Genomic DNA, 115,343 nt, shown 5'->3' with positions numbered 1-115,343 from the left:
TATTTACATTTGATGGCGTAGATGGATCAGGCAAGACGACAATGATTGAAATGCTTGCAGAAAAGCTCCGCAAGGAAGGCAAACAGGTTCTATTGACCATGCAGCCAACACCGGAAATGCGCCAGCTTCATATTTTTAAAACCTATATTTATGAGCCCGAAAAACGTCATCTTGTAGATTACAACGCCTTGCAGATGTATATGCTCGCAGACCGGATGCAGCATTACAAAGAAATTATCGAACCAGCTTTACGGAAGGGGATCTACGTGATCAGTGATCGTTACATTTATACGATGCTTGCCACAATGATAGCCCGCGGGCATTCCCCGGAGCCATGGCTTATTGAGCTGTTACCAACTATCCGCCGGCCGCATGCTGCATTTCTTATGGATGTCGATTTGGAAACAAGCATTGAACGAATACAACAACGCACAAGCTTTGAAGATTCCTTTGTGGAGCGGGAACATCTGATGAACAGTTTGAACAGTTACCGAACTGTGGGTGAACATTTTGGAATGCATATCATTTCATCTTCCGTTCTGGGCATTGACGCTGCATTTACCGAAATCGCATCAATTGCTGAAAGGAATGAATGACACATTCCGGGAGGTTATTTTCATATGAATATATTGATTCTTGGTGCCACCGGCCGGGTGGGGAGCCACTTGGTTACTCATGCTCTTCAGGATGGTCATCATGTGACAGTGTTAGTCCGCACGCCGGAGAAGGTTCAGCCTCTTCATGACAACCTGACGATCATCGAAGGTAATGTTCTTAGTCAAGATGATGTGGCCCGGGCAGTGCAGGGAAATGATGTAGTGATTAGTGCATTGAACACGGATGGGACAACCACCCTATCTGACAGTATGCCTTTTATCATCGGAGCCATGTATAAGGAAGGGATAGAACGCATTATAACCGTAGGAACTGCGGGCATTCTCCAGAGCGAGCTTGCGCCAGAGCTCCTGCGTTACCAATCCAGCGAATCTAAACGCAGATCTACCCGTGCGGCAGAAGAACATGAACGAGCCTACAGCTTGCTGGAGCGATCGGCTCTGAAATGGACTATTGTGTGCCCAACCGCTCTGGTGAGCGGAGAACGCTTAGGTACTTATCGTGTAAGACAAGATATTTTGCCTGCAGGTGGTACTGAAATTTCTGTAGCGGATACAGCGGAATTCACTTATAGTCAAATTGCTGCTGGCGATTTTATAAATACTCGTGTGGGTATAGCTTACTGATAAGGAGAGGAATGGGTGGACAGCGCTAAAATTACTCTCGATTCAGCTTCTCCGTTAGCCGTATATGCTGCTAGTACTGCACCCGTTACCGGTGGTTGTGCAGTTACTCTCGTCCAGCGCCTCCAGCATCCGCATGACTGCTGTGGGAATAAGACGCTGGCTTGTTAGAGGTGAATTCATCGCCAGACATGAAAAAAAGACGCCCGGCAAGGCGCCTTGACCACTCTATTAAATTTGTGGGGTCAGGTATGTTTCAATGAGGTGAATAGAGGGTATTATAGATAGGAATTTAAATCCGGCAAATCTCATTCGGACATAGTTCACAATGGCAGATTTCCTGCAGCATCGGCAGATCCTTGATGACAATCATGCCGTTCTCATACTCGACAGCATCCTTCTTGCGCAGATCGCTCAGCATCCGGTTGACACTCTCACGGGTAGCGCCAATCATGTTGGACAGGTCGGTGTGCGTAATCTTTTTGTTGATGAGAATGCTGTCGCCGGTCTTCTCGCCATACGTGTTGCCGAGACGGATCAGCGTGGAGCAGAGTGCGCCCGGTTTGCCGTACATCATCAGATCGCGGAATTTCGTCTGGGTGAGACGGTGATGAATTCCCATCCACTTCATGAAGTCGATGGCGAAGTCGCAGTGCTGGCAGATGAGAATCTCCAGATCCTTCTGCTCGATCACGCCAACTTCACTCTCTTCAATAACTTCGGCGGTGAAGCTGTGCTTCGAGCTGAAGAACGGGTCAGCCTGACCTACCATGTCGCCGGCCTGATACATATAGAGAATCAGTTCCTTGCCTTCATCTGTAGATTTGGTTAATTTCACACGTCCACGCTTGATATAAAACAGTTTATCCGAGAAATCGCCTTCCCAGAACAGGTGTGATCCTTCAGGGACGACACGTTCCTTCATGGTGACCAGCAGGCGGTTAAAATTCTGCTCGGAGAAACAGTTTGTATTGCCGCGGGCTTCGATAACATTATAATGTTCCTTTATCATAATCGATATCCCCTTTATTCCCTCAGTTTTTCAGTAAATTTTAAATTAATTATACCTTGAAATTCCTCTTTATGGGTAAGTATTTTCCCCTAAAAGTGTCGAATTTTTAACATTGTGATAATTTTCACTTCATTTCTGTGAGAAAGGTTATGTTTTTGGGCCCATGATAGGCTTCATTACATGATTCACAGGATATTATATCAGTTGTCACCTGATCTGGATAGATGCAGAGGGGGGCGGCTTTTTTGGCGTTTGCCGTCCGCATTCCGTATGATCCGTACAAATGCACATAACTCGCTTACAGGCGGACCTTGGTCCGGGAAGGGCTTAGCGATACTCTGGAACTATAGTGTCTGTTGTTACCGCTGATGGCGGCGGTGCGGACCAAGCATCACTTAGCGAAGGAGAGTTCCAACTATGGCAAAAGTAGCAGATCCCTATCTGAAGGTTGATCCCTGGGCAATTATTGAGGAAGGCTTTGATGCGGAACGCAACCGGACTTCGGAATCGATTTTTTCACTGGGCAATGAGTATATGGGGGTGCGGGGGTACGCGGACGAGGGGTACAGCGGCGATTCCTTGCCGGGCAGCTATTTCAACGGGCTGAATGAGCAGATGGAGGTTGGCAATCATTATAAGGGCATTATCCGGTCGCTGCGCTACATGGTGAATAGCGTGGACTGGCTGCATACCAGGATCTCGGTGGACGGTGAAACCCTGGATCTGGCGCATTCCCGCATAGAGGCGTATACGCGCAGACTGGATTTCCGGACGGGAACCTATACGCGGGAATTCATCTGGAAGCTGGCGGACGGGAAAAAGCTGAAGCTACGCTTCACACGCCTGGTCAGTATGACGATGTCCCATCTGGGGCTGCAGCAGATTAGCTTCACGCCGCTTAATTTCAACGGTACGGTCGATATTTGCACGGGGCTCGATTTCGGCATGGTTCATGAAGAACATGGCCAGAGCATGTGGAAAGAGCAGCAGCGCGGCGGCGAAGGGGCGGTTACAGCCATTATGGCGGCTACACTGACTACTGGAAATCAGCTGTTCTCGGGGTTTGTGTTGAAGAGCTCCCAGGCTATACAGACCGGGTTAGTAGAAGGAGACCGCTATGTCGGGCGGCAATTCGCGCTAAAGTTGACTCAGGGAGAGCCGGCGTCCTTCACGAAGCTTGTGGTCAATGTGACGGGTAGCGGGGCTGCACGTACATCAGACCATCTCTGGAGCGAAGGCATGGCGCTGGCAGCGGCAGCTGACCGCCTGAAGGTGCAGGAGGTGTTCGCAGACCAGGCCTCTTACTGGAGCGGCATCTGGGCAACCAGCGATATCCGGATTGAGGGCGACCCGGACAATCAGCAGGGCATCCGTTTTTGTATTTTCCAACTGTATCAGACCTATCACGGGGACCATCCCGGGTACAACATCGGTGCCAAAGGATTAACCGGCGAAGCGTACCGGGGGCTGGCCTTCTGGGATACCGAGTCCTACTGCCTGCCGTTCTATCTGTTCAATAACCCGAAGGCAGCCCGCAGTCTGCTGGAATTCCGTTATAAAACGCTGCCTCAAGCGCTTCAGCGCGCGAAGGATGTGGATTGTACAGGCGCATTCTATCCCATTGCGACGATTGACGGGACGGAGAGCTGTGACCTGTGGCAGCATTCCAATCTGCAGCTTCATGTCGGGACGGCGGTCGCCTACGGCATCTGGCATTATGTGAAGAACACCGGAGACCATGAATTCCTCTACAGCAAAGGGGCAGAGATGCTGATTCAGATCAGCCGTTTCTACGCAACCCGCGGCCAGTGGGGGCAGCGCACCGGGGAATACGGATATTTTGGCGTGATGGGGCCGGACGAATTCCAGCTCATGGTTAACAATAATTGTTACATCAATCTGATGGCTCAGAAGCTGTTTGAATATACGCTCGAAACTGTAGCGAGCATGAAGCTGGAGACACCGGACGAATATGCGGCGGTAATAGCGGCAACGGCGCTCCGGGAGGAGGAGCTGGCGGACTGGGACCACAAGCGTGCCCATATGAAAATCCCGTTTGATCCCGCCAGCGGCATTTACGAGGAGCATGACGGTTTCTTCGACATGCCTCATCTGGATATTCATTCGATTCCGGTGACCGAATTCCCGCTCTATGCCAACTGGTCGTATGACCGCCTGTACCGCTACGATATGATCAAGCAGCCGGATGTGCTGATGTTCATGTTCCTGTATAATGGGCAGTTCTCCCGCGAGGCCAAGCTGGCGAATTATGAATATTATGAACCGAGATGCATTCACGAGTCCTCGCTCTCGCCGTCCATTCACTCCATTCTGGCCAGTGAGCTTGGCAAGACGGAGGAAGCGTACAGGTTCTTCGAGTTCGCTACGCGCCTGGATCTGGACAATTACAACCGCAATACCAGAGAAGGCCTGCATACGACATCAATCGCTGCAGCGTGGATGAACATCGTCTACGGCTTTGGCGGGATGCGCTCGGATGGAGATTGCCTGTCCTTCCGGCCGGTGCTGCCGCAGCAGTGGACCGCTTACAGCTTCCAGGTGATGTGCAAGGGCGTGCTGCTTAGTATTACGGTTAATGCAACTTCGGTTTGCTTCAGAGCGGTCAATGGCGGAAGCGCAGAGGTGCTGATCTATGATCAGCGGGTGACCGTAGATGAGGCAGGGATCGACCTTCCGCTCGCTGAAGGGATGGCTGTGTAATGGGCTGGACGGTAAGCGAGGACAGCTTCGAGCGCGGGCGGATTACGGCGAACGGCAACAAATATATGACCGGCAACGGCTATCTGGGCTTCCGGGGAGTGCTTGAGGAATTCGGGAAGGAGCAGCTTGCAGCGGTTACGCTGGCCGGGGTATATGACAGGTCGGGCAGCCAATGGCGTGAGCCGGTGAACGCCCCGAACGGATTGTACACGATAGTCAGCGCCAACGGCTGCAAGCTAAGTGTACTAGAGACCGAACCGCTGGCTCATACACAGAGCCTGGATCTCCGCTTAGCGATCCACCGGCGGGAGACTACGTTTGGCCTCCCGGGAGGCGGGAGGGTGACCCTGACCGCAGAGCGGTTCGCCAGCCTGGATCAGCTCCATCTGCTGGCCGCCAGTTGGACCCTGCACTGCACCGCCGATTGCCGGATAGAGCTTACGACGGGAATCGATGGGGCGGTGTGGGATATCAACGGCCCCCATCTGCTGGAGCAGCAGAGCCGATCGGCTGGCGGTACGCTGTTGTCAACAGGGGTTACCGGGGAACTGGGGCTGCCGGTGGCGGTAGCGGAGCTTACCGTGTTCGGCTTGGCAGAACACGGTAAGCTGGCTGACTCTGTTATCGAGCAGAGTAGGGGAACGGCGCTGCGACATTTTTCTATAGACGCCAAGGCGGGTGAGACCTATACATGGTGGAAATATGCAGCCGTGTACACAGGTCTGGATGCAGAAGGCGATTCTGCGGAAGGCGGCCCTGATGAGCAGGCGGTGCGGGCCGTCCAGACGGCTGCTGCTACAGGGTATGCCGGACTGCTGGAGGCTCACCGGCAGAAGTGGGAGGAGCGATGGTCGCGCAGCGATTGTGTCATTGAAGGGGATGAAAAGGCGCAGCTCGCGCTGCGCTACAGTATTTATCAGCTGTTGATCATTGCGCCTACGCTTTCGGAGAGGGTATCCATTCCGGCGCGCGGGCTGTCCGGCCAGGTCTATAAAGGCGCAGTATTCTGGGATACGGAAATGTTCATGCTGCCCTTTTTCCTGCACAGCGATCCCGGCACTGCCCGTAATCTGATGATGTACCGCATCCACACGCTGGACGGTGCGCGGCGGAAGGCGGCGGAGTATGGATATTTGGGCGCTTTTTATGCCTGGGAGAGCCAGGATTCGGGGGATGATGCTTGCACCCTGTTCAATGTGAATGATGTGTTCACCGGACGGCCGCTGCGGACCTATTTCCGCGATAAACAGATTCACATCAGTGCAGATGTTGTGCACGGTCTCTGGCAGTACATCCTGTTCACGGGAGATGACAGTATCCTGGCGGACGGCGGGGCGGAGGTGATCTGGGAATGTGCGCGTTTCTTCTATTCTTATGCTTACTATAATCCTGTGAAGCGGCGTTATGAGCTGCTGGATGTTACCGGACCGGATGAATATCATGAGCGGGTGAATAATAACGCATTTACGAGCGCCATGGTTCAGGAGACGCTGAAGATTGCCTTGCAGACCGCAGAGAGGCTGCAGGACAAATATCCAGCCGTATATACCGCACTTGCGGAATCCTTCGCCGGCGGGCCGTTCCTGGAGGAGTTCACAGACATGCTGGCGCAGCTCTATGTTCCGCAGCCGGACCCGGAGACGCTGGTGATTGAACAATTCGACCGGTATCTCAAGCTGGAGGATGTGCCTCTTGCTGAGCTGAAGGAGCGGGTCATTCATCCGAATGAGTACTGGGGCGGAGGCAACGGGCTGGCAACAACCACAAGAATCCTGAAGCAGGCTGATGTGGTGCTGATGCTGCACCTGTTCCGGGACAGCTTCAGCAGGGAAGTGAAGCAGGCGAACTGGGAATTCTATGAGCCGCGAACCGAGCATGGCTCCAGCCTCAGCGCGTGTATCTACGCGCTGGCGGCAGCGGATATCGGCTTGCCGGACTGGGGATATCCGTATTTCATGCGTACCGCTACAATAGATCTTACCGGTGAGTCGAAGCAGTATGTCGGCGATCTCTACATTGGCGGTACGCATCCGGCGGCGAACGGCGGTGCGTGGATGGCGGCAGTACTTGGCTATGCCGGCCTGCACTTTGACGGAGAGACCGTGCTGATTCGCCCGGCTCTGCCGCTGGGCTGGAATGCTGTCGAGCTGCCGGTGGTCCTGCGCGGAGGCAGCTTCCGGCTGCGGATCGGCCGCGAAGAGATCACGGTTACGGCAGCGCCGGGCAACAGCGAAGCGGTAAGCTTCGCCGGATTCGGCGGTGAGGCGGTACCGTGTCCGCCCGGTGCAATCCTGGAGTTAGCGTCTGAGTCCAATCAGAGAGGAGCATGACAGTGATACTGGAGCATATGAAGGGCGCTATCTTCGATCTGGATGGCGTAATTGTAGACACGGCGAAGTATCACTTTCTGGCCTGGCGCTCGCTCGCCGGGGAGCTGGGCTTCCCGTTCACGGAGGCGGACAATGAGCGGCTGAAGGGCGTCAGCCGGATGCGGTCGCTGGATATTCTGCTTGAGACCGGAGGACTGAGCTTCGGCGAAGCAGAGAAGCTGGCGATGGCGGAGAAGAAAAACCGCCTCTATGTAGAATACATCTCGCAGTTGGATGAATCGGAGCTGCTGCCCGGGGTCAGTGCTTATCTGACCTGGCTTAGGACGCGAGGTGTAGCTATTGCCCTCGGCTCTGCCAGCAAGAATGCAGGCTTCATTCTGGATAAGCTGAATATTGCGGGGCTGTTCGATACGGTGGTGGATGGCAACAAGGTATTGCGGGCGAAGCCGGACCCTGAGGTGTTCCTTACGGCCTGCCGGGAGCTGGGGCTCGGGCCGCAGGATTGCGTGGTGTTCGAGGATGCAGAAGCCGGAGTAGCCGCCGGGAAGGCAGCCGGCATGTACGTGGTCGGGATCGGCCGGCCGGAGCTGCTGAAGGCGGCGGACCTTGTCGTATCCGGATTGCACGAACTGTAAGAGCTTGATAGAATGGCGCTAGAGGGTTCAGCTGTTGGCCTCTATAATCTATTCTATTATAGAAGGAAAGCTTGAGGGATGATGATGGAAACGTTGTTGCTATGGCCTGAAGGGGCGCCTGGAGCGCTGGGAACCAGCGAAGAGGATCAGCCTGCGATTACACCGTATTTAGTAGAAGGCAAGGGGAATGCCGCTGTGCTGGTCTGTCCGGGAGGCGGTTATGCTATGCGAGCCGACCATGAAGGGGGACCGGTGGCGCAGTGGCTGAATACACTGGGGATCTCCGCATTTGTACTGCGCTACCGTGTGGCGCCTTATCAATACCCGAGTGCACTGCAGGATGCGCAGCGGGCGCTGCGTACGATCCGCTTCCGTGCGGATGAATTCGGCATTGACCCGGACCGCCTCGGCATCTTAGGCTTCTCGGCGGGTGGACATCTCGCATCTACCGCCGGGACATCTTATGATCTGGGCAATCCGGATCACCTGGAGCCGCTGGAGCGGTTGTCCAGCCGTCCTGACCGCCTGATTCTCTGCTATCCGGTCATCTCGATGACCGAAGGAGTCACGCATCAGGGCTCGAAGGAGAATCTGCTGGGAGCCGTTCCTGATGCAGCATTATCGCTTAAGCTCAGCAGTGAGTTCCAGGTCACTCCGGACACGCCGCCGACGTTCCTCTGGCATACCTCTGACGATGATTACGTCCCGGTGGAGAACAGCCTGCTGTTCGCCGCAGGGCTTAGCCGTCATAAGGTTCCATTCGATCTGCATATCTATGCGCACGGCGTACACGGTCTGGGCTTAGCCTCTGAAGAGCCGCACACCAAGACTTGGACGGAGGCTTGTGCTTCCTGGCTGCAGTTGAACGGGTATACCCGGGCGTGAACTCCTGCTTCAATGTCCGCGTCCAAGGAGACAGTGGTACGAGAGCCCCCAGGAAAGGCAGGTACATATTATGGAGCTTAGATTTCCACAAGTGAATACAGCGGAAGAAACCGCAGTGGTTGCCCGATTAGCTGCAGAAATATGGCACGAATATTATGCCTCTATTATTAGCATCGCGCAGATTGATTACATGATTGAAAAGTTCCAATCGGTTCCCGCGATAACGGATCAGATCCATCATCAGGGCTACGAATATTACTTGATCCATAATGGAGAAGGCTCCACAGCCGGATATATGTCGGCAAGAGAAGAGGAAGAGAAGCTTTTTTTGAGCAAGTTTTATATCGGCAAGGAGCACAGGGGGCGCAGCTACGCCAGCCAAGCGTTGGCCTTCCTGGAGAAGCTGTGTCAGGACCGTAATCTGACTCATATCTGGCTGACAGTCAATCGTGATAACGAATCCAGTATTGCTGTATATAAGAAAAAAGGCTTCCGTATACTACGGGAACAAATTGCGGATATCGGCAATGGATTCGTGATGGATGATTTAGTTATGGAGAAAGAAATTCCGGCTCTTAGAGGGATTTACAGCTAGCTAGTAGCATAAGCCGTCCGGCTCAATGTGCTCAGGATGAAACACTATATAACCAGTCCAACGCAGGATATTCGTGTGCGGGCTGGTTTTTACTTTGCTGAAAAACTCGATACAAATGAACATCATTTCCATTGAAATAAACCTGTGTAAGCGCTTGTAGGTTTGTTAAAATATAAGAACTTATATGTTGCACACGGAACTGGAGGTGAATCCAGATGTTGTCCACGCTTGTGAAACCCATTGTCAGGCTCAGCGTCAAGCAGCAGCTGATTCTGCTGTTCCTGATCATGATTACGCCTATACTGATCCTGAACAGCTACGGTAACTATAAGGCGGAGGAGATTCTCAAGCGCCATGTGACCAATGCCTACGTGGAGCTGAACAAGCAGAACTTCGCAATTATTAACAGAGACATCGATACGGTGAACAAAATCACAACCGCCGTCATCCAGAATCCGGTCCTCCAGCAGCTCAATATGCGCGGGGATGACACGGTGATGGAGCGCGTAAAGCGTTACGAGACGATCGAGAAGCTGCTCGGCAGCTATTCGCAGGGAGCGGAACGGGGCGACGGCATCTACTACTCGCTGTATGTGTATGATCCGCAGAATTATTACTTTTTCGCCCCCAATTTTCCGCAGGTGAAGAAGGCGGGGGTGTATTTTTTCTCCAAGGAGGAGCGGCCGTTCTGGTTCGATCAAGTGGTGCAGCAGCGGGGCCGCGGCTACCTGATGTTCATGGAGAAGCTGAGTCCGCAGGCAGAGAATCTGAAGACACTGACGTATGTCCGTGCGGTCAATAATATTTACCGGGGGGAAGAGACGATCGGTGTGCTGGTGGTGACCAAGATGGAAGCAAAGATCGGCGAATCGCTGCGGTCCATCTCCCTGCCGGACGGCGAGATCTATCTGACCGACATGGAGAACCGCGTGCTGGCCTCCACCACGAATACAACCGGGGAAGTAATCGTGCTGCCGGAAGGTTCAGAGGCAGGAGAGCCGGAGGGGACTGAGGATATCATTACGAATGATTTTATCTATGTCATTAACAACAATCATGCCTTCGAGCAAAAGCTGGTATACAAGGTCCCGGTGAAGTCCCTGCTTCAGCAGCAGAATGAAATGAAACGCGTCATTCAATACATAACGGTGGCATACGCGCTGTTCGGGCTGATCATCATCACGTATTTCTGGCGTTCGCTGATGACGCCTTTGCAGAAGCTGGCGTTCTTCGTCCGCAAGTATGAGCCCGGCAACCGGGTGCCCGAGACCCCGAGGCGGGGGAGCAATGATGAGGTCAGTGTGCTGATTGCCTCCACCTATGATATGGCCCGCAGGCTCAACAGCCTGATTATGTACAAATACCAGATGGAGCTGAAGCAGAAGGAATCCCAATTGCAGCTGCTCTATCAGCAGATCAACCCGCATCTGTTGTACAACACTCTTGAGAGCATCTATTGGAAAAGCTCGCTGGAAGGCAACGTGGAATCTGCGGAAATGATCAAGGAATTATCCAAGCTGATGAAGATCAGCTTAAGCCGGGGCCGCGAGCTGATCACGCTCGAAGAGGAGCTGGAGCATGCCAGTGCCTACATCAAGCTCCAGCAGCACCGCTATGATTATGTATTTGCCGTCAGCTGGAACATCGCCCCCGAAACCCGCAGCAACCTGATCCCCAAGATCACCTTGCAGCCCCTGATTGAGAACGCCATTATTCACGGGGTCAAAAATATGGGGGAGGACGGTGAAATCATCATTAGCTCCGTTCTGGAGGAGGGCAGAATCGTAATTACCATTGAGGACAACGGGTATAAACCGGTCGATTATAACGCTATTGCACAGGTGCTTCATGATGACGGCAAGAACCCGGCCAGCGGCTATGGTATCCGCAATATTCATCAGCGGGTGCAGCTCCATTTCGGACCGGATTACGGCATCAGCTACGGGCAGCGCGGGGGCGGGGGTACGGCAGTCCGTGTGCTCCTTCCCAGATCGGAGTCAGTAGAGGAACTACAGAGCAGAGGAGAGGATGACAGTGTTCAATATACTGGTGGTTGATGATGAGCCGCTCATCTGTAAAGGACTAAGCAGCCTGCTGGCTGCTTCCGGACTGGATATTGACCATATCTACACGGCCGGCAGCGGGCAAGAGGCGCTGGATTGCATCCGCATGGAGGAGATCGATCTGCTTGTGACCGATATTCAAATGGGGGCAATGAGCGGAATTGAGCTGATGCAGCATGCCAAAATGGCGAAGCCCTGGGTGCAGACGATCATTATCTCGGCGCATGAGACCTTCCAGTATGCCCAGATGGCTGTCCGGCTGGGAGCCAGAGATTATCTGATCAAGCCGCTGAACAGTGAGCAGTTTCTGGATTCGGTGCGCAGCGTCGTGCTCAAAATGGATAAACCGTCGCCGGAGTTGTCCGCCTATATGGACGGTAATGCAGACCGTTTCCGGTTGGAGGAGCCGCTTCCTGAGTACAGCGAGCTGCTGAATAATCTGCTGTCGGACACGGCGGGTGTGCTCGGCACGGAGACGAAGTTGCGCAAGCTGGATGAGCTTAGATTGCAGGGGCCGTATTTTGCGGTGATCCGGATCAGACTGCTGCTGGAGGAGGCGCGGCGTGAGCAGAGCTATACCGACCGGGATTATAAGTTGCTCCGTTATGCTGCCTTGAATATCGCCAAGGAGCTGCTCGACCAGGAGTGGAATTCTACTGCATTCTATTCGCCGGACGGAGAGATTACCGTGTTGATTCAGTGGGATGAGCATAGCTATGAGGAGCCGGCAACCGGCCAGCTTAACCGGCTGGAGGTGCTGGGACGGAGTCTGCATTACAATATCCACCGTTATCTGCAGCTGCGCGCGGTGATCGGCATCAGCCAGATCCTGAAAGGGCTTAGTTTCATGGATGTCTTGAACCGGCAGGCCGCGAAGGCGATTCTCTGGAACAGGGAGCATACCGACCATTATGTGTTCTATTACGGAGACTTCAGCTGGAACAACTACGCGGCCGATCCTTCGCCTGAGGAGCTGCATACGCACAACAATCAAATTGTACAGAAGGCGAAGGAATACATTGATGCGAATTATGCCCAGAAGGGACTGACCATTCATGAGGTTGCCAGGAAGAACCATGTCAGCCCCAACTACCTGAGTTATCTGTTCAAAAAGAATACAGGCTACAACCTGTGGGAATATGTGATTAAGCTGCGGATGGAGGAGAGCCGGGAGATGATTCTGCATACCGATCTGCGCCGGTACGAGATTGCCGAGCGGGTGGGGTATGAGTCGCCGGAGCATTTCAGCAAAATTTTCAAAAAATACTACGGGTTTAGCCCCAGTGAACTGAAGAAGTAAGAACGCTTACGATTGCCATAGATATAGACATGTTAAGCCGCTTCCGCATTTCCTACAATGAAGTCAGGCGGCACTTGCTGACAAGTGCTGAAAGACAAGAGGAATGAGGGAGTCCGAATGAACCAGTCTGCTGTATTGCATGACCATTTGCAGGCGGAGCCGGAGCGCAAGCCGTTCAGGCAGAACCGCTGGAAAAAGAATATGTGGGGCCTGCTGTTCCTGGTCCCCGCGCTGATCATCTTCGTTCTGTTTATGTGGGTACCTATTTTCAAAGGGTTCCTGTACAGCTTTTACACGGTCGATTTCGTCAAAGGCAACACCTTCGTAGGTCTGGACAATTACGCCAGGGCGCTGACCGACCCGGATGTGCTGATTGCGGTGCAGAACACGCTGTACTATATGCTGCTCTGCCTGGTGATCGGGTTCTGGGTTCCGATTGCTTTTGCCATCGCGATCTCTGAGCTGCGGCGGTTCGGCGGATTCGTGCGCGTTGCCGCTTATCTGCCCTATGTCATGCCTGCTGTCGTCCTGTACGGGCTGTGGCGCTGGCTGTATGATCCCGTCGGGCCGATCAATGCCTTGCTTGGCAGTGCCGGAGTGGAGCAGATCGCCTTCCTGACGGATACCCGCTGGTCGATGGTCTCGCTGGTCCTCATGGAGACGTGGCAGCAGTTCGGCTCAGGGATGCTGATCTATCTCGCTGCGGTGCTCAGCATTCCCCGGGACTGGTATGAAGCTGCTGAGATCGACGGGGCGGGGGTCTGGGCGCGTATCCGCCACATCACTCTGCCGTCCTTGCGCAATCTGATTCTGCTGATGCTGATCCTGCAGATCATTGCCACCTCCCAGGGCTATCAGTCCCAGCTGGCTTTGCTGGACGGAGGGCCGAACAATGCTACGCTGACGTATGCGCTGCTTATTGTGAAGTATGCTTTTACCAGACTGGATTATGGTACGGCGACTGCGCTGGGCATGCTGATGTTTGTAGTTCTGGGCGGGTTAGGCATTGTCCAGTTCAAGCTGAACAAGGAGGACAACTAGGATGAAGAGCGCAGACAGAGGGATTCTCTCGGAGCATGACCTGAAGAAGACGGGCAACCGTGTGGTATACGGAATTATGGTGCTGTTCATTCTGCTGATGATCTTCAGCATGTTGTACCCTATCCTCATGACGATGTTCAACGGATTGAAATCGAACGTAGAGGTCAATTCCTTCCCGCCGCATTTCTTCCCGCAGGAATGGCATTTCAGTAATCTGAAGGACGCGCTCGGATATATCAATCTGGCGATGTTCCTGCGGAACACACTGTATATTTTCCTGGGCAATATGGCTGTTACCCTGATTGTGCTTGGGCTGGCCGCCTTCAGCATCTCCCGGATGAACGTGCCTTACCGCAGGGTCTTCTATTTCTTCTTCCTGATGACGCTGTTCATTCCGGCTACGAGCTACATGATTCCGAACTTTGTCAATCTGAAGGAGCTGGGCCTACTGAATCAGTATGCGGCCTTCTGGCTGCCGGCAGGTGCGAACACCTTCTTCTTCCTGCTGCTCAAAAATTTCTTCGACGGGATTCATCCCGAGATTCTGGAAGCGGCGCGGATTGACGGGGCCTCGGAGCCGAGAAGCTTCTTCAGTATTGCCGTTCCGCTGTCGGTGCCGATTTTTGCCACACTGGCGATCTTCATCTTTTCTACCGCCTGGAACGACTGGTTCTGGCCATCGTTGGTTATGCACAGTGAGGATAAGTATACGCTTGCTACCGCCATCTATAAGTACGTTATTAATGTAAAAGCGCTGAATACGAACATCAAATTCGCCATTCTATTCCTGGTCTCGCTGCCGCCGATTCTGGTGTTTCTCGTGTTCCAGCGGTTCATTATGCGCGGGGTGTCGCTGTCGGCGGTCAAGGGCTAGACAGGAAGGCTAAGGTCCGGCAGAGATCGTAAACCTGCACATGAAGGGAATATAAATACACCTCGTTTGTAAACGGTTTCTCTTTTAAGATGAATTTGTAAGCTCATTATGATATGGAAAAGGGGAGTTACCATGCGTAAAGTTTCCAGCGTATTCGCCTGTCTCCTGGTCACGGGAACGTTATTGTCTGCCTGCGGCGGCAATAATAACGGGAACAAGCCGGCGGAAAGTGGAGGGGAGGCATCGCCTGCGGCTAGTCAGGCGGCCGAAGAGTCAGCGGCTCCGTCAGCAGCACCGGCTGACGATATCACCCAGAGAAAAGTGACGATCAAAATTCACTATCCTACGCCCGACTTGACGGAGGTGAGAGCGCAGGAGGATGACAAGATCAAACGGTTCCAGGAGGTCTATCCGAACGTTGAGATTCTCAAGGATGACTGGCAGTATAGTGTGAGCGAGATCGGGGTGAAGATGGCTGCGAACGAAGCGCCGACCTTCTTCAATACGTATGCCACGGAAGCGAAATTCCTGGTCGAGAAGGGCTGGGTGGCCGACATCACCGATCTGTGGAACAACTATGAGTTCAAGGACCAGATCAATCCGGTGCTGCAGAACCAGTTCATTATCGACGGCAAGGTGTATGGGGTGACGCAGAAGGGGTATGTCACCACCACGATGATCAACAAAAAGATGCTGGATGACAAAGGCGTAACTGTTCCGCCGATGGACTGGACCTGGGAGGATATGCTGAACACAGCTAAGGGTGTGGCCGATCCCAAGAAGGGCATCTCCGGAATCGCCCCGATGGGCAAGGGCAACGAAGCCGGCTGGAACTGGACTAACTTCCTGTTCGAAGCGGGCGGGGAGATTCAGAAGATTGAGGGGGGCAAGGTAGTTGCTACCTTCAATTCCGAAGCAGGGATCAAAGCGCTGGACTTCTATAAGAAGCTGAGATGGGAAGCCAAAGCGGTTCCCCAGGACTGGGCGCTCGGCTGGGGCGATGCGGTAGGTGCCTTCCAGCAGGGCCGCACCGCAATGGTGATGGCCGGCTCCGACGGCGTTATCGAACAGGCGCTCAATCAGGGAGGCTTCAAGCCGGAGGATGTGCTGACTTATCCGATGCCTGCGGCGGAGAAGGGCGGCAAGCATACGGGCGTGCTCGGCGGCGACTATCTGGTCATTAACCCGAATGCCAGTAAGGATGAGCAGGAGATGGCCTTCCGTTATATTACCTTCGACTACTTCTCAGATAAAGGGCTGGAGGCGCTCGATGCGATTATCAGCCAGCGCAAAACGGACGGCAAATACTACATCCCGCCGCTTCTCGATTACTATGCGGCTGACTCCGAATTCGGCAAGAAGACCAAAGCGGTCTATGACAAGTACGACATCGTCTATCAGTACAGCCCGGATATTATGGCGCTGCTGGACGGCAAGCCTGAAGCGCAGTACAACACTCAGGATTACTATGCGACGATGTCCAACGTAATCCAGGAGCTGTTCGCCAAGGAAGGAACAGATTCCAAGGCCCAGCTGGATGCTGCTGCCGCAACTGTACAGGAGAAATTCTTCAATTCGATTAAGGTAGAGTAGAAGTGACGCAGATAAGGTGAGTGGGCGCCCCTCCCGTATGGGAGGAGCAGCAGTAAGCGGGGGGAGCGCAGTGATGCGTTCTCCCCGTTTGCGCTTGTTGCGGCTGGTCCGGCACTCCTTGACTTCAGCGCTGATCCTTTGGCATGATCAAGAGAGGTAACAACTGACAACTGACAACTGACAACTGACAACTGACAACTGACAACTGACTAGGAGGTATCCTCTTCATGCTGGATCTTACGCTTGCGCACGACAAGACATTCTGGGCCCGATACGAATGGCGGCTCCAGGACGATTTTGCCTATCCGGAGCTGGAGGAAGAGCCGGTCCGGCTGCCGGTGACGGATGAGGTAAGCCTGGTGCTGGATACAGGTGATGACTTCGCCTACATCTCACTGATGCTGGAGGACGAAGACGGGGAGCAGATCGAAATCGCCTGGGACGACGAGGCGCATTTTCACCCGTTTGTCCTGCGAATGGACGAGTGGGAGCGGCTGACAAAGCGGACTGCTGCGCGGGCAGGCGTGCCGGAGTGGATTCCAGCCCTGCTGCTTCAGCGCTTCGTAGGCTATGAATCCTCCGCAGAGCTGGAAGCAATTGTCCGGCGGGGGATGGAGATGCGCCAGCTGTCGGGGCTCTATTCCGCAGACGAGCTGGGCGCATGGCCTGCACATCCGCTGCTCGCCAATCCATCTCTGTGGGACAGGCTGGACCGCCGCTGGCACGAGCGGCCGAATTACGGTTGGGTCTGCGAAGGGGAGGACGCTTATTCGCTGCGCAGTGCGGACAATCCCGACTTTCCCTTCAGCGCCTGGAACCGGATGCTCAGTGCTCTGGATGATGGCGGTGGCGGGGAGCGGTAATATTGAAGCGGCTCAGGTACATTAGTGCACCTGAGCCGGGGGCATTAGCTCTGTTTAGTGAAATCAAGTGTATAAATACGCCTCAATTAGCACAATTGGCTGCGTTCGCTGAAATCAAGTGTATAAATGCACTATATTTAGCTCGTCTGGTGACATTTGCTGAAATCAAGTGTATTAATACCCTTCATTCGGTTCATCCGCCTACATCCACTGAAATCAAGTGCATTAGTGCACCTCTTACAGCTCCCTCAGCACCGCCCCTCCACTTTCCGCAACCGGAACACTTCCGGCAGAACCATTGGGGGAGAAGGGACGGCCTCCCGGCCAGAGCATGCCGAACTCCCCCAGCCTCACCATGCCAGATACCCCCGGCCGAGCATGGCTGTTCAGACATACGTTCTCCCCGCCCAGCAAGCCCAACCTAACCCCTATTCCTCCCAGTAAAAGAGAATTCAGGCTCTGTCGTGCTGTAACCGGACGATATCCGTTCGCAGATTAGACAAAATTCACTTAAATATTACATAGTATATGGAATATGTGGAGGCAAATGATCGAATGAAAGCGCTTTGAAAAAGAATCAAAAAAAACTTTATACTTTGTGAAAGATTTCACTATACAAGGTGGAGCGGATGTGTTAAGATAAGTGTGTAGAGAAAAACAACCTAAAAATTGACAGGAGGACGAGGGAGATGGCAGTTAAAAACGAAGTCGCCGCCCAAGTGAAACAGACCACCGCTGAAGAATATATTCAGACTTTGGTGGATAAAGCAAAGAAAGCCCACGAAGCGTTCATGGGCCTGGATCAAGAGCAGACTGACGCAATCGTTCATGCAATGGCACTTGCCGGACTCGACAAGCACATGTACCTGGCTAAGCTGGCTGTTGAAGAAACAGGCCGCGGTGTCTACGAAGACAAAATTACGAAGAATATCTTCTCCACTGAATATATCTGGCACGGAATTAAGTACGACAAGACAGTAGGCGTTATTGAGGATAACGCGTACGACAGCTTCCAGAAGATTGCCGAACCGGTCGGCATCATCATGGGTATTACACCGGTAACCAACCCAACATCCACCACGATGTTCAAGGCATTGATTTCCGCAAAGACACGTAACCCTATTATATTCGGTTTCCACCCTTCAGCGCAAGAGTGCAGTGCGGCAGCCGCCAAAATTCTGCATGATGCAGGCGTAAAAGCCGGCGCTCCTGAGAACTTCATCCAATGGATCGAGCTTCCGACCATGGACAAAACAAACGCACTGATGAACAATCCGGACGTTGCACTGATCCTGGCAACAGGCGGTTCGGCAATGGTTAAAGCAGCTTACAGCTGCGGCAAGCCGGCACTCGGCGTAGGTCCTGGTAACGTGCCTGCCTTCATTGAGAAGAGTGCAGACATTGATCAGGCCGTAACCGACATTATCCTGTCGAAATCCTTCGACCATGGTATGATCTGTGCTTCGGAGCAGGCGGTTATTATTGAAGAAGCTATCTTCGACCAAGTGAAGAAGAAGATGATTGCGAACGGCTGCTACTTCGTGAACAAAGAAGAAGCTGCCAAGCTGACAAACGGCGCAATGAACGTTGAGAAATGTGCGGTTAACCCGGCCATCGTCGGCCAGTCGGCAATGAAGATTGCGGAAATGTGCGGCATTCAGGTTCCTGCCGGAACGAAGATTCTGGTGGCTGAGCTTGAAGGCGTAGGTACCAAGTATCCGCTGTCCGCTGAGAAGCTGAGCCCGGTTCTGGCCTGCTACAAGGTGAAGAACGCTGACCAGGGAATCGAACGCGCAGCTCAGGTTGTTGAATTCGGCGGCATGGGCCACAGCTCGGCGATCCACTCGAATAACGAAGAAGTGATTATGAAGTTCTCGAATCGTCTGCAGACCGGACGTATCCTCGTCAACTCGCCTTCCACACACGGCGCAATCGGCGATATTTACAACACGAATATCCCTTCACTGACACTGGGCTGCGGATCTTACGGACGCAACTCTGTATCGCAGAACGTAACAGCAATTAATCTGATCAACGTGAAAAGGGTGAACCGTCGTACCGTGAATATGCAATGGTTTAAAGTACCTGACAAGATCTACTTCGAGAAGGGCGCCACTCAGTATCTGGCCAAAATGCCTGACATTACACGCGTAGCAATTATCACTGACCCGATGATGGTGAAGCTGGGTTATGTTGAAAGAGTGGAGCATTATCTGCGCCAACGCCAGACTCCGGTAGCGATCGAAGTGTTCTCGGAAGTTGAACCGGACCCGTCGACTACTACTGTAGAAAAAGGTACTGCCATGATGAACAGATTCCAGCCGGACTGCATCATCGCACTCGGCGGCGGTTCACCAATGGATGCTGCCAAGGGAATGTGGCTATTCTATGAACACCCGGATGCAGACTTTAACGGTCTGAAGCAGAAGTTCATGGATATCCGCAAACGCGTATACAAATTCCCTAAGCTCGGCAACAAAGCGAAATTCGTAGCGATTCCTACAACTTCAGGTACAGGTTCGGAAGTGACCTCGTTCGCGGTTATTACAGATAAGACCACTGCGAATAATACCAAGTACCCGCTGGCTGACTATGAGCTGACTCCAGACGTGGCGATCATTGATCCTGAGTTCGTATACAGCTTGCCAAAAACTGCAGTAGCCGATACAGGTATGGACGTACTGACTCATGCAATTGAAGCTTACGTATCGGTAATGGCCAGCGATTATACCGATGGTCTGGCGATCAAAGCCATTCAGCTGGTCTTCCAGTGGCTGGAAAAATCTGCACTGACCGGCGACAAGCTTGCCCGCGAGAAAATGCACAACGCATCGACGCTTGCCGGTATGGCCTTCGCCAATGCATTCCTGGGTATTAACCACAGCTTGGCGCACAAATGGGGCGGACAGTACCACACAGCGCATGGCCGTACCAATGCAATCCTGATGCCGCATGTCATCCGCTACAATGCCAAGAAGCCTACGAAGTTCGCTTCGTTCCCTAAATACTCGCACTTTGTGGCTGACGAGCGGTATGCTGAAATCGCACGTATTCTGGGATTGCCTGCACGGACAACTGAAGAGGGCGTTACCAGCCTGATCAATGCCATCCGTGATATGAACAAGAAGCTCGGCATCGAAGAATCGTTCTCGGCCCTTGGCTTCGATCCTAAGGACTTCGAATCCCGCGTAGATTACCTGGCTGACCGTGCATTTGAAGACCAATGCACAACAGCTAACCCGAAAATGCCGCTGGTATCTGAGCTTGCTGATGTATACCGCAATGCATTCTACGGAAAGTTTGACAACTAATTAACGGTTGGCTGGCAAAGAATAAGGTTAAAGGTTAATATGGGACTGGCTGGAAGTGACAAATATCACCGGAAGAGTGATATTTGTCACAGTCCTTTTTCAGAAAATAAACTAAAATGTTTATATAAACAACGATCCCCGTTATAAAGCTGCGATTGTGAATTTTATAACAACTAATAGCCAAGGGATCACGAGACACGGGATCAACCTTCAAGCCCGCGATCTCTACAAATATACTTAAATATAAATGGAGGGATTTAGCATGTCGGTGATTGAAAAAGAAGTACAGGAACTGAAGTCAGGTTGGAGAAGTTTTGTGAAAGGTTCTTGGTCCAAGAAAGTTGACGTTAATAACTTTATCGCTAAGAACATCAAGCCTTATGAAGGAAACGAAGATTTCCTCGTTGGTCCTACTAATAATACAACTGAACTGTGGAAGATTATCTCCCAGCTGAGCAAGGAAGAAAGAGAAAGAGGCGGCGTGTGGGATGTATCCCTCGACACAGTCTCCACAATCACTTCCCACGCTCCTGGCTACATTGACAAGGACAAAGAACAGATTGTCGGCGTTCAGACTGATGCTCCGTTCAAACGTTCCATTCAACCATTCGGCGGCATTAAGATGATGATCGATGCCACTAAGGCATACGGCTTCGAGCTTCCGCAGAATATCGTTGACATGTTCACGAATATCCGCAAAACGCATAACCAAGGCGTATTTGATGCATATACACCAGATATGAGAGCAGTGCGTAAATCCGGCGTAATTACAGGCCTTCCTGATGCTTACGGACGCGGACGTATTATCGGCGACTACCGCCGTATTGCTCTGTACGGTATTGATTTCCTGATCAAAGACAAGAAACACCAACTGGCTGAGCTTGAAGTGGATTCCATGACGGAAGATGTGATCCGCCTTCGTGAAGAATTGTCCGAGCAGATCCGCGCTCTGGGCGAACTGAAGCAGATGGCTGCAGCTCACGGAATGGATATTTCCAAGCCGGCTGTGAACTTCAAAGAAGCTACACAATGGGTATACTTCGGTTATCTGGCAGCAGTTAAAGAGCAGAACGGTGCGGCAATGTCCCTTGGACGCGTATCCTCCTTCCTTGATATTTATGTACAACGCGACTTCGAAGAAGGTACTCTTACTGAAGAACAAGCTCAGGAAATCGTTGACCATTTCGTAATGAAGCTGCGTATCGTGAAATTCCTGCGTACGCCTGACTATAATGATCTGTTCTCCGGTGACCCTACCTGGGTTACTGAATCCATCGGCGGTATGGCTGAGGATGGAACTACACGCGTAACGAAGAACAGCTTCCGCTTCCTGCACACCCTGTACAACCTGGGTCCTGCACCAGAACCGAACCTGACTGTACTGTGGTCCGAGAAGCTGCCTGAGAACTTCAAGAAATTCTGTGCCAAGGTATCCATTGAGACAAGTGCTATCCAATATGAGAACGATGACGTAATGCGTCCATACTGGGGTGATGATTATGCAATTGCCTGCTGCGTATCGCCAATGCGTATCGGTAAGCAAATGCAGTTCTTCGGAGCCCGCGCCAACCTGGCCAAAGCTCTGCTGTATGCAATCAACGGCGGTAAAGATGAGAAATCCGGTGTTCAGGTAGGTCCTGAGTATCCTGCGATTACTTCCGAATACCTGGATTATGATGAAGTGATGAAACGCTTCAAACCGATGATGGAATGGCTCGCTAAGACTTATGTCAACACGCTGAACATCATTCACTATATGCATGACAAATATTCTTACGAACGTATTGAAATGGCGCTGCATGACCGCGACATTCTGCGTACAATGGCTTGCGGTATCGCTGGTCTGTCTGTTGCCGCTGACTCCCTGAGCGCAATCAAATACGCGAAGGTTAAACCAATCCGCAACGAAGAAGGCATTGCCATCGACTTCGAAACTGAGGGTGAATTCCCTTGCTACGGTAACAACGACGACGCTGTTGACAGTATCGCAGTTGAGCTGGTTGAGACCTTCATGTCGATGATCCGCAAGAATAAGACTTACCGTGATGCAGTACCGACTCAATCCGTACTGACTATTACTTCCAACGTGGTATATGGTAAGAAGACCGGTACTACTCCTGACGGACGTAAGAAGGGTGAACCGTTCGCTCCTGGTGCGAACCCAATGCACGGACGCGACAAGAAGGGCGCTCTGGCATCCCTGAACTCTGTTGCCAAGCTGCCTTATTCCGACGCTCAAGACGGTATCTCCAATACCTTCTCTATCGTGCCTAAGGCACTGGGTAAGGATGAAGAATCCCGTAAGTCTAATCTGGTATTCATGATGGACGGATATTTCCACAATAACGCTCAGCACTTGAACGTTAACGTATTTAACCGTGAGCAGCTGCTTGACGCAATGGATCACCCTGAGAACTACCCGCAATTGACCATCCGCGTATCCGGCTATGCCGTTAACTTCATCAAGCTGACCCGTGAACAACAGATGGACGTTATCAACCGTACGTTCCACAGTTCCATGTAAGCTGTGTTCCTGCTCTTGAAGAATTGAGATAAACCCAAGTGCTGCCGCCCTTGAAAGAGGGCGGTACACTCTTGTTCAAAATTGATTAAAATTTTAAGTTTTTTTGAAAGGATGACCTCTCATGCTTAAAGGACATGTCCACTCTTTGGAAACGTTTGGAACGGTGGATGGCCCTGGTATCCGCTTCGTGCTGTTTATGCAGGGCTGCCTGCTGAAGTGCCAGTATTGCCATAACCCGGATACATGGGAACTCAATGAAGGCAAGGAGATGACCGTCGAAGATGTTCTGGCGGAAATCGAACCTTACCTGAATTACTATAAAACCTCCGGCGGCGGACTTACCGTGTCCGGCGGAGAACCTACGCTGCAGGCCCATTTCGTGAAGCAGCTGTTCACTGAAGTGAAGAAACGCTGGAATCTGCATACGACCCTGGATACAAACGGCTACAATGACGGCTCCAAAATCAGCGATCTGCTGGATGTGACCGATCTGGTGCTGCTGGATCTGAAGCATATTGATGATGAAGCGCACATCAAGCTGACCGGCAAATCCAATGACCGTACGCTCAAGCTGGCCCGCTGGTTATCCGATCATAACCGTAAGATGTGGGTCCGCCACGTGTATGTTCCCGGCATTCATAATAAGGAAGAGGATCTGCGGAATCTGGGACGGTTCATCGGAACGCTGAACGGGGTCGAGAAGTTTGAAATCCTTCCTTATCATGTTATGGGGATCTACAAGTGGAAAGAGCTTGGTCGGGCCTATGAGCTTGAAGGGGTGGAGACTCCTTCGGACGAAGAAGTACAGCGGGCCTACCGGTTGATTGAAGAAGGCCGCCTGCAGACAGCTCTGGTATAACCTCATACACCTTCATGAACGCAAGCGGAGCTTCTGTAAGAGAAGTTTCGCTTTTTTGTTATGTTATGAAACCTTACAGAATCCGCTTACAATAGAGGATTTTATCCCTATTGTAGATAAATCTTAACCTTACGATTACAAATGTGATTTCCTATAATTAAGCTTGTAAGGGAAACCACTATATAGGGAGGGTCACCCGTAATGAGAAAAAGCTTAACACTGCTGTTGTCCCTGATGTTCGTAAGCTCGGCGCTGTTGGCTGGCTGTGGAGACAGCAAAAATAATGCGCCTAACAAGGAAGCCGAACCAGCTGCCACGAATGAAGCGGCTGCTACCAATGCGGCGGCTACAGAGCAGCCGGCAAACACGGAACCCTTTGAAATGACGATCCGCCACACACAGGTCGGAGCGGATAAACAGAAGCGTCTGGCTATTCTGGAGGATGTGGTTGGCAAGGTGCAAGGGGATGTGCCAGGGCTTACCTTCAAGCTGGATGGAGTGGACTCCGATGTGAACCGCAAAGAGAAGCTGCGCGGGGAAATGGCCGCCGGCAATCCGCCGGAGATCTTCGACCTGTTCGGCAGCCCGGACTCGAAGATTTATGCGAAGGAAGGCAAGCTGCTTGATCTGACCCCGATTCTCGATGAATTAGGCATCAAGGATAAATTCACCAACCTGGATCCGTTCACCTATGAGGGGAAGATCTATGGTCTGCCGATTGGCGGCTCTGGGGAAGGCTTCTTCTATAATAAAGAATACTATAACAGCAAGGGCTGGAAGGCTCCGGCGACCTTCGCCGAGCTGGAGCAGCAGCTTGCTGACATCAAGGCGGACGGCAAGGTGCCGATGGCCGGCGCTTCCAAGGCAGGCTGGGTACCTCTGATGCTGGCCAACCATCTCTGGTCCCGTTATGCCGGACCGGATGTGACTGCGAAGTTCGCTACAGGTGAAGCGAAGTGGAACGATCCGAATGTCGTCAAGGGCTTCGCGAAGTACAAAGAATGGGTAGATAAAGGTTATTTCAAGAAAGGCGAACTCGGATTCGAGTATGCGGAATATACAACCCAGTTCACCAGCGGTGAAGCGATTCTGATGTATGACGGCACCTGGAAATCGTCCGTATTCAAGGCGGGGCAATCCGGCGAAGGTCTGATTGGCAAGGTCGGCTTCTTCAATATTCCGCCGGTTGAGGGCGGAGTAGGCGACCAGACAGCACTGATGCGTGATGTGAATAACGGATATGGCTTCTCGGCTGCAGCAGGTGAAGATGAGCGCAAGCTGGCAGCGGTCAAATCCTTCATCAAGAATATGTTCAATGAGGATATGCAGCTGCGCGGACTGGTGGAAGACGGCGTCCTGCCGGCAATGAAGATCGATCAGGATGTACTGAATAAGAACATCACGGATGATCTGATGAGCGAGATAGTTGCCGTGCTGAACAGCTCCAAATCATCATTCCCGGCGTTCGACTCTCTGGTGCAGGCAGATGTTACCACCGAAATCAGTAATATTCAGATTCAGAGCCTGATCGGCGGACAGACAACTCCTGAGAAGATGGGCGATGCACTCCAGAAAATTCAGGATGAGGCGAACGCAGCCGTAGAATAAGAGAGCGTAACTAGATGTACCCTGGTGCTTGCTCCAGGGTGCATTTTTAAAAATATAAGCATTTATCCCCACTTGGTGGGGCAGAGTGATGTCTTAGCAACCTGGAGGTAGTCATGAATAAGGCCTTAAGAAATCCCCTGGTGTTCTTTCTCTTCGTTATACCGGCCCTGGTGCTGTTCATTATGTTCTTCATCTATCCCATCTTCAGTTCTATCTACTATAGCTTCACCAACTGGAACGGTGTGTCCGAAACGGTGAAATACACCGGGCTGAGCAATTACGAGAAGGCGCTGGGTGATGAACGCTTCTGGATTTCCGTCAAAAATAACGGGTGGTTCATTCTGTTCTCCGTATGTGTCCAAGTACCGCTGATCGTCCTCTTCTCCTTGCTGATCGCCAATGTGAAGAAGCTGAAGGGACTGTATAAGACGGCAGTGTTCATGCCTTCTATTATGTCTACCGCTGTCATCGGTATTCTCTGGGGCTTCATCTACGAGCCGAACATCGGGTTGTTCAACCGGATACTGGGTCTTGCCGGCATTGAGCCGCTCTACTGGCTGTCGGATGAACGGTTCGCGATGCTGTCGATTCTGATCACGAACGCCTGGCAATGGACCGGATTCTACATTGTCATGGTGCTGGCGGCTATTCTGTCAATTCCCGGAGAGCTGGATGAAGCTGCAGCCATTGACGGGGCTACAGGGTTCCAGCGCGCCACACGCATCACACTTCCGCTGATTGTTCCAATCATTTCAGTCGTAATCATGCTCTCCATCGCAGGAGCGATGAAGACGGCCGATATCGTCATTGTCATGACCAAGGGCGGTCCGGCTGGGTCAACCGAGGTGATGGCCACCTACATGATTAAATATGCGATTACCAACTTCAAGTATGGGTACGGCAATACCATTGCAGTGCTGATCTTCCTGTTCACGCTGGTGGTAACAGCCCTCTATCAGCTGCTCTTCGCCCGTCGTACGGAAAGGATTGAATACTGATGCCGCGCGCTCTGAAGAAAAGTCTGCCGCATATTGCTCTGCTGGGCTATCTCGTAATTGTGCTGTTCCCGTTCCTCTTTGTTCTGTTCTCCTCAGTGAAGAAGGATAATAATGCGATTGCGCTGAATCCGTTCGGGATTCCTAAGAGCCTGGAGTTTTCGAACTACGTGGAAGCCTGGGTGAATGCGAAGATCAGCACTTACTTTTTTAACAGCTTATATATCTCGGTCTTGGCTTCTGTGGTGTCGATTCTGCTGGCCTCGATGTTTGCCTTTGCGGTCACACGGATGCGGCATGGCAGATGGAACAAGATACTGTTCTCATTGGTGCTTATAGGTATGTTGATTCCAAACAACGCGCTGATGCTGCCGATCTATACGATCGTCCGCAAACTGCACATCCTGAATACCCACTGGGCGCTGATTATTCCTTACATCGCGAATGCCATCCCATTCACGATTATTATTCTGGCTGCATTTATGCGGTCACTCCCTGGTGAAATTGAAGAAGCTGCGGTCATGGATGGCTTGAAGGCTCCGGGTATCTTTGCTAAGATTATTGTACCTTTGACAGTTCCTGCCATGGTGACGGTGTTCATTGTTAATTTCCTGGGAAATTGGAACGAGTTCCTGCTGGCCAACTATTTCCTCTCCAATGACGAGCTGCGAACACTCCCGGTAGGGATGGTCCAGTTCCGTGACCAGTATCAGATGAATTATGCACAGATGTCAGCTGGAATTGTCTATAGTGTAGTTCCGGTCATCGTGATCTATGCTATTCTGCAGGAGAAGATTATTGAAGGCGTAACTGCAGGCAGTGTGAAAGGCTAACCTTATTCATGTCAGGAGCATGGGCTGATGAATCTGCGCTACAAATTATTTACAGCATTCTTAGGCCTCATTATTATCCCTTTGTTCATTCTTGGCATGATTATGTTCTTCGTGACTTACAACTCGATTGAGAAGAAATACAGCGAGCAGTCCGAATATTCGCTGAAGGCAATCAGCTACAGCATCTCTAATGTGTTCAAGGACATGAACAATGTGACCGACAACGGTATTGCCACCTCGGTGTTCCATATGGCGCTCAGCGCTGATGATCCCTCGAAGCAGGATCTGACCGACGCTGAGCAGCTCAGTCTGAACGCCAGCCAGCGCAATTTCCGCAGCCTGCTCTATAATCATCCGTCGATCAGCTACGCTTTTTTGTACAATTTCAACGGTAAAGGCAGCTCGGAGATCGTATCGGTCTTCACCAAAGAGAATTTCCGGACGCTGCCTTATGAGAAGTTCAAGGGCAGTAAGCTGTATGAAGAGGTAATGAAGCTGAACGGGGTGCCGAAATGGCTGGCTCCGCATGAGTACCCCGAGCTGACCGGGACGGAGGCGGTATTTACTCAGATCCGGCTGGTCAAGGAGCTTAGCTTTTTTCAGAATATCGGCATTCTGGTCGTGCAAATTAAGAATTGGGAGTTCGAATCCATCTTCCGTAACCTGAAGATCGGCGACAGCAACCAGAAGGTATCCTTCATGCTGGTTAATGATGACGGGATGATTCTGCTGGACCCTGACCGCAAGCTGGACGGACAGGATTTCCGCAGCTTCACGACGAAGGAGATTACCTTCAAGCCCGGCTTCCAGAGCTTCCGGACCCTGTTCGACGGCGAGAAAAGCATTCTGTCGGTCTATCATCTCAAGGATTATCCCTGGAGCCTGGTCTCCGTGACCTCTTGGGACACGTTGTCACATGAAGTGACGGTGTTCGCCCGCTGGTTTGTTGTAGTGATGTTCCTCTGTCTGCTTGGCGCCGTCACCTTCAATCTGTTCTTCATGAACCGGATTACTGGCGGCATTGCGGTCATTGTACGCTTCATGCGCCGGGTGGAGGACGGGGACCTGAGTACCCGCGCCGAGGAGAAGGGCAATGACGAGATGACGCTGCTGGCCCGGGGCTTCAACGATCTGATGGACAAAATCAACACGTTGTTCAACAGGGTCCATGTTGAGCAGCGGCGTAAGAATCAGGCCGAAATGCGGGTGCTTCAAGCCCAGATCAAGCCGCATTTCCTGTTTAACACCCTGGAATCGATCAATGTGCTGGCCGTGCAGAATGAAGGGCGCAAGGTCAGTGAGATGGTCTACCGGCTGGCGAGCATTCTGCGGATCAGCATTCAGGACAGGGATGAGATTACGCTGGAGGAAGAGATTAAGCATCTGCGCAATTATCTGGACATCCAGAAGTTCCGGTTCGAGGATCTGTTCGATTATGAGCTGGACGTTCCTGACGAGCTGCTGGGCTGCGGGATTCTGAAGCTCACGCTCCAGCCCCTGGTCGAGAACAGCATTCAGCACGGCTTCGAGGGAATCGGGTACAAGGGGCTTGTCCGGGTTCGGGTCTGGGAGAATCGGGGTAATCTGATCCTGCGGATTGAGGATAACGGAATCGGCATGACTCCGGCACAACTCTCCTTGTTCCAGTACATGGTGAACGATCCGGCCGGGCAGAAGCCTGCAGCAGAGCCGGGGCAAGGCATTCATCTGGAGCGGCGGGGGCTGGGAGTACGCAGTGTGGCGGACCGCATCCGGATTGAATATGGCGACCGCTATGGTATCTTTATCTGTGCCAGTCCAGGCGAAGGAACGATTATCCAGTGCATCATCCCTAAATACGGGCAGGGGGAAGATCATTATGCTAAAGGTATTATTAGTTGACGATGAGGCGCCGATTCTGAATAATCTGAGCCGGATTCTGCCCTGGGAGGACATGGGCATGGAGATCGCAGGGATGGCCCGCAGCGGGATGGAGGCCCTGGGCCTGGCCGAGCAGCAGCCGCCGGATCTGGTGCTCTGCGATATCAGAATGCCGGTCATGGACGGTCTGACGTTCATCGGCAAGCTGCGGGAGATGGGGCTTACGAGCGAGGTGCTGCTGCTCAGCGGTTACCAGGAGTTCGATTATGCGCGGGAAGCGATCCGGCTGGGCGTGAAGGAGTATATCTGCAAGCCGATTCATTACGGAGAGCTTGGCGACAAGGTGCGGGAGATCGGTGCACGTATCCGCAGCAGACAATACAAGGATAAACTATATAACAGCATTCCTTTGTTTCAGGAGGTGCCTCCGGCCGAGGATTCCGCCAAAAAAACACCGGAGCAGCTCATGCACCAGGCCGCACAATACATTACGGAGCGGCTTCACTCGGATCTGGGAATCGATGAGGTTGCGAATCAAATCGGCATCAGCAGCAGTTATTTCTGCCTGCTGTTCAAGAACCGCTTTGCGATGACCTTTGTGGAGTATGTCACCCAGCAGCGGATTGAGGCAGCCAAGTTCATGCTGGCGAGCAGCGATAAGAGCATCACTGCTATCAGCTCCGGCGTAGGGTATCAGGAACGGCGCTACTTCACCAAGGTGTTCCAGAAGCAGACAGGAATGACCCCGAAGGAATACCGCAGCAAGCATAAGACGGCGGAAGCCCGTTAACCGCTCTAACCAAACGATTGTCCCTGGCGGGGCGGTCGTTTTTTGATAGAAGCCAAGCCCAGCTTAATGGGGGTATTTTGCTGCCGTCCGGGCCGGACTTGTCTGCCGGAGACTGACCGGGAATGTAAGGTGGAGATATTTACCGATTTTCTTTTACACAAAATGAAACTTTTCGGGGTTCCTTGCGTCTAATACTATGTTTTGTAAAATGAACGTGGCAAAAGATTCTGCCCTTCTTAAGAGGGCAATTCACGTTTTTGCGGGGAATATAAGGTGGAGAGAAAGCAATGAAGAGACTGCCTTATACACTACAAATGGGAGCAGAAGGAGTCGTACAATGAATTTGAAAAGAACGTTCTTGGTGGCAGTATTGGCGGTAGCGCAATCCGTAGCAGCGGTTCCGGCCTTCGCAGCACCAGTCAGCACGCAGACCACAACCACAGAGAGTGTTGCTTCAGCGGTGAATTCCGCAGCAACCGAGCTTCAGCCTGAATCCACAAATCCGTTGCCTCCACTGGTTACAGAGACGCCTGCGGGAACAGTGACACCAACACCAACGCCGGTACAGGGGACTACGGCAGAAACCCCAACCCCGGTTCCGGGAGCTACGCCGGTTCCAGGCGATCCTAACGCACCTGTAGACGGCACTATGCCAACAGCCCCTGTAGACGGTGCTGTACCAACCGAAGATCCGGCGATGACTCCATTCGCGCAGCCAACACCAACTCCAGGCATAGCTGCTCCAGAAGATGGGGCAGGCAAGCTGATTCTGATGATGAACAGCAACAAGATGTTCCGCAACGGTGTACCGTATACGGCGAATCAGCCGATGGCGGTCAAGAACGGGGTCTCTTATGTATCCATCCGTGCGATGGTGGAGATGGTGGGAGTAGCTTTCACGTATGATTACAAAACCAAAGAGGTTATTGTAACGAAAGGCACCAGCATTATGCGCTTCAAGACTGACAGCAAGATCTATACCGTCAATGGCACCAAGTTCACCATGAAGGGACCTGCTTACCAGTTCAAAGGTACCTTCATGATCCCGTTGACTTCCATAACCTATGCACTCAATATTCCTTACACGGTAGACAATGTGCAGAAACGGGTGATCCTGTCGCTGAACACGAAGCCGACGGCTTCCTTCACGGTGCAGCCGAAGGAAATCTACGCCGGAGAAACGATCGTAACTTATGTGACCTCCAGCTCTTCGCCGAACGGTACGCCGATTGTTGAAGAACGGTGGAGCGAGAACAAACAGGACATATATGAGCAGCCTGGCTTCTATACCGTTACCTATTCGGTACGCGATGCCAACAATATGTGGAGTGATCCATACCCGGTGACCATTCAGGTGGTGCAGCCGAACCAGCCGCCAGTAGCCCAATTCACGACCGATAAGGACGAGTACAAAATGGGTGAGCCGGTTATCCTGACAGATACCAGCTATGACCCGGAGAATGAAGAGCTTACTACGACCTGGAACAACCGGGCGCTGGCTTACTTCAATCCGGGACCTGTAAACATCCAGCTGACGGTGACCGATAAGCATGGTCTTAGCAGCACGGCTGAGAAGACGATTAATATTACCAGCGAGCAATTGTATACACAGGATGAAGTGACCAAGCTGTTCACCCCTCCAGGCGAAATTATCAGCATGGACGGCGGAATGATTCCGGGGCTTCCGAATTTGCCGTATAATCTGTCCTCCGAGAATTACTTGCTGATCCGCAGCAACAGCCCTGAGACCGTGAATACGGAAGGTGTTCTGTACCGTGAGAACTCTGTAGGCAATACACGCTTCCTGGTTCACCATATGAACAATATGGCTACCAGACAGAAGCTTTACGTGATCGCTACGAACAATAACCTGTATCCGACAACCATTACTACCCAGTATCTGGGGGTTGCCGGTCCAGTGACATCACCAGAATACACGGGGAAGATTTCGGTTGAGAAATATTACAATTCTATGATTACCGGTCTCGCCCAATCGCAGGTTACCCTGCAGCCGGGGCAGAGCATGCCTATTCTGACGGACCTAAGTAAGATTGCCATGAAGCCCCAAGACGTAATGTCGCTGAGTGCGGATCTGTTCAGTGACCTGCCGGTCCAGTATAACGTAGTCATGGTTGAGCAGAGCAAAGATCCGGTGGCTGAGCTGCCATATCTGCCGATTCTTGAACGTGATGGCGTGCATAACCGGGGAACCTATCCCGATTCCACCCGCATCATGAATGTAACGGATCTGGTTGGTGCCACCCAGAGCAAGCTGATTCTCGGCGACAACAAAAATGACTTGAACCTGGACGGCATTGATCCGATGAACGGAACAACCGCCTCGAACTCCGGGAACTTCGGTGTATTGTACAAAATCGTGCTGGAACGCGTAGCAGCGAACACACTGATTACCTTCAACCCGCGCGGCGGCGGTTACCTGGGGTCAGTGCTGGTGAACGGTACAATTGTAAATCTGCCGAACAAGGGTCAGTTAAACAAGTCGGATATGAATGCGGTTGTCTACCGGACCGGGGAATTTGAAGGCCGTGTGGAAATGGTCTTCACCGTCGCTTCCGGCAGTAACCTGCCTGTGAACTTCGTCTTCTCGCCGCTTCCGGCTAAGAAATAAATACGGAATCCGAAGTCTAGAGCGGCAGCCTTCCTTAGGGAATGGCTGCCGCTTTGCTGTCCCTGTGATTCCCGCCGGATGCTGAGCAGCAGGCTTTATTGACGGAGGCTGTGTTTTTGGGGCATTATAAAGAGAGTGCAACACAAACGACCTATATTATAGGAGATGAGCGAATGCTATCGACAGATCAAATATTGGAAGCGATGTCGGGGCAGGGGCTGCGAATCACCGATCAGCGCAAGACACTTGCCCGCTTATTCGGCGAGAATACGGGATATTTGTCGGCGAAGGATGTATATGAGCACATGGGCCGCAAGTACAGCGGACTCAGCTTCGATACAGTCTACCGCAATCTGCGGGTGATGGAGGAGCTGGGCGTACTGGAGCAGGTTGTATTTGAAGAGGGGGTCAAATTCAAGGCGAGCTGCAGCCAGGACCATCATCACCATCATATGATCTGTCTGCAGTGTATGAAGACATACCCCATTCATTTCTGCCCGATGAATCTAACGGATCCCCCGGACCAGTTCCGGGTCGTCAAGCATAAATTCGAGGTGTTCGGTTATTGTAAGGATTGTGAGCAGGGAAGAGAAGAAGAGTCTGCCGCGCTCTCCCATGCCAAAGAGGGCCGCTGAGATGGCGAATCTGCGAAGAACGGTACAGGCACCGATCCGGGTCTACCGCAAGTTCATTTCGCCCTTGAAGCCGGCGACCTGCCGCTTCTATCCGACTTGCTCCGCTTATGCGCTGGAGGCGATTGAAGTGCACGGGCCGCTTAAGGGGTCCTGGCTGGCGGCCAGGCGGATTGCCCGCTGTCATCCCTTCCACCCGGGTGGACTTGATCCCGTGCCGCCGGCCAAAGGGCACTCTTCCGGGGACAAGCCGGTGCAGACGACTTGACACGGGGCGCGCTGATGGGTATATTTTGAATAATAAGCAATATTCCGAGGAACGGATAAGTAAATGTGGACAACCATAACAGAGAGCCGGGGCTGCTGGAAGCCGGTATGGGATGCCAGATTGAAGATGGTCCGGGAGGAACTGTGTTCGAGCGACAGGCCCATTAAGCGGCTGCCTGCGTAAGGACACGGCGTATTCCAGCGTTAATGGACAGTTCGCTAGGAACTGACGAAGCCTGTGCTCTGTGAGGAGCCGGGGAATGTTGGGTGGTATCGCGTGAGGTTACTCTCGCCCCATAATCGGGGCGGGAGTTTTTTGCGTAAACAGATCGTTATAACGAAGGGATGATGAAGTAATGAGCGAGCACAAAACCTTTTACTTAACAACACCAATCTATTATCCGAGTGACAAGCTGCATATCGGCCATGCGTATTCAACGGTTGCCGGAGATGCGATGGCCCGCTACAAGCGGCTGCGCGGCTATGAGGTGCGCTATCTGACAGGAACAGATGAGCATGGGCAGAAGATTGAGGAGAAGGCTGCCAAGGCAGGTAAGACCCCGCAGGAGTTCGTAGACGGGATTGTTGTAGGCATCAAGGAGCTGTGGAAGAAGCTGGACATCTCCAATGATGATTTCATCCGCACGACGGAGGAGCGGCATAAGAAGGTGGTTGCGGATATTTTTGACCGGCTGCTGAAGCAGGGGGATATCTACAAAGGGGAATATGAAGGCTGGTATTGTATCTCTGATGAGACCTTCTACACGGAAACTCAGCTTGTCGATATTGAACGTGACGCGGACGGTAAGATTATTGGCGGAAAAAGCCCTGACAGCGGCCATCCGGTCGAGCTGGTCAAGGAGGAAAGCTATTTCTTCCGCATGAGCAAGTATGCTGACCGTCTCTTGAAATTCTACGAAGAGAACCCTGAGTTCATCCTGCCGGAGTCGCGCAAGAATGAGATGATCAACAACTTCATTAAGCCCGGTCTGGAGGATCTGGCGGTGTCCCGTACGACTTTTGACTGGGGCGTCAAGGTAAAAGGCGATGATAAGCATGTCGTGTATGTATGGATCGATGCGCTCACTAACTACATTACGGCGCTCGGATACGGCTCCGAGGACCGCAGCCTGTATGACAAGTTCTGGCCGGCTGATGTACATATCGTGGGCAAGGAGATTGTCCGCTTCCACACGATCTACTGGCCGATCATTCTGATGGCGCTGGGTGAGCCGCTGCCAAAGAAGGTATTCGCTCACGGCTGGCTGCTGATGAAGGACGGCAAAATGTCCAAATCCAAAGGCAACGTCGTCGATCCGGTGACCCTGATTGCCCGCTACGGCCTGGATGCCCTGCGTTATTACCTGCTGCGCGAGGTTCCCTTCGGTTCTGACGGCACCTTCACACCGGAGAGCTTCGTCGACCGGATCAACTATGATCTGGCCAATGACCTGGGCAATCTGCTGAACCGGACCGGCGCGATGGTCGAGAAGTATTTTGGCGGCGAGCTTCCGGCCTATGCCGGGCAGGTTACTGCTTTTGACGGCGAGCTTGAAGCGGCAGTGCAGAGCACCTACGCCAAGGTGGAAGAGGCGATGGAGAAGATGGAATTCTCCGTAGCCCTGACCGCGATCGGCGCGCTGATCAGCCGGACGAACAAATACATCGACGAGACCCAGCCTTGGGTGCTCGCCAAGGACGAGAGCCGCAGCGGGGAGTTAGCCTCGGTGATGCGGCATCTGGTGGAAGGGCTGCGTACCGCGTCCATCCTGCTGCAGCCGTTCCTGACCGGCGCTCCCGCGAAGATCTGGGCGCAGCTTGGCATTGCGCCGGGCGAGCTGACCACCTGGGAGAGCGGCAGAACGTTCGGCCTGATTCCAGCGGGCACGCGCCTGGTGAAGGGCGACCCGATCTTCCCGCGCCTGGACGTGGCGCAGGAGGTAGCGTACATCGCCGAAGCGATGGGAGCCGGGAAGCCAGCCGCTGCTGAGGCGGAGCCTGCAGCGGCGCCTGCTCCGGCGGCGGCTGCCGAGCCGGAGGAAGAAGAGCATAAGGCAGAAATCGGCATCGACGATTTCGCCAAGGCGGAGCTGCGCGTAGCCCAGGTCATCGCCTGCGAGCCGGTGAAGAAGGCGGATAAGCTGCTGAAGCTCCAGCTTGATCTTGGGTATGAGCAGCGCCAGGTCGTCTCCGGCATCGCGAAGTTCTACACACCGGAGGAGCTGGTGGGACGCAAGGTGATCTGCATTGTGAACCTGAAGCCGGTGAAGCTGCGCGGTGAGCTGTCCCAGGGTATGATCCTGGCGGCCTCCAAGGGTGAGCAGCTTACGATTGCAACGGTGCCGGACAGTATGCCGAACGGAGCTATTGTGAAGTAGGGCTTTTGCACACATAGAGAATAAGCTTAGTGAAGCTCATAGTATCCCCGCAAGCCTGAGGCTGCGGGGATGCTTGCGCTATGCGGCAGCCTGCGGATAGCAGATCAATAGTTGACTTATCGTAACGATTACTATTATAATGCTCATAGTAAATTTTACGATTTAAGGGGTCGATAGAGAGATGTTTTCTATAAGGATAGTTAGACGGTTGCTGCCAGCCGCTGCGTTGATGCTGGTTCTGGTGCTGGCCGCATGTGGTCCGAAGAGCAGCGGGAGTATTGTAGAAGGTAAAGTGAATGTGATCACTACCTTTTATCCTATATATGAATTCGCCAGTGAGATCGGCGGCGAAGATGCCAATGTGATCAACCTGCTTCCCGTTGGCGTAGAGCCGCATGACTGGACGCCGCGCAGCCAGGATATTATCAATACTTCCAAGGCGCAGCTGTTCCTCTATAACGGCGCTGGACTTGAAGGCTGGGTGCCGAATTTCCTCAAAAGCCTGGACAGTGACAGCAAAGCCCAAGCGGTGGAGGTCAGCCATGGGGTGAATCTCATCACAAGCGATGAGGAGGACGGTCATGATCACGGTCATGAAGGTGAAGGGGAGGAAGCCGGGCATGGCGACAGCCTGCACACCGACCCGCATACCTGGGTAAGCCCGAAGTCAGCGCTGGTGATGGCCAAGAATATTAAGGATAGCCTGCAGTCCGTTGACCCTGAGCATACTGCCGGTTACGAGGAGCGTTACCAGAAGCTGGCCGACCGACTGACTGCGCTGGATCATAAATTCACCGAGGAATTGGGCAAGCTGCCTAATAAGGAGATTGTGGTATCCCATCAGGCCTTCGCGTATCTGGCGCGTGACTATGGCCTGTCGCAGCATGCGATTATGGGTCTGTCGCCGGATGCCGAGCCGCGTGGGCAGGATCTGGTGAAGCTGGCGGCGCTGGTGAAGGAGGAGGGTATCCGTTATATTTTCTTCGAGGAGCTGGTGTCCGATAAGCTGGCGAAGACGCTGGCCAGTGAGACAGGCGTGTCCACGATGGTGCTGAATCCCGTAGAAGGGCTGACAGAGGCCCAGCAGAAGAACGGCGATAACTACTTCACGCTGATGGAGAAAAATTTGCAAAATCTCATTCTGGCCTTACAATAAAAAGGAAAGTATAAGTGAAAGGCGGTACTTCACATGCAACCGGTATCCCTGGACTGCCATCAGCATATGATCGAAATACAGGATTTGTCCTTCGCTTACGGCGAGCAGAAGGTCATCTCCAATCTGAATTACACGGTAAAAGAACGCGATTTCCTCGGCATCCTCGGCTCCAACGGTGCGGGCAAGACGACGCTGCTGAAGATGATTGTTGGCCTGCTGCCTGCCACCAGCGGTGAGATCCGGCTGTTCGGCCAGCCGGTGCGGAGGTTCAAGGACTGGGAGCGGATCGGCTACGTGCCGCAGAAGAATGCGTTCAACCCGTTGTTCCCGGCCACCGTGCGCGAGGTAGTCTTGTCAGGCCTATACAACAACAAGAACCTGATCCGGCGGGTATCGAAGGCCCAGCACCGGCAGTGTGAGGATGCGCTGGAAGTGATGCGGATTCAGGATATCGCCGAGAAAAGAGTCGGCCAGCTGTCCGGCGGCCAGCAGCAGCGGGTGTTCCTGGCCCGCGCCCTGATCAACCATCCCGATCTGCTGATTCTGGATGAGCCTACCGTCGGCATCGACGCCGAGACCCAGGCCGGCTTCTTCGAGCTCATCATGCATATGCACGCCCATCATCACATGACCTTCCTGATGGTCTCGCATGATATCGACATGATGAAGAACTACCTCGGCAGCGAGCCCGTTCAGAAGAACGGTAAAATCAACTTCTACTGCCGCCACTCGCACGAGGCGCAGAACTGCGAAGTCGAAAACCTGCAACACTCGTTGTCCTGATAGGCGGCATCGATTGCATTTTATACATCAGATTGCCCGCGTCGCTGCCTCATTCCCAGTTGTGTTGCAGTTTGTACATTAGATTTTTTCAAATTGGTCCTTTTCCAGCCCATCTGCCAATATCAATTGTACAAAATACAGCAGAATTCTGTTTGAGGGCCAAAATGAAGATTCTGTTGTACATTCTGCAATCGGGGGAAAAGGTGCTTTCCGGACGGATCCTGTGGGTTGTCAATTGATTGTCCATTGTGCAACATAGGACAATCTTTGAAGCTTTGATCTTAGTCTGTTGATCTTAATCTTGTGACGTAAGTAGATCCCGTCCCCTGTTAAGCGTATCCCGCAGGGAGGCAAAGCGATCCTTCCACCAACAGTCCCTAAGCACCGCTAATCTGTCCTCCTACGCCAATTGCACTTGGCAGGTGTCCAGAGGGTGCAACCCTTTGGGGCCCTCCCTTCGGGAAGGGAGGGTTTGGGAGGGATCGATAAAGGGCTTGATAAAGCTTTTGCAGTAAAAGGTTTATATTTGAAAGTAGGAGAGAACACCTTGGAAATCCTCTTTAGTGACTTTTTCCAGCGGGCGCTGGCCGGCGGGCTGATGATTGGCATTACGGCGCCGCTGATCGGCGTTTTTCTCGTGCTGCGGCGCCTGTCGATGATCGGCGATACGCTCGCGCATGTAACCATCGCCGGGGTAGCGCTGGGCTTCCTGACCGGCCTGTATCCGCTGGGAGCGGGACTGATCTTCGCCGTGGTCGCCTCATTTGCGATAGAGAAGCTGCGCAAGGCGTATAAGACCTATGCCGAGCTGTCCATTGCCATCATCATGTCGGGCGGTGTGGCGCTGGCCTCGCTGTTCTTCACCCTGGGTAAAGGGTATAATGCAGATGTAATGAGCTATCTGTTCGGGAGCATCTACACCCTGAATAATACCGATCTAATCGTTGTTGGTATTGTAACGATTGCTGTGGTAGTGGTCGTTAGCCTGTTCTTCAAGGAGTTCTTCCTGCTCAGCTTCGAGGAGGATGCGGCCAGTGTCAGCGGCCTTCCGGTCAAGCTGCTGAACATGCTGATCACTGTGCTGACGGCGCTGGTCATCAGTACGGCAATCAAGATTGTGGGTTCACTGCTGGTTTCCGCATTGCTGACGATTCCGGTAGCTGTCAGCCTGCTGCTGTCGCGCAGCTTCAAATCTTCGGTTATACTGTCAGTAATCATTGCTGAGATTGCTGTCGTCGCCGGGCTTGTGATTGCCGGGGTCTGGAACCTGGCACCGGGTGCGACGATAGTTCTGCTGCTGATCGCCCTCCTGACCTTAACGCTGATCGGCAAAAAGGGGCTGCCCACCTGAATCAGGGCCAGCCCAAGTCTACTACATAACCGGACCATCCCCGAGTATGGAAGGAGAGAAGCGCCCCGTGTCCAACCTGAATGCAGGAATCGCTTTTGCCGCCGGAGTGGCTTCGTTCATTTCACCGTGCTGTCTGCCGCTGTATCCTTCCTATCTGTCTTATATCACCGGATTATCGGTGCAGGAGCTGAAGAGCGGCAGCAACAGCAAAGAGGTCCGTCTCCGGACCCTCTCGCATACGCTGGCGTTCATTCTGGGCTTCTCGGCCGTCTTCTACACCTTAGGCTTCGGAGCCGGACTGTTCGGCGAATTCTTCAACGGCCAGCGTGACCTGATCCGCCAATTGTCGGCAATTCTGATTATTGTGATGGGCTTATTCCTGCTGGGACTGTTTCAGCCGCAGTTTCTGTTACGGGAACGCAAGCTGAATATGAAATGGAAGCCGGCGGGATATCTCGGCTCCTTCATTTTCGGCATCGGGTTCTCGGCAGGCTGGTCACCTTGCATCGGCCCGATTCTGACCGCCATTATTGCACTGTCCGCCAGTGATCCGGGAACGTGGTTCACGATGATTACGGCGTATAGTATCGGCTTTGCGCTGCCGTTCTTCGGACTGGCCTTTTTCCTCTCCGGTGCCAGGAAGATTCTGAAATACTCCAATCTGCTGATGAAGCTGGGCGGCGGATTAATGGTATTTATGGGCATCCTGCTGTTCACGGACCAGATGTTCCGCATTACGGTTTGGCTGCAGGGGATCACGCCGCAATGGCTGATTTTCTGAAGCTTAAGTGAAGTAATCGATCGCCGCCTCGGGAAAATGCTCAAAGATCCGCTCTGTGATGAACTCGCGCAGGGCGGTTTGCTGTTCATCCGGGTATACATATTTGTTCTGGCCCCATTTGCCCCATTTCTTCTTGCGCTTCTCCATATCCATCTCCAGCTTCGACTTCGGATAACGCTTCTCGATGACAGTTTTGGCCGTCTTGGTGAAGCGGTGCTGGATCATTTCAAAGGTCAGACCCTTGCCGATACCTGCCGGCAGTGCATCCGCAAGCTTCGCCAGCAGTTCGGCATAGCCGTCCTCCCAGCCGTCATGCCAGATGATCGGGGCAATGATGAAGCCCAGCGGATAGCCGGCCCGGGCGATCTGTCCGGCGGCCTCGATCCGTTCCTCGAAGCGTGCGGTGGCCGGCTCGAAATTCTTGATCACATAATCGGCGTTCACACTGAAGCGGATGCGGGTGTGCCCGTTATGCTTCAAATGGAGCAGAGGCTCTACATGCTGATACTTGGTCACGAAGCGCAGCCGCCCGAGCGGCTCCTCCGCCATGAATTCAATCAGCTCGGCCAGGGAGCCGGTGATGTGCTCCAGACCCAAGGGATCTGAGGTACAGGCGGCTTCAAAGGTGGTGATTTCCGGGGAACGCTCCGTGATATATTTTTTGGCGGCATCTATAATATCCCCTGTATTCACATAGACGCGGATGTACGGCTTGGCTCCGAGCGTGGTCTGCAGGTAGCAATAATGACAGTGGCCCATGCAGCCGGTCGCAATTGGAATCGCATAATCTGCTGAAGGCTTCGACTGGTCGAAAGTGAGCGTTTTGCGCAAGCCGACAACGAGGGTCCGTTTGGCAATCTTGTATTGCTCCAGCTCCGATTCTCCGGGCAGATTCGTGATCCGGTTATGCGAGGTGGTCATGCGGTAAGGGATGTTGCGGGATTTGACCCATTCCATGATCCGCTCGCCTTTGGGATAATTCAGGGCATCCGGCTCGAAATAAACCAGCTCCGGGATGAACAATCCGGTCGGCTTGCGCGGTCTGGCCGCAGGAGGGCGTTCAGGCGTTAGTAAGGACATCTTGTCACACTCCTTAGGGATGAGGATGTCCTTATTGTGCCGATTCTCAGGCGGATGGAATCCTGGTAATCATCGCTAAGCAGGGGAGCGGCTGGCCGGCAGGACTTGCCAAGGGGCGGCAGAAACATGTATCATGGTTAGAGCAAGGCACGGTCCCAACGTTACGTTCATTATAGAAAAGAGGTAAGCCAGAATGCCAACACCCAGCATGGAGGATTATTTGGAGCGCATATACAAGCTCATCGACGAGAAGGGGTATGCGCGGGTCTCGGATATTGCCGAGGGGCTGGAGGTCCATCCCTCATCTGTGACCAAGATGATCCAAAAACTGGATAAGGACGAATATCTCATCTATGAGAAATATCGTGGGCTTGTCCTAACAAGCAAAGGCAAAAAAGTGGGGAAACGTCTTGTCGACCGCCATCAGCTGCTGGAGGAATTCCTCGGAATTATCGGGGTACAGCAAGAGCATATTTATAAGGATGTTGAAGGCATAGAGCACCACTTGAGCTGGGATTCCATCACCCGGATCGAAACGCTGGTAGAGTATTTCCGCCGGGATGAAGCGCGTGTACAGACCTTATACGATATTCACCATGAGCTGGCCAGCGATTCGTAAATGTGGCTTTTTTTGTTTGATTAGCGCAACCTTTCCAGTTTATTTACGTCAAAACGGATATGTTCCTTTTTAGGCATGAGGAAGATTTCCGTTTACAAAAGAGCGGCCTTCTCCCTGAACAGAGGATGAGAGGGCCGTTTTGTATATAAATATCACTATATATAATCTGGGAGGAATTATGAATTACCGTAAATGGATTATGGCATTACTAGTAGTTATACTATGTCTTCCGGTGTGGACGCCGAAGGTCAAGGCAGCCTCCGTGCAGATTACCATTGAACTGGATGGAGAGAGCCTGCGCCCGGATGTGCCGCCTTACATAACGCGGACGAATGTTACGATGGTTCCGGCGGGAGTGATCAGCCAGGGGCTTGGCGCCGGCGTGAAATGGGATCAGGCCAGCAAGACCGCTACCATCAGCAAAGGAAATGATGTACTGAAGCTGACCAGCGGACGCACTAGCGCAATCGTGAACGGGGCTTCTGTACCCCTGGATACCTCCGTACAGATTACACAAGGCCGGGTGATGGTGCCGCTGCGCTTCGTGAGTGAGCAGCTTGGGCTGCAGGTGGTGTGGGATCAGGCCGCGAAGCATATCTCGTTGTATTCCAACATTGAGATTGGAGGGCCGTCAACGCCTTCGACACCTTCGGTTCCTACTCCGGCCCCGGTACCTACACCTTCAGTGCCGATTCCGACGGTGCCGTCTCCGACTGTACCGACCCTTCCCGGTGTCAAGAACAGCAAGGCTATGAAGGGTGCCTGGGTGTCCACTGTGTACAATCTGGACTGGCCCTCCACCTCTTCTGCGGGCAATGCCGACAAGCAGCGCAAAGAGTTTGACACACTGCTCGACAAGCTGAAGGCTGCCGGATTCAACAGTGTGTTCGTGCAGGTAAGGCCTTCGGCAGATGCGCTCTATGCGTCGCAGCTCGTTCCCTGGTCCAAGGTGCTGACCGGTACACAGGGGAAGGAGCCCGGCTATGATCCGCTGGCGTATATGGTCAGCAGCGCCCATAGCCGCGGGATGCAGCTGCATGCCTGGTTCAATCCGTTCCGGGCCACTACAGATGCTACAGATGCCACAATGAGTGGTCTTGCCGCGAACCATGTTGCCAAGCTGCATCCGGAATGGATCGTCAAGGCGGAGAACAAGCTTTTCATCAATCCGGGGATTCCGGAGGCACGCCAGCATATTATTGATACAGTGATGGAAGTGGTCAGAGGATATGATATCGACGGCGTACATCTGGATGACTATTTCTATCCGTCCAATGTTACTTTTGCCGATGATGCTGCCTTCAAGGCCTATAATGCCCAAGGGATACTATCCAAGGGAGATTGGCGTCGGGATAATATCAACCAGTTCATCCAGCAGCTCGGGCAGGAGATTCATGCCGCCAAGCCGTCCGTCTCCTATGGTGTGAGTCCGTTCGGGGTATGGCGGAACAAGAAGATGGACAGTACCGGCTCCGATACTACTGCAGGCGTCTCCGCATACGATGATATGTATGCCGATGTTCGGACATGGATTCAGAAGGGCTGGATCGACTATGTCGCTCCCCAGGTCTACTGGAGCTTGTCCTTCAATGCAGCGCGGTACGATAAGCTGGTGGACTGGTGGGTGAAGGAGGTTGCCGGAACCAGCGTCAAGCTGTATATCGGTCTGGCCTCCTACAAAGTCGGAGACACCAAGCAGACGGCGGAATGGCAGAGCGGAGAGCAGATTATCAACCAGCTCAAATATAATGAGAAATATAATGAGGTAGCGGGCTCCATCCTGTTCAGGGCCAATGATATCGTCGTCCGCAACCCTTATGGATTAGCCAGCTTGCTCAGCTTTTATTTCAATTCCTGAATGTCATGAATACTCCCCCGTACACATAGATAACAATAACGCTATGGAACGGGGGTTTGCTATGTATGGAGATTAACGCGGTATTTGAAGGCGGAGGGGTCAAAGGCATTGCCCTAGCCGGAGCGGTGGAGGCTACCGAGCGGGCCGGCAGGGTCTTCGGAAGGGTAGCAGGCACCTCCTCAGGCTCGATTATCGCCTCGCTGCTGGCAGCGGGCTACAGCGGGGAGGCCCTGAGCCGGATCATCCGTCAGACCCCGTTCACCGCCTTCCTGAAGCGCAGCGCACTGTTTAATACAGCTTACATCGGCCCGGCTCTGCGTGTGCTGCTCAAGAAAGGGCTGTATTCGGGCGAAGCGCTGGAAGCCTGGATCCGGGGCCTGTTGCGTGAAAGGGGCGTGGTGACGTTCCGCGATCTGCCTAAGGGCAAGCTAAGGGTCATCGCATCGGACATTTCCAGCGGGCGGATTGTGGTCCTGCCGGATGATCTGCCGTTATACGGGATAGAGCCGGACAGCTTTGAAGTGGCCAGGGCGGTGCGCATGAGCTGCAGCATCCCTTACTTCTTTGATCCGGTGATCCTGCGGGTGGCGGGAGAGGCGGCGCGCGGCAAGCCTTTTGCCGGCCAATGGGTCTATATGGTGGATGGCGGGGTGCTGAGCAATTTCCCGCTCTGGCTGTTCGATGAGCAGCCGGGGGGCTTCAAGTCGCCAGAACGCAGGACACCTACCGTCGGCTACCAGCTCATCGGCAAGACAGCGCCCCAGCCGCACACGATCACCGGCCCGTTCAGTATGCTGGAGGCGCTCATTGAGACCATGCTCTCCGCTCATGACGAACGGTATATCGAGACGGATAAGTTCGCCCGGACCGTGAAAATTCCAACCCTGGGCATCTCTACTACCCAGTTCCGCATTACCAAGGAACAGACCGATGCTTTGTATGAAGCGGGCCTGGCCGCCGGGGAAGACTTCTTCACCCATTGGCGTCCCGGGACGCCTGCAAATCTGTGGAAGCCGTCTGAGCCAACAGTCACTATTGACACCAAACGTTAGAACGGCCAACAAGCAGAAACGGCTTTGCAGTCCTTATTTAGGACGGTATCGTGCAACATACAAATTCATATATTTTCAAAAAGGCATCCCCAACGTGACTGACGCCACATGGAGATGCCTTTTGCTGTGTTCAGTGATATTTGGGAAGCTGCTCGTCGTTCTTGCCCTTGCTGCCTTCGATGACCTGGAAGGGATAGCTCTTACGCTTGCCGGGTGAGGCGCTGGTCTTGCGGATTCCGGCAACCTTGGCCATTGTCTTGGCGGAAGGCTTCACTTTGGTGCGCGGCCGTCCGGGACCGCCCCCCATTCTTCCGGGACCAACCTTGTAGGCGTAATAGATCAGCGCCACCAGAATCAGCGGGATGATCAGGAAGGAGAAGGCCATCAGGCCCCGTGCCATCACATCCACCACCAGCCCCCATAAAGCCAGCAGGGTCGTAATCCAAAAAATCAAAGCATGTCTGATCATGGGCCACTCATCCTTTCGCAGGATCCAATATGCCGCCTGACACACTTGCCTCCGAATATCCTCTGGCTTCGATTGCGGCATCCAGCTCCCGCATCCGGTTGAATGAAGCGATAGATACCTCTACCATATCGTCCTTGGGCTCCTTGGTGGTCAGTAGCTGCAGCCACAGTCCCGGGTACCCGAGATACTTCAGGCCGGGAATATCTCTGACGGCGTTAGTGCCCTTCAGAACCTCGAACGAGATTCCGATCACTACCGGCAGCAGAACGATCCGCTGCAGCACCCGTTCCATCAGGTTATCCCAAGGAACGACAGAGTAGATAATGACTCCGAGGATAATGGTCAGCATCATGAAGCTGCTTCCGCAGCGGTAATGCAGACGGCTGTACTTCTGAACATTCTCTACGGTCAGCTCTTCACCGGCTTCAAATGCGCTGATAACCTTATGCTCTGCCCCGTGATACTGGAAGAGGCGCTTGATCACCGGGGTCTGTGATATCCCCCAGAGATAGATCAGCAGGAGAATCAGCTTGATGCCGCCTTCCACCAGGTTGTGCAGAATGTAGTTGTCAAATACGTTCTTGAATAAAAAATCTTCAACGAATACCGGAACCAGCGTAAAAATCAGCTTGCCGAACAGGAAGGAGATAATCCCCATGACGGCTACGCCGAAAATCATGCCAAGACTCCAGCCCTCGTCCTTCTTCTTATCCTTGCCCTCTGCCTGCTGCTTCGCCAGCTCTTCCGGCTCCGTCTCGTCCTCAGCGTAGGATTCAGCCGAGTAATTCAGGTGCTTCGAGCCTTTGGCGCTGGAATCTATAATACTGACAATGCCGCGAAGCAGCGGAATCTTGCGCAGCTTAACGACCCAGCGCTTATCGCTCTTCGGCACCTCCAAAAATGTGATTTCCTGATTCTTCCGTCTTACGGCTGTTACATTAATATGCTTGCCGCCGAACATGACGCCTTCAATGACGGCTTGGCCGCCGTAGCTGGGAGTTTCCTGGGACAACCAATTCACCTTCCCGTAATTTGATATGATTTATATAATACATTGTAACTAATTTTAAACTACATTACTAGTTGGATTGCCTTTTGTTGTACATACTAGCTATTGAGAGAGGAACCGGATTAACCCATCTGGAAAGTGAGGCAGTGCTATGCCATCTAGAACCAAGCAAATGTCCGTCCATACGAATCCGTTTTATTTTTCTGTCGAGCTGGGCTTTTTCGCCGGTCTGATCTGGGGCGGGGCCCGTTGGCTGATGTACGTCCTGCATTTCACCAAGGTGATTCCGGGCTTCCTGGCGGAGCCCTTCTTCAAGCATGATTTCCTGATGACACCAGCCGGGCATCTGCTCGGTTACTTATTCTTCATTGCGTTCTCCGTATTGGCCGCGCTGCTCTATGTGTTCATTCTCCGCAAGCTGCGCGGACCCTGGCCCGGAATGATCTACGGCGTGCTCTGGTGGTCTGCCCTGTTCCTGGCCGGGTCCCGCCTGTTCCTGCAGCAGCCCCCGTTCAAGCTGCCCTGGGACTCGGTGATCAGTGAATTCTGCCTGTTCCTTCTGTGGGGGGTATTCATCGGATATACCGCAGCTATCGAGTATACGGATGAGCGGAAGCGGGAACAGCAGACCAAGCTGGCCTGAGCCTTCGGAAAAAACTTCTCAGGCGGTATGCCGCTATGTTAAAATACAATGTGGCTATTTCGAGAGGAGAATGAAAATGGGCAACAAGCGCGTCTCCAGGCTGCGCAAGGTTCTGCAGGACCTGGGACTGGATGCGATGTTAATTACCAGCGGTTATAACCGCCGTTATCTGAGTGGCTTCACCGGCTCCTCCGGGGTTGTGCTGGTTACCGGTGATGACAGCTATCTGCTGACTGACTTCAGGTATATGACACAGGCCTCGGAACAGGTTCATGGCCTGAAGGTCGTGCAGCATGACACGAAATTCATCGATACTGTACGCGGTCTGCTGCCGCAGGGCGGACAAGTCCGGGTCGGCTTCGAGCAGGATGATGTAAGCTTCAGCGCTTACACCGCCTATGCGGAGGCGCTTCAGCCTGCGGCTCTGGTGCCATTGTCCAAGACGGTGGAGAATCTGCGCATGTTCAAGGATGAGGAAGAGCTGGCGGTGATGCAACGGGCAGCCGATCTGGCTGACGCCACGTTCAGTCATATCCTGAAGGTGATCAAGCCGGGCATGACTGAACGTGATGTTGATCTGGAGATGGAATTCTACATGCGGACACACGGGGCAACCTCATCATCGTTCGATACGATTGTAGCCTCCGGCGAACGCTCAGCTATGCCGCATGGGGTGGCGAGCAGCAAGGTGATCGGGAACAACGAATTCGTTACGTTTGATTTCGGCGCACTGCTGGACGGCTACTGCTCCGATCTGACCCGTACGATTGCGATTGGAGCACCAGATCCCAAGCTGAAGGAGATCTACGATGTGGTGCTGGAAGCGCAGCTGCACGCTCTGTCCCATATTAAACCCGGCATGACCGGACGCGAATGTGATGCGCTGGCCCGCGATATCATCACCCGCTACGGCTACGGGGAGTACTTCGGCCACAGCACCGGCCACGGGCTGGGCATGGAGGTTCATGAATGGCCGCGCCTGTCCAAGCTGGCGGATGAAGTGCTGCAGCCGGGCATGGTCGTTACCGTAGAGCCGGGGATTTATCTCTCAGGCCTTGGCGGGGTCCGGATTGAAGATGATATTGTCATTACCGAAAGCGGCATCCGGCTGCTGACACATTCATCGAAGGATTATACGGTACTGTAAGATTATTTTATCAAGTTCATTTATCGATTCCAGGAGGGATTATTGTGATTTCAGTTAATGATTTCAAGACAGGCTTGACCGTAGAAGTAGATGGGGATATCTTCACCGTCCTCGATTTCCAGCACGTGAAGCCGGGTAAGGGCGCTGCGTTTGTCCGCTCCAAGCTGAAGAACCTGCGTAACGGCAATACCGTTGAGCGCACCTTCCGCGCCGGTGAAACCATCGGCCGTGCGATCATCGAGAACCGTGGCGTACAGTACCTCTATGCCAGCGGCTCGGACCATGTGTTCATGGATAACGAAACGTATGACCAGTTCGAATTGTCGGCCAAGCAGCTCGAATGGGAGCTTAACTTCCTTAGAGAGAACATGACCGTGAACATTGTCAGCTACCAGGGCGAAATTCTCGGGATCAATCTGCCTACCAGCGTTGAGCTGAAGGTGACTGAGACCGAGCCTGGCGTGAAAGGCAACACTGCGCAAGGTGCAACCAAGTCTGCAACCCTGGAGACCGGCCACACAGTACAGGTTCCGCTGTTCATTAATGAAGGCGACATGCTCCTGATCGACACCCGCGAAGGAAAGTACATTTCCCGCGCTTAAGTGCCTTTTGGGTGCCAAATGTAACTTCAGGGCCTCCCCGCTTGATGCGGCGGGGGTCTTTTTGTTGCGGAGGGCTGGGCGGAGAGGCGGGGGGAAGAAGGGAACAAGGGAAGAAGGGGACTAGGGAACAAGGGGAAAGGGAGACAAGGGGGATAATGGACAAATCCCTCTGATTTAGCGGGAAGTTGGCTGGACGGTGGGCTCAAAGGGATAAATCCCTCAGATAATGCTGAAAGTGGACAGAAAGCATGAATCAAAGGGATAAATCCCTCAGATTAGCAAGAAGCGGGCGGTAGTTTAAACATCAAGTGGATAAATCCCTCAGACGGCCGTCTCAGGTGGGCGGAATGTGGAATGAATGAGAGTAATGAGGTGCACTAGTGCACCTGAAGTTAGCCTGAGCAGGCCGTGACACGTTCGGATTTAAGCCCGTTTTGATAAAATTGGGCGGTTTATTTTGTGAAACCATTAACGCATGGGATGATTTTCGTATTATACTGTGTTAAAGCGTTAATCAAAATTTGAGCTACTACTTAGAGCGAAATAGGGAGTGAATGGAACTTTGTCACTTTATGTCATGAAATTCGGGGGCAGCTCCGTTGGCGACATTGAACGCATGAAGCGTGTCGCGGGGCGTATCGCGGCCAAGCAGGATGAGGGGCACCGCTGTGTGGTGGTGGTGTCAGCGATGGGCGATACTACAGATGACCTGATTGATCAGGCGAATGAGCTGAACGCACAGCCTCCGGCACGCGAGATGGATATGCTGATGACTACGGGAGAACAGATCTCGGTAGCCCTGCTGTCCATCGCATTGAACGGTATTGGCCGTAATGCCGTATCCTATACCGGCTGGCAGGCCGGGTTCCGTACGGATGAGACCCACGGCCGCGCTCGGATCAGCGAGATTGTGCCGCGCCGTGTCCTGGAGTCGCTGGAGCGCGAACAGATTGTGATTGTTGCCGGATTCCAGGGGATGACACTGGACGGCGAGATTACCACGCTGGGACGCGGAGGCTCGGATACAACGGCGGTTGCGCTGGCTGCGGCCATCAAGGCGGATGTCTGCGAGATCTACACCGATGTAGACGGAATCTACTCTACGGATCCGCGGATTGTGAAGACCGCCCGCAAGCTGAAGGACATCTCGTATGACGAGATGCTGGAGCTGGCGAACCTCGGGGCAGCGGTGCTGCATCCGCGTGCGGTGGAATATGCGAAGCGATATCAAGTGAAGCTGGTCGTCAGATCAAGCTTTAATCATAATGAAGGTACTGTTGTGAAGGAGGAAGCAAGCATGGAGCAGGGTGTAGTAGTTAGCGGAATTGCCTATGATAAGAATGTGGCCCGGATTAGTATACTGGGTGTTCCCGATGTGCCGGGGGTTCTCGCCCAGGTCTTCGGCAAGCTGGCGCAAGAAGGCGTGGATGTCGATATTATCGTTCAGAGCGGCGTGCAGAATGAGACGGCGGACTTCTCGTTCACAGTCGGGCTCGGGGACCGGCAGAAGGCTACACAGGTGATTGAAGGACTGCGCAGCGAGCTGCCGTACCGCGAAGTGACCTCCGAGGATAACCTGGTCAAGGTGTCGATTGTCGGCGCAGGTATGGTCAGCCATCCGGGGGTAGCAGCGCAGATGTTCGAGGTCATCTCGAATCAGGGCGTAAGCATCAAGATGGTCAGCACCTCCGAGATCAAGGTGTCCTGTGTCATTGAAGCCGGCAATCTCCAGCAGATTATTCAGGCGCTGCACACGGCGTACAACCTGGATACGGAAGAGCAGGCCTTCGTGGGGGGTCCTCAGGACCGCCGTTAAGCCATAGATTATAGATTTCCCCATTTAAAATAACAAAACAGGGACGTCTCATCAGCAACTTGCTGAGGGACGTCCCTGTTTCATGTCTGGCGGCTCCCCGCATCAGCTGTCATCCGGTCAGCTCAGACGCCGGAACCGGCCCATAATCTCAACGGTCTCCAGCACGTTCACGAATGACTTCGGATCGGTCTCCAGAATGGTCTTGCGCAGATCGGCCAGCTCGTAGCGGGTGGTGACCGTCATCAGCATTGTGTTGCCTTCATGGCTGTACCCGCCTTCCGCATTGACAACGGTGACCCCATGGGGCAGACAGGTCAGCCGGGCCAGCATCTTCTCCCGCTCCTTCGTGACGATGAAGCAGGTCAGCTTCACGTGGCGGATGTGGATCATGTCCACGACCCGGCTTTTGACGAAGATACAGAGCATGGCGTAGAGGGCGGAATCCCAGCTTTTGAAGAAGCCCAGACTTAAAATGACAATCCCGTCAAGGACGAACAGCACGGTTCCTATCGGAATATCCCGCTTCCGCGTAATGATGGAGCCAAGAATATCGAATCCGCCCGAGGAGCCGCCCGCCCGCAGCGAGAAGCCCACTCCGCCCGCAATGATGACCCCGCCGAAGATGCTCGCCAGAATCGGGTCCTTGGTCAGCTTCACCACAGGAATGACGGTCAGGAACCAGGTGGTGGAGAGGACGGATAACATGCTGTAGCAGATATATTTTTTGCCTACCGCGATGAAGCCCCAGATCAGGATAGGCAGATTAATAGCAAAATAATACAGAGAAATATATTTGGGATGTGTTAAGTAGCCGATGATGGAAGCCGTTCCCGCCACACCGCCGCTAAGCAGCTGATGCGGAATCAGGAACAGGCGCAGCCCTGCCGCTACGAGAAAAGCCGAAAAGATAATAATAGCAACCTCCTTCATCTGTCTGGCTACCGATCCTGACACAAGCGGTACTACGAAATTCCGAACCTGCATGACTGTGATCCCCTCTTTGTCCGATGTCTTTAGAAGTCTTCTCTCCGGTTGCCTTCTGGGAGGTATAGTTTCTCCCGCAATCCGCTCTTCTATTTCCCGATATTTCTTCATTTTCAAGCGTAAAAATAATTTTATCATACCGATGATATTTTTTTATAGAGTGACGCACTATGATATCTTTCACATCCTCTGAAATCTCCGCACATCTCTTTGGTATCTCCTTGTCTAAAGTAGTCTTCTGCCGCATATCCATGGATTACAGCTTGTTTCATTGACGAGGCGTTCCATTGGTTTCTATTCCATAGCATGGATAAGGGAGTTGAGAGGTTTGGACAAGTATGTGAGCTGGATGGCCGTGCTAAGGTTCTTCTCCGGCAGTGTGGAGATTGCGGCGGCACTGATTATGCTGAGGCTGAATCAGGTGGATAAGGCACTCGCCGTGAATTCAGGACTGGCGCTGGTCGGGCCGACGATCCTCATCCTGACCACGGCTGTAGGCCTGACAGGGATGGCAGAGCAGCTGTCCTGGGGCAAGCTGGGCTGGATCGGCTGCGGTGTGGCGTTTCTCTTAATCGGGATTCTGAAGAAATGATAGATGATAGGCATAATGTGCAGGTACAAGCATAAGTATGGAATAAAGCAATGCAGTTGAGGACAGCTTGGGGGTACTTGTATGGCGAAGGATTGGCTTCAGTTGTTTCCCGAAAGAATCAGGGTGCTGCTCGGCGGCCTCCCCGCTGCGCTCCTGGACAAGTTGGAGGAGGTCCGTGTCCGTGAAGGGCGTCCGCTGGAGATTAACTATTCCGGAAAATATCATTTTGTCGGGGCCGGCGGCAGCCTGACCCAGTTTCCCGGTGAAGCCTACAAGCCGGACCGGGAGGATGCGCACAGGCTGCTGGATCTCATCAGCAACCACTCGCTATATACGATGGAGGAGGAGCTGCGCAAGGGCTTCATCACGATCCCCGGCGGCCACCGGATAGGCCTCTGCGGCCGCACGGTATTAAGCGGAGGCGGCGTGGAGCATCTGCGCGATATTACCGGCTTCAATGTGCGGATTGCCCGTGAGGTCCAAGGTGTCGCCGATCGTGTGCTGCCATATCTGCTGGACCGCGGGCGGCAGCGGATTATGCATACGCTGGTCCTGTCGCCGCCGCAGCATGGCAAGACAACACTGTTGCGTGACCTGGCCCGGCAGATCTCGGCCGGGGCCCGCACCCGAGAGGGCGTCCGGCCGGGGCTGAAGGTCGGCATCGTCGATGAACGCTCCGAGATTGCCGGCAGCCGCCGGGGCATCCCCGCCTTCGATGTGGGGCCGCGGACCGATGTACTGGACGGCTGCCCCAAGGCGGAAGGCATGATGATGATGATCCGCTCGCTCTCCCCTGAGGTGCTGGTGGCTGACGAGATCGGTCGCACCGAGGATGCGGAAGCGGTGACTGAGGCGCTTCATGCGGGTATCTCGGTCATCGCCTCCGCGCACGGCAAGGAGGTGTCCGAGCTGGCCCGGAGGCCGGGGCTGGGCGGCCTGCTGGAGCAGCAGATGTTCGAGCGGTATGTCATTCTGCACCGCGCGGAGAGCGGCATGTCCTTCCGCATTCTGGATGCGCAGAAGCGGGCGATGCTGCTGGTCTCGCCGGACATGCAGGCGGGAGCAGGCGGTGGCGGACATGCTTAAGCTGCTGGGAGCGGTACTCATTATCCTGGCCGGCACGCTGGCCGGCTTCAAGCGCGCAGCCCAGTATGCTGACCGCCCGAGACATCTGAGGGCCCTTATTGCTGCACTGCAGCGGCTGGAGACCGAAATTCTGTACGGCTATACCCCGCTGCCGGAGGCGCTGCACCGCATCGGAGCACAGACGAAGGAGCCGCTGAGAGCCTTCTTCCTCACGGCGGCGGAGGAGATGAGCCCGCCGCATAACCGCAGTGCTGAAGAGGCGGTGCGGCGTGCCATGGAGACGCATTTCAGCAGCGCCTCGCTGAAAGGCACGGAGCAGGAGATCATGCGGCAGCTCAGCTGCACGCTTGGGACGAGTGACCGGCCGAATCAGAGCACGCATATTGCACTGGCGTTGCAGCAATTGAAGCAGGAGGAGACAGCGGCCAGAGAAGATCAGGGCAAATATGAGAAGGTGAGCAAAAGCCTGGGTCTGCTGCTTGGAGCATTGATCGTCATTTTGATCTTTTAGCGAGGTGCCAGGAATGAATATTGAAGTCAACGCGATCTTTCAGATTGCCGGCATCGGCATCATTATCGCCATGATCCACACGGTGCTTAAGCAGATGGGCAAAGAGGATATCGCCCACTGGGTAACGATAGTCGGCTTTATCATCGTGCTGTTCATGGTCATCCGGATGCTGGACGGACTGCTTCAGGAAATTAAAACGATCTTTCTTTTTCAATAGGCTGACGTTATGGAGATCATTCAAATTGTAGGCATCGGCATCTTGGCAACCGTCCTCATCCTCGTGCTGAAGGAACAAAAGCCGGTGTTCGCCTTCCTGCTGACTACGGCGGCCGGCATCCTGATCTTCCTGTTCCTGATCGGCAAGATCGGTATGATTCTCGGCACGCTGGAGCGGGTTGCGGAATCCTCCGGGATGGAAATGATCCATATCAAGACCGTGTTCAAGATTATCGGCATCTCCTACATTGCGGAGTTCGGAGCGCAGATTGTGCGGGATGCCGGACAGGAATCGATAGCGTCCAAAATTGAACTGGCCGGCAAGGTGCTGATTATGGTGCTGGCCGTGCCGATTATCAGCATTATTATCGAGACGGTGATGAAGCTGCTGCCCGCCTGAGGCGGCGGTAACGGCCGGACAAGTCTGGTGAGAACAGGGGGAGGAAGATGCAGAAGCGCAGTGTGTTTCGTCCGCCGGAAGGCTGCAGGCTGGTGCTGCCTCTTCTGCTGCTCCTCCTCCTGCTGCTGCAGGCTGCGGGTACGGTACACGCAAGTCCGGCTGCGGGAGATCAGGGCATAGCCGGGGCGGGAGGCTCGCCGTCTCCGGTGGACCAGTGGGTGAAAGGGCAGGTCCAGAACCTGCCGAAGGACCAGGTGGAGTCGTATTGGGATCAGCTGATGAAGGATTATGGGGGATTCTTCCCGGACGGCAAGACACCGTCACTGATGGATATGCTGCTGCCGGGAGAGCAGGGACTTAGCTTCAAGAGCGTGCTGCGCGGACTGACGAACTTTATGTGGCATGAGGTGCTCTATAACGGCAAGCTGCTCGTAACGATTGTGATGATCAGCGTGCTGAGTATGATTCTGGAGACGCTGCAGACCGCTTTTGAACGGAAATCGGTCAGTAAGATCGCCTATATGCTCTGCTACATGGTGGTGCTGGTCATCGCCGTCAACAGCTTCAACATCGCCATCGGCTATGCCAAGGATGCCATCGACCGGATGATCGATTTCATGATGGCTATGATTCCGCTCTTGTTCGCGCTGCTGGCTTCGATGGGCAATATCGTCACGGTGTCGGTCACCCATCCGCTGATTGTGTTCATGATCCATACTGTAGGCACGCTGATTCATACCCTGGTCTTCCCGCTGCTGTTCTTCTCGGCGGTGCTGCATCTGGTGAGCGCCATGTCGGAGAAATACAAGCTGACCCAACTCGCCAATCTGCTGCGCAATGTCGGAGCCGGGCTACTGGGCGTGCTGCTGACTGTTTTTCTCGGTGTGATCTCGGTGAGGGGCATTACAAGCTCGGTGACGGACGGCGTGACGATACGGGCTGCCAAATATATTACAGGGAATTTCGTCCCGGTGATCGGCAAAATGTTCGCGGATGCCACGGACACGGTCATCTCGGCTTCGCTGCTGGTGAAGAACGCCATCGGGCTCTCGGGAGTCATCATCATTCTCTTCCTGTGCGCATTCCCGGCGATCAAAATTCTGATTCTCGCCCTGATCTACAATGTGGCCGCAGCCGTCATGCAGCCGCTGGGCGAGACGCCGATTGTCACCTGCCTGCAGACGATCGGCAAAAGCATGATCTACGTCTTCGCCGCTCTGGCGGCTGTGTCACTGATGTTCTTCCTGGCGGTGACGATTATGCTGACGGCAGGCAATGTTACGGTGATGATGCGCTGAAGCGGCCTCCAGCCGGAGCCCCGGCGCTATGCAAATTCGGGGGAGGTGCATCCTGCATGACCTGGCTTGGCGGTTGGCTGCATGAGCTGATTCTGGTAGTACTGATGGCGGCGTTCGTGGAGATGCTGCTGCCCAGCAAATCAATGGAACGCTACGCCAGATTAGTCCTCAGCCTGCTGATTCTGCTGGCGATGCTCAGTCCGCTGATCTCGCTGCTGAAGGGCGATGCCAGCAAGGAGCTGAGCGCGGCAGTGCGGCAGCAGGAGAACAGCGGCTGGCCCGGAGGCGGCAAGGGGAAGGGCGGGGAGTCGCTGGACCAGATTCTGGCGGACGGGCGAAGGCTGGCTGCCGGAGCCCGCGACCAGAGCCTGAAGCTCGCCGCCGAGGAGATTGCCGGGCAGATGCGTGACCAGATCGCCGGCAGCACCGGAGCCAAGGGAGTGAAGGTAACGGTCGCTCTGGGAATGGGCAAGAATCCGGAGGCTCCGCTGGGTCAGGAGGTGCCGGGCATCATCTCGGTCACCGTCGTCCTTCCCCCGCCGCAGGGCAGTGCAGGAAGCAGTACAGCAGGCGCTGCGGGCGGGTCTGGAACGGAAGGCAGTCCGATTCACATCGAACCGGTGAAGCCTGTTCAGATCAGCCTGGAGGACAGCAGCGGGGACGGCTCCGCCGGGCAGGCCTCACCAATGCCTGAGGATTCCGTAGCGGCTGGGGCAGGCAGCGGAGGCAATGATACCCGGCAGGCCTCAGAAGCCGATGCTGAAGCGGGCAACATTATCAGACTGCTTGAGGAGAACTGGAATCTGGACCCTGGACAGATCAAGGTGCAGAGCACCGGGGCAGATACCGTGAAATCATAAGATGAAGGAGGGACATCAATGGGTAAATGGCTGAACAAGCTGGAGCAGTGGGCCGGAGGCGGCAGCCCGAAGCGCAGCCACACCTTCCGCTGGCTGATTATCATAGGCCTGCTGGGAGTAGCGATTATGCTGTTCAACTCCTTCGTGAATGTGAAGAAGCTGGACAACGAGAATACGGGACGGGAACCGCCGGCAGGCGGAAGCGCGCAGACGGCTCTGCAGCAGGAGACAGTGAACGCGAACTCTTTTGCAAGTATTGAACAGGCGATGGAGAACCGGACGAAGGAGATTCTGGAGAAGATCGTCGGAGTCGGCACTGTGGATATTATGGTCACCGTGGATTCCACTGAAGAGATTGTCGTTCAGCGCAATATGAATGACTCCCAGCAGCAGAGCGAGGAGACCGATGCCAGCGGAGGAAAGCGCCACACCACGCAATACACCCGGGACGGCGAGATTGTCACCTACAGCCAGTCGGGCGATGAGACCCCGATTATTACGAAGCGGATCAAGCCGCAGGTGCGCGGCGTACTGATCGTGGCCAAGGGAGCCGAGAACAAAGTGGTGCGCAGCCTGATTGAGCAGGCGGTGGAGAAAGGGCTCAATGTGCCGGGGTACCGGATTTCGGTGGTCCCGCGCAAACAGGAATAGTCATGAGGCAGGCAAGTCCGGCATATGCTTATAATGCGAGGCTTGTACGAAGCACATGACAAAAGGGCTGGCAACAAAATTATAGGAGGAATAACTATGAAGGGCAAAAGACAAACGATTTGGCTGGTATCGATGCTCAGTTTGATGGTCGTGCTCTCTGCGTATTATCTGTTCACAGAGGATACCGGGACTTCCATTCCCAAAGAAACGGCAGGCAGCATCCAGGTAGATACCGTGAAGGACGGAACAGGCGGCGGCACATCCACTACACTGGACAGCGGCCTGGTGATCAAGGAGGTCAGCACAGACAAAGGGATCGCAGTGGGAACCGTAGATGACAGCAGCAAGAAAGCTAAGGATGAAGCGGCAACAGCAGCTGTGACCGATGACAGCAGCGGAGCGGGCAAGGAGCAGACGGCAGCTGCAGACAAAGCGGCCGCTGCGGCGGACGATAAGGCCAAAGACGTTAAGGATACCAAGGATACTAAGGATACAAAAGACGTCAAAGATACTAAGGACACCAAGGATTCCGCGGACACCAAGGACGCCAAGCAGAGCAAGGAAACCTCAGCTTCGGCGGGCAAGACCCCGGAGAAGGATGATGCAGCAATTCTGGATGAAGTCGCTTCGCAGAGCGTCTCGGCCAGCAGTCTGTTCACCAATTATCTGTACGAACGCGAGCAGAAGAATCTGAAGGACCACAATGATCTGCTGGCGCTGATCAACGATATGGATAAGACGCCGGCCGAGAGTGCCGCCGCCCAGGAGCAGCTCAACAAGCTGGAAGAGAAGGAATCGAAGATTACCGGAATTGAAGAGAAGCTTCAGCAGCAGTACGGGGAAGCTATTGTGAAAGAGGAAGCGGGAGATGCTTACACTGTTGTTGTGCTCAGCGACAAGCTGGATGTGAAGCAGGCGGTGGGTATCGTGGATTTTGTAATGAAGGAACTCAGTATTACTCAGGACAAAATCAAGGTACAATACGTATCAGAGCAGTAAGCACCCTGCATAAAAGCATGCAAAACCGCATAAAATGCCGAAAGAGCCCGGGCTTGTCCCGGGCTCTTTCCATTTCTAGCGTTTGTGATATAATACATAAAGTTATCGATGTGTATAAGTAGAAGATTACGCATGCAGCGGTTACACGGACAGCGGTTCCCGCGGTCCGGCCGGACCGGATTACAGATAAGCCGGACGAATGGAAGCGAAGCCCCTGTCCAAGCTGTGTTCATAATGGCTTCGAGAGAATGCTGAAGGAGTGAACTATTCAATGTTCAAATTAAGCGAGATTAAGGAATTGATTAAATTGCTGGACCAGACCTCCTCCGTTCACGAGCTGGAGATTGAAAGCGAAGGCATGAAGCTGGCTATCCGCAAACCGGATCGCCCTGAAGCTGATGCAGCGGCAATTCAGGCGACTCCTTATGCCTATCCCTTTACGCCTGCCCCGCAGCCGCTTAGCCCGCAGGTAGCAGCCCCTCCGGTTGTCAGTGAAGCTCCTGCCGCCCCGCAGCAGCAAGCCCCGTCCGCAGATGGCACGTTACATAAAATCGTCTCGCCGATGGTGGGAACCTTCTATAGTGCCGCTTCGCCGGATTCCCCGCCGTTCGTCAAGGCCGGTGACCGGGTGAACGAGAAATCCACCGTCTGCATCATCGAGGCGATGAAGCTGATGAATGAGCTGGAAGCCGAAGTGAAGGGCGAGATCGTCTCTGTCCTGGCCGAGAACGGCCAACTGGTGGAATACGGCCAGCCGCTGTTCCTGGTAAGAGCGGATTAACGACACGAGAATCATGAGGAGCTTGCAAGCTTCCTAAACTACGGGAGGAAACGCATGAACATTCAAAAAGTGTTGATTGCCAACCGCGGTGAGATTGCGGTCCGCATTATCAGGGCCTGCCGCGAGCTGGGTATTTCCACAGTGGCCGTCTATTCGGAGCCGGACCGGGATTCCCTGCATGTCCGCCTGGCGGATGAGGCCTACTGCATCGGACCGATGCCATCCAAGGACAGCTATTTGAACTTTACCAATATTATGAGTGTGGCTACACTGACTGACTGCGATGCCATTCATCCCGGCTATGGATTCCTGGCCGAGAATGCCGATTTCGCGGAGATTTGTGCGTCCTGCAATATCACCTTCATCGGCCCGTCCCCGGATGCGATCACCCGGATGGGCGATAAGGCTGTAGCTAAGGAAACGATGAAGATGGCCGGCGTACCGATTATTCCGGGCTCGGACGGATTGGTAGGAGACATCGAGGAAGCGGTCATGCTGGGCCGGGATATCGGGTATCCGATCATCGTCAAGGCTACCGCAGGCGGCGGAGGCAAGGGCATCCGCATTGCCGAAGACGAGGAGTCGCTGGTGAAGCAGATTACCGCAGCCCAGCAGGAGGCGCAGAAGGCCTTCGGCAACGCCGGGGTCTACCTGGAGAAATTCCTGACCGGCATGAAGCATGTGGAGATTCAGATTATTGCCGATAATCACGGCAATGTGGTTCATCTGGGCGAACGCGACTGCTCGGTGCAGCGCCGCCGCCAGAAGCTGGTGGAGGAAGCGCCTTGTGCTGTCCTGACCCCTGAGATCCGCGAGGCAATGGGACAGGCGGCAGTGCGGGCGGCATTGGCTGTCAATTACTCAGGCGCCGGCACACTCGAATTCCTGCTCGGTCCAGACGGCAAATTCTACTTCATGGAGATGAATACCCGTATCCAGGTTGAGCATCCTGTGACAGAGATGGTCACCGGGGTAGATCTGATCAAGGAAATGATCTCGGTGGCGGAAGGCAACCCGCTGTCTTTCACCCAGGATGATATTGTCATCAACGGCTGGTCCATAGAATGCCGCATTAACGCGGAGGACCCTGAGCGCAACTTCATGCCTTCACCCGGCAAAATCGGCTTCTATCTGCCTCCGGGCGGCCTTGGCGTGCGCGTGGACAGCGGAGCATATCCGGGCTATACGATCTCCCCTTTCTATGACTCGATGATTGCCAAGCTGATTGTCTGGGCACCGACCCGCGAGGAAGCGGTCGCGAAGATGAAGCGGGCCCTGGCCGAATTTGCTGTGGAGGGCATACATACCACGATTCCTTTCCATCAGAAATTGCTGGAGCATCCGGTCTTCCTGGACGGGAATTTTGATATCAAGTTCCTCGAGGAATATGAAATTTAGGACGGCTTCCCATCGTTTGTCATAAAGTTCGCCAAATGATATAGTATGTTTAATAAGAGACGTGCTGTCCGCTTGAAGCGCCCAATTATCTTTTTGCTGGAAAGGTGTGAAGTCCGAAATGAGTACATTGCCGACAGAATATGAACGTACCGAAATTGGTGAGATCCAGATCGCTCCTGAGGTGATCGAGGTGATCGCCGGCTTGGCGACCGTGGAGGTCAAAGGAGTAGCCGGAATGAGCGGCGGTTTCGCCGGCGGAATCGTGGAGCTGCTGGGACGCAAGAATTTGTCCAAGGGAGTTAAGGTTGAGGTGGGCCAGCGCGAGGCGGCAGTCGATGTGTCCGTGATTATTGAATACGGCAACCGTCTCCCTGAAGTGGCCGGCGAGATTCAGCGTAATGTTAAGCGTTCCATTGAGACGATGACGGGTCTGACGGTCGTGGAAGTGAACGTGCACATTCATGATGTGCAGTTCAAGAGCAATACCAGTGTTGACAAGAGCGAAGATATTGAAGCGGTTACCCGCGTGAAGTAAAGCGTTCGCCCCCCATAAACCCCCGACAGTACGTCGAGGGTTTACCTTAATTTAAGGAGGTTGTGAGACTCGTGGCCAAAATTCTGGACAGGCTTCTGCTGTTCCTCTACAGCTTAAGTATTGGAATACTATCTGTTATAGCCATCCTCCTCTTGAGCGGTGTAATCCCGGATGAGTATGAGCTTCAGGACGGACCGGCGGTCTATATCGCTTCGATCACAGTAGCGGTAATTCTGTTCCTGCTCAGCATCCGCTTCTTCTACATCTCCCTGCGCCGCGACCGCGCATCTCTGCCTTCAGTGGACCAGCGTACGGAGTACGGGGATATTCAGATCTCGATGGAGACTATTGAGAACCTGAGCCTCAAGGCGGCAGGCAGGGTGAAGGGCATCCGTGACCTGAAATCGCGCATCCGCGTCTCTCAGGCGGGGCTTGAGATTATGATCCGTGCCGTTGTGGACGGGGAGCATTCCCTGCCTCTGCTGACTACGGAGGTTCAGCGGGGTGTGCATGATTTCGTGCAGGAGACAACCGGGATTCCGGTTGCTGATGTGTCTGTGTATATAGCGAACCTTACACAGTCGCCTAGCTTCAAAAGTCGAGTGGAATAGAGGTGAGTTTCCCTTATGTCCTGGAGAGCAATATGGGAAAGTCACGGGGGTAGAATTACCGGAGTGGCCTTCGGTGTCTTTCTCGGATTGATTTATCTGATTAGCGGGTTTTGGGATATGCTGTTCTTTGCACTGGTAGTGTTCATCGGATATACGCTTGGCAAACGCAAGGATACCGCGCAGCCTCCCCTGTTTCAGTGGCAGGAGCTGATCGAGCGGCTGTCCGGGCGCTGGCGTCCCTTCAAATGAACCGCGATAGTCTTTCTCCCGGAAGCCTGGAACCCGTTACTTTGAGTTGCTGACCTGCGGAAGAGAGGCTGCGCGGTTTTTTGATAGAATTTATATGTTTGGGGTCCCCGCAAAGTACCTGAGTAATCACCTGCGCTAAAGCTCCACTTTGTGGGGTTATTTTGGGGCCGGAGTAGGATAAGATTTAAGAATGTAACATCAATATATGAAGAACGTTCGTAGGAGGAACCAAATGAAAAGACGTTTAGCGAGAGAGATTATTGTCCAGAGCCTGTATCAGATGGAAATGAATGATGTTGAGGTTACCGAGGCGGTGGATATGCTGATTGAAGAGGCGGCCGATGAGAACGAAACCGAGCGCGTCATCACCGATGAGCATGAGCTGAAGACGTATGTGGTGGAGCATGTGAACGGGGTATGGGAGCACAAAATGGCAATCGACGATATGCTGGAGCATTATCTCAAGGGCTGGCAGATGAGCCGTCTGTCCCGCGTGGACCGTCAGATTCTGCGCCTGGCGACCTTCGAGATGATCTTCGCCAGCGATGTGCCGGCCAAGGTTGCGGTGAATGAAGCGATTGATCTGGCGAAGCATTTCGGTACAGAGGATTCCGGCAAATTCGTGAACGGCGTGCTGGGCAAGCTGATTCAGGATGTGGACAAGCTTCGGGCTGAACGGTAAGATTAAGCATTATTTTCATATACACTTAAATAGATCAAAGGGGAGAGACTTACTATGACAGCAGCGGTTATCAGCGGTAAACAGGTATCGGACGACATTCGGAAGGGAATTGCCCGGGAGGTTGCAGAGCTTGCAGAGCGCGGCGTGAAGCCCGGTCTGGCTGTTGTTCTGGTCGGCGAAGATCCGGCTTCCCAGGTCTATGTACGCAACAAGGAGAAATCCTGTATTGAGCTGGGCTTCCACTCGGAGGTGCACCGGCTGGATGCCGCTACTACCCAGGCGGAGCTGCTGGCACTGGTGGCCGAGCTGAACAGCCGTGAGGATATCCACGGCATTCTGGTGCAATTGCCGCTTCCGAAGCATATTGAGGAGAAGGCGGTGATTGACGCCATCTCTGTGGAGAAGGATGTGGACGGCTTCCATCCGGTCAATGTAGGGAACCTGGTCATCGGCGATGACAGCCTGCTTCCTTGTACACCTGCCGGTGTGATCGAACTGATTAAGCGGACAGGCACCGAGATCTCCGGCAAGCATGCGGTGGTTATCGGCCGCAGCAATATTGTCGGCAAGCCGGTCTCCCTGCTGCTCCAGCGGGAGAATGCTACCGTGACCATGTGCCATTCACGCACGGCCAATATGGCTGAGCTCTGCCGCCAGGCAGATATTCTGGTTGTTGCCATCGGCCGGGCCAACTTCATCGATGCTTCCTTCGTGAAGCCGGGTGCGGTAGTGATCGATGTCGGCATGAACCGGCTGGATACCGGCAAGCTGGCCGGGGATGTGGATTATCAGAGTGCCCGCGAGGTTGCCGGGTACATCACTCCAGTGCCGGGCGGGGTCGGACCGATGACCATCACGATGCTGATGAGCAATACGCTGACCGCAGCCAAACGCCTGCGCGGTTTGGAATAGGACAGGCTTATGGCTGCGGAGCGGCAGATCTACTCCATCAAGGAGCTTAATAAGTACATCCGTATGAAGCTGGATTCGGATGCCCTGCTCTCCGATGTATGGATTCGCGGGGAAATCTCGAACTTCACCCATCACGGCAGCGGACATATGTATTTCACGCTGAAGGATGAGAGCAGCCGGATCAAGGCGATCATGTTCGCTTCCCATAACGCGCGGTTGCCGTTTGTGCCGAAGGAAGGGACCAAGGTCATTGCCAGGGGCAATGTGACCGTCTATGAACGGGACGGGCAATATCAGTTCTACGCCACCCATATGCAGCCCGATGGCATCGGCAGCCTGTATCTGGCCTATGAACAGCTCAAGGCCAAGCTGGAGAAGGAAGGACTATTCGCCGCAGAGCGCAAGCGTCCGCTGCCGCGCTTCCCGCGCTGTATCGGTGTGGTGACCTCGCCGAGCGGCGCGGCTGTGCGCGATATTATCATCACACTGCAGCGCCGCTATCCGCAGGTAGCGGTGGTGCTCTACCCTGTGCTCGTTCAGGGCAAGGGCGCAGGTCCGTCCATTGTCCAGGCGATCGAGAATCTGAACGCCATGGGCGAGGCCGACGTACTGATCGTCGGGCGCGGCGGCGGCTCCCTGGAGGAGCTGTGGGCCTTCAATGAAGAAGCGGTCGCCCGGGCGATTGCCGCTTCCCGGATTCCGGTGATCTCGGCCGTCGGTCATGAGACCGACTTCACGATCGCCGATTTCGCCGCCGATCTGCGGGCGGCGACCCCTACGGCCGCGGCGGAGCTCGCCGTGCCGAGCGCAGCCGAGCTGGCCGGGCAGCTGCGCATCGCCCGGCAGCGGCTGCGCCAGGGCCTGCTGCGCCGCTCGCAGCGCGGCGGCGAGCGCCTGGCGGCGCTGCAGCGCTCGCTGGCGCTGGCCGGCCCGCGCCGGCAGCTGGCCCAGCACGCGCAGCGGCTGGACATGCTGCGCGCGGCCCTGCTCCGCGCCGCCGAGGCCAGGCTCAGCCGCGCGCAGGGGCGCAGCGCGGTGCTGCACCAGAGCCTGCAGCGCTTCCACCCGCTGAGCAGCATCAGCGCGGCGCGCCGCGCTGCGGACAGCCTCACCCGTGAGCTGTCCGGTGCCATGCAGGCGCAGCTTCAGAGTAAGCGTGCGCGGTTCGGGTCCGAGCTGCGTCATCTGGACGCGCTCAGCCCGCTCAAGGTCATGTCACGGGGCTACAGCCTCGTGTATGACGAGAAGGAACAGCATGTAATCAAATCGCTGAAGGAAGTTGAGCTCGGCGACATCGTGAACATAAAGCTTAATGACGGACAGCTGAACTGCCACGTATGGGGCATGAAGGAGGAGGGCGTAACGGATGACGAAGGAAGCGGAACTGGATTTTGAAGGCGCCATGGAGCGTCTGGAGGAAATCGTGCGTGAGCTGGAGCATGGCGATGTTCCTCTGGAGAAGGCAATTGATCTGTTCCAGCAGGGCATGAAGCTCTCGCAGGTCTGCGGCAGCAAGCTGGAGCAGGTGGAGCGCAAGATCGAGATGATTACAGCGGAGGATGGCGAGCTGCGCAAGAAGCCGTTCGGCGCCCGGCTGGAAGGCGATAACGATGAGCCGTTCTGAGGTTGGCGGGGCGGGCGGCATGGCAGAAGCTTCCGGGCGTGAACCGCTGGAGCAGTACATCGCCGGGGTTGGCGACCTGATAGCCGGTGCGCTGGCGTCAGTGATGCCGGCGGAGTGGAGCGTGCCTCAGGCACTGAGAGAGGCGATGGATTACTCGCTGCAGGCCGGCGGCAAGCGCCTGAGACCGCTGCTCGTCATTGCCGCCTGCGAAGCGCTTGGCGGCAGCCGTGAGGCGGCGCTGCCTGTTGCTGCAGCGATTGAGATGGTCCATACGTATTCGCTCATTCATGACGATCTGCCGGCGATGGATAACGATGATTTCCGCCGCGGCAAGCCGACTAATCATAAGGTCTTCGGTGAAGCAGCGGCAATCCTGGCTGGAGACGCCCTCCTGACCCACGCCTTCTACAGCGTGGTACAAGCCTCCCGCAAGCACGGTGTAGCAGCAGAGCAAGTGCTGTCCATCGTGGAGGAGCTGGCGGAGATGGCCGGCCCGCGCGGGATGGTCGGCGGACAGGTCGCCGATATGGAAGGCGAGCAGGGCATGACGGGCCTGGAGCAGCTTCAGTACATTCATCTGCACAAGACCGGCGATCTGATCATCTTCTCGCTGCTGGCGGGCGGAAGAATCGCCGGTGCTTCGGCGGGCCAGCTGGAGGCGCTGCGCGGGTTCGGCACGCGGATCGGTCTGGCCTTTCAGATTCAGGACGACATTCTGGATCTGGTCGGCGACGAGAGCAAGCTGGGCAAGAGTACCGGCAGCGACATCAAGCAGCAGAAGGTAACCTATCCTTATTTCATCGGTCTTGACGCTTCGCGCCAAGAGGTCGAGCGGCTGACGGAGGAAGCGCGCCGCATGGTCCTGGATGGCGGATTTCAGGACCCGCAGCGGCTGCTGGAAATTGCCGATTATCTGATGAGACGCGATCACTAAATGAGTTTCGGGAACGGCTGTGTTTCGACAGCCGTTTCGTTTGTGTTATAATGGGGTTTATATTTTACAACATCTAGGAAAGCGGGGAATACTCGTGCTGCTTCCACAAATCAATGATCCTCAGGAGCTCAAATCTTTATCAATCGGGGAACTCACTGCGTTAGCGGAGGAGATCCGGCAGTTCCTCGTGGAGAAGCTGTCTGTCACAGGGGGGCATCTCGCATCCAATCTGGGAGTTGTGGAGCTCACGCTGGCCCTGCACTACTGTTATGACAGCCCACGGGACAAAATGATATTTGACGTAGGCCATCAGGCGTATGTCCACAAAATACTGACCGGCCGCCAGGACCGCTTCGACTCACTGCGCAAGCAGGGAGGACTCTGCGGCTTCGTTAAGCGGAATGAGAGCGAGCATGATGTCTGGGAAGCCGGACACAGCAGCACCTCCCTGTCTGCGGCTATGGGGATGGCCATGGCGCGTGACTTCAAAGGGGAAGACAATAAAGTGATAGCTGTGATCGGCGACGGTGCCCTGACCGGGGGCATGGCCTTTGAAGCGCTGAACCATATCGGGCATGAACGCCGCAAGCTAATGGTCATTCTGAATGACAATGAGATGTCCATTGCACCGAATGTCGGGGCGATGCATAACTATCTTAGCAAGATCCGCTCCGACCGCCATTACCTGCGGGCTAAGGATGAGGTGGAAGGACTGCTCAAGAAGATTCCGGCCATTGGCGGACGTCTGGCGAAGACCGCTCAGAATGTGAAGGACGGCCTCAAGAACATGCTGGTTCCCGGCGTGCTGTTCGAGGAGCTCGGATTCACGTATCTGGGACCGGTGGACGGCCATGATCTGGAGAAGATGATCGATACCTTCCATCAGGCGGATAATGTGTCCGGTCCGGTACTGGTGCATGTGCTTACGACCAAAGGCAAGGGCTACAAGCCAGCCGAGGTAGATTCGTATAAGTGGCATGGGATTTCACCTTACAAAATTGAATCCGGCCAGGTATTGAAGGCCGTGGGCAATCCAATGTACACCGAAGTCTTCGGACAGACGCTGATTGAGCTGGGCCATCAGGATGAGCGGCTGGTTGCGGTAACGCCGGCCATGCCGGGCGGCTCGGGGCTGTTCCCGTTCGCCAAGGAATTCCCTGGTCGGATGATTGATGTCGGGATTGCCGAGCAGCATGCCGCCACCTTGTGTGCGGCGCTGGCGATGGAGGGGATGAAGCCGGTCTTCGCCGTGTACTCCACCTTCATGCAGCGGGCCTATGACCAGATTGTCCATGACATCTGCCGTCATAATGCCAATGTCATGTTCGCCATTGACCGGGCAGGCTTCGTAGGCGCCGACGGGGAGACCCATCAGGGGGTGTATGACATTGCGTTCATGCGCCATATCCCGAATATGGTCCTTATGATGCCGAAGGATGAGAATGAACTGCGCCATATGATGAAGACGGCGCTCGATTATAATGACGGCCCGATTGCTTACCGGTATCCGCGGATTAACGGTACCGGAGTCTCGTTGGATGCGGAGCTGCACAGCCTGCCGATCGGTACCTGGGAGCGCCTGCGCCCCGGCGACGATTATGCTGTGCTGGCCTGCGGACCGATGGTACAGGTGGCAGAAGAAGCCGCAGAGCTGCTAAAGCGTGAAGGCATTCAGATCGGTGTCGTGAACGCCCGTTTCCTGAAGCCGCTCGACAACAGCATGCTGCTGGACCTGGGCCGTGCTGGAACCCAGATGGTGGTGCTGGAGGAAGCCAGCCAGGCCGGAAGCCTTGGCAGTGCAGTACTCGAATTCTATGCGGAGCATGAAATCTACGATGCGCATGTCCACCTGATGGGCGTGCCAGACCTCTTCGTGGAGCATGGCTCTATCAAAGAGCAGCGCCAGCAGACCGGACTTACCGCCGAAGCGCTCTGTGCGCAGATGAAGGCCATGATGGCGTTAAGAACTTTTACCTATAAGTCAACTTCCACCTCCTGACAGCCAGGATGGGAGCCGGACCGAAGTGATCGGGAGATGAACATGGAACACCCTAAGGAAAGAATTGATGTATTGTTAGTAGAGCAAGGCTTCTACGACAGCCGGGAGAAGGCCAAGGCTGCAATCATGGCCGGACTTGTGCTGGCGAATGAGGAGCGGATTGAGAAGCCGGGTATGAAGGTGCTGCGCAGCTCGGCCTTGCGGGTCAAAGGCGCGGTCCACCCCTATGTCAGCCGCGGCGGTCTGAAGCTGGAGAAGGCGTTAAAGCAGTTCGGCATCGACATGACCGGGCGCAATATGCTGGACATCGGCTCCTCCACGGGGGGGTTCACCGATTGTGCGCTCCAGCACGGGGCTAGCCATGTCTACGCAATCGATGTGGGCCATAACCAGCTCGACTGGAGCCTGCGGAATGATGAGCGTGTCACTGTAATGGAACAGACCAACTTCCGGTACATGACCCCGCCTGATCTGAAGGGGCCGGTTCCCGATTTCGCCAGCATTGATGTATCCTTCATATCACTGAAGATTATTCTGCCGCCGCTGATGGCGCTGCTGGGCCGTCCGGCTGATATTGCTGCACTGATTAAGCCGCAGTTCGAAGCCGGCCGGGAGAAGGTTGGCAAGTCCGGCGTCGTCCGCGAATCCTCCGTACACCGTGAGGTGCTGGTAAATGTGCTGACGATGGCAGCTGAGCTTGGTTATAGCCTCGCAGGCTTGACGTATTCGCCGATTACCGGCGGAGAAGGTAATATCGAATTTCTGGCACACTGGAGGCTCCTGCCGGAAGCTGCGGACCTGCAGGGCTCAGGGGCTGAAGCACAGCCGAATCCTTTTGCCGCGCTGGCCGACTCGGTCATTAAGGAAGCGAATGCAACCTTTAGCGCTGCGAACCATGGGAACTCATCGAAGCGATGAGTTTCTTTTGCTGCAAATATAAGCTTCTGTGTTAGCAGGATTTCGCCTCTCCCCGCGCGAATAGAGTCACCGAGGTGATGGGAGTGGCAAGCTCAGATAAGGCCGTTGTGGCTCTGATGGGCCTGGCGGCGGCGATCTTTATCATTTACAGAATCTACGTTTGGCTGCAAAGCTCCCCGCGCTCCTTCATCCGGGACCGGGTACCGCTGAATAAGATGATCCAGCCTCATCCGTCCATCAGGCTCCTGGAGGATGCCGGGTATGAGGTGGTCGGGGGGAAGCTGAAGATTCCGCTGGCTTTTCAAGTGGACGGGGCACCCATGTACAGCCGGCTGTTCATTGACTATGTGGCCGTTAAGGATGAGGAGCGCTTCTATCTGGTGATCCTGTCCCGCCCCCGCAAGGAGCTTGAGTTCACCGGCAGCGGGCTCCGCGATACCCTGCTTCCTTATCTGCTGATCTATCCGGACTGCAGCGGGGTCCTATATGTGGATACGGTGAATTCCAGGCTGCATGTGATTGAATTCGGCAGGGACGACGGGGAATCGGGTTAAGGGCAAGCACAACATATATACGGGAGGCAACAATGAAGGGACACAGGCATATTAAGATTAGAGAAATTATCTCGCAAAAGGAAATCGAAACCCAGGATGATCTGGTGGAGGCACTGCGTGAAGCCGGATTTCAGGTGACACAGGCCACTGTATCCCGTGATATCAAGGAGCTGCTGCTGATTAAGGTGCCGATGGATGACGGGCGCTACAAGTATTCGCTGCCTACAGACCAGCGGTATAATCCGACGCAGAAGCTGAAGCGGGTGCTGGTGGATAATTTTGTGAATATTGATCATTCCGGGAACCTGGTCGTGATGAAATGTCTGCCCGGCACGGCGAATTCCGTGGCGGCTCTGATTGATAATATCGACTGGCCGCAGATTATGGGAACCATCTCAGGTGATGATACGATCCTCATTATCTGCCGCCAGCCGGAGAACAGCAAGGACGTCATTTCACAGATTATGGGTTATATTTCATAAGCCTGATCATGGGTCGGGAAGCGATCATCTTGTCGGAGGTGCTGAATTCGTGTTAGAGACATTGTCTATACGCAATCTGGCCGTGGTTGAAGCGGTGGATGTGCATTTTTATCCGGGATTTCATGTGCTTACCGGGGAGACCGGCGCAGGGAAATCCATTATTATCGATGCCCTCGCCCTCATTGCCGGTGGCCGCGGTTCAGCGGACTCTATCCGCTATGGCTGCGATAAGGCCGAAATGGAAGCGCTCTTTAGCCTGCCGGTCAGCCACCCGGTATGGGAGACTCTGGAGCGTCTGGGTATCGGGGCAGACCGGGAGGAGCATCTGGTGATCCGCCGGGAGATTACCTCCCAGGGTAAAAGCACCTCGCGTGTGAACGGCCAGATGGTGAATTTGAGTATGCTGCGTGAAATCGGGGAGCAGCTGGTGAATATCCACGGGCAGCATGAGCATCAGAGCCTGCTGAAGGCTGAGCGCCATCTGGGGCTGCTGGATACCTATGGTGAAGCTGTCATCGGGCCGCTCAAAGCGGACTATCAGGAGAAGTATACCGCCTTCGCCAAGGTGGAGAATGAATTGCGGGAGCTGCAGGATTCCAGCCAGAAGGCCTATCAAATGCTGGATATGTACCGTTTTCAGCTGGAGGAAATTTCACAGGCGGCACTTAAACCGGGAGAAGATGAATTACTTGCCGAAGAACGGGTAAAACTATCCCACAGCGAGAAAATGATGGATTCCGTATCCGGTGCATATGAGCAGCTGTACGACAGGCAGGGGCTGGAATCCATCGGCAAGGTGATCTCCAGACTGGAGGATGCGGTCCGTTATGATGAGAAGGGGCTTCGAGCGGTGTACGAGCAGCTGCAGTCGGCGTATTATCAGCTGGAGGATGCGGCCTTTCAGCTAAGGGATTACCGGGAAGAGATCGAATTCAACCCTGGGCGTCTGGAGGATATTGAGAACCGGCTTGATCTGATTACCGGCTTGAAGCGCAAATACGGCGACAGCGTGGAGCAGATTCTGGAATATTACCGGAAGATTGAGCATGAGACCGATCTCCTGGAGAACAAGGACGAATATATTGCCAAACTAACGGTCAAACGGGATGGCTTGCTGGTTACACTTATGAAGGCAGCAAAAGCCCTCACCGGGGCGCGGAGACAGTGTGCGACGGATCTGGCGGCTCAGGTAGAAGGGGAATTGAAGGACCTGCAGATGGAGCGGACCTCGCTTCAGGTGAAGATGGAGCTTCTGGAGGACCCGCGCGGGATTGAATATGAGGACCGGCGCTACCGGCTGACCCGGCAGGGGATCGACAGTGCTGAATTCATGATCTCCCCGAACCCGGGCGAGCCGCTGCGGCCGCTGGGCAAAATCGCCTCCGGTGGTGAGCTGTCGCGGATTATGCTGGCGATGAAGAGTATTTTTGCAAGGCATGATGCCATTCCTGTCCTTGTGTTCGATGAAGTGGATACCGGGGTCAGCGGGCGCGCAGCCCAGTCGATTGCCGATAAGCTGTACAAGCTGTCGTTCACCTGCCAGGTATTCTCCATTACCCACCTGCCGCAGGTGGCCTGCATGGCAGATCATCAGTATTTGATCGTCAAGAAGGTCGAGGACGGCCGCACCATGACCGAGGTGAATTCGCTCTCGGATGAAGGACGGGTGATGGAGCTGGCCCGGATGCTGGGCGGGGTGGAAATCACCGAGAAAACTCTGCATCATGCACAGGAAATGCTCGGTCTGGCCGAGGCCAGCAAGGCTGCCGTAAGCTAAGCGGGACAATGATTGACAGTAATAAAAGCCTGGGGGCAAGGTTATCTTATAGGTACGCAATTGGCGACCACCTTTTTCGTCAAGCGAAAGAAGCAAAGGGGAGCGTGACAGCCATTGAAGCCTAACCTCAGGAAGTTAATGCCCGGACTTATTTTTGCCTTCTTTCTCAGTGTCTCCGGCATAACAGGAGCCTCACACAGTAGCGCAGCACCACTGGAATACCGGCCGCTTCAGGCGGCACAGGGGACAGGCGAGCTGAAGGTCATTCCCGGCGGACAAACCATCGGCGTGAAGGTGAAGTCGGCAGGCGTGCTGGTTGTAGGCCATCATCTTATCCAAGTCTCAGGGCAATCCAAGATTTCACCAGGCGAGAACAGCGGGCTTATGCCAGGCGATCTGATGATCTCCATGAATGGCGTGAAGCTGGACGAGGTATCTAAGGTGGCCAAGCTTGTGGAACAGGCCGGCCGGAGCAATGATTCGTTAAGCATTGTGTACAAACGCGGCGGCAAAGAGCACACAGCCCGCCTGAAGCCGGCTTATGACCGTACAGACAAGGTGTGGCGGCTGGGGCTCTACATCCGTGATTCCGCAGCAGGGGTAGGGACTCTAACGTTCTATGCGCCGAAGCAGGGGGTCTACGGGGCACTTGGGCATGTCATTACCGACATGAATACCGGAACGCCCATTGTCGTCGGCAGCGGCCATATCGTGCAGTCCAGTGTCACCTCCATCTCCAAAAGCCAGGACGGCGATCCCGGGGAGAAGCGTGCCCATTTCCTGAAGGAGAGCCAGGTGCTCGGCAATGTGGAGAGTAATACCGATTTCGGCATCTTCGGCAAAATGTCCCGTAACCCGGAGCATAGCCTGTACCAGGAGCCAATTCCGGTTGCTATGAGCACTGAAGTCAAGGAAGGTCCGGCACAGATTCTCACTGTCGTTGACGGTCAGCAAGTGGAGCGCTTCAATGTGGAGATTATCCATGTTGCCCGTCAGGAGACGCCAGCGACTAAAGGCATGGTACTGCGCATTACCGATCCCCGTCTGCTGGATAAGACCGGCGGGATCGTTCAAGGGATGAGCGGAAGCCCGATCGTCCAGAACGGCCGCCTGATAGGTGCAGTCACCCATGTATTCGTCAATGATCCTAAGTCCGGTTACGGCTGCTTCATCGAGTGGATGCTGCGTGACTCTGGAGTGGTTCATCATCAGCAGGAGCAGCAATACAATCTTAAGGCGGTTTAGCCTTAAGATTTTTTTGTCGAAGGGCAGCGATTAACATCGAAACTTGAAATAAAATATTTAATTATAAATCAACCCCGAAAAAAAATAAAGAAAAATAATTTTCGACAGAAGGATATTTAAACCTGATGTCGAAAGTTATAGGGAGAGAAGATGATTATGATGTTGTGAATAGCGTATAAATAAGGAGGAAGCAGCCAGTGCAGAATATTGAAGTGTTGTTGGCCGATGATAACAGGGAGTTCACGAACTTGCTTGCTGAGTACATTACAGAACAAGAGGATATGACTGTAACAGGTATCGCCTATAACGGGGAAGAGGTGCTTCAGATGCTCAGCGGAGCCCGCAAAATCCCCGATGTTCTTATTCTGGATATCATCATGCCTCATCTGGACGGCCTTGGCGTCCTGGAGCGCCTGCGCGATATGGACCTGAACCCGCAGCCGAAGATTATCATGCTGACCGCCTTCGGCCAGGAGAACATCACTCAGCGCGCTGTTCAGCTGGGAGCGTCTTATTATATTCTGAAGCCCTTCGATATGGAGGTGCTGGCCAACCGAGTGCGTCAGCTTGTCGGCACCCAGGGCAGCATGAGCACTTCCTCCAGCATGACCGGCTATTCCGCTTCCAGATCTTCCAGTAATGTGGTACCGCTGTCCAAAGGCAAGAATCTGGATGCCAATATCACCTCCATCATTCATGAGATCGGCGTCCCTGCCCATATTAAGGGTTATCAGTACCTGCGTGAAGCCATAACCATGGTCTACAACAACATCGAAATTCTGGGCGCCATCACGAAGACGCTGTACCCGGCCATTGCCGAGAAATTCAAGACAACGCCTTCGCGCGTAGAGCGGGCCATCCGCCACGCCATCGAAGTCGCCTGGACCCGTGGCAACATCGACAGCATCTCCCACTTATTCGGCTACACGATTAATATCTCCAAATCGAAGCCGACGAATTCGGAATTTATCGCCATGGTCGCCGACAAGCTGCGCATCGAGCATAAGGTGTCTTGAAAGGGTAAGGATCAGGATACGTGAAGGGATACAGTAGGTTTGAGGCCGTAAATACTGCATAGCCTATCAATACATACCACTTGCTAAGGGGAGAGCGTAGTACCCGGCAGCAAGTGGTATTTTGTTTCACTGGACACAGGCTGGATGTATGTGGAACCGATCACATTTGGCACTGCGTGGGCCCGTGGAGCAAATGTAATCGAAAAACCGATCACATTTGGCACTGCGTGGGCCCGTGGGCTCAATGTAATCGAAAAACCGATCACATTTGGCACTGCGTGGGCCCGTGGAGCAAATGTAATCGAAAAACCGATCACATTTGGCGCGGCTCGGGCATCGTGGGCAAATGTAATCGAAAAACCGATCACATTTGGCGCGGCTGAGGCACGTGGAGCAAATGTAATCGAAAAACCGATCACATTTCGCGCTGCGCGGGCATCGTGGGCAAATGTAATCGAAAAACCGATCACATTTGGCGCTGCGTAGGCATGTGGAGCAAATGTAATCGAAAAACCGAACACATTTGGCGCTGCGTATTAGAAAAATCCTGCTAAATGTGCAACAGTGCAGCCCGGTCAGAGCGACCTGTGCTGAAATCATGCACGAAATGCAACAACTCCAGCGTTAACTTACTCTAACCACCAAAATTTATGCAAATGATGCAACAATGTACCGTAGCCAGTAACATTTATCAGAGGAATCCTGCAAAAAGTACAACAATGCTGGGCCAGTGTGAGAAGGCATCAGTATTCTTCACTCGCAGGGTGATTATGCTCTGACAAATTAGATTTCAAATTGTTGTTAGAGGAAGATGTTTACAAATTTATTTTAATTTTATATGATTGTTTATAGAGATTATTAAAACAATGTGAGGGAAGCCTATTGAAGAAAAAAGGTACTGCTGTCTTGTTGATTGTTGTAATGATGATAGTTATAGGAATTTGGATACTTCCTATACATTTGAAGAGTGGGGAGTATGTACACGTTACTAACGAAGAGATTGTGGAGATTATAGAGAAAGAAAAGATTGAGATTCTAGGAATTAAAAATCTTACGGCTGATGGAGCATCAATTACGATTTTGCCTTATAAAAGTGAAGATGAAGTGGGAGTAATCGAAGCCTCAAACAAGGATGGTGAATTGGATTACCGCAAATCGCAATTCGTTAGAATGATGCCGGATAGGATCTTTACAATGGGGTCAAATGCAGGCCTTTATTATTCTGTTGTTTTTATTAATGATAAAAAAATAATAAATGAAATGTATAAATTAAAAATTCATTTTCATGAAGGAAATTTTAAAGAAGTTAATAAAGAAAATAGTTCCACTTCTGCTTTTATTATTACTAAAGAGAAAGGAAAAAGGAAAGCCAAAGATAATAATCCGAGAAAAATAGAGGTTTTTAATGAATCAGGAAAAATAATTTATGATTCAGAAAAAGATAATGAAAGTAATCGAACTTAAAAAAGCTGCGGAGATCGAATCTCACGCAGCTTTTGGGCATTAATGTGTTTGTTTGAGTTTGCTCAATTGCTCAATGGAAAGCCCCGTTAGCTCTGCTATGGTCGTAAAATCCATACCTTTGTTGATCATGTTCAGGGCAACTTTGGTCAAGCCAACAGACTCTCCTTCTGCCCGGGCACCTTCCAACATGGAAGCTTCATCGTGCAGAACTTTTTGTCTCATTTCGTATATACGCCGTGCTTCTGCATCCTGGCTCAAGTATTCCAGTACGGTCATCGCTTTACTCAAAGCGGGTTCATTCACCCTTAAACACCTCCCAGTTTGTTGTATCTTCACTTTTCAGGAATAGCAACCAGTTGAGCAGACCGCCCTCATTGGGAATGTGTTGCAGCCTCATCTGTGGTCATGACTTGCGTGTGAGTCTGTAAATACCTGTTAAAAGCGAATACAGAGCAACAAATGAGATAATAGCTATATAATAAGGATTGGATTGAACAACAAAAATCAAAGGTATCATGATGATGAATATTGATAAACGCAAAGCGCCTTCACGTTTAGATTTATGCATTAATTATACTTCCTTTCAAATATATTGGGCTAAATGAATTGCCACTTTATATTGACTATATGCAATGCGTTAATGTAAACTGTAAGGGAAAAAGGGGAACGGTGTTGTGTCCGTTCCGTTCAATATCATCAGGCTGATGGAGGCCTAGGGCTTGCGTCTACGACTTTTTGCGGAAGTCTTAGACGTTTTCTTTTTGCGTACTTTCTTACGTTTGTCCTTAATTTCAGCAAGGTCTTTGATGAGCAGACGAATGAAGGAAAGTACAGCAATGATGACTGAAAGCTTTTGCCATGTCTCCAAGGGAATCACCTCCTTCCCTTACAACTAAAACTATACTATGAGCGTTATCGGATGAGAAGTGTTATATGTTAAAAATTATATTATTTACATAAAAAAGCTGCGGAGAATAAATCTCACGCAGCTTTTAAGCATTAATGGGTTTGGTTCGGCCAACAGATTCGCCTTCAGCCCGGGTCCACCTTGCTTATTTAGACAAGCTATTCAAATAAGCATCGGCTTCTTCGTATGTAGGGAAATGGACGGCAAAATTGCCGAAGAGGCGTTTCATTTGCATTTTCCAGACGGGAGAGTCGGCAACGTAGGCCCAGCCGCCGACGCCGGCTTCCACAGCGCGGTCACCGGTGGGGGCGAGCATGGCGGCTACTTCGGGCGAGAGAACCGTAGGGGAGCCGGTGACATCGGTAACGCCGGTGAATCCCGGCTTCAATTGCTTCAGGGCGTTCTCAAAATCGTTTATGTATGAGGGGACATCGCTTTCGGTAAGGCCATATGCCTTGACAACCACCTGATTTTTGGCTGCATTGACTTCCATTGTGTAAGACATGATCATTCCTCCAGATGTGGTTTTATGTTACATGTTGTTTATCGGATAAGAATGGACAGGATATGAGAGAATAAGGAAATCAGAATGGATAGGCTCACATTTATGTAAAATAGAACCAGAACTTTACAGCGGATGCGAAGAATTTACACAAACCGCAGGTAATCTGAAACACAATGTAATCTCCTGTGTTATGATAAAGGAAGAGGGTTGTTCCGCCGGAGCCCCTTGGAAATGGATAATGTTGCCCTTTCTTGCAGCCATCTATTCATCTTGATCCATAACAACCTAACATATGGTTAGACAGAAAAGGGGATACCACCGATGAGAATTAATATGAAGTTCACCAGCAAAGGAAAAGCTGCCATCGAGAATTTCAACAATGACGAGCTGCTGGAGATTTTTGCACGATACATCAAGACGCTGACCAAAAAGTACGATATCGAAGTGGATATTCCGCATGAAGTCAATCAGAACATCGTAGGGGACGGGGCGGTTGTGGCGATTGCCCAGAATGTGAAATGCGATGCTGACACCTTCTTCAAGGAGCTGGGACGCGATATCAAGGTTCCGCTGAAGAAGCGGCTTGGCGGCAAGCTGGAGAATGTGTTCAAGACCGAAATTGTGGAATAAACCTTGCTATGTGAACCCGCAGGGAAAAGCCATCCTCGCATATGATGTAGAGGATGGCTTATTGCCGTCTGGACGGCTGGTTATAATCTTTTTGGAAGACACGAAAAAAAAGTACATTGCCCCGGTCACCGGTTCAATGTACTAAAACGCGCTAAAAAGAAGGGGCCCGCTGCTCAGGCATCATAATGGTAGTCTGTGTCTGATAAGTTCCTCACGGTAAGGACATTCCTGATGATCTGAATAAAATCGGGTGAAGCCTTGGCTTCCAGCGCCAATTCATAAATACTGATTAATTGTTCATCCGACAATAATTCAAGTGTAGAAGGGCGCGAAGAAGGATGAAAGTAGGTTTCCATAGAGATTCCTCCATCAGGGGTAAAATGGATAGAGCAGATTCAAGTGCCCTAGGGATAATCGTCTATGTAAATGGTACCATCTGGAATTTAATCCGTCTGCTGGTATTCGCCCTCTGAATTTTTATTGACATAAGTTGGATGTTATGTAATGATTATTAGTCAGTTTGTTTCTGCTGAAAAATAGAAATATCCCGGGCCGATAGGCGCCGGGATATTTCTATGATCCTAGGATGATGGAGTTTCATTCTTCCGTGAGGCCAGAAATCTTCGGACACGTGGTTCATTGGATTCAGATACCGTTGCAAATTGTTCCCCTTGATTGAACAGAACAATCTTCCGTTCCGGATCATAACCGTCAATATTGCCAATGTTCACTACATTGCTGCGGTCAAGACGTTCAAAGCCTGAGCTCCCGTATGCTGCATACAAATCGGAAAGAGTGGTGGGGAGAACAAATTCGCCTTCTTTCGTATGGACGAATATTGTATTCTTGTAGTTTGAGAAATACAATATTTCCTCATCCGTAATACAGCGGGATGAGCCGTCGTTTAGTAAGACACGCATGTATTCCCCATCCTTGTGTAATTACTTGCGTAATTCTTTTGGCGCTTGTGGGCTGTGAATCATCGGCTTCATAATTGAAACAAAGAAGCGGGCAGATCCGGCAAGAACGGCAGAAGCCTGTTTTGCTAGTACTCTTTTCACTGAGTTCTCCTCCTTGTCCAAGGGATGACTGTTAAGGATTGGATCAGAAATGCCAATCCGATCACAGCTGAGTGCAGAAAGAAATTGGATAACACAATTGCTATAGAAACCAACTTCAATAAAGGATATATCGAAGCAGGGATTCTCGCATTCTTGTCTGGGTTTGGAGCGAAAGTAATGATTATGATCAAACTAAGTATATTAGCAATCCAGAGTGCTGAAGTCGATAAAGTAACGAATGTGGGCAAAATAGTACTTAATAAGGTTGTGACTATGTTACATGCCAAGGCTGTTTTCAGATGAAAGCCGCCGGAACTGAGGCGCAGGATGCAGAAGCAAAAAAGAAAGGCCGTACATTCTGCAAAATGGCCCAGAAATAAACCAATGATGGCAGTACATACTATAATTAAGAGTGTATTCAATATAATGCCCAAGGAGTATTCCATAACTTCAACAGAATGAGTCTCTTCAGGGTTTGCCTCTTTGATACTGACGGCGATTCTGTTAGCTAATGAATTCATTTTGGGTTCGATCCTTTTTGTATGAAAGATATAGGTATGCATACAGGAGAATAGCATTTATTACAGGTATCAGGAAGAAAAATTGAGAGTATTTTTGTGTTAAAATCATCATTAGTATTACAAATAATATGGAGGGTGCGCTTAAAAGGAAAATTTTGATTTCACGATGTGCTATCTTGATTTTAAAGTTTTGCTTATCAGGAACAAAATCAAAACCTTTTCTAGTTTTACCAATATAAAAACCGATAGAGCAAGTTATAAGAACAGAAATCGATTGTAGAACATAAACGCTTAATACCATAAATGGAGGCCTAACTGAATATAAAAATGTTGAATTTATTATAAAATAACATGTGGATTGAATGAGCATATACGATAAATAGGCCAAACCAGTCATTATCGCAGCATAGAATATATGGATCTTGAATAAAAGCCAAAAAAAGAAGAAGGTTAACAGATATTGAACGAATACGTCTGTTAGTACCATATTATAATCGTTGCGTAGGACGTAAGATACAAACGCCATAATCGTGCCAGCGAACACTATTTCTGTGGGATATACGTCAATCTTAAAAACTTTGAAAGCTAAATAAAACATTGCCGATGTTTCCAGAATGGAAAACGCCATATACAGCACAAAATCCAACATGCGTACACTCCCGAAGAATCGATTAACAAATCTGTAATCCTGGTGATATTATACATAATAGGATAAGTTCCAACAACAGGTTTTGACACAATCCGGCAAATTTTTCTTGAAAAATGTATGAGAGAGGGGTTTTTACCATGAATCAGCGTCCATCGAGGGAAGAGTATAATGAATTTCAGTGGACTTATGTCAAACTGGTGCCGCCGGAAGGCGAGATGAGGGTGATGCTGCGCGAGCAGACCCAGGCGATGCTGGAGCTGTTCAACGGGCTTACCGAAGAGCAAGGAGCGTACCGCTACGCCCCCGGCAAATGGAGCATCAAGGAGATCATCGGGCACCTCACGGATAATGACCGCATTATGTCATACCGCCTGCTCTGCTTCACCCGGGGAGAACAAGCGCCACTGCCAGGCTATGAACAGAATGACTATGTGGCTGCCGGCAGCTTCGACCGCTTCACGCTGCAGGAGATGATTACACATTACCGGATCGTCAGGGAATCCACTCTTGCGCTGGTGGATAGCCTGCCGAAAGAAGCGTATACCCGTAAAGGGAACTTCGGCGGCGTTGCCATGTCAGTGCGGTCGCAGCTCTGCGTGATTATCGGACATGAGCTGCATCATCAGCGGATTCTTCAGGAGCGGTATCTGAACTAAACATAAGAGGAGGGGATGCAGATGGGCTGGATGAGAGGCATCTGGCACTTTTTTGTCCCGCGGGAACGGAGCTTGGTATATACGACTTTCGACCAGAGCCAATATTTCAGGGTCAAAAGCCGCCTGGCGGAAGCAGGCATCCCGCACCGTTCGCGGATTAACGGCGGAATGAAGGCGGTAACCCAGCGGGCTAACTTCGGCGGTAAGATTACGCTACAGCATGACGTGTTCGTGCGCAAAGAGGATGAGCACCGGGCACTTGGGGCAATTCATAAGTCTTGAATAAAGGTGGATGAAATATGCACAAGAACTGGCATAAAGGCCGCCGGAACGATGAGAGATTGCTCCTGCAATTCATGACGATCAGGTGGGAGAAGGAAGTGAGGGGGGCTCCTTTTTCAACTGCGCGCAATAATTACAAGGCTAACTTTACTCTGCCGGACACCATTTTTACTTACGATTTGTCCTATGGTCTTCCCTTCCATCATATAGTGATTGCGCAGAATAAGACAGGCTTCGAGGTTGTTCAAAATAAGAGCGTCATCCTGGAGGCCGGGGCTGAGTCTTGGATCATAGGCTGCGTCAAAGTGGACAAGAATGAACGGGAATACCAGTTCAGTTATCACTACTCCAAGAAGGGAGGCAAGCCCGTCCGGTATGACCAGCGGTATAATCCTTTGAGTGAGCGGGCCTTTGGATTGGGTCCCAATGAATATGGCAGAATCTCATATAACGGCAGATATCTCTATCAGGATACGGGAGAATGGTATTATGAGCTGAACACGCTGAATGCGCTTGTGACCTGTGATACAGGACCGGATGTCTTCATAAGTACTGAACCTGTGAAGGAATATAAGCAGATTGAGATTCTGTATTGATCCGAAGCTAGTGGTTATGAAAAAACGCATTTCAGCCTTTCTTAAGGCCGAAATGCGTTTTGCTATTCCCGGAGCGGGTATGTTATAAAGGCGGGTTCTTGTGGCATTTGCGGCAGACCGGGTAATACGCTTCATTGCCGCCGATCTGAATCTGCTTGCCGCTGTAGACGGGCTTGCCGTTCTCGACCCGCAGCGCCATGATCGCTTTGCGTTCGCAGAACCAGCAGATGGTCTTCATCTCCTCAATCTTGTCGGCGTAGATGAGCATATATTTGCTGCCCTCGAACAGATTGTTCTGGAAATCATTCTTCAGACCGAAGGCCATCACCGGGATACCCAGCTCGTCCACAATCCGCACTAGCTGGAGAATGCAGTCCTTGCTCAGGAACTGGCATTCGTCGATCAGGACGCAGTGGGGCTTCGGCAGACTATTTTTGACGATGCTGTACATATCTGTATTCTCATCAATTGGAATGGCCTGCTTGCGCAGTCCGATCCGGGAGGAGATATATCCCACTTCATCCCGGTTATCGATGGAAGGCGTGAAGAGCAGCACGGACTTGCCCTGCTCCTCATAATTATGGGCAACCTTGAGAATCTCAATGGATTTGCCGCTGTTCATTGCCCCATACTTGAAAAATAACTGTGCCACGTCATCTATCCTTTCACTGTTCAGCTTATCTGCTACACGGCCCAAAAATCGACCTTACTAGAGTATCATATTCTGGGCCGCGGTAGCCAGTGCTATCCTTCCTGGTAGCCGGGATGTGATATAATAAACCCAATTGTGTTTACAGCAGAAGAATCCAGTGAACAGAAAGGAAGTAAGGTCAAGTGGCAGAGACGGTGGAGCAATACAAGGAACGGATAAACGGGCTTCGGGAGAAGGGGGAGCTGCTCCCGGAGACGGAGGAGCTACTAAATGAAATGCTGGCCGGGCTGGCTGAGCTGGACCGCAGCAACAAGGCACTACGCCGGGTGATTCTGAAATCGGGACAGGGCTCGGCGATGTCAACCCGCCTGCGGGAAGCACTCTACGAATAAATAAACGAGGTAACTTCTATGAAGCTAACGCTGTCTTATCTTACCAAATATCGGGTAGCCGCCATTGCCGCACTGGTCATGATGCTGATTGAGCTGGCGGTGGAGCTGTCGCAGCCGCTCCTGATCTCCAAAATCATCGATCAAGGCATCCGCCAGCAGGACAACGCTGTTGTCTGGTTATGGGGCGGTGTGCTGGTGGGGAGCGCGGCTGTAGCGTTTCTAGCGGGCATACTCAGCTCTTTTTTTGCAGCCCATGTCAGTCAGGGGTTTGCATTTGACCTGCGGGATAGTCTGTATGAGAAGGTGCAGTCCTTCACGTATGAGATCTTCAGCCGCTTCCCGACCTCATCGCTGATTACACGGCTGACCGGCGATGTGACTCAGTTGCAGGATACGATATTCATGGGGCTGCGCTTCATGACCCGTATCCCGCTCGTTGTTATAGGGAGCGTCATTATGGCGCTCGTTGTGCATGTTAAGCTCGGACTGCTATTAGCGGTAACGCTGCCGTTCCTGGTGTTCTTCATGATCTGGCTGATGCGCAGAGCTTCCGCACTGTTCAGCACCGTGCAGAGCAGGCTCGATGATGTAAATGGTGTGATTCAGGAGAACCTGACCGGCATCCGGCTGATTCGTGTCTTCGTGCGCATGGGCCATGAGATCGGCCGCTTCGCCTCATTCAGCGGGACACTGATGCGATCGACGGTGAAGGCTCTGCGCCTGACAGAGACGTCCACCCCGTTCATTATGATCATCGTCAATGCGGGGATTCTGGCGGTATTATGGTTCGGCCGGATTGAGATTTCCACAGGGGATGCAACGCTGGGCGAGACAGTCGCCGTTATAAACTACTCGCTGCGAACCATGGGAGCGCTATCAGCACTGTCCTGGATTATGATCAGCTTCTCTCGCGCCCGTGCTTCTTCCGCGCGGATTGGCGAGGTGCTGGCGGCAAGCGAAGGCCCGGGAGAGCTGACGGGCGGGAACGGTCTAGTGCCTGTGCAGGAGGAGAGCGGTGTCCGGCCAAGCCTGAACAAGTCGGCTGACCATGTGGAAACCGGCCGTAATGCGATGGATGTTCAAGGCAAGGTGGAGTTCCAGCAGGTGAGCTTCAGCTATCCCGGCAGTGATATCAAGGTGCTGGAGGATATCAGCTTCACGGTAGAGCCGGGGCAAAGGGTAGCCATCATGGGGGCAACCGGCTCCGGCAAGTCCTCGCTGGTCACCCTGATTCCCCGCCTGTATGAATGCGGCAGCGGGGTGATCCGGGTGGACGGAAAGAGCCATACGGAGATGGATATCCAGACGCTGCGCCACTCGATTGGTTATGTGCCGCAGGAGGTGCTGCTGTTCACCGGCTCGATCCGCGAGAATATCGCCTGGGGGAATGAGCAGGCGACGGATGCTGATATTGAGCAAGCAGCGGCTGCGGCACAGATACATCAGACCGTTGCTGCGTTGCCGGAGGGTTATGATACGCAGCTCGGGCAGCGCGGCGTCAATCTGTCCGGCGGACAGAAGCAGAGGCTGAGCATTGCGCGGGCGCTGGTGCGGAAGCCGGCGATTCTGATTCTGGACGACAGCACCAGTGCACTGGATGCGGTGACCGAGGGGCGGCTGCTGGCTGAACTGAAGAAGCTGTCCTGCACTACCTTCCTGATTACGCAGAAGATCAGCTCGACGGCTTCGGCCGATCTGATTCTGCTGCTGGATGAGGGATGTCTGATTGCGCAGGGGACGCATGACCGGTTAATGGAAGAGTCCGCGCTCTACCGCAAAATCTATGAATCGCAGACAGGGGGCGCGCAGCATGTTCAAAGCACTCATTGATCCGTTCCGTTATCCGAAGCTGGATGTAGGGCTTGGCGAAGCCAAGGTGTTCGGGGCGATGGGCAGCCGGAAGCCAAAAGCTAAGGCGAAGAACTGGTCCGGCACCCTGAGACGGATCTGGGACTATCTCGCCGAGCGCAGAGCCAAGCTGATACTGGTGCTGTTCATGGTGTTGTTAAGCTCGGGCCTGGCGCTCCTTGGACCGTACCTGATCAGCCGCGCCGTGGATGATTATCTGGGAGGGGCCGGGGGCCGGACCTGGGGGATTTTTCTGCTGGTGCTCGCACTGGTCTACCTGGTGAATTCCCTGGTCTCCTGGCTGCAGAATGTCTGGATGATCGAAGTAGCCCAGGAGACAGTCTACCGGATGCGGACGGACCTGTTCTCCCACCTGCACCGCCTGCCGATCTCCTTCTTCAACCGCAGGCAGCAGGGGGAAATTATGAGCCGTCTGACCAATGACATTGAGAATATCAGCTCGACGCTGAACAGCTCGGCGATTCAGATCTTCTCCAGTATTCTGACGCTGGTTGGCACAGTCGGTGTGATGCTGTGGCTCAGCCCGCTGCTGACGCTGCTGACCTTCATCGTGGTGCCGCTGATGATGCTGGGGATGCGCTGGATTACCCGGCGGACAGGCCCGCTGTTCAAGGAACGGCAGCGCAATATGGGCGAGCTGAACGGTTTCATCGAAGAGACCTTGTCCGGGCAGCGGATTATCAAGGCCTTTTCGCAGGAGGAGCGTGTCATCAGCGGGTTCAGAGAACGCAATACGCGGATTATGCTGTCGGGCTACTGGGCCCAATCGATTTCGGGCTTCATTCCCAAGCTGATGAACGGACTGAATAACCTGAGCTTTGCCATCGTGGCCGGTGTCGGGGGGCTGCTGGCGATCCGCGGGCTGGTGACGGTGGGGATTATTATTGCTTTTGCCGAATATGCGCGCCAGTTCACCCGTCCGCTGAATGATCTGGCGAACCAGTGGAACACGCTGCTGTCAGCCATCGCTGGTGCCGAGCGGGTGTTCGAGGTACTGGATGAGGAGACGGAAGCCCGGGATGAGGGGGCGGCGGTCAAGCTGGAGCATGTGGAGGGAGCCGTCAAGTTCACGGATGTCGCTTTCTCTTATGAGGGAGGCGCAGACACGCTCCAAGGAATTACATTCGAGGCGAAGCCCGGAGAAACGATTGCGCTGGTCGGGCCTACAGGGGCGGGCAAAACCACGCTGATCGGCCTGCTGTCCCGCTTCTATGATCCGAGCCGGGGCAGCATTACGCTGGACGGGCGGGAGCTGTCCACGATTACCCGGGAGAGCCTGCGCAGCCATATGGCCTTCGTGCTGCAGGATTCCTTCCTGTTCAAAGGGACGATCCGCGATAATATCCGCTACGGCAGACTGGATGCCACAGATGAAGAGGTCGAGGAGGCCGCGAAGCTGGCCAATGCCCATGCGTTCATCATGCGGCTGCAGGACGGCTACGACCGGATGCTGTCGGTGGACGGCAGCGGCATCAGCCAGGGCCAGAAGCAGCTTTTGGCCATTGCCCGGGCAATACTGGCGAATCCGTCGATGCTGGTGCTGGATGAGGCGACGAGCAGTATCGATACAGTGACCGAGATTAAAATTCAGGAGGGCCTCCAGACCCTGATGCGCGGACGGACCAGCTTCGTCATCGCCCACCGGCTGGGGACGATCCGCGCAGCAGACCGCATCCTGGTGCTGGAAGGCGGCCGCCTGCTGCAACAGGGCTCGCATGAGGAGCTGCTGGAGCAGGGCGGCCTCTACCGCGAGCTGGTGCAGGGGAGCAAGGGTGCGGGTGGTGAGTGAACGAACGGCTGAAGCCTTTGCTGGATATGGATGATTGGCGGATGGGATGAAGGAACGCAGTATGTGTGGAGTCCAATGTAAGAAAGTCGTATATAGTCTGATGAGGGATGGTACGCTGGCGGTTTAGAGACGGTTTGATGCGCTAAAGATGGGATTCAGATACGGTGAAGACGGAGTTCTGATCCAATGCAAGTAAGGTGATTGTAGTCTGTACAACAGAAAACCGGATTTGCAATGAAAAAGCTCAGTCTGCTGTATTCTGTACAATTGATTTTGCGGATTAGAGGGTAAAAGCGGGTCTAAGCAGAATTCTGCTGTATAAAGTACATTAGCTGCTGATTTCTGCCGGATATGGGCCGATTCTGCTGTACGTTATGCAATTGCTATATGCGTATCGTGTCCGGCAGGTAACTAACAGTGGGTAGGATCTGTAACCAACAAGGGGATGCCTCAGCAGCCGGTTCGTTCATGGCTTGCGGCATCCCCTGTTCAATTATGAGATTAGGAACGCGCTTCGGAGGATGGAGGCTGCTGGACCTTCTGCTTCTCCCGGAAGCGGGGGCCGACGTAGTTCTTCTTGCGGTCACGGGTCAGAATCCAGCCGCCGAGGAAGCTCATTCCGGCCAGGAAGAGCAGCAGTCCGCCGCCGAAATGCAGCCAGTTAAAGACGGGAACAGCAGTCTCATCACCATGCATGGCGAAATAATCGAAGAGATCGTCCTTCATCATCAGGAAGCCCGTCATGGCCAGGAGGCCGGGGATGACCAGGATCAGTATGGCAATGAAGCGTGATATCAGCAGTTTCATAACAGGTAACAGTCCCTCCTCTGCGCAGCCGCTTAGATTTCAACCATATGATAACGCTTCATTCCATAAAAGTCTATGGATATATGACGTTTGTGGGTTTTGTATTGCTGCCGAATGGGAGTACAATATAATAGGTTAGGCTGAATTTTAAGAGGAATGACTGGAGGATACATATCATGACAATGACCTGTGATGTGGCGATACTCGGCGGAGGGACAGGCGGTTATGTGGCGGCGATCCGCGCCGCGCAGCTCGGCAAGTCCGTCATCGTGATCGAAATGGACAAGCTGGGCGGAACCTGCCTGCACCGCGGCTGTATTCCCAGCAAATCATTGCTGCGCAGTGCAGAGGTATTGGCTGAGATTAAAGAGAGCGAAAGCTACGGTATAGAGACAACCGGCGTGGAGCTGGTGTTCCCCAAGGTACAGCAGCGCAAGGAAGCGGTTGTAGAGCAGCTTCACCAGGGTGTGCAGTATCTGATGCGGAAGCATAAGATCCAGATTGTGAAGGGCAAAGGCCGGATTATCGGCCCGTCGATCTTCTCCCCGCGCAGCGGCGCAGTGGCTGTAGAGCTGGAGGATGGCGAGATGGAGACCGTGGTCTCCACGAATCTCATCATCGCTACCGGCTCGCGTCCGCGTGTTCTGCCGGGCCTTCAGCCCGATGGCAAGGTGATTCTGAGCAGTGAGGAAGCATTGACGCTTACGGAGCTGCCTGACTCGATAATTATTGTAGGCGGCGGAGTAATCGGTGTGGAATGGGCGTCGATGCTGGCTGATTTTGGTGTACAGGTGACTGTAGTTGAAGCTGCCGGACAACTGCTGCCGCAGGAGGATGAAGAGATAGCCCGCGAGCTGCTGCGCCTGCTGAAGAAGCGCGGAGTCCGCGTGCTCACCGGAACAACGGTGGATGCCGGGACCTGCACGGTGTCGGAGACAGGGATTACGATTGAAGCCCGCAAGGGGGAGCAGAGCCAGAGTCTGTCGGCAGACAAGCTGCTCGTATCCGTAGGGCGCGTGGCGAATATCGAGAATCTCGGACTGGAAAATACAGACATCCGCTTCGACACAGGTGTCATCGCAGTGAATGCGAACATGCAGACGGCGGAGCCGCATATCTATGCGATTGGCGATTGTATCGGCGGATTGCAGCTCGCCCATGCGGCCAGCCATGAGGGTATCCGGGCCGTCAATCATCTGGCGGGCGAGACGCTCCACCCTTATGAAGCCCAGCTTGTCCCACGCTGCGTCTATACGCGGCCTGAGGTGGCGAGCGTCGGTTATACGGAGAAGGAAGCCAAAGCGCTCGGCCGTGAGACCGTAACCGGCAAGTTCCCGTTCTCCGCCATCGGCAAGGCAATTGTCTACGGCATGAAGGATGGCTTCGTGAAGGTGGTGGCCGACGCGAAGAACGGCGATATTCTCGGTGTGCAGATGATCGGCCCGCATGTCACCGATCTGATCGGTGAAGCGGCGCTGGCCCAGGTGCTGGATGCCACGCCATGGGAAGTCGGGGAAGCCATCCATGCCCATCCGACACTGTCGGAGGTGCTGGGTGAAGCGATGCTGGCGGTGGATGGAAGAGCAATCGGCTTCTAGCGTGCGATAGAGAGCTTAACAAGAAGGCCGGGGGGAGCGGAAGGTGCGTACTGCGCCGATATCGCTCCATACCGGCTATATTTGTTCGTTTCCGGAGCGTCTGATTGGCGGAGGGAATTTGGCTTTTCTTTTTGCCGCGAAAACGATTATAATGAATTTAGTACCTGGTGATAGGATCAGGGCATATATATTAGTATTAAGGTCAACCCGCCGGGCGGACGCATCCTGAACCGGTTAGCGATAGCGGGGACGGAAGCAGTGCGCAGGCAATACATTCTAGGAGGTACCTCTTATATGGAATCCCAAGGTACTGTAGAGACCGTTAACAGACATAAGCAGCTTGGACTCACTGACGGCCAGGTGATTGATATGTACAGATTCATGCAGCTCGGACGCAAATATGATGAGCGCAGTCTGCTGCTGCAGCGCGCTGGCAAGATCAATTTCCACGTGTCAGGCATCGGGCAGGAGGCGGCACAGGTGGCGGCAGCGTTCGCGCTGGACCGGGAGAACGACTATTTCCTTCCGTATTACCGGGACTATGCTTTCGTTCTGTCTGTAGGTATGACTACGCGCGAGCTGATGCTGTCCGTCTTCGCCAAGGCGGAGGATCCCAACAGCGGCGGCCGGCAGATGCCGGGCCACTTCGGACATAAGCGGCTGCGCATCGTAACGGGCTCCAGCCCGGTGACGACTCAGGTTCCGCACGCAGCAGGCTTCGCCCTGGCAGCCAAGATGCAGAAGAAGAAGTTTGTCTCCTTCGTCACCTTCGGGGAAGGCTCCAGCAACCAGGGAGATTTCCATGAAGCGTGTAACTTCGCGGGTGTGAATAAGCTGCCGATGATTATTTTTTGCCAGAACAATCAGTATGCGATCTCCGTTCCGGCCCACAAGCAGCTTGGCGGCAAGGTAAGTGACCGTGCGCTGGGCTACGGCTTCCCCGGCATCCGGGTCGACGGCAATGATCCGCTGGAGGTATACCGCGTGGTGAAGGAAGCCCGCGAACGCGCGCTGGCCGGAGAAGGCCCGACCCTGATTGAAGCGATGATGTACCGCCTGTCGCCGCATTCCACCTCGGATAACGATCTGGCTTACCGGACGCAGGAGGAAGTCGATGAGAACTGGAAAAAAGACGGCATCGCCGCCTTCCGCACTTACCTGACCAACCTTGGTCTGTGGAGCGAGGAGCAGGAGCGCGATCTGGCTGCTGAATATAATCTTGAACTGAAAGAGGCCATAACCTACGCCGAGAATGCGCCGTTCCCGAAACCGGAAGATACGCTGCTGCATGTCTACGATGAATCCGGCCTGAAGGGGGGCGCTTAAGCCATGGCAATGATGGAATATATCGATGCAATCCGGCTGGCGATGAAAGAAGAAATGGAACGCGATGAGTCGGTGTTCGTGCTGGGTGAGGATGTCGGCGTGAAGGGCGGCGTATTCACCACTACCAAGGGACTGCAGGACCAGTTCGGCGCAGAACGTGTGCTGGATACCCCGCTTGCGGAATCTGCGATTGCAGGGGTTGCGATTGGGGCGGCGATGTACGGCATGAAGCCGATTGCCGAGATGCAATACTCCGACTTCATGCTGCCCGCTACGAACCAGATCATCAGCGAGGCGGCCAAAATCCGCTACCGCTCCAACAACGACTGGAGCTGTCCGGTCGTCATCCGCGCGCCGATCGGCGGCGGCATCTTCGGCGGACTGTATCATTCCCAGTGCCCGGAGTCGATCTTCTTCGGCACGCCGGGTCTGAAGATCGTGGCCCCTTATTCGGCAGCGGATGCCAAGGGCCTGCTCAAGGCCGCTGTCCGTGATCCTGATCCGGTGCTGTTCTTCGAGAACAAGAAGTGCTACAAGCTGATCAAGGGGGATGTGCCGGAGGGCGACTACACCGTGCCGATCGGTGAAGCGAATCTGCTGCGCGAAGGCAGCGATATTACGGTGATCGGGTATAGCCTGCCGCTGCATTTTGCGATGCAGGCGGCGGAGGAACTGGAGAAGGAGCACGGCATTACCGCGCATATTCTCGATCTGCGCACCCTGCAGCCGCTGGACCGCGAGGCGATTATCGCCGCTGTCCGCCAGACCGGCAAGGTGCTGATTGTCCACGAGGACAACAAGACCGGAGGGATCGGCGGCGAGGTGGCGGCGATCATCGCCGAGCACTGCCTGTTCGACCTGGATGCGCCGGTCTTCCGCCTGTGCGGACCCGATGTCCCGGCCATGCCGATCTCACCGCCGATGGAGAAGTTCTTCCTCCTGAGCAAGGACAAGGTAAAGGCAGAGATGCTGCGTCTGGCGCAGTACTAGGTTAAATAATTTATCCTGCCGGGACACCGCGACCCGGACCCGGTCAGGGATGTTGCAGATTGTGCAACTTGGATATGGAATAGACAGCGGATCGTGGCAGAATGCTGCAAAAAATACAACATTATGTCCGCTCAGCCGCCTGAATGAAGAGCAATGCTGCATTTCGTGCAACATTTTCGATTTTGGGCAGAGTGGTATGAGCGAATGTTGCATGAAGTGCAGGATTTCATGGCTGAACGGCCACCTGGGCCAGGAAGCTTTCGCTTACAAAACTAAGCCTATGCTTCCGAAGTCAGTTTTGTACGAAGTCTGTCAGGAAGTTTAAGCTTACAAAACTAAGCCTATGCTTCCGAAGTCAGTTTTGTACGAAGTCAATCAGGAAGTTTAAGCTTACAAAACTTTAAGGAGTGACATTATGTCTGACAATACAACGCTGACGGATGTAATTATGCCGCAGCTGGCGGAATCGCTGGTCTCGGCGACCATCGGGAAGTGGCTGAAGCAGCCGGGCGACCCTATCGAGCAATATGAGCCGATCTGCGAGCTGATCACCGATAAGGTGAACGCAGAGCTGCCGGCCACAGTGGACGGCACGATGGCCGAGCTGCTGGCCGAAGAGGGCCAGACGGTCAGCGTGGGCGAGATCATCGCCCGCATTGCCGTGGCCGGTGCGGCACCGGCCGCGCCTGCTGCTGCCGCGCCGTCGCCGGAAGCCGCGGGCGGCAGCTCCGCACCTGCCGCCTCAGGCACCGCACCGCAGACGCACAGCGCCGCCGCGCGGCCGTCCGCGCCCGCTCCGGCGTACGACGCCGCCGCGCCAATGCGCTCCCGTTACTCTCCGGCCGTGCAGTCGCTGGCCGCCGAGCACGGCATCAACCTGGTGGCCGTGCCGGGCACCGGCCTGGGCGGACGCATCACACGCAAGGATGTGCTCGCGTTCCTTGCAAGCGGCGCAGCAGCGCAGCCTGCTGCTTCTGCACCGCCGGCGGCTGCGCCCGCTCCGGCCGCCGCCCCTCCAGCACCGCCCGTCCAGGTCGCCCAGCCGGACATGCGCGACGAGCTGCAGCCGGTCCGTAACTCCGGCCTGCATCTCAGCGAATCGCCGAAGATTCCGACGATTGAGGTCGAGCGCGGCCGGGACGGCATGTCGGAGTATCTGATCGACGTGACGCCGATCCGCAATACGATCGCTACCCGGATGCGGCAGAGTGTGTCGGAGATTCCGCACGCCTGGACGATGATCGAGGTCGATGTGACCAATCTGGTCGTGCTGCGCAACAAGCTGAAGGATGAGTTCAAGCGCAAGGAGGGCATTAACCTGACCTACCTGGCTTTTCTGATGAAGGCTGTGGTCAGTGCGATCAAGGATTACCCGATCATGAACTCCGTCTGGGCGGTGGATAAGATCATCGTCAAGCGCGACATCAACATCTCGCTGGCTGTCGGCACAGAGGATTCCGTCATGACGCCTGTAATCAAGAAAGCCGATCAGAAGAACATCGCCGGCCTGGCACGGGAAATTGATGAACTGGCGCTGAAGACACGTGAAGGCAAGCTGCGGCTGGATGATATGCAGGGCGGCACATTCACGGTGAACAACACTGGCTCGTTCGGCTCGATTCTGTCTTACCCGATTATCAACTATCCGCAGGCGGCGATTCTGACCTTTGAATCCATCGTCAAGAAGCCTGTTGTTATCAATGATATGATTGCTGTGCGTTCGATGGCCAATATCTGCCTGTCGCTGGATCACCGCATTCTGGACGGTGTGATCAGCGGACGCTTCCTGCAGCGGGTGAAAGATAATGTGGAAGGCTATACGCCGGAAACGAAGCTGTACTAAATTAAGGTGTTAGGCGGCTGAAGGCGGCAGGTCCCCTGGGACAGGGAGAATGAGATGCGAAGGGGTGCTTATGATCATGGAACACCTGAATTTAGGCAAACTGGAGGTTACTTATCTTCCGCTGCTGGAGTACGGGGCGGCCTGGGAGCTGCAAAAGGAGGCGGTCCGGGCGATTGACGCCGGCACCGCCCCCGAGCGGCTGATCCTCCTTCAGCACCCGCCAACGTATACGATTGGCTCCCAGAATCATCCGGAGCATCTGCTCCTCAGCAGGGAACAGCTCAGCCAGCAAGGAATTGCGCTGTTTGAGATTGACCGCGGAGGAGACATTACATATCACGGGCCGGGCCAGCTGGTCGGGTATCCGCTGCTGAAGCTTGGCGGGGACGGCAGGGTGGATCTGCACGGCTATCTGCGCAAGCTGGAGGCGGTCATTATCGCTTATCTGGATGCTTATGGGATCACCGGAACACGCAAGGAGGGCTACACCGGCGTATGGGTTGGTAATGAGAAAATATGTGCCATCGGCGTGAAGTTCAACCGCTCTAAAACCCGCAGGGGATTCATTACCAGCCATGGCTTCGCCTTCAACATCACAGCTGGCATCGGGCAGAGCGGGTTCTCGGGGATTGTCCCCTGCGGGATCGCTGAGTATGGAGTGACTTCGCTTGCGGAGTGTACCGGGCTTGCTTTTGACGTAGAGAAGGTGGCCTCAGAGCTGGTGCCGTATTTCCTGCACGAATTTCCGTATGATGCGGTTTCCGGGGCCTTAAGCATCACTGACCGCTGAGTATTCGCTCAGCACAGGTCAAACAGCGCCACGGGGAACCCGGACGCTGCAATTAGACAACCTGAGATGTGGTCTAACCGGCCAAGAACGGCTCGATGACGAACAGCACGGTAGAGGCGATCATAGCGAACAGCATGATGTAGATGACGATACGGAACCATTTTTGTCGTTGCATGAGTGACTCCTTTGAGAATAGTGTAAGTTAAGCATAGAGCATAGCCATATATTGAACGCAATATTACTATTGTAACGTATCTGCGAAAGAGAGGGAAGTCCAAGTGATATCCGAAGACCGGCTGATCAATGAATTCATGGAGCTTGTCCGTATTGACAGTGAGACCCGCAATGAACGTCCGATTGCCGAGGTGCTCAAAGAGAAGTTCAGAGGCCTTGGCCTGGAGGCGGTGGAAGATGATTCGATGGAGAGCACGGGGCATGGCGCGGGCAATCTGTTCGTGACCTGGCCAGCGGACAGCGGGGTAAATGCACCGAAGCTGCTGTTCACCTGCCATATGGACACCGTGGTTCCCGGACAGGGCATTAAGCCTTCTCTGGGCGAGGACGGCTGGATTACCAGCGACGGCACGACGATTCTCGGCGCTGATGATAAGGCCGGGCTGGCCGCCTTATTCGAAGCGATCCGGGTGATTCAGGAGCAGAAGCTGCCGCACGGGCAGATCCAGTTCGTGATTACAGCGGGCGAGGAATCCGGTCTGATGGGCGCACGTGCCATGGACCCGGCGCTGCTGGATGCGGATTACGGCTTCGCGCTTGATTCCAATGGCGAGGTCGGCGCGATTGCGACCGCTGCACCGGGTGTGGCCCGGATGGCGATGCAGATTATCGGCAAGTCGGCCCATGCCGGGGTGAACCCGGAGGACGGCATCAGCGCGATTCAGGTGGCCAGCAAGGCGGTCTCGGCGATGAAGCTCGGCCGGATCGACAAGGAGACCACGGCCAATATCGGCAGCTTCTCCGGCGGCGGCCCGACGAATGTGGTCTGCGACCGTGTACAGCTTGATGCGGAGGCGCGCAGCATTGTGCAGGAGAAGGTGGAGCGGCAGGTTGCTTCGATGCGGGAGGCGCTGGAGACGACGGCGCGCGAGTATGGGGCGCAGAGCGAATTCCGCAGTGAGCTGATCTACCCGGCCTTCAGCTTCGGCGGGAATGATCCGGTCGTCAAGCTGGCGGAACGGGCGGTGGCTTCGCTGGGCCTGACCCCGCGGCAGTTCGCTTCCGGCGGCGGCAGCGATGCCAATATTTTCAATGGACACAAGGTGCCTACAGTCAATCTGGCGGTAGGATACGAGCATATTCATACAACGCAGGAGCGGATTAAGGCCGCCGATATCGTCAAGGTGGCGCGTCTTGTAGTCGCTATTGTTGCCGAGAGCCAGCAGGGCTGAACGTACTGTTCCTGAGGGCAGGCAAACCGGCCATCTGTGGACGCCTGACCGCAAGAAGGAGCTGCTTCCGGGTTTACCGGAGACAGCTCCTTTTTCAAAAGATAAGAATCTATATGTTTCACACGATAACTGTTCCTTCTATTTCTCGCTGAAACGGTACCGTCCTTTGAAAGGACGGCAATGCCGTTTCCACTTGCAGATGACACCGTTCATCAAGAAGAACGCTGCGGCATTAACCTGCCTTGGAAGCCTTGATCCGCTTATCCGCCTGGAGCAGCAGGACGTAGGACAGGGGCATATCGGGACCGTACTGCTTCATCCATGCTGCGATGACCGACTTAATCTGCTCCGGTGTACCTACCATAGTTACTGCGGACGAGCTTGCCTGGATCAGGGGGGTATTCATGCCTGCATTCCTTCTTTCTTCATAAGTTTGCTATAATACACCTTATGCATAACGATGCCAAAGGAGACCACAACTCTATGAAAAAAAATGAAAAACACAGCAATCCCGCGTTGGACGAAGAAACGTTATCCACAAAGCCGATTTTTGACGGGCATATTATTTCGCTGCAGGTGGATACGGTGAAGCTGCCGGACGGCAAGACTGCCACCCGTGAAGTCGTGAAGCATCCCGGAGCCGTCGCTGTACTGGCGCTGAATCAGGGCAAAATGCTTGTCGTCGAGCAGTACCGCCAGCCTATGCACCGCACAGAGGTCGAGATTCCGGCCGGCAAGCTGGACCCGGGTGAAGACCCGCTGGCGGCTGCGGGGCGCGAGCTGCAGGAGGAGACCGGCTTCCACAGCGGCGGGCTTACACTGCTGAAGTCGTTCTACACCTCCCCCGGCTTCGCCGATGAGATTATTCACCTCTACGTGACCGAGGATGCCCAGCCGGGCGAGATGGCGCTCGATGAGGACGAGTTCCTGGAGGTGTCCGAGCTCACGCTGGAGGAGGCCTACCAGTATATTGCGGATGGACGTATTGCCGATGCCAAGACGATGATGGCAGTCTATGCCTGGCATCTGTATACGCTGACAGGCCAATGGCACTAGCAGCGGAGCTGCAGAGCATCTATTGTGATCTGCATGTGCATATCGGAAGGACCTCGGAAGGCCAGGCGGTCAAAATCAGCGGCAGCCGCGACCTCACCTTCGCCGGGATTGCCAGGGAAGCAGCGGAGCGCAAGGGGATCGGCCTGATCGGCATCATCGACAGCCACTCGCCGGGTGTGCTGCACGATATTCATGCGGCGCTTGATTCCGGGGAGATGGCGCTGGCCGCCGGGGGCGGTATTGCTTACCGTGGGACCACGATTCTGCTGGGCACCGAGATTGAGATCCGTGAGCCGGGACGCAAGGAGTGCCATGTCCTGGCCTTCATGTCGGACCTTACAGCGATGGAGGATTTCAGCAAGTGGATGAGCGCCCATATGCGCAATGTGAATCTTAGCTCGCAGCGCCTGTACGCCCCCTCCAGGGTGCTGCAGGACGAGATTACCGGACGGGGCGGTCTGCTGATCCCGGCGCATATTTTTACGCCCCATAAGGGTCTCTACGGCTGTGCTGCGGAGCGTATGGCTGAGCTGTTCGAGCTGGACCGCATTGCAGCAGTGGAGCTTGGACTAAGTGCAGATTCGGAGATGGCGGGGTATCTCTCGGAGCTTGACCGCTACAGCTTCCTGACCAACTCCGATGCCCATTCCCTCGGCAAAATCGGCCGCGAATACAATGTCATCGAGATGCGCGAGCCCTCCTTCCAGGAGCTGAAGCTGGCGCTCCAGCGCAATGAAGGCCGCCGGGTCAGCGCCAACTTCGGGCTGAATCCCCGGCTGGGCAAATATCACCGCACCTACTGCGCAGGCTGCGGCAGCATCATCGATGAAGCGTATGCGACCTCCGAGCGCTGCCCGTATTGCGGCAGTCCGAAGCTGGTGCAGGGCGTGCTGGACCGGATTCTGCACATCGCGGACCGTCCGCTGCCGCAGGTTCCGGCGCACCGGCCGCCGTATCATTACCAGGTGCCGCTGGAGTTCATCCCCGGACTCGGCAAGCGCAAGCTGAACCTGCTGCTGGAGGCTTTTGGCACAGAGATGAATATTCTGCACCGCGCTGCGGAAGCCGAGCTTGCTGCTGTTGCGGGCGCGGAGCTGGCCGGGCTGATCGTGCTTGCCCGCACCGGGCAGCTCGTCCTCTCCTCGGGAGGCGGAGGAACCTACGGCAAGGTGATCAGGACCTAAGGACAAGTCATAGTCCGGGACATTCCCTCATATGGTGTAACATGTGACCGGAAAGGAGAATGTCAGGGTGCGCAGTTTAAAGCTGATGCTGAAGGAACAGACGCCTCTTTATATTTTTGTCGCGGTCCTGTTTCTGGTCGGAGTGGTATTCGGGGCGCTTATCGTCAGCGCGCTGACGCTGGATCAGCAGCAGGAGCTGGGGGATTATTTAAGCAACTTCTTCGTGACCGTGGACCAGCAGGGACTTCCGGCCGCCCAGGATTCGTACTGGAGCATCGCCGCCTTCAATCTGAAGTGGATCGGCCTGATCTGGATTCTCGGCTTGTCGGTCATCGGGCTGCCCGGTATTCTGATTCTGGATTTCCTCAAAGGCGTGCTGATCGGCTTCACCGTCGGCACCCTGGTCAGCCAGTACTCCTGGCACGGGATGCTGTTCGCGCTGGTGTCGGTGGCTCCGCATAATCTGGTGCTGATTCCGGTGCTGCTCGTATGCAGTGCGGCTGCGCTCGGCTTCTCCCTCCTGATGATCCGCAGCCGGGTGCTCGGCCAGCAGCGCCGGACCCAGGTGGCCCATCCGTTCATGATGTATACGCTGCTCTCTCTGGGAATGGCTGCGCTGGTGATGGGCGTCTCCGGCTTCGAAGCCTACTTGACGCCTGCGATGATGCGCTGGGTAACGCCGCTGCTGGTGTCTGCTGGGTGAACGCGGCCGGCAGCGGGACAGTGCGGAAACCGTTTGACTTCTCAAACAAACTCCCCCTATAATGGAAGAAGTGGCTTGAAGCCCGGTGCGGTAATTTTCCAAGGGGGAGGCAGACAATGGAAGCCCGGATAGACAAGATTAAGCAGCAACTACAATCCCAAGGATACAAGCTAACACCTCAGCGGGAAGCGACCTTAAGAGTTCTCCTGGAGAACGAGGATGACCACCTCAGTGCTGAAGATGTATTCATGCTCGTCAAAGAAAAGGCTCCCGAGATCGGTCTCGCCACCGTCTATCGTACCCTGGAACTGCTCAGCGAGCTTCATGTCGTGGAGAAGATTAACTTCGGGGACGGGGTGGCCCGTTACGACCTGCGGACGGATACGGCGAAGCATCATCATCACCATCTGATCTGTGTGCAATGCGGCACAATGGATGAGATCCGTGAGGATTGGCTGGGACCGCTGGAAGAGCGTCTGGAGAAGGAATATAATTTCACGGTGGTTGACCATAGACTTGATTTTCACGGAATTTGCCATCGCTGCAAGGAGAAGAACCCGGCAGAAGGCAATACTCCCGAATAAGCGTATAGCGAATAAGCTTTATATGAGAATTACCGCGCAAGCTCTCCCCGGCTGACTGGCTGGAGGGGGCTTTTTCATGGTGCAGGGGTTCTGTGCTGAAAGCGGGTCTGAGGCTGATGGGATGAAGTGGTGTGGCACTTGTGCCGCATATATGGCTAACGGGGATTAGTGTAACTAAATTTGCTTGTTGTTCGTATACACAGTCATTGGGCATCTTTATTCCAGGAGGTAGATGATGAGAAAATTTGCATTGTTGTTTACTTTTGCGTTCGCGTTAACTGCTTGTGATCCTGCTGATGAAAATATACTCTCTCCCCAAAGTAATCAGGAAATTCTGAGTCTTCAGGCTGAGAACGAACAACTTAAAGCTGAATTAGCAGCGGTGCAGAATACTCCGAATGAAGTGGACATGGAATTAAATACAGCTCCTTTGAATGCAGCGTTCAGGGTAATGGACGCGATGAATAACAAAGATTATGCAGCCTTAAACAAATTATCTGTGCCCGAAGTGTTATGGGATGACCGGGCTGGAACGTTTACTTTACCAGAGGATGATTCCAAGCAGAATGTTTCTATTTTATCATCAATGGATTTAGGGAATTTAGAGTATCGCGGTTATCATCCAAGGAGTGAGAATGAGGTCCAAGTATTTTTGGCAAGAGTAGAGGATGGAAATGTCTCCATCTATATGGATTTCGTGAAAAAGGAAAATGAATGGCTGTATAAAGGTCATTTAACCAATTAACCAGCCAGAGTCAAACTGTGCACCTCACATCGGCAGAGCCCCCTAAGCGGATGCGGGAACACCCTGGGAGCGAAATAGTACTTAACATACATAACAAGACCCTCCGGCGCATAAAGTGAAGGACGAGTTCTGTGGACCGGCCTGACGCATCGTTATGCGGGAGGCGGGAAACAGATGTTGTTACCTACTAATAAGGAGGTTGCCTGAATGATCGTTTCTCTGCCCAAGACGGTCCGCCGCCTGTATTTCCTGACGATGCTTGTTGCAGTGAGCTGTGTGCTGTATTATGTCATGAGCTGGGTCAGCGCGTGGATCAGCCCGGCCCGCAATACGGAGATTCCGGAGGGGACAGCGGTCCGCGCCTTTCAGGAGTTCCATTACAGCGAACAGGGGATGAGTGCGGCAGACCGTCTGCGCCTATTCTACTGGTACGGGGAGTAACGGGACCGCCGGGAAGGAAAAAGCGAGAACTCTGTCGAATCATTTCATTAGCATGTCATGGGACCCCTGCCGTTCCGGCTGCTGAACTACACCCGCTGCGAAGCCGCATATAGCAGCCTGAGTCTGACAGGAGCGTGAATTGATGAAGTCACACTTGCAGCCGTTTATGCAGTATTTATCCGGGGACAAAGGACTGTCTCCGAGTACGCTGGAATCCTATGGACGGGATATAACGCAGTTTCTGGAGTTTGCGGAGGAGCGCGGCCTGGCCGCAGCGGAGGAGATCCGCAGATCGCATATTTTGCTCTATCTCAGCACCTTGCGCGGAGCGGGCAAGGCGGCGGCTACGGTGAACCGGAATACGGTATCGCTGCGCGCCTACTTTCACTTTTTGCTGAAGGAGCAGCTGATCGCCCAAGATCCGACGCTTGATATGGAGGCCATTAAGCCAAGCAAGAAGCCGCCGATGATACTGAGCATTGAAGAGATTGAGCGCCTGCTGGCTGCACCCGATGAGGCTTCCCCGCAGGGAATGCGCGATAAAGCCATGCTGGAGCTGCTCTACGCCACCGGTATCCGCGTCACGGAGCTGATCTCGCTGAATGTCGAGGATGTGAACACGGCCTTGCGGTTCGCCCGCTGCAGCGGCGCTTCCGGCAAGGAGCGGGTGGTGCCGATCGGCCTGATCGCTGCAGAGTGTGTGACCCGGTATACGTCTGGGATGCGGGACAAGCTGCTGCGCACGAATCTGGAGGAGCCGGCGCTGTTCCTGAACAGTCTGGGCGGAAGGCTAACCCGTCAGGGCTTCTGGAAAATCATCAAAAAATACGCCCGTGAAGCCGGGATCGGGCAGGATATTACGCCCCATACTCTGCGCCACTCCTTCGCCGCACATTTGCTGGAAGGCGGGGCTGACCTGCGCTCCGTGCAGCAGATGCTGGGCCATTCCGATATATCGACTACCCAGATATACAGCGGTATTGCCCGCAAGAATATGAAGGAAGTCTATGAGAATCACCATCCCCGGGCGAAATAGCCGGCTTGGCTGGTGAAGAGAGTGCGCCGAAAAGATGCTTTTTGCGAGTAAGAACGTTATGATGGAATCATACTGAAGAAATAGCTTCCGGGAGAGGTCTCCCGGAGTTTCTTCCTGCTTGGAGCAGCGCCTGAAGATTATGGAAACTACTGAAGGAGTGAAGAGGGCATGTCCTCATTTAAACGCATCGGATTTATTGTACTGGATAGTGTAGGGATCGGCGAAGCGCCGGATGCCGCGAATTTCGGGGATACAGGCTCCCATACGCTGGGGCATATTCTGGAGCGGGTTCCGGGACTTAAGCTGCCCAATCTGCAGCAGCTGGGGCTGGCGAATATTGCGCCGCTGCCGCCGCTAGAACCTGTAGCCGCCCCTACAGGCTATTACGGCAAAATGCAGGAGGTCTCGGTAGGCAAAGACACCATGACCGGCCACTGGGAGCTGATGGGGCTGAAGATTGAGGTTCCGTTCAACACGTATTTCGACGGCTTCCCGGCGGAGCTGATCGAGAAGTTCGAAGCGGCTACCGGTCGCAAGGTCATCGGCAACAAGCCGGCCTCCGGCACCGAGATTCTGGTGGAATACGGCGAGGAGCAGATGAAGACCGGTGCATGGATTGTCTATACTTCGGCAGACAGCGTGTTCCAGCTGGCCGCGCATGAGGACATCATTCCGCTGGAGGAGCTGTATAGCGCCTGCCGGATTGCCCGCGAGCTGACGATGGCTCCTGAATTCTCCGTAGGCCGCGTCATTGCCCGCCCTTATGTGGGCGAGCCGGGGAACTTCGTGCGTACGCCGAACCGGCATGACTATGCGGTGAAGCCGCCGCAGCCGACTGTGATGAATGCGCTCCAGGATATCGGCAAGGATGTGATTGCTGTCGGGAAGATTAATGATATTTTCACAGGTGAAGGGGTTACGGCCTCTTATCCGACGAAGAGCAATGAACATGGCATCCAGGTGACGATTGACGAGCTGCGGAAGCCTTTCAACGGGCTGCTGTTCACCAACCTGGTGGACTTCGATTCCCTGTATGGCCACCGCCGCGATCCTGAAGGATATGGCAAGGCACTGGAGGTGTTCGACCAGGCGCTGCCTGAGCTGATCGGAACCCTTGGCGATGATGATCTGCTGATTATCTCGGCGGACCACGGTAATGATCCCATTCATGCCGGAACGGATCATACGCGTGAATATGTGCCGCTGCTGGTCTACAGCCCGAGATTCAAGACTCCCGGCAACCTGGGCATCCGTCAGACCTTCTCGGATGTGGCTGCGACGATTGCCGAGAACTTCGGGGCGAAGGCGCCGCAGTACGGGACAAGCTTTTTGGCTGAACTAAATTAATCCGGGAGGAAACCTAACCATGACCAATGTAACCCTTAACCATATTCAAGAAGCTGCAGTATACATCAAGGACAAATGTACCGTTGCCCCGGAAATCGGGCTGATCCTCGGCTCCGGCCTCGGTGTGCTGGCCGATCTGATCACGGATGAAGTTGTCATTCCCTATCAGGATATCCCGCATTTCCCGGTATCCACGGTAGAAGGACATGAAGGTGAGCTGCTGATCGGGATGATTGAAGGCCGCCGCGTCGTGATGATGAAGGGCCGCTTCCACATGTACGAAGGCTATGGCCCGGAGACGACAGCGTTTCCGGTACGTGTCATGAAGGAGCTTGGCGTCACCAGCCTGCTGGTCACCAACGCCGCCGGCGGGGTCAACACTGAATTTACTCCCGGCGATCTGATGCTGATTACAGACCACCTGAACCTGACCGGACGCAATCCGCTGACCGGCCCGAATGACAATGCGCTGGGCGTACGCTTCCCGGATATGTCTTCCGCCTACAGCCCGCGCCTGATTGCCGCTGCCAAGGAAGCCGCCGCTGCGATGAACTTCGAGTTCAAGGAAGGTGTATACGCCGGCCTGCTCGGACCGAACTATGAGACACCGGCCGAGATCGTGATGCTGCGCCGCCAGGGTGCGGATGCCGTAGGAATGTCCACCGTATCGGAGACCATCGTTGCCCGTCATGCCGGGATCGAAGTGCTGGGCATCTCCTGCATCACCAACATGGCTGCCGGAATTCTCGAACAGCCGCTGAATCATGCCGAGGTGATGGAGACTGCGGACCGTGTGCGGGAGCAGTTCCTGAAGCTGGTGCTGGCTTTTATTCCGAAAATGTAGTTCCTGCTTCACCTGCGTCTCATTCCATACACAATTCATATCCGGGAGGATCAACTTATGACAACACCATCTACTGTCTCATACGGCACACAGGTTCAGGAAGCCGCTGCCTACATTCAATCCAGACTAGGAGCCTATAAGCCCGTAATCGGACTTATTCTCGGCTCAGGCCTCGGGGATCTGGGCGATCAGATCGAAGACGCAGTCTATCTGCCTTATGAAGAGATTCCGCATTTCCCGCGTTCGACGGTGGAAGGCCATGCCGGACGGTTCGTGATCGGTAAGCTGGAAGGCAAGGATGTTATTATCATGCAGGGCCGTTTCCACTACTACGAAGGCTATGAGATGCGCAAGGTTGTGCTGCCGGTCTATGTCATGGCTAAGCTTGGCTTAGGTACACTGGTCATCACCAATGCAGGCGGCGGAATGAACCGGGCGTTCAAGGCAGGCGATCTGATGCTCATCACCGACCATCTCAATATGACCGGCGACAACCCTCTCATCGGACCGAATGATCCGGAGCTGGGCGTGCGCTTCCCGGACATGTCACGGGCTTATGACCCTGAATATATCGCGCTGGCGAAGAAGCTTGCTGCCGGGGTTACGGGCGTAGAAGGCGAAACGCTCGTGCTGCAGGAGGGTGTATATGCAGGCATCAGCGGACCTACTTATGAAACTCCGGCTGAACTGAAAATGCTGGCCTATCTCGGCGGCGATGCTGTAGGAATGTCCACGGTGCCGGAAGTGATTGTCGCCAGCCACAGCGGGCTGCGGGTGCTGGGTATCACCTGTATCACCGATATGGCGATCGGGGATGAGCTGGAGCCGCTGACCCACGAGCAGGTGGTTAAGGTAGCTAATCTGACCAAGCCGAAGTTCATCGGGCTGGTGCGCGCCTTCGTCCGTGAGGTACAGATCTGATGCGTGCCGTTGATCTGATTCAGAAAAAGAGAGACGGCGGCGAGCTGAGCCGTGAAGAGATTGCTTTTCTGATTCAGGGCTACAGCAAGGGGGACATCCCGGATTATCAGATTTCCGCCTGGGCGATGGCCGTGTATTTCCGCGGCATGAATGCCCGCGAGACCGGTGATCTGACGCTGGAGATGGCGATGTCCGGAGACCAGGTGGACCTTAGCCCGATTGCGGGCATCAAGGTGGACAAGCATTCCACCGGCGGGGTCGGCGATAAGACAACTGTTGTGCTGGCACCGCTGGTTGCCGCAGCCGGAGTGCCGGTCGCTAAAATGTCCGGACGCGGACTGGGCCATACCGGCGGCACCCTGGATAAGCTGGAGTCCATCACCGGCTTCTCGGTGGAGATGGACCGGGAGCGGTTCTTCGCCCAGGTGGGCGAGATCGGCGCAGCCGTAATCGGCCAGTCAGGCAATATTACCCCGGCGGACAAGAAGCTGTATGCGCTGCGTGATGTGACCGCAACCGTAGAATCGATTCCGCTGATCGCCAGCTCGGTCATGAGCAAGAAGATCGCCGCAGGCGCAGACGCGATCGTGCTGGATGTGAAGACCGGCAGCGGCGCGTTCATGAAGACGCTGGATGATTCAATCGCGCTGGCCCAGGCGATGGTGGACATCGGCACCCATCTGGGACGTAACACCGTGGCTGTCATTAGCGATATGGACCAGCCGCTGGGCTTCGGCATCGGCAATGCCCTGGAGATCAAGGAGGGCATCGAGACCTTGAAGGGCCACGGGCCGAAGGATCTCCAGGAGGTCTGCCTGATCCTCGGCAGCCAGATGCTGGTGCTTGGCGGGAAGGCGAAGGATGAAGACGAGGCGCGCTCGATGCTGCTGTCCCATATCGAGGACGGCAGCGCGCTGGAGAAGTTCAAGCAGATGGTCTCGGCCCAGGGCGGCGATGTCTCGCAGGTCGAATCGCCGGACACGCTGCCTGCTGCGCGCAGATTCATTGAGGTGAAGGCTGCGGCTGCCGGTTATGTGGAGAGCATCCAGGCCGAAGAGATCGGCGTAGCCGCGATGCTGCTCGGAGCCGGACGCGAGACGAAGGAGTCTGTCATCGACCTGGCGGTCGGCATCCAGCTCTCGCTGAAGGTCGGCGATGCCGTAGCCGCAGGCGATACGCTGGCTGTGCTGCATGTGAACGATGCCAGCGAGAGCAAGGTACAGGAGGCCGAAGCCAAGGTGCTGGAGGCCTACCGCATCAGCGCCCAGCCGGTTCCTCCGCAGCCGCTGGTGTTCGCGCTGGTTACCCGCGATGGCGTGACCCGGTATTAGGCGGATAGGGAGACAGCCATTGAGCTAAATCAATGAGGGATACTTGAACAAGCCGTACGTTTCAGCGATTGCTGAGCGTACGGCTTGTTTTGGCTTTTTTCAGAGTATGGTCTGGCTTGTCCTGAGGCATTTATCTTATGGACTATGGCAAATGTGGCTCCACGGCAGCCATCATTCTATACGCCCCGTTGCTCTGGTTGCAGATTGCGGTGCAGGTGAGGCCGCTTCCGGGATAACAGGCAGAATGGAAGCTGATCCCGGGATCGTAGCCCATGATGTGGTACTTTTGCACCTTTTGTCCGCGGACCTGTATCCATACTCCATAACCGTAATAGCTGTCCTCACGCTCATGAATATGCGGGGTCAGCAGCAGAGCCGTTGTCTCTGCCTGCAACAGCTTGTGTTCAAGCAGGCCGTTCCACAGCTTATGCATATCCGCTGCCGTGACATAAGCCCCGCCATCCCCGCCCCCGACCACCGGAATCGAGTAGATGTTGCTGATCTTGCGCCCGTTGCCGCTGTCGATATATCCCTGAGCAGTGTTGGCCGGAAGCGCATCAAATGCGAAATAACCGGAATCCTTCATCCCGCAGGGCTGGAAAATATGCTGTTCTACATAATCCGTAAACGCCTGTCCGCTGATGGCTTCGACGAGCAGAGCGAGCATAATATATCCCGCATTGTTGTAGTGAAACCGCCCGCCGGGAGCGAACTTCATCGGCTGCCGGGCGAACAGGGGCAGGAAATCTGCGGGCCGCCGCAGTGTGTACATCGGGGTCTTCTCCCATAGTGCCGCGAAATCATCCATAGTCTCTTCATCGAAATAATCCGGGATGCCAGAGCTATGTGTCAGTACCTGATGCACGGTGATCTCAGGGTCGAATAAAGGGAATTCCGGCCTGGGCAGAATGTCCAGTATTTTAGCATCAAAAGAAAGCTGTCTTTGCTCCACGAGCCGGCAGACCGCAATAGCGGTAAACAATTTGCTGCCGGAAGCGATCGCAAAGCGGGTGTGGAGCTGGTTAAGCCGCAATTCCGCGATATTGGCCAGCCCGTAAGCTTCTGCGGCAAGGACATGCTCCCGGTCCGCCACTTGTACAACCCCTGAGAACTTTGAGAGCTGCGCTTCTTCACTCATCAGCTGGACTAATTTTTCACTCTTACTCTTATGTTCAGGCTTCAAGCTGTAAGACACCTCCTGTCTGAAATAATGGCATGGGTTATATAATAGTTCGCGTTATGGGAGAAATAACCTTTATTTATATGGAGATCCGCCGGAAGAGTGCACGCTGCACGTCAGGTTTATCTGCAAAGGACAAGAAAAGCTGTTCAGGTTTGGCAGGACGGCACATTGTGGACGTTTTGCTGTTTACGATAGTATAAATGCAAACATTACAAACATGAGCATGGACCGGGGAGGAATCCAAATGGCACTTCATCAAACAATTACAGTCTTGAATTCACTGGACAGCGCTTATGTCAATGGTGAGCAGGTTAAACAGTTATTCGCCGCATATCCTGCGGTTCAGGTTGAGGTACAGAAGGTCGAAGGGGAAAAAGGCAGTACCGAATTCGTCAAAATCGCGATTCCGGGCAATAGCGGCAAGCTTGGCGGCGGGTCTGCGCCTACCTTCGGCATTGTCGGACGGTTAGGCGGTATTGGCGCGCGTCCCAGCCGGGTCGGCATTGTCTCGGATGCGGACGGCGCAGTCGCGGCCATCGCTTCGGCACTGAAGCTGGCGGATATGCAGCTCAAAGGAGATATTCTAAAGGGGGATGTGCTGGTTACCACCCATATTTGCCCGGATGCTCCGACTCTGCCGCATGAGCCGGTGGATTTCATGGATTCCCCTGTAGATATTCTGCAGATGAATGAGCATGAGGTGCTGCCGGAGATGGAAGCGGTTCTATCCATTGATACGACCAAAGGCAACCGCGTGGTGAACCATAAAGGGATCGCTATCTCTCCGACTGTCAAAGAAGGCTACATTCTGCGGGTCAGTGAGGATTTGCTGCGCATTAAGGAAATGACGACAGGACAGTATCCGGTCACTTTTCCGGTGACTACACAGGATATTACGCCATACGGTAACGGGCTGTATCATATCAATTCAATCCTTCAGCCTGCTGTTGCGACCTCTGCACCGGTGGTTGGATTGGCTATTACGGCTCAGTCAATGGTTCCTGGCTGCGGTACCGGCGCGAGCCATGAGGTCGATATCGCGCAGGCGGTGCGGTTCGCCATCGAGACGGCGAAGGAATTCACCCAGGGAAGCTGCTCCTTCTATGATGAAGCCGAGTTCGCACACATTAACGGCTTGTACGGTTCGATGAAAGTGCTGCAGACAATGGGTAATCCGGCGGTCCTCTCGCAATAAGTGAATAGTGGTATGGCAGGCAGGCGCTGAGCTTCAATCAGCGCCTGCTCTGCTAATATAGTATGGTTGTCACCCACAGTGTCTGGAGGGATAAGAATGAAGAATATCGGGCTGATTACGATCGGACAAGCGCCGCGCAGCGATGTGGCGCCGATTCTTGAGAAGTACCTGGAAGGCAGGGCAGGACTGGTGCAGTCCGGTGTACTGGACGGCTTCACGGCTGAGGAGGTCAGGGAACAATTCAGTCCCGGCCCGGGAGAGTATGTGCTGACTACCCGGATGAAGGATGGAACAGCCGTAGTCATCTCCCGGGAGCGGATACAATCCGTTCTCCAAGGGAAGCTTGATGTTATGGAAGCCGCTGGCATCCGGACGATTCTGCTGGCCTGCACCGGCGTGTTCCCGGGACTGCATACCTCATCTGCCCATCTGATTGAACCGGACCGGATCATTCCTCCGGTAGTCCTGGCAATGCTGGACGGGCGGCGTCTGGGGCTGATCGGCCCGCTGCCTGAGCAGGAGAATGCGATGAAAGAGAAATTCGCGGGCGGCGGAGGGCGGATACCCTTCGCAGCGGCTTCGCCGTATACTGGGACGGAAGCGGATTTCCGTGCCGCTGCGGAACGTCTGCGGGACCATGCGGATGTGATCGTGCTTGACTGTATGGGATATGTGGAGCAGCATAGAGAGTGGGCGGCCTCCGCAGGAGTGCCCGCCGTGCTGTCTAATGCCCTGATGGGCAAGCTGATTGCAGAAATGGTGTAATCCGGGAGGAAATGAAGATGAGTGAAGCAAGAATAGCGATTAGTATGAATGTTCTTAAGGATTGTCTGGCACTTGCTAGCGGCGAGCTGCTGGCTGTAGTGGCTGACGATGATAAGCGGGAGCTGGCCGAATCGGTCTATGAGGCCGGTAAGCGGCTGGGGGCTGAATCGATGCTGCTGGTGATGCAGCCGCGCAGCAAGTCCGGGGAGGAGCCTCCGGCTCCGGTAGCGGAAGCGATGGCGAAGGCGGATGTGGCGGTGTGCATTACGACCCATTCGATGACACATACCGCGGCGCGCAAACAGGCCGCCGCAGCAGGAACCCGTGTGGCGACCATGCCGGGGATCACGGATGATATGTTCAGCAACGGGGCAATCACGGCGGACTACGCCCAGGTAAAAGCGTTGACCGAGCAGGTAGCGGCGCTGCTGTCTGCGGGTACCCGGGTACGTGTGGAGAAGGATGGGCTCGCGCTCAGCTTCTCCATTGACGGCCGAGAGGGCATCCTCAGCACCGGATTGTATCTCAATCCAGGTGAATCGGGCAACCTGCCTTCAGGAGAAGCCTATATTGCTCCGCTGGAGGGTACAGCGGACGGCCAGATCAAGGTGGACGGCTCGATTGCTGGAATCGGTGCCTTGGACAGCCCGATGGTGCTGACGGTGGAGCAGGGGCGGCTGGTTGCTGCCGACGGTGAGCATGGCGCTAAGCTGCTGGACATGCTTGGAGCAGGCGACGGACGGCTGCTGGGTGAGTTCGGCATCGGGACCAATAATAAGGCCAGAATTACAGGTGTGGTGCTGGAGGATGAGAAGGTGTACGGGACGATCCATGTTGCTTTTGGCAGCAATAATACGTTCGGCGGTGTTGTGGCAGCTGGCGTGCATATTGACGCTGTGGTGATGAAGCCGGATGTGTACATCGACGATAAGCTGATTATGCGTGCAGGGGAGTTGCTCTAGGCGGAGCGAGTGGGGATGAGTGTAAGGCCAGTTAGCTTATGTATCAGAAATGAACTGATTGTGGAGCTGCCCCTGTGGTGAAGCTTCTGCTTGTGTGCTGATTGAGTTATTTACGGTTGAAGTTCTTTGCCTGGTTGCTGCGGCGCTGGCGTTTAAAATGAGGTGGGTCAGGGGGAGACAGGATGCTTGGAATCATACGTGTTATTACCTTGCAGGAGAGCGCTGCAATTCAGTTGCATGGAGATTTGATTGAGCAGCGGTACGGTCTGCCGGTGATGAGCCGCTGCATCCCGGATCAGCCCCGGGGCGTGTTTAATGAGGAGACGGAGGCCGAATCCATTCCGAAGATCATCACGCTTGCCCGGGAGCTGGAGCAGCAGGGCTGCACTGCAATCGGCATCAGCTGCGCCGCTGATCCTGCATTGTCGGAGTCCAGGGAAGCGGTGGGGATTCCTGTGCTGGGGGCAGGCTCCTGTGCAGCCCATATGGCGATGGCCTACAGCAGCCGGGTGGGCGTGCTGACCATTCTGGAAGAGGTCCCGCCGCTGATCCGCAGCATTCTCGGTGAGGCGTACATCGGCATGGACCGCCCGGACGGCGTAACGACGACGCTGGATCTGGGCACGCCTGCCGGACGGGCAGGCGCACTGGCCGGAGCCGCCCGGCTGGTGGAGCGCGGCGCGGAAGTCCTGGTGCTGGCCTGCACCGGCTTCGCCACGATCGGGCTGGCGGCAGAGCTGGAAGAACGGCTGGGTATCCGCGCGTTCGATCCGATTCTGTGCCTTGGGGCGGCAGCCTCTGCCTCGGCGGGGGGAGCGGTGCGCCGGGTGTAGGCGCTGGCTTGCAGGCAGACCAAGATGCTGCCGCATAGTGTGTTGTATTTTGTTAAGCGTTTCTCCTGGCTTAGGCCGGGGGAACGCTTTTTTTGGTGATTAAGAGGTTATGAGATTGGGAAGAGAACAATTCAGGTAAATAGTTAGTTAAAGAACCCGTTGAATTGTTGATGTGCGCCGTGCTTAGTAGAACAGTTACTGAGGGGAGGAAGCTAATATATTATTGTCACATCTGCCGTCCGAATCAAAGGGATAAATCCCTCCGAATCCGGCGAAACACGTCCAACGCCCGTAACCAAAGGGATAAATCCCTGCGAATCTGGCGAAACGCGTCCAACGCCCGTAACCAAAGGGAAAAATCCCATAGATCGGCCTCCCGTGCACCGCGCACAATCCAGCCCGCCCTCTACCAATTTTCCGTTTGCTGCTCCTACTGCCTCCTTTATCGCATCTCCCCCTCCCGAGCTCGCTTCCTTCCTGCTTCCATCCACCCACCTACCTTCCAATTTATTCCTATAACGCTTTCACACCGAAAATATGCCGTAAATGGATATGGATTTCCTGTGGCTCGGCGGAAATCTCTGATACACTAGCGGGAACGTACATGTGCGCTGAAGGCCTGCATGTGGCATATTTCAGGAATAAACATCTAATACTGAAGACATCAGAGGGAGGCGGAACGGTGAATACACGAGGAATGACGCTGCGGGAGCTGATGCAGCTCCCGGTTCTTGGCAAAGCGAAGGTCATCAGCGGCGGACAGGGGCTGGACCGGGTGGTCCGGTTCGTCGATATTATGGAGGTTCCCGATCTGAAAGGCTGGATCAGCGAAGGGGTCATGCTGCTGACCACCGCTTATTCGATCCGACATGATCCTTCGCTGCTGACCGAGCTGATCTACACGCTCGACAATCTGGGCGCAGCCGCGCTGGCGATCAAGCCGGCCCGCTTCCTGAAGGAGATCCCGCAAGGAGCCATCGAGGCCAGCAACGCCTGCGGCCTGCCAATCGTGGAGATCCCGCCCGAGATCCCCTATACGGACATTACCCAGCCGGTGATGGAGCTGCTGCTCGGGCGGCAGGCGATGCTGCTGCGGCGGGCGGAGGAGGTGTACCGCACGCTGACCACGATGGTGCTGGAGAACAGCGGCATTCAGGCGGTCACCGACAGTGTGGCCGAGTTCCTTAAGGCCCCGGTGGCACTGGTGGATACGGAGCGCAAGATTATCGTGTCCTCTCCGGCGGATTATGACTGGACACAGAGTGAATCGCCGCTGAGCTGGAACATCCATGTGGACCGCCGGACGGTTGCCCGGCTGCTGGTGGACAAGCAGCAGCTCGATGATATGGAAGAGGTGGGGACCCAGCAGGCCCGGCTCGTCTTCGCCCTGGAGCTGATGCGGCGCAAGGTGGCTGAGGACACCGAATTCCGGCTGCGCGGCAACTTCATTGATGAGCTGATGACGCCGCCGCTGCCGTCGAAGCATGAGGTGCAGCGGCGGGCGCGCCAGCTCGGGATGAACCCGGACCATAAGTGGGAGGTGGCCGTCATGGAAGGCGAGACCGCGCCGAGCGAGGAGATCGTGAACCGGCTGCTGGAGCGGGAAGCGAAGAAGCGCGGCGTCACACCGCACGTGGAATACCGCTCCAGCCGGGCGGTGCTGTTCCTGCCTACGCAGGAGGGACGCAGGTTCACGCCGGGCGGCGATGCCGAGGAGCAGTGGGAGCAGACGCTGGCCGGTTGGCTCCAGGACAAAAACGAGGGCTTAAGCGGCTACCGCTGCGGTATCGGTACTCCGGAATACCTGTGGGATATCTACACCAGCTATAACGAGGCGCGCAAGGCGCTGTCCATCTCCAGAAGGCTCGGGCAGAGTCCCGGTGCGATTACCCGCTATGAAGATATGGAGGTCTATCATCTCCTGGAGGGGCTGGAAGGACCCGGGTTCGAGCGGCTGTTCGAGCGTAAGCTGGGCAAGCTGCTGCACTATGACCAGGAGCATGACAGCAACATGCTGCTGACCTTCTATCATTATCTGGAATGCCGCGGCAGCCTGATTGAGACGGCAAACAGCCTCTACATCCACCGCAATTCCGTTAAATACCGGCTGGAGCGGATCAGGGACATAACCGGCTTCGATCTGAATGATCCGCGCGAGCAGTTCGTCTGTCATTTGTGCCTGATCTACTACTACCTCCAGGAAAAATAGAACAGGTTGGAAGTTTTGTGGAATCTGATGTTAGTAAATGTGACATTAATAGGGGCGGATAGTGCACAACCGACAAACGGTTGTGCTTTTTTTTAGCTGAACGGGACGTAGAGGGCTAGTGAAATTGACTGTAGAATTAGCTCAATACTTTAATAAGACAAAGGATTCACGCAGGACCTGACATGAGTAAGGCATTTCGTCCAAGAGGCACAGAAGCTGTAAGGGGGTTGATTCATTGTTTGCTTATACATTAAAAAGACTTGTGCAGATGATTCCAGCCTTGCTCGGCATTATCGTGATCACCTTCATCCTGTCGAGAGTACTCCCGGGCGATCCGGCGATTATGCTGGCCGGTGAGCAGGCGCCGGAGGAGGTTGTGAACAAGATCCGCCAGGATATGGGGCTGGACAAGGCCCTGTACATCCAGTTCTTCGCTTATATCGGGCAATTGCTGCAGGGAAATATCGGTTATGCCTATCATACCGGTCATTCGGTGGCGAGCGATCTGTCCTCGCGCTTCCCGGCTACAGTAGAGCTGACGCTGGCCAGTATTCTGATTGCGGTGCTGGTGGCGATTCCGGTCGGCATTATTGCCGCCACCCGCAAGGAGTCGATTCTGGACCATATCTCCCGGGTGTTCTCACTGATCGGTGCCTGTGTGCCCATCTTCTGGCTCGGCCTGATGTTCATTTATGTGTTCTACTCCATTCTGGGGTGGGCACCCGCACCGATGGGCCGGATCAGCGGGGACCTGAACCCGCCGGTGCATATTACCGGGCTGTACGTGCTGGACAGTCTGCTCTCCGCAGATACCGCCGCACTCAAGAGCAGCCTTGCACATCTGGTGCTTCCGGCGCTCTGCCTCAGTACCGGTACAATGGCCATCGTCGCCCGCATGACCCGCTCCAGTATGCTGGAGGTCGTTGACCAGGACTTCGTCCGCACCGCCCGGGCCAAGGGGCTGCGGGAATCAGCCATTATCTACAAGCACGCGCTGGTCAATGCGCTGATTCCGACTCTGACTGTGCTGGGTCTGCAATTCGGCTTCCTGATGGGCGGCGCGGTCATTACGGAGACCCTGTTCTCCTGGCCGGGCATCGGCGGCTATGTCACCGACTCCATATTGGCGGCGGATTATGCGCCGATCCAGGCGTTCACCCTGGTCAGCGCCGTGCTCTACTGCGGGATTAACCTGGCAGTAGACCTGATCTACGGCCTGATCGATCCGAGAATCCGTTATGAATAGAACAGCTTATGTGAGAGGAGGAGATTGCTTGTGAGCACCGCAGCACATTCAGCGCAGGGCAGCCCGGTGAAGCCGATACCGGCCAAGCCAAGGACGTTATGGTCTCTGCTGCTGCATAACCGCCTGGCGGCCATCGGGCTTAGCTTCATCCTGATCTGGACCGTAATCGCCATCTTCGCGCCTTGGCTGGCCCCCCATGATCCGCTGGTCACGGATATGGCGAATAAGCTCCAGGCCCCTACCGCCAGCCACTGGTTCGGAACCGATAACTTCGGCCGGGATATTCTCAGCCGGGTGCTGTACGGCGCACGGATCAGCATCTGGACCGGCCTGATCGCTGTCTCCATATCCTTCCTCATCGGGGTGCCGCTCGGCGGCATAGCCGCTTACTACGGCGGCCGTACCGGAACCGTCATTATGCGGTTCATGGATATCCTGCTCTCCTTCCCGTCGCTGGTATTGTCGATGGCGATTGCCGCCTCGATCGGAGCCGGGCTCAGCAGCGCCATGATCGCCGTCGGTATTGTCGGCATTCCCGAATTCGCCCGGCTGATGTTCGGGCAGACGGTCTCGCTTCGGGAGAAGGAATATATTGAAGCCAGCCGGGCGATCGGTGTGAAGGATACAGTGATTCTGTACCGCCACATTCTGCCTAATGCCCTGGCTCCGCTTCTGGTGCAGGCCACGCTCGGAATGGGCTTTGCCATCCTGACTGCTTCCAGTTTAAGCTTCCTGGGACTGGGAGTCAGACCTCCGGTAGCTGAATGGGGCGCGATGATCTCGGAAGGCCGGGAATACATCATATCCGGGCAATGGTGGCTGGTTACTTTTCCGGGGCTCGGCATTGCCACTTCCATCTTAGGCTTCAACTTACTCGGAGACGGCTTCCGGGATGTGCTTGACCCGCGGTTGCGTTCGGGCAAATGAGGCGAAGCAGGGGATTCCCCAGGCTTGCCGCATTCCCGGTCTAGATAGATCACGACCCGCCGGAGCTTCAGCGGCAGAGAGGATCACCAGCAGCACAAGTAGTTGTTATGCAAGCAGGGTATAGAAAAGGGAGGAATTATTGATGAAAAAAGTTAAGCTGTTGTCTACACTCGTCGCTTTTTCGATCATGCTTGCCGGCTGCGCCAGCAGCGCCAATCCGAAGACCCCGGCTGCCACTCCGGCAGAGACAGGGGGCGCAGCGACGGCTGCTCCGGTCCAGAAGAATCTGACGGTCGCCTATTCTGAGGGCGGCACTACGCTCGATCCGGCGGAAGCCAACGACCTGACCTCCGATACGCTCGTGCTGGCTGCTTACGATCAGCTGGTCACCTACGGTGTCAAGACAGAGAACGGTGCAAGCATCGCCAACACTGAGGATATCCAGCCTATGCTGGCGGAGAGCTGGGAAGTGAATGCTGACAACACAGTGTACACGTTCAAGCTGAAGTCAGGTGTTACCTTCCAGAGCGGCAATCCGGTGGATGCCGAGGCAGTGGCATACTCTTTTGACCGGGTGGCGAAATCCAGCTCGGGCAGCTTCCTCTACGGTATGGCCTCGATCAAATCCGTTGCGGTCAAAGATCCTTCAACCGTTGAAGTAACACTGACGAATGCCAACCATAACTTCCTGCAGATTCTCGCCATGTATACCTTCTCCATTGTGGATCAGAAGAAGGTGGAGGCTGAAGGTGCGGATTATCTGAAGACGAATGCCGCCGGCTCCGGCCCGTTCACGCTGACCAAGTGGGACCCGGCTACAGAAGCGGTCTTCACCGCTAACCAGAGCTACTGGCAGGGTGCGCCAAGTCTGGGTAAGGTTACACTGAAGTTCACCAAGGAAGCCTCCAACCGCGTGCTGCTGCTGGATAAAGGCGATGTCGATATGGCGATCGAGATTCCTCCGAAGGACGTCTCTTCCCTGGAGAAGAACCCTGCGCTGACCGTGGCCTCCAATGCGAGTAACCGGATTCTCTTCTTCGGAATGAACAACAAGGTGAAGCCGTTCGACAATGTAAAAGTCCGCCAGGCGATCAACTATGCCATTCCTTATGATCAGCTGCTGAGCGGGGTCATGTACGGCCAGGCCAAGCAGATGAAGAGCGCCGTAGCAAGCAATACGCCAGGCTTCACCGATGCAGGCTATGTCTATGAATACAATCTGGACAAGGCTAGGGAGCTGCTGAAGGAAGCAGGCTACGAGAAGGGGTTCACCTTCGACTTCACACTCGGCTCCGGCTTCGATGACTGGGAGGACGATGCGGTGCTGATCCAGGCCGAGCTGGCCAAAATCGGTGTCACCATGAAGATCAACAAGCTGGCCCGCGCCCAGTTCCTGGAGCAGCAGAAGACCAATAATCTGACCTCTTATATTTCGAAATGGACATCCTTCGTCAATGATCCCGGCTACCACCTCGGCTTCCTGCTGTACGGCAAAGGCTCTTCCAACTATATCAACTACCAGAATGCCGAAGTAGACAAGCTGTGGGAGCAGGCCAACACGGAAACCGACGCAGCAAAGCGC

At 54.3% G+C, this 115,343-nt stretch carries 112 protein-coding genes (2 of these 112 cut by a window edge); 95 read left to right on the top strand and 17 right to left on the bottom strand.

Features of this window, described 5'->3' with window-relative positions:
• Both tmk and K1558_RS04690 read left to right on the top strand, forming a co-directional pair.
• On the top strand, window positions 1-596 hold the 3' portion of the coding sequence (gene tmk / locus K1558_RS04695) for a dTMP kinase (RefSeq protein WP_238650238.1). The gene continues 49 nt to the left of window position 1, outside the view; only the last 596 of its 645 coding nucleotides appear in the window; its start codon lies beyond the left edge, outside the window; its stop codon occupies window positions 594-596.
• A 24-nt stretch (window positions 597-620) separates the two neighbouring features.
• Window positions 621-1,241 (top strand): NAD(P)-dependent oxidoreductase, encoded by a 621-nt coding sequence (locus tag K1558_RS04690; protein WP_238650237.1) that lies wholly within the window; start codon window positions 621-623, stop codon window positions 1,239-1,241.
• Between the two features lie 289 nt (window positions 1,242-1,530).
• Here the strand turns inward: K1558_RS04690 and K1558_RS04685 are convergent, their stop codons facing one another.
• Complete coding sequence (locus K1558_RS04685) at window positions 1,531-2,250, bottom strand: Crp/Fnr family transcriptional regulator (protein WP_274528388.1); 720 nt, start codon at window positions 2,248-2,250, stop codon at window positions 1,531-1,533.
• Between the two features lie 417 nt (window positions 2,251-2,667).
• Here K1558_RS04685 and K1558_RS04680 point away from each other — a divergent pair, with 417 nt between their 5' ends.
• The 27 genes from K1558_RS04680 (at window position 2,668) to K1558_RS04550 (ending at window position 39,907) form a co-directional block, all read left to right on the top strand.
• On the top strand, window positions 2,668-4,971 hold the full coding sequence (locus K1558_RS04680; protein WP_238650236.1) for a glycoside hydrolase family 65 protein: 2,304 nt from the start codon (window positions 2,668-2,670) through the stop codon (window positions 4,969-4,971).
• The gene (locus tag K1558_RS04675) at window positions 4,971-7,301 is read left to right on the top strand and encodes a glycosyl hydrolase family 65 domain-containing protein (RefSeq protein WP_238650235.1); all 2,331 of its coding nucleotides are present in this window, start codon (window positions 4,971-4,973) and stop codon (window positions 7,299-7,301) included. Before K1558_RS04680 ends, K1558_RS04675 begins: the two co-directional genes overlap by 1 nt.
• Window positions 7,298-7,936, top strand: coding sequence for a beta-phosphoglucomutase (gene pgmB, locus K1558_RS04670; RefSeq protein WP_238650234.1), 639 nt, complete (start codon window positions 7,298-7,300; stop codon window positions 7,934-7,936). The genes K1558_RS04675 and pgmB overlap by 4 nt, the downstream gene beginning before the upstream one ends.
• A gap of 84 nt (window positions 7,937-8,020) precedes the next feature.
• Window positions 8,021-8,821, top strand: a complete 801-nt coding sequence (locus tag K1558_RS04665) for an alpha/beta hydrolase (RefSeq protein WP_238650489.1) — start codon at window positions 8,021-8,023, stop codon at window positions 8,819-8,821.
• A gap of 70 nt (window positions 8,822-8,891) precedes the next feature.
• Window positions 8,892-9,416 carry a GNAT family N-acetyltransferase gene (locus K1558_RS04660; RefSeq protein ID WP_238650233.1) on the top strand — a complete coding sequence of 175 codons (525 nt, stop codon included), beginning with the start codon at window positions 8,892-8,894 and terminating at the stop codon, window positions 9,414-9,416.
• 215 nt (window positions 9,417-9,631) lie between these two features.
• The gene (locus K1558_RS04655) at window positions 9,632-11,473 is read left to right on the top strand and encodes a cache domain-containing sensor histidine kinase (RefSeq protein WP_238650232.1); all 1,842 of its coding nucleotides are present in this window, start codon (window positions 9,632-9,634) and stop codon (window positions 11,471-11,473) included.
• On the top strand, window positions 11,451-12,779 hold the full coding sequence (locus tag K1558_RS04650; RefSeq protein ID WP_238650231.1) for a response regulator: 1,329 nt from the start codon (window positions 11,451-11,453) through the stop codon (window positions 12,777-12,779). Before K1558_RS04655 ends, K1558_RS04650 begins: the two co-directional genes overlap by 23 nt.
• A 117-nt stretch (window positions 12,780-12,896) precedes the next feature.
• Window positions 12,897-13,820: a carbohydrate ABC transporter permease gene (locus K1558_RS04645; protein WP_238650230.1), complete on the top strand. Its 924-nt coding sequence runs from the start codon at window positions 12,897-12,899 to the stop codon at window positions 13,818-13,820.
• Between the two features lies 1 nt (window position 13,821).
• Window positions 13,822-14,694, top strand: a complete 873-nt coding sequence (locus tag K1558_RS04640) for a carbohydrate ABC transporter permease (protein WP_238650229.1) — start codon at window positions 13,822-13,824, stop codon at window positions 14,692-14,694.
• Between the two features lie 132 nt (window positions 14,695-14,826).
• A complete protein-coding gene (locus K1558_RS04635; protein WP_238650228.1) occupies window positions 14,827-16,287 on the top strand; it encodes an ABC transporter substrate-binding protein in 1,461 nt (486 codons plus the stop codon).
• A 227-nt stretch (window positions 16,288-16,514) separates the two neighbouring features.
• Window positions 16,515-17,150, top strand: coding sequence for a hypothetical protein (locus tag K1558_RS04630; protein WP_238650227.1), 636 nt, complete (start codon window positions 16,515-16,517; stop codon window positions 17,148-17,150).
• A gap of 689 nt (window positions 17,151-17,839) precedes the next feature.
• Entirely contained in the window at window positions 17,840-20,461 is a 2,622-nt protein-coding gene (gene adhE, locus K1558_RS04625; protein WP_238650226.1) for a bifunctional acetaldehyde-CoA/alcohol dehydrogenase, read from the top strand.
• Window positions 20,462-20,723: 262 nt separating this feature from the next.
• Entirely contained in the window at window positions 20,724-22,985 is a 2,262-nt protein-coding gene (gene pflB / locus K1558_RS04620; protein WP_238650225.1) for a formate C-acetyltransferase, read from the top strand.
• 121 nt (window positions 22,986-23,106) lie between these two features.
• Complete coding sequence (gene pflA / locus K1558_RS04615) at window positions 23,107-23,844, top strand: pyruvate formate-lyase-activating protein (protein WP_238650224.1); 738 nt, start codon at window positions 23,107-23,109, stop codon at window positions 23,842-23,844.
• A 201-nt stretch (window positions 23,845-24,045) separates the two neighbouring features.
• Entirely contained in the window at window positions 24,046-25,452 is a 1,407-nt protein-coding gene (locus K1558_RS04610) for an extracellular solute-binding protein (RefSeq protein ID WP_238650223.1), read from the top strand.
• Between the two features lie 113 nt (window positions 25,453-25,565).
• Window positions 25,566-26,450: a carbohydrate ABC transporter permease gene (locus tag K1558_RS04605; RefSeq protein WP_238650222.1), complete on the top strand. Its 885-nt coding sequence runs from the start codon at window positions 25,566-25,568 to the stop codon at window positions 26,448-26,450.
• Complete coding sequence (locus tag K1558_RS04600) at window positions 26,450-27,280, top strand: carbohydrate ABC transporter permease (protein ID WP_238650221.1); 831 nt, start codon at window positions 26,450-26,452, stop codon at window positions 27,278-27,280. The genes K1558_RS04605 and K1558_RS04600 overlap by 1 nt, the downstream gene beginning before the upstream one ends.
• Before the next feature lie 27 nt (window positions 27,281-27,307).
• Complete coding sequence (locus K1558_RS04595) at window positions 27,308-29,161, top strand: cache domain-containing sensor histidine kinase (RefSeq protein WP_238650220.1); 1,854 nt, start codon at window positions 27,308-27,310, stop codon at window positions 29,159-29,161.
• Entirely contained in the window at window positions 29,139-29,930 is a 792-nt protein-coding gene (locus K1558_RS04590; RefSeq protein ID WP_238650219.1) for a response regulator transcription factor, read from the top strand. Before K1558_RS04595 ends, K1558_RS04590 begins: the two co-directional genes overlap by 23 nt.
• A gap of 337 nt (window positions 29,931-30,267) precedes the next feature.
• Window positions 30,268-32,559: a copper amine oxidase N-terminal domain-containing protein gene (locus tag K1558_RS04585; RefSeq protein ID WP_238650218.1), complete on the top strand. Its 2,292-nt coding sequence runs from the start codon at window positions 30,268-30,270 to the stop codon at window positions 32,557-32,559.
• Window positions 32,560-32,732: 173 nt separating this feature from the next.
• Complete coding sequence (locus K1558_RS04580; protein ID WP_238650217.1) at window positions 32,733-33,194, top strand: Fur family transcriptional regulator; 462 nt, start codon at window positions 32,733-32,735, stop codon at window positions 33,192-33,194.
• 1 nt (window position 33,195) lies between these two features.
• The gene (gene yidD, locus K1558_RS04575; protein ID WP_238650216.1) at window positions 33,196-33,459 is read left to right on the top strand and encodes a membrane protein insertion efficiency factor YidD; all 264 of its coding nucleotides are present in this window, start codon (window positions 33,196-33,198) and stop codon (window positions 33,457-33,459) included.
• A 355-nt stretch (window positions 33,460-33,814) separates the two neighbouring features.
• Window positions 33,815-35,836 (top strand): methionine--tRNA ligase, encoded by a 2,022-nt coding sequence (gene metG / locus K1558_RS04570; protein WP_238650215.1) that lies wholly within the window; start codon window positions 33,815-33,817, stop codon window positions 35,834-35,836.
• Between the two features lie 181 nt (window positions 35,837-36,017).
• On the top strand, window positions 36,018-36,992 hold the full coding sequence (locus tag K1558_RS04565; protein WP_238650214.1) for a metal ABC transporter solute-binding protein, Zn/Mn family: 975 nt from the start codon (window positions 36,018-36,020) through the stop codon (window positions 36,990-36,992).
• Between the two features lie 33 nt (window positions 36,993-37,025).
• On the top strand, window positions 37,026-37,775 hold the full coding sequence (locus K1558_RS04560; RefSeq protein WP_238650213.1) for a metal ABC transporter ATP-binding protein: 750 nt from the start codon (window positions 37,026-37,028) through the stop codon (window positions 37,773-37,775).
• Window positions 37,776-38,322: 547 nt separating this feature from the next.
• Window positions 38,323-39,126 carry a metal ABC transporter permease gene (locus K1558_RS04555; RefSeq protein ID WP_238650212.1) on the top strand — a complete coding sequence of 268 codons (804 nt, stop codon included), beginning with the start codon at window positions 38,323-38,325 and terminating at the stop codon, window positions 39,124-39,126.
• 67 nt (window positions 39,127-39,193) lie between these two features.
• The gene (locus K1558_RS04550; protein WP_238650211.1) at window positions 39,194-39,907 is read left to right on the top strand and encodes a cytochrome c biogenesis CcdA family protein; all 714 of its coding nucleotides are present in this window, start codon (window positions 39,194-39,196) and stop codon (window positions 39,905-39,907) included.
• Between the two features lie 3 nt (window positions 39,908-39,910).
• On the opposite strand, the gene splB is transcribed toward K1558_RS04550, so the two are convergent.
• Entirely contained in the window at window positions 39,911-40,987 is a 1,077-nt protein-coding gene (gene splB, locus K1558_RS04545; RefSeq protein ID WP_238650210.1) for a spore photoproduct lyase, read from the bottom strand.
• Window positions 40,988-41,180: 193 nt separating this feature from the next.
• Here splB and mntR point away from each other — a divergent pair, with 193 nt between their 5' ends.
• The 3 genes from mntR to K1558_RS04530 all read left to right on the top strand — a co-directional run bounded on the left by mntR (window position 41,181) and on the right by K1558_RS04530 (window position 44,516).
• On the top strand, window positions 41,181-41,606 hold the full coding sequence (gene mntR / locus K1558_RS04540; protein ID WP_238650209.1) for a transcriptional regulator MntR: 426 nt from the start codon (window positions 41,181-41,183) through the stop codon (window positions 41,604-41,606).
• A gap of 178 nt (window positions 41,607-41,784) precedes the next feature.
• Window positions 41,785-43,464 carry a family 10 glycosylhydrolase gene (locus K1558_RS04535; protein WP_238650208.1) on the top strand — a complete coding sequence of 560 codons (1,680 nt, stop codon included), beginning with the start codon at window positions 41,785-41,787 and terminating at the stop codon, window positions 43,462-43,464.
• A gap of 65 nt (window positions 43,465-43,529) precedes the next feature.
• Complete coding sequence (locus K1558_RS04530) at window positions 43,530-44,516, top strand: patatin-like phospholipase family protein (protein WP_238650207.1); 987 nt, start codon at window positions 43,530-43,532, stop codon at window positions 44,514-44,516.
• A gap of 130 nt (window positions 44,517-44,646) precedes the next feature.
• Here K1558_RS04530 and K1558_RS04525 read toward each other — a convergent pair whose 3' ends face one another.
• Together K1558_RS04525 and K1558_RS04520 are read right to left on the bottom strand one after the other, a co-directional pair.
• Window positions 44,647-44,985: a hypothetical protein gene (locus tag K1558_RS04525; protein ID WP_238650206.1), complete on the bottom strand. Its 339-nt coding sequence runs from the start codon at window positions 44,983-44,985 to the stop codon at window positions 44,647-44,649.
• Between the two features lie 7 nt (window positions 44,986-44,992).
• Window positions 44,993-45,946 carry a DUF1385 domain-containing protein gene (locus tag K1558_RS04520; RefSeq protein WP_420800411.1) on the bottom strand — a complete coding sequence of 318 codons (954 nt, stop codon included), beginning with the start codon at window positions 45,944-45,946 and terminating at the stop codon, window positions 44,993-44,995.
• A 199-nt stretch (window positions 45,947-46,145) separates the two neighbouring features.
• Here K1558_RS04520 and K1558_RS04515 point away from each other — a divergent pair, with 199 nt between their 5' ends.
• From K1558_RS04515 to K1558_RS04500, 4 genes are all read left to right on the top strand, one after another.
• A complete protein-coding gene (locus tag K1558_RS04515; protein WP_238650204.1) occupies window positions 46,146-46,637 on the top strand; it encodes a YqhR family membrane protein in 492 nt (163 codons plus the stop codon).
• A 76-nt stretch (window positions 46,638-46,713) separates the two neighbouring features.
• Complete coding sequence (locus tag K1558_RS04510) at window positions 46,714-47,784, top strand: M24 family metallopeptidase (RefSeq protein WP_238650203.1); 1,071 nt, start codon at window positions 46,714-46,716, stop codon at window positions 47,782-47,784.
• 44 nt (window positions 47,785-47,828) lie between these two features.
• On the top strand, window positions 47,829-48,386 hold the full coding sequence (efp, locus tag K1558_RS04505) for an elongation factor P (protein WP_238650202.1): 558 nt from the start codon (window positions 47,829-47,831) through the stop codon (window positions 48,384-48,386).
• A gap of 562 nt (window positions 48,387-48,948) precedes the next feature.
• Complete coding sequence (locus tag K1558_RS04500) at window positions 48,949-50,202, top strand: aspartate kinase (RefSeq protein ID WP_238650201.1); 1,254 nt, start codon at window positions 48,949-48,951, stop codon at window positions 50,200-50,202.
• A gap of 117 nt (window positions 50,203-50,319) precedes the next feature.
• On the opposite strand, the gene K1558_RS04495 is transcribed toward K1558_RS04500, so the two are convergent.
• Window positions 50,320-51,186: a YitT family protein gene (locus K1558_RS04495; protein WP_238650200.1), complete on the bottom strand. Its 867-nt coding sequence runs from the start codon at window positions 51,184-51,186 to the stop codon at window positions 50,320-50,322.
• Window positions 51,187-51,514: 328 nt separating this feature from the next.
• Between K1558_RS04495 and K1558_RS04490 the strand changes: the two genes are divergently transcribed.
• From K1558_RS04490 to K1558_RS04360, 27 genes are all read left to right on the top strand, one after another.
• Window positions 51,515-51,778: a YqhV family protein gene (locus tag K1558_RS04490; protein WP_420800403.1), complete on the top strand. Its 264-nt coding sequence runs from the start codon at window positions 51,515-51,517 to the stop codon at window positions 51,776-51,778.
• 81 nt (window positions 51,779-51,859) lie between these two features.
• On the top strand, window positions 51,860-52,864 hold the full coding sequence (gene spoIIIAA, locus K1558_RS04485; RefSeq protein WP_238650199.1) for a stage III sporulation protein AA: 1,005 nt from the start codon (window positions 51,860-51,862) through the stop codon (window positions 52,862-52,864).
• Entirely contained in the window at window positions 52,857-53,375 is a 519-nt protein-coding gene (gene spoIIIAB, locus K1558_RS04480; protein ID WP_238650198.1) for a stage III sporulation protein SpoIIIAB, read from the top strand. The genes spoIIIAA and spoIIIAB overlap by 8 nt, the downstream gene beginning before the upstream one ends.
• A gap of 13 nt (window positions 53,376-53,388) precedes the next feature.
• Window positions 53,389-53,592, top strand: a complete 204-nt coding sequence (gene spoIIIAC / locus K1558_RS04475; RefSeq protein WP_020426549.1) for a stage III sporulation protein AC — start codon at window positions 53,389-53,391, stop codon at window positions 53,590-53,592.
• A gap of 9 nt (window positions 53,593-53,601) precedes the next feature.
• On the top strand, window positions 53,602-53,991 hold the full coding sequence (gene spoIIIAD, locus K1558_RS04470) for a stage III sporulation protein AD (protein WP_238650197.1): 390 nt from the start codon (window positions 53,602-53,604) through the stop codon (window positions 53,989-53,991).
• Between the two features lie 47 nt (window positions 53,992-54,038).
• Entirely contained in the window at window positions 54,039-55,289 is a 1,251-nt protein-coding gene (spoIIIAE, locus tag K1558_RS04465; protein WP_238650196.1) for a stage III sporulation protein AE, read from the top strand.
• A 56-nt stretch (window positions 55,290-55,345) separates the two neighbouring features.
• Entirely contained in the window at window positions 55,346-56,149 is an 804-nt protein-coding gene (gene spoIIIAF, locus K1558_RS04460; RefSeq protein WP_238650195.1) for a stage III sporulation protein AF, read from the top strand.
• Window positions 56,150-56,167: 18 nt separating this feature from the next.
• Window positions 56,168-56,800: a stage III sporulation protein AG gene (gene spoIIIAG / locus K1558_RS04455; protein WP_238650194.1), complete on the top strand. Its 633-nt coding sequence runs from the start codon at window positions 56,168-56,170 to the stop codon at window positions 56,798-56,800.
• Between the two features lie 96 nt (window positions 56,801-56,896).
• The gene (locus tag K1558_RS04450; protein WP_238650193.1) at window positions 56,897-57,799 is read left to right on the top strand and encodes a SpoIIIAH-like family protein; all 903 of its coding nucleotides are present in this window, start codon (window positions 56,897-56,899) and stop codon (window positions 57,797-57,799) included.
• A 271-nt stretch (window positions 57,800-58,070) separates the two neighbouring features.
• Window positions 58,071-58,580: an acetyl-CoA carboxylase biotin carboxyl carrier protein gene (gene accB, locus K1558_RS04445; protein ID WP_238650192.1), complete on the top strand. Its 510-nt coding sequence runs from the start codon at window positions 58,071-58,073 to the stop codon at window positions 58,578-58,580.
• Between the two features lie 54 nt (window positions 58,581-58,634).
• Window positions 58,635-59,978 carry an acetyl-CoA carboxylase biotin carboxylase subunit gene (gene accC / locus K1558_RS04440; RefSeq protein ID WP_238650191.1) on the top strand — a complete coding sequence of 448 codons (1,344 nt, stop codon included), beginning with the start codon at window positions 58,635-58,637 and terminating at the stop codon, window positions 59,976-59,978.
• A gap of 118 nt (window positions 59,979-60,096) precedes the next feature.
• The gene (locus tag K1558_RS04435; protein WP_238650190.1) at window positions 60,097-60,513 is read left to right on the top strand and encodes an Asp23/Gls24 family envelope stress response protein; all 417 of its coding nucleotides are present in this window, start codon (window positions 60,097-60,099) and stop codon (window positions 60,511-60,513) included.
• Between the two features lie 71 nt (window positions 60,514-60,584).
• The gene (gene amaP, locus K1558_RS04430) at window positions 60,585-61,124 is read left to right on the top strand and encodes an alkaline shock response membrane anchor protein AmaP (protein ID WP_238650189.1); all 540 of its coding nucleotides are present in this window, start codon (window positions 60,585-60,587) and stop codon (window positions 61,122-61,124) included.
• Between the two features lie 15 nt (window positions 61,125-61,139).
• Window positions 61,140-61,373, top strand: coding sequence for a DUF2273 domain-containing protein (locus K1558_RS04425; RefSeq protein ID WP_238650188.1), 234 nt, complete (start codon window positions 61,140-61,142; stop codon window positions 61,371-61,373).
• A gap of 232 nt (window positions 61,374-61,605) precedes the next feature.
• Window positions 61,606-62,055, top strand: a complete 450-nt coding sequence (gene nusB / locus K1558_RS04420) for a transcription antitermination factor NusB (protein WP_238650187.1) — start codon at window positions 61,606-61,608, stop codon at window positions 62,053-62,055.
• A 54-nt stretch (window positions 62,056-62,109) separates the two neighbouring features.
• A complete protein-coding gene (gene folD, locus K1558_RS04415; RefSeq protein ID WP_238650186.1) occupies window positions 62,110-62,967 on the top strand; it encodes a bifunctional methylenetetrahydrofolate dehydrogenase/methenyltetrahydrofolate cyclohydrolase FolD in 858 nt (285 codons plus the stop codon).
• Between the two features lie 9 nt (window positions 62,968-62,976).
• Window positions 62,977-64,362 carry an exodeoxyribonuclease VII large subunit gene (xseA, locus tag K1558_RS04410; protein WP_238650185.1) on the top strand — a complete coding sequence of 462 codons (1,386 nt, stop codon included), beginning with the start codon at window positions 62,977-62,979 and terminating at the stop codon, window positions 64,360-64,362.
• The gene (xseB, locus tag K1558_RS04405) at window positions 64,334-64,591 is read left to right on the top strand and encodes an exodeoxyribonuclease VII small subunit (protein ID WP_238650184.1); all 258 of its coding nucleotides are present in this window, start codon (window positions 64,334-64,336) and stop codon (window positions 64,589-64,591) included. The genes xseA and xseB overlap by 29 nt, the downstream gene beginning before the upstream one ends.
• Entirely contained in the window at window positions 64,578-65,525 is a 948-nt protein-coding gene (locus K1558_RS04400; protein WP_420800402.1) for a polyprenyl synthetase family protein, read from the top strand. The genes xseB and K1558_RS04400 overlap by 14 nt, the downstream gene beginning before the upstream one ends.
• A 94-nt stretch (window positions 65,526-65,619) precedes the next feature.
• Window positions 65,620-67,524 (top strand): 1-deoxy-D-xylulose-5-phosphate synthase, encoded by a 1,905-nt coding sequence (gene dxs / locus K1558_RS04395; RefSeq protein ID WP_238650183.1) that lies wholly within the window; start codon window positions 65,620-65,622, stop codon window positions 67,522-67,524.
• Between the two features lie 42 nt (window positions 67,525-67,566).
• Entirely contained in the window at window positions 67,567-68,442 is an 876-nt protein-coding gene (locus K1558_RS04390; protein ID WP_238650182.1) for a TlyA family RNA methyltransferase, read from the top strand.
• A 77-nt stretch (window positions 68,443-68,519) separates the two neighbouring features.
• A complete protein-coding gene (locus tag K1558_RS04385; protein ID WP_420800410.1) occupies window positions 68,520-68,996 on the top strand; it encodes a hypothetical protein in 477 nt (158 codons plus the stop codon).
• A 32-nt stretch (window positions 68,997-69,028) separates the two neighbouring features.
• A complete protein-coding gene (gene ahrC, locus K1558_RS04380; RefSeq protein ID WP_238650180.1) occupies window positions 69,029-69,478 on the top strand; it encodes a transcriptional regulator AhrC/ArgR in 450 nt (149 codons plus the stop codon).
• Window positions 69,479-69,527: 49 nt separating this feature from the next.
• Complete coding sequence (gene recN, locus K1558_RS04375) at window positions 69,528-71,255, top strand: DNA repair protein RecN (protein WP_238650179.1); 1,728 nt, start codon at window positions 69,528-69,530, stop codon at window positions 71,253-71,255.
• A gap of 138 nt (window positions 71,256-71,393) precedes the next feature.
• Complete coding sequence (gene spoIVB, locus K1558_RS04370) at window positions 71,394-72,500, top strand: SpoIVB peptidase (RefSeq protein WP_420800409.1); 1,107 nt, start codon at window positions 71,394-71,396, stop codon at window positions 72,498-72,500.
• A gap of 197 nt (window positions 72,501-72,697) precedes the next feature.
• A complete protein-coding gene (gene spo0A / locus K1558_RS04365) occupies window positions 72,698-73,516 on the top strand; it encodes a sporulation transcription factor Spo0A (RefSeq protein ID WP_238650177.1) in 819 nt (272 codons plus the stop codon).
• 882 nt (window positions 73,517-74,398) lie between these two features.
• Window positions 74,399-74,980, top strand: a complete 582-nt coding sequence (locus K1558_RS04360; RefSeq protein WP_238650176.1) for a hypothetical protein — start codon at window positions 74,399-74,401, stop codon at window positions 74,978-74,980.
• 39 nt (window positions 74,981-75,019) lie between these two features.
• Here K1558_RS04360 and K1558_RS04355 read toward each other — a convergent pair whose 3' ends face one another.
• The 3 genes from K1558_RS04355 to K1558_RS04345 form a co-directional block, all read right to left on the bottom strand.
• A complete protein-coding gene (locus tag K1558_RS04355) occupies window positions 75,020-75,283 on the bottom strand; it encodes a hypothetical protein (protein WP_238650175.1) in 264 nt (87 codons plus the stop codon).
• Between the two features lie 409 nt (window positions 75,284-75,692).
• Window positions 75,693-75,848: a hypothetical protein gene (locus K1558_RS04350; RefSeq protein ID WP_238650174.1), complete on the bottom strand. Its 156-nt coding sequence runs from the start codon at window positions 75,846-75,848 to the stop codon at window positions 75,693-75,695.
• Window positions 75,849-76,032: 184 nt separating this feature from the next.
• Window positions 76,033-76,392 carry a hypothetical protein gene (locus tag K1558_RS04345; protein WP_238650173.1) on the bottom strand — a complete coding sequence of 120 codons (360 nt, stop codon included), beginning with the start codon at window positions 76,390-76,392 and terminating at the stop codon, window positions 76,033-76,035.
• Between the two features lie 321 nt (window positions 76,393-76,713).
• On the opposite strand from K1558_RS04345, the gene K1558_RS04340 reads away from it, so the two are divergent.
• Window positions 76,714-77,022 carry a hypothetical protein gene (locus K1558_RS04340; protein ID WP_238650172.1) on the top strand — a complete coding sequence of 103 codons (309 nt, stop codon included), beginning with the start codon at window positions 76,714-76,716 and terminating at the stop codon, window positions 77,020-77,022.
• A 173-nt stretch (window positions 77,023-77,195) separates the two neighbouring features.
• On the opposite strand, the gene K1558_RS04335 is transcribed toward K1558_RS04340, so the two are convergent.
• From K1558_RS04335 to K1558_RS33150, 4 genes are all read right to left on the bottom strand, one after another.
• Window positions 77,196-77,378 carry a sporulation histidine kinase inhibitor Sda gene (locus K1558_RS04335; RefSeq protein WP_238650171.1) on the bottom strand — a complete coding sequence of 61 codons (183 nt, stop codon included), beginning with the start codon at window positions 77,376-77,378 and terminating at the stop codon, window positions 77,196-77,198.
• A 225-nt stretch (window positions 77,379-77,603) separates the two neighbouring features.
• Complete coding sequence (locus K1558_RS04330) at window positions 77,604-77,942, bottom strand: LytTR family DNA-binding domain-containing protein (protein WP_238650170.1); 339 nt, start codon at window positions 77,940-77,942, stop codon at window positions 77,604-77,606.
• 21 nt (window positions 77,943-77,963) lie between these two features.
• Complete coding sequence (locus K1558_RS04325; protein WP_238650169.1) at window positions 77,964-78,083, bottom strand: cyclic lactone autoinducer peptide; 120 nt, start codon at window positions 78,081-78,083, stop codon at window positions 77,964-77,966.
• Entirely contained in the window at window positions 78,080-78,604 is a 525-nt protein-coding gene (locus K1558_RS33150; RefSeq protein ID WP_420800401.1) for an accessory gene regulator ArgB-like protein, read from the bottom strand. Before K1558_RS33150 ends, K1558_RS04325 begins: the two co-directional genes overlap by 4 nt.
• Before the next feature lie 786 nt (window positions 78,605-79,390).
• On the opposite strand from K1558_RS33150, the gene K1558_RS04320 reads away from it, so the two are divergent.
• Genes K1558_RS04320 through K1558_RS04310 form a run of 3 tightly spaced genes read left to right on the top strand, consistent with a single transcriptional unit; the run spans window position 79,391 to window position 80,787 of the window.
• The gene (locus K1558_RS04320; RefSeq protein WP_238650168.1) at window positions 79,391-79,909 is read left to right on the top strand and encodes a DinB family protein; all 519 of its coding nucleotides are present in this window, start codon (window positions 79,391-79,393) and stop codon (window positions 79,907-79,909) included.
• A 21-nt stretch (window positions 79,910-79,930) separates the two neighbouring features.
• Window positions 79,931-80,191, top strand: a complete 261-nt coding sequence (locus K1558_RS04315) for a hypothetical protein (RefSeq protein ID WP_238650167.1) — start codon at window positions 79,931-79,933, stop codon at window positions 80,189-80,191.
• A gap of 17 nt (window positions 80,192-80,208) precedes the next feature.
• Window positions 80,209-80,787: a hypothetical protein gene (locus K1558_RS04310; protein ID WP_238650166.1), complete on the top strand. Its 579-nt coding sequence runs from the start codon at window positions 80,209-80,211 to the stop codon at window positions 80,785-80,787.
• Window positions 80,788-80,869: 82 nt separating this feature from the next.
• On the opposite strand, the gene K1558_RS04305 is transcribed toward K1558_RS04310, so the two are convergent.
• Window positions 80,870-81,439, bottom strand: a complete 570-nt coding sequence (locus tag K1558_RS04305; protein ID WP_238650165.1) for a thymidine kinase — start codon at window positions 81,437-81,439, stop codon at window positions 80,870-80,872.
• A 182-nt stretch (window positions 81,440-81,621) separates the two neighbouring features.
• Between K1558_RS04305 and K1558_RS04300 the strand changes: the two genes are divergently transcribed.
• Genes K1558_RS04300 through K1558_RS04290 form a run of 3 tightly spaced genes read left to right on the top strand, consistent with a single transcriptional unit; the run spans window position 81,622 to window position 85,489 of the window.
• Window positions 81,622-81,831 (top strand): hypothetical protein, encoded by a 210-nt coding sequence (locus K1558_RS04300; RefSeq protein ID WP_238650164.1) that lies wholly within the window; start codon window positions 81,622-81,624, stop codon window positions 81,829-81,831.
• A gap of 18 nt (window positions 81,832-81,849) precedes the next feature.
• On the top strand, window positions 81,850-83,661 hold the full coding sequence (locus tag K1558_RS04295) for an ABC transporter ATP-binding protein (RefSeq protein ID WP_238650163.1): 1,812 nt from the start codon (window positions 81,850-81,852) through the stop codon (window positions 83,659-83,661).
• On the top strand, window positions 83,642-85,489 hold the full coding sequence (locus K1558_RS04290) for an ABC transporter ATP-binding protein (protein WP_238650162.1): 1,848 nt from the start codon (window positions 83,642-83,644) through the stop codon (window positions 85,487-85,489). Before K1558_RS04295 ends, K1558_RS04290 begins: the two co-directional genes overlap by 20 nt.
• Before the next feature lie 501 nt (window positions 85,490-85,990).
• Here K1558_RS04290 and K1558_RS04285 read toward each other — a convergent pair.
• Window positions 85,991-86,296 (bottom strand): DUF2627 domain-containing protein, encoded by a 306-nt coding sequence (locus K1558_RS04285; RefSeq protein ID WP_238650161.1) that lies wholly within the window; start codon window positions 86,294-86,296, stop codon window positions 85,991-85,993.
• A 176-nt stretch (window positions 86,297-86,472) separates the two neighbouring features.
• On the opposite strand from K1558_RS04285, the gene lpdA reads away from it, so the two are divergent.
• From lpdA to lipB, 5 genes are all read left to right on the top strand, one after another.
• On the top strand, window positions 86,473-87,894 hold the full coding sequence (gene lpdA / locus K1558_RS04280; protein ID WP_238650160.1) for a dihydrolipoyl dehydrogenase: 1,422 nt from the start codon (window positions 86,473-86,475) through the stop codon (window positions 87,892-87,894).
• Between the two features lie 294 nt (window positions 87,895-88,188).
• On the top strand, window positions 88,189-89,220 hold the full coding sequence (locus tag K1558_RS04275; RefSeq protein ID WP_238650159.1) for a thiamine pyrophosphate-dependent dehydrogenase E1 component subunit alpha: 1,032 nt from the start codon (window positions 88,189-88,191) through the stop codon (window positions 89,218-89,220).
• 3 nt (window positions 89,221-89,223) lie between these two features.
• Window positions 89,224-90,210: an alpha-ketoacid dehydrogenase subunit beta gene (locus K1558_RS04270; protein ID WP_238650158.1), complete on the top strand. Its 987-nt coding sequence runs from the start codon at window positions 89,224-89,226 to the stop codon at window positions 90,208-90,210.
• A gap of 415 nt (window positions 90,211-90,625) precedes the next feature.
• Window positions 90,626-92,053 (top strand): dihydrolipoamide acetyltransferase family protein, encoded by a 1,428-nt coding sequence (locus K1558_RS04265; protein ID WP_238650157.1) that lies wholly within the window; start codon window positions 90,626-90,628, stop codon window positions 92,051-92,053.
• 76 nt (window positions 92,054-92,129) lie between these two features.
• Complete coding sequence (lipB, locus tag K1558_RS04260) at window positions 92,130-92,843, top strand: lipoyl(octanoyl) transferase LipB (protein WP_238650156.1); 714 nt, start codon at window positions 92,130-92,132, stop codon at window positions 92,841-92,843.
• Between the two features lie 73 nt (window positions 92,844-92,916).
• Here lipB and prli42 read toward each other — a convergent pair whose 3' ends face one another.
• The gene (prli42, locus tag K1558_RS04255) at window positions 92,917-93,018 is read right to left on the bottom strand and encodes a stressosome-associated protein Prli42 (RefSeq protein WP_238650155.1); all 102 of its coding nucleotides are present in this window, start codon (window positions 93,016-93,018) and stop codon (window positions 92,917-92,919) included.
• 103 nt (window positions 93,019-93,121) lie between these two features.
• Between prli42 and K1558_RS04250 the strand changes: the two genes are divergently transcribed.
• Window positions 93,122-94,249 carry a M20/M25/M40 family metallo-hydrolase gene (locus tag K1558_RS04250; protein WP_238650154.1) on the top strand — a complete coding sequence of 376 codons (1,128 nt, stop codon included), beginning with the start codon at window positions 93,122-93,124 and terminating at the stop codon, window positions 94,247-94,249.
• A gap of 232 nt (window positions 94,250-94,481) precedes the next feature.
• Here K1558_RS04250 and K1558_RS04245 read toward each other — a convergent pair whose 3' ends face one another.
• Entirely contained in the window at window positions 94,482-94,655 is a 174-nt protein-coding gene (locus K1558_RS04245) for a hypothetical protein (protein WP_238650153.1), read from the bottom strand.
• 77 nt (window positions 94,656-94,732) lie between these two features.
• Here K1558_RS04245 and K1558_RS04240 point away from each other — a divergent pair, with 77 nt between their 5' ends.
• The 11 genes from K1558_RS04240 to K1558_RS04190 all read left to right on the top strand — a co-directional run bounded on the left by K1558_RS04240 (window position 94,733) and on the right by K1558_RS04190 (window position 104,441).
• Entirely contained in the window at window positions 94,733-95,305 is a 573-nt protein-coding gene (locus K1558_RS04240; RefSeq protein WP_238650152.1) for an NUDIX hydrolase, read from the top strand.
• Window positions 95,296-96,489 (top strand): endonuclease Q family protein, encoded by a 1,194-nt coding sequence (locus K1558_RS04235; protein WP_238650151.1) that lies wholly within the window; start codon window positions 95,296-95,298, stop codon window positions 96,487-96,489. The genes K1558_RS04240 and K1558_RS04235 overlap by 10 nt, the downstream gene beginning before the upstream one ends.
• Before the next feature lie 67 nt (window positions 96,490-96,556).
• Window positions 96,557-97,192, top strand: a complete 636-nt coding sequence (gene spoIIM, locus K1558_RS04230) for a stage II sporulation protein M (protein ID WP_238650150.1) — start codon at window positions 96,557-96,559, stop codon at window positions 97,190-97,192.
• A 116-nt stretch (window positions 97,193-97,308) separates the two neighbouring features.
• A complete protein-coding gene (gene fur, locus K1558_RS04225) occupies window positions 97,309-97,776 on the top strand; it encodes a ferric iron uptake transcriptional regulator (RefSeq protein ID WP_238650149.1) in 468 nt (155 codons plus the stop codon).
• 235 nt (window positions 97,777-98,011) lie between these two features.
• Window positions 98,012-98,521: a hypothetical protein gene (locus K1558_RS04220; RefSeq protein ID WP_238650148.1), complete on the top strand. Its 510-nt coding sequence runs from the start codon at window positions 98,012-98,014 to the stop codon at window positions 98,519-98,521.
• 207 nt (window positions 98,522-98,728) lie between these two features.
• Window positions 98,729-98,962: a DUF4227 family protein gene (locus tag K1558_RS04215; RefSeq protein WP_238650147.1), complete on the top strand. Its 234-nt coding sequence runs from the start codon at window positions 98,729-98,731 to the stop codon at window positions 98,960-98,962.
• Between the two features lie 142 nt (window positions 98,963-99,104).
• Window positions 99,105-99,998 (top strand): site-specific tyrosine recombinase XerD, encoded by an 894-nt coding sequence (gene xerD, locus K1558_RS04210; protein WP_238650146.1) that lies wholly within the window; start codon window positions 99,105-99,107, stop codon window positions 99,996-99,998.
• 168 nt (window positions 99,999-100,166) lie between these two features.
• Entirely contained in the window at window positions 100,167-101,345 is a 1,179-nt protein-coding gene (deoB, locus tag K1558_RS04205; RefSeq protein WP_238650145.1) for a phosphopentomutase, read from the top strand.
• 19 nt (window positions 101,346-101,364) lie between these two features.
• Window positions 101,365-102,189 (top strand): purine-nucleoside phosphorylase, encoded by an 825-nt coding sequence (locus tag K1558_RS04200; RefSeq protein WP_238650144.1) that lies wholly within the window; start codon window positions 101,365-101,367, stop codon window positions 102,187-102,189.
• Between the two features lie 57 nt (window positions 102,190-102,246).
• Window positions 102,247-103,110 (top strand): purine-nucleoside phosphorylase, encoded by an 864-nt coding sequence (locus K1558_RS04195; protein WP_238650143.1) that lies wholly within the window; start codon window positions 102,247-102,249, stop codon window positions 103,108-103,110.
• On the top strand, window positions 103,110-104,441 hold the full coding sequence (locus K1558_RS04190; protein ID WP_238650142.1) for a pyrimidine-nucleoside phosphorylase: 1,332 nt from the start codon (window positions 103,110-103,112) through the stop codon (window positions 104,439-104,441). Before K1558_RS04195 ends, K1558_RS04190 begins: the two co-directional genes overlap by 1 nt.
• A gap of 142 nt (window positions 104,442-104,583) precedes the next feature.
• Here K1558_RS04190 and K1558_RS04185 read toward each other — a convergent pair whose 3' ends face one another.
• Window positions 104,584-105,624 carry a serine hydrolase domain-containing protein gene (locus tag K1558_RS04185; protein WP_238650141.1) on the bottom strand — a complete coding sequence of 347 codons (1,041 nt, stop codon included), beginning with the start codon at window positions 105,622-105,624 and terminating at the stop codon, window positions 104,584-104,586.
• 244 nt (window positions 105,625-105,868) lie between these two features.
• Between K1558_RS04185 and K1558_RS04180 the strand changes: the two genes are divergently transcribed.
• From K1558_RS04180 to K1558_RS04145, 8 genes are all read left to right on the top strand, one after another.
• A complete protein-coding gene (locus tag K1558_RS04180; RefSeq protein ID WP_238650140.1) occupies window positions 105,869-106,819 on the top strand; it encodes a DUF1177 domain-containing protein in 951 nt (316 codons plus the stop codon).
• A gap of 96 nt (window positions 106,820-106,915) precedes the next feature.
• Complete coding sequence (locus K1558_RS04175) at window positions 106,916-107,584, top strand: AroM family protein (protein ID WP_238650139.1); 669 nt, start codon at window positions 106,916-106,918, stop codon at window positions 107,582-107,584.
• A 17-nt stretch (window positions 107,585-107,601) separates the two neighbouring features.
• Window positions 107,602-108,546, top strand: a complete 945-nt coding sequence (locus K1558_RS04170) for an aminopeptidase (RefSeq protein WP_238650138.1) — start codon at window positions 107,602-107,604, stop codon at window positions 108,544-108,546.
• A 182-nt stretch (window positions 108,547-108,728) separates the two neighbouring features.
• On the top strand, window positions 108,729-109,379 hold the full coding sequence (locus tag K1558_RS04165) for an aspartate/glutamate racemase family protein (RefSeq protein ID WP_238650137.1): 651 nt from the start codon (window positions 108,729-108,731) through the stop codon (window positions 109,377-109,379).
• Window positions 109,380-110,061: 682 nt separating this feature from the next.
• On the top strand, window positions 110,062-111,588 hold the full coding sequence (locus tag K1558_RS04160; protein WP_238650136.1) for a PucR family transcriptional regulator: 1,527 nt from the start codon (window positions 110,062-110,064) through the stop codon (window positions 111,586-111,588).
• 235 nt (window positions 111,589-111,823) lie between these two features.
• Window positions 111,824-112,834 carry an ABC transporter permease gene (locus K1558_RS04155; RefSeq protein ID WP_238650135.1) on the top strand — a complete coding sequence of 337 codons (1,011 nt, stop codon included), beginning with the start codon at window positions 111,824-111,826 and terminating at the stop codon, window positions 112,832-112,834.
• A gap of 30 nt (window positions 112,835-112,864) precedes the next feature.
• The gene (locus tag K1558_RS04150) at window positions 112,865-113,761 is read left to right on the top strand and encodes an ABC transporter permease (protein ID WP_238650134.1); all 897 of its coding nucleotides are present in this window, start codon (window positions 112,865-112,867) and stop codon (window positions 113,759-113,761) included.
• A 142-nt stretch (window positions 113,762-113,903) separates the two neighbouring features.
• Window positions 113,904-115,343: the 5' portion of an ABC transporter substrate-binding protein gene (locus K1558_RS04145; RefSeq protein ID WP_238650133.1), read on the top strand. 162 nt of this gene lie beyond the right edge of the window; only the first 1,440 of its 1,602 coding nucleotides appear in the window; its start codon is at window positions 113,904-113,906; its stop codon lies beyond the right edge, outside the window.

This window comes from Paenibacillus piscarius, from assembly GCF_022234545.1.
Taxonomy (GTDB): Bacteria; Bacillota; Bacilli; order Paenibacillales; family Paenibacillaceae; genus Paenibacillus_AQ; species Paenibacillus_AQ piscarius.
Note: the sequence above shows the minus strand (reverse complement) of the source record. Positions and strands in the feature narration are given on the sequence as shown.

Bases quoted from the DNA above. Each gene is read 5' to 3' on its own strand.
- K1558_RS04335 (WP_238650171.1), bottom strand. From the start codon at position 77,378: ATGGAAACCTACTTTCATCCTTCTTCGCGCCCTTCTACACTTGAATTA.
- lipB (WP_238650156.1), top strand. From the start codon at position 92,130: ATGGAACACCTGAATTTAGGCAAACTGGAGGTTACTTATCTTCCGCTG.
- K1558_RS04340 (WP_238650172.1), top strand. From the start codon at position 76,714: ATGAGAATTAATATGAAGTTCACCAGCAAAGGAAAAGCTGCCATCGAG.
- spoIIIAF (WP_238650195.1), top strand. From the start codon at position 55,346: ATGACCTGGCTTGGCGGTTGGCTGCATGAGCTGATTCTGGTAGTACTG.
- K1558_RS04165 (WP_238650137.1), top strand. From the start codon at position 108,729: ATGCTTGGAATCATACGTGTTATTACCTTGCAGGAGAGCGCTGCAATT.
- K1558_RS04330 (WP_238650170.1), bottom strand. From the start codon at position 77,942: ATGCGTGTCTTACTAAACGACGGCTCATCCCGCTGTATTACGGATGAG.
- K1558_RS04530 (WP_238650207.1), top strand. From the start codon at position 43,530: ATGGAGATTAACGCGGTATTTGAAGGCGGAGGGGTCAAAGGCATTGCC.
- nusB (WP_238650187.1), top strand. From the start codon at position 61,606: ATGAAAAGACGTTTAGCGAGAGAGATTATTGTCCAGAGCCTGTATCAG.
- K1558_RS04450 (WP_238650193.1), top strand. From the start codon at position 56,897: ATGAAGGGCAAAAGACAAACGATTTGGCTGGTATCGATGCTCAGTTTG.
- K1558_RS33150 (WP_420800401.1), bottom strand. From the start codon at position 78,604: ATGAATTCATTAGCTAACAGAATCGCCGTCAGTATCAAAGAGGCAAAC.
- K1558_RS04655 (WP_238650232.1), top strand. From the start codon at position 9,632: ATGTTGTCCACGCTTGTGAAACCCATTGTCAGGCTCAGCGTCAAGCAG.
- K1558_RS04610 (WP_238650223.1), top strand. From the start codon at position 24,046: ATGAGAAAAAGCTTAACACTGCTGTTGTCCCTGATGTTCGTAAGCTCG.
- K1558_RS04345 (WP_238650173.1), bottom strand. From the start codon at position 76,392: ATGTCTTACACAATGGAAGTCAATGCAGCCAAAAATCAGGTGGTTGTC.
- K1558_RS04680 (WP_238650236.1), top strand. From the start codon at position 2,668: ATGGCAAAAGTAGCAGATCCCTATCTGAAGGTTGATCCCTGGGCAATT.
- K1558_RS04220 (WP_238650148.1), top strand. From the start codon at position 98,012: ATGAGAAAATTTGCATTGTTGTTTACTTTTGCGTTCGCGTTAACTGCT.
- adhE (WP_238650226.1), top strand. From the start codon at position 17,840: ATGGCAGTTAAAAACGAAGTCGCCGCCCAAGTGAAACAGACCACCGCT.
- xseB (WP_238650184.1), top strand. From the start codon at position 64,334: ATGACGAAGGAAGCGGAACTGGATTTTGAAGGCGCCATGGAGCGTCTG.
- K1558_RS04515 (WP_238650204.1), top strand. From the start codon at position 46,146: ATGCCATCTAGAACCAAGCAAATGTCCGTCCATACGAATCCGTTTTAT.
- spoIVB (WP_420800409.1), top strand. From the start codon at position 71,394: ATGCCCGGACTTATTTTTGCCTTCTTTCTCAGTGTCTCCGGCATAACA.
- K1558_RS04320 (WP_238650168.1), top strand. From the start codon at position 79,391: ATGAATCAGCGTCCATCGAGGGAAGAGTATAATGAATTTCAGTGGACT.
- K1558_RS04535 (WP_238650208.1), top strand. From the start codon at position 41,785: ATGAATTACCGTAAATGGATTATGGCATTACTAGTAGTTATACTATGT.
- mntR (WP_238650209.1), top strand. From the start codon at position 41,181: ATGCCAACACCCAGCATGGAGGATTATTTGGAGCGCATATACAAGCTC.
- K1558_RS04275 (WP_238650159.1), top strand. From the start codon at position 88,189: ATGGAATCCCAAGGTACTGTAGAGACCGTTAACAGACATAAGCAGCTT.
- K1558_RS04605 (WP_238650222.1), top strand. From the start codon at position 25,566: ATGAATAAGGCCTTAAGAAATCCCCTGGTGTTCTTTCTCTTCGTTATA.
- pflB (WP_238650225.1), top strand. From the start codon at position 20,724: ATGTCGGTGATTGAAAAAGAAGTACAGGAACTGAAGTCAGGTTGGAGA.
- metG (WP_238650215.1), top strand. From the start codon at position 33,815: ATGAGCGAGCACAAAACCTTTTACTTAACAACACCAATCTATTATCCG.
- K1558_RS04560 (WP_238650213.1), top strand. From the start codon at position 37,026: ATGCAACCGGTATCCCTGGACTGCCATCAGCATATGATCGAAATACAG.
- xerD (WP_238650146.1), top strand. From the start codon at position 99,105: ATGAAGTCACACTTGCAGCCGTTTATGCAGTATTTATCCGGGGACAAA.
- K1558_RS04525 (WP_238650206.1), bottom strand. From the start codon at position 44,985: ATGATCAGACATGCTTTGATTTTTTGGATTACGACCCTGCTGGCTTTA.
- K1558_RS04390 (WP_238650182.1), top strand. From the start codon at position 67,567: ATGGAACACCCTAAGGAAAGAATTGATGTATTGTTAGTAGAGCAAGGC.
- spoIIIAC (WP_020426549.1), top strand. From the start codon at position 53,389: ATGAATATTGAAGTCAACGCGATCTTTCAGATTGCCGGCATCGGCATC.
- K1558_RS04315 (WP_238650167.1), top strand. From the start codon at position 79,931: ATGGGCTGGATGAGAGGCATCTGGCACTTTTTTGTCCCGCGGGAACGG.
- K1558_RS04585 (WP_238650218.1), top strand. From the start codon at position 30,268: ATGAATTTGAAAAGAACGTTCTTGGTGGCAGTATTGGCGGTAGCGCAA.
- K1558_RS04435 (WP_238650190.1), top strand. From the start codon at position 60,097: ATGAGTACATTGCCGACAGAATATGAACGTACCGAAATTGGTGAGATC.
- K1558_RS04200 (WP_238650144.1), top strand. From the start codon at position 101,365: ATGACCAATGTAACCCTTAACCATATTCAAGAAGCTGCAGTATACATC.
- K1558_RS04600 (WP_238650221.1), top strand. From the start codon at position 26,450: ATGCCGCGCGCTCTGAAGAAAAGTCTGCCGCATATTGCTCTGCTGGGC.
- K1558_RS04640 (WP_238650229.1), top strand. From the start codon at position 13,822: ATGAAGAGCGCAGACAGAGGGATTCTCTCGGAGCATGACCTGAAGAAG.
- K1558_RS04195 (WP_238650143.1), top strand. From the start codon at position 102,247: ATGACAACACCATCTACTGTCTCATACGGCACACAGGTTCAGGAAGCC.
- ahrC (WP_238650180.1), top strand. From the start codon at position 69,029: ATGAAGGGACACAGGCATATTAAGATTAGAGAAATTATCTCGCAAAAG.
- K1558_RS04265 (WP_238650157.1), top strand. From the start codon at position 90,626: ATGTCTGACAATACAACGCTGACGGATGTAATTATGCCGCAGCTGGCG.
- K1558_RS04665 (WP_238650489.1), top strand. From the start codon at position 8,021: ATGGAAACGTTGTTGCTATGGCCTGAAGGGGCGCCTGGAGCGCTGGGA.
- K1558_RS04510 (WP_238650203.1), top strand. From the start codon at position 46,714: ATGGGCAACAAGCGCGTCTCCAGGCTGCGCAAGGTTCTGCAGGACCTG.
- K1558_RS04175 (WP_238650139.1), top strand. From the start codon at position 106,916: ATGAAGAATATCGGGCTGATTACGATCGGACAAGCGCCGCGCAGCGAT.
- K1558_RS04595 (WP_238650220.1), top strand. From the start codon at position 27,308: ATGAATCTGCGCTACAAATTATTTACAGCATTCTTAGGCCTCATTATT.
- K1558_RS04270 (WP_238650158.1), top strand. From the start codon at position 89,224: ATGGCAATGATGGAATATATCGATGCAATCCGGCTGGCGATGAAAGAA.
- K1558_RS04245 (WP_238650153.1), bottom strand. From the start codon at position 94,655: ATGAATACCCCCCTGATCCAGGCAAGCTCGTCCGCAGTAACTATGGTA.
- K1558_RS04240 (WP_238650152.1), top strand. From the start codon at position 94,733: ATGAAAAAAAATGAAAAACACAGCAATCCCGCGTTGGACGAAGAAACG.
- yidD (WP_238650216.1), top strand. From the start codon at position 33,196: ATGGCGAATCTGCGAAGAACGGTACAGGCACCGATCCGGGTCTACCGC.
- K1558_RS04590 (WP_238650219.1), top strand. From the start codon at position 29,139: ATGCTAAAGGTATTATTAGTTGACGATGAGGCGCCGATTCTGAATAAT.
- K1558_RS04295 (WP_238650163.1), top strand. From the start codon at position 81,850: ATGAAGCTAACGCTGTCTTATCTTACCAAATATCGGGTAGCCGCCATT.
- K1558_RS04580 (WP_238650217.1), top strand. From the start codon at position 32,733: ATGCTATCGACAGATCAAATATTGGAAGCGATGTCGGGGCAGGGGCTG.
- K1558_RS04215 (WP_238650147.1), top strand. From the start codon at position 98,729: ATGATCGTTTCTCTGCCCAAGACGGTCCGCCGCCTGTATTTCCTGACG.
- K1558_RS04495 (WP_238650200.1), bottom strand. From the start codon at position 51,186: ATGCAGGTTCGGAATTTCGTAGTACCGCTTGTGTCAGGATCGGTAGCC.
- spoIIIAA (WP_238650199.1), top strand. From the start codon at position 51,860: ATGGCGAAGGATTGGCTTCAGTTGTTTCCCGAAAGAATCAGGGTGCTG.
- K1558_RS04400 (WP_420800402.1), top strand. From the start codon at position 64,578: ATGAGCCGTTCTGAGGTTGGCGGGGCGGGCGGCATGGCAGAAGCTTCC.
- K1558_RS04285 (WP_238650161.1), bottom strand. From the start codon at position 86,296: ATGAAACTGCTGATATCACGCTTCATTGCCATACTGATCCTGGTCATC.
- lpdA (WP_238650160.1), top strand. From the start codon at position 86,473: ATGACAATGACCTGTGATGTGGCGATACTCGGCGGAGGGACAGGCGGT.
- K1558_RS04235 (WP_238650151.1), top strand. From the start codon at position 95,296: ATGGCACTAGCAGCGGAGCTGCAGAGCATCTATTGTGATCTGCATGTG.
- spoIIIAB (WP_238650198.1), top strand. From the start codon at position 52,857: ATGCTTAAGCTGCTGGGAGCGGTACTCATTATCCTGGCCGGCACGCTG.
- deoB (WP_238650145.1), top strand. From the start codon at position 100,167: ATGTCCTCATTTAAACGCATCGGATTTATTGTACTGGATAGTGTAGGG.
- accC (WP_238650191.1), top strand. From the start codon at position 58,635: ATGAACATTCAAAAAGTGTTGATTGCCAACCGCGGTGAGATTGCGGTC.
- K1558_RS04565 (WP_238650214.1), top strand. From the start codon at position 36,018: ATGTTTTCTATAAGGATAGTTAGACGGTTGCTGCCAGCCGCTGCGTTG.
- pgmB (WP_238650234.1), top strand. From the start codon at position 7,298: ATGACAGTGATACTGGAGCATATGAAGGGCGCTATCTTCGATCTGGAT.
- K1558_RS04660 (WP_238650233.1), top strand. From the start codon at position 8,892: ATGGAGCTTAGATTTCCACAAGTGAATACAGCGGAAGAAACCGCAGTG.
- K1558_RS04690 (WP_238650237.1), top strand. From the start codon at position 621: ATGAATATATTGATTCTTGGTGCCACCGGCCGGGTGGGGAGCCACTTG.
- splB (WP_238650210.1), bottom strand. From the start codon at position 40,987: ATGTCCTTACTAACGCCTGAACGCCCTCCTGCGGCCAGACCGCGCAAG.
- K1558_RS04635 (WP_238650228.1), top strand. From the start codon at position 14,827: ATGCGTAAAGTTTCCAGCGTATTCGCCTGTCTCCTGGTCACGGGAACG.
- K1558_RS04685 (WP_274528388.1), bottom strand. From the start codon at position 2,250: ATGATAAAGGAACATTATAATGTTATCGAAGCCCGCGGCAATACAAAC.
- spoIIIAD (WP_238650197.1), top strand. From the start codon at position 53,602: ATGGAGATCATTCAAATTGTAGGCATCGGCATCTTGGCAACCGTCCTC.
- K1558_RS04675 (WP_238650235.1), top strand. From the start codon at position 4,971: ATGGGCTGGACGGTAAGCGAGGACAGCTTCGAGCGCGGGCGGATTACG.
- folD (WP_238650186.1), top strand. From the start codon at position 62,110: ATGACAGCAGCGGTTATCAGCGGTAAACAGGTATCGGACGACATTCGG.
- K1558_RS04290 (WP_238650162.1), top strand. From the start codon at position 83,642: ATGTTCAAAGCACTCATTGATCCGTTCCGTTATCCGAAGCTGGATGTA.
- pflA (WP_238650224.1), top strand. From the start codon at position 23,107: ATGCTTAAAGGACATGTCCACTCTTTGGAAACGTTTGGAACGGTGGAT.
- fur (WP_238650149.1), top strand. From the start codon at position 97,309: ATGGAAGCCCGGATAGACAAGATTAAGCAGCAACTACAATCCCAAGGA.
- K1558_RS04180 (WP_238650140.1), top strand. From the start codon at position 105,869: ATGGCACTTCATCAAACAATTACAGTCTTGAATTCACTGGACAGCGCT.
- spoIIIAG (WP_238650194.1), top strand. From the start codon at position 56,168: ATGGGTAAATGGCTGAACAAGCTGGAGCAGTGGGCCGGAGGCGGCAGC.
- xseA (WP_238650185.1), top strand. From the start codon at position 62,977: ATGGCTGCGGAGCGGCAGATCTACTCCATCAAGGAGCTTAATAAGTAC.
- prli42 (WP_238650155.1), bottom strand. From the start codon at position 93,018: ATGCAACGACAAAAATGGTTCCGTATCGTCATCTACATCATGCTGTTC.
- K1558_RS04425 (WP_238650188.1), top strand. From the start codon at position 61,140: ATGTCCTGGAGAGCAATATGGGAAAGTCACGGGGGTAGAATTACCGGA.
- K1558_RS04520 (WP_420800411.1), bottom strand. From the start codon at position 45,946: ATGTTCGGCGGCAAGCATATTAATGTAACAGCCGTAAGACGGAAGAAT.
- K1558_RS04190 (WP_238650142.1), top strand. From the start codon at position 103,110: ATGCGTGCCGTTGATCTGATTCAGAAAAAGAGAGACGGCGGCGAGCTG.
- K1558_RS04645 (WP_238650230.1), top strand. From the start codon at position 12,897: ATGAACCAGTCTGCTGTATTGCATGACCATTTGCAGGCGGAGCCGGAG.
- K1558_RS04630 (WP_238650227.1), top strand. From the start codon at position 16,515: ATGCTGGATCTTACGCTTGCGCACGACAAGACATTCTGGGCCCGATAC.
- spoIIIAE (WP_238650196.1), top strand. From the start codon at position 54,039: ATGCAGAAGCGCAGTGTGTTTCGTCCGCCGGAAGGCTGCAGGCTGGTG.
- accB (WP_238650192.1), top strand. From the start codon at position 58,071: ATGTTCAAATTAAGCGAGATTAAGGAATTGATTAAATTGCTGGACCAG.
- K1558_RS04310 (WP_238650166.1), top strand. From the start codon at position 80,209: ATGCACAAGAACTGGCATAAAGGCCGCCGGAACGATGAGAGATTGCTC.
- K1558_RS04170 (WP_238650138.1), top strand. From the start codon at position 107,602: ATGAGTGAAGCAAGAATAGCGATTAGTATGAATGTTCTTAAGGATTGT.
- K1558_RS04385 (WP_420800410.1), top strand. From the start codon at position 68,520: ATGGGAGTGGCAAGCTCAGATAAGGCCGTTGTGGCTCTGATGGGCCTG.